This is a genomic window from Rhizobium sp. S96, from assembly GCF_030382195.1.
GTDB lineage: Bacteria > Pseudomonadota > Alphaproteobacteria > Rhizobiales > Rhizobiaceae > Rhizobium.
The window spans coordinates 341,223-454,290 of sequence record NZ_JAUDRY010000010.1; the positions used below are offsets into that span (position 1 = coordinate 341,223).

The 113,068-nt window shown below is 61.0% G+C and carries 110 protein-coding genes and 2 tRNA genes (2 of these 112 only partly in view); 61 read left to right on the top strand and 51 right to left on the bottom strand.

Going from position 1 to position 113,068, the window contains the following annotated elements; genetic code table 11:
- From QTL94_RS13850 to QTL94_RS13880, 7 genes are all read left to right on the top strand, one after another.
- Positions 1-2,958: the 3' portion of a 2-oxoglutarate dehydrogenase E1 component gene (locus tag QTL94_RS13850; RefSeq protein WP_113521577.1), read on the top strand. 27 nt of this gene lie to the left of the window's left edge; only the last 2,958 of its 2,985 coding nucleotides appear in the window; its start codon lies off the left edge, out of view; its stop codon occupies positions 2,956-2,958.
- A 115-nt stretch (positions 2,959-3,073) separates the two neighbouring features.
- Positions 3,074-4,318, top strand: a complete 1,245-nt coding sequence (odhB, locus tag QTL94_RS13855) for a 2-oxoglutarate dehydrogenase complex dihydrolipoyllysine-residue succinyltransferase (protein ID WP_065694467.1) — start codon at positions 3,074-3,076, stop codon at positions 4,316-4,318.
- 218 nt (positions 4,319-4,536) lie between these two features.
- Positions 4,537-4,980: a hypothetical protein gene (locus QTL94_RS13860; protein ID WP_289802351.1), complete on the top strand. Its 444-nt coding sequence runs from the start codon at positions 4,537-4,539 to the stop codon at positions 4,978-4,980.
- On the top strand, positions 4,977-5,729 hold the full coding sequence (locus tag QTL94_RS13865) for an SDR family oxidoreductase (protein ID WP_289802255.1): 753 nt from the start codon (positions 4,977-4,979) through the stop codon (positions 5,727-5,729). The genes QTL94_RS13860 and QTL94_RS13865 overlap by 4 nt, the downstream gene beginning before the upstream one ends.
- Positions 5,730-5,760: 31 nt before the next feature.
- Entirely contained in the window at positions 5,761-6,399 is a 639-nt protein-coding gene (locus tag QTL94_RS13870; RefSeq protein ID WP_047509208.1) for a LysE family translocator, read from the top strand.
- A 26-nt stretch (positions 6,400-6,425) separates the two neighbouring features.
- Positions 6,426-7,832: a dihydrolipoyl dehydrogenase gene (gene lpdA, locus QTL94_RS13875; protein WP_289802256.1), complete on the top strand. Its 1,407-nt coding sequence runs from the start codon at positions 6,426-6,428 to the stop codon at positions 7,830-7,832.
- Between the two features lie 93 nt (positions 7,833-7,925).
- Entirely contained in the window at positions 7,926-8,429 is a 504-nt protein-coding gene (locus QTL94_RS13880; protein ID WP_289802257.1) for a cytochrome b, read from the top strand.
- Here QTL94_RS13880 and QTL94_RS13885 read toward each other — a convergent pair.
- Together QTL94_RS13885 and QTL94_RS13890 are read right to left on the bottom strand one after the other, a co-directional pair.
- The gene (locus QTL94_RS13885; RefSeq protein WP_289802258.1) at positions 8,426-9,505 is read right to left on the bottom strand and encodes a TraB/GumN family protein; all 1,080 of its coding nucleotides are present in this window, start codon (positions 9,503-9,505) and stop codon (positions 8,426-8,428) included. The genes QTL94_RS13880 and QTL94_RS13885 overlap by 4 nt on opposite strands.
- An 85-nt stretch (positions 9,506-9,590) precedes the next feature.
- Complete coding sequence (locus QTL94_RS13890) at positions 9,591-10,526, bottom strand: tyrosine recombinase XerC (RefSeq protein WP_289802259.1); 936 nt, start codon at positions 10,524-10,526, stop codon at positions 9,591-9,593.
- Between the two features lie 145 nt (positions 10,527-10,671).
- On the opposite strand from QTL94_RS13890, the gene QTL94_RS13895 reads away from it, so the two are divergent.
- The 16 genes from QTL94_RS13895 (at position 10,672) to QTL94_RS13970 (ending at position 28,057) form a co-directional block, all read left to right on the top strand.
- Positions 10,672-11,616 (top strand): GNAT family N-acetyltransferase, encoded by a 945-nt coding sequence (locus QTL94_RS13895; RefSeq protein WP_289802260.1) that lies wholly within the window; start codon positions 10,672-10,674, stop codon positions 11,614-11,616.
- Positions 11,617-11,699: 83 nt separating this feature from the next.
- On the top strand, positions 11,700-13,916 hold the full coding sequence (locus tag QTL94_RS13900; protein ID WP_289802261.1) for a primosomal protein N': 2,217 nt from the start codon (positions 11,700-11,702) through the stop codon (positions 13,914-13,916).
- Between the two features lie 78 nt (positions 13,917-13,994).
- Complete coding sequence (locus QTL94_RS13905) at positions 13,995-14,384, top strand: AGROH133_08824 family phage infection protein (protein WP_289802262.1); 390 nt, start codon at positions 13,995-13,997, stop codon at positions 14,382-14,384.
- Between the two features lie 259 nt (positions 14,385-14,643).
- A complete protein-coding gene (locus tag QTL94_RS13910; protein WP_065694457.1) occupies positions 14,644-15,204 on the top strand; it encodes a F0F1 ATP synthase subunit delta in 561 nt (186 codons plus the stop codon).
- Positions 15,204-16,733, top strand: a complete 1,530-nt coding sequence (gene atpA, locus QTL94_RS13915; protein WP_065694456.1) for a F0F1 ATP synthase subunit alpha — start codon at positions 15,204-15,206, stop codon at positions 16,731-16,733. Before QTL94_RS13910 ends, atpA begins: the two co-directional genes overlap by 1 nt.
- A gap of 26 nt (positions 16,734-16,759) precedes the next feature.
- On the top strand, positions 16,760-17,644 hold the full coding sequence (locus QTL94_RS13920) for a F0F1 ATP synthase subunit gamma (protein ID WP_065694455.1): 885 nt from the start codon (positions 16,760-16,762) through the stop codon (positions 17,642-17,644).
- A gap of 23 nt (positions 17,645-17,667) precedes the next feature.
- A complete protein-coding gene (gene atpD, locus QTL94_RS13925) occupies positions 17,668-19,116 on the top strand; it encodes a F0F1 ATP synthase subunit beta (protein WP_065694454.1) in 1,449 nt (482 codons plus the stop codon).
- Between the two features lie 77 nt (positions 19,117-19,193).
- Positions 19,194-19,598, top strand: coding sequence for a F0F1 ATP synthase subunit epsilon (locus tag QTL94_RS13930; RefSeq protein WP_065694453.1), 405 nt, complete (start codon positions 19,194-19,196; stop codon positions 19,596-19,598).
- Positions 19,599-19,748: 150 nt separating this feature from the next.
- Positions 19,749-20,516, top strand: a complete 768-nt coding sequence (locus tag QTL94_RS13935) for an SDR family NAD(P)-dependent oxidoreductase (protein WP_289802263.1) — start codon at positions 19,749-19,751, stop codon at positions 20,514-20,516.
- A gap of 110 nt (positions 20,517-20,626) precedes the next feature.
- Positions 20,627-20,962 carry an ArsR/SmtB family transcription factor gene (locus QTL94_RS13940; RefSeq protein WP_065694451.1) on the top strand — a complete coding sequence of 112 codons (336 nt, stop codon included), beginning with the start codon at positions 20,627-20,629 and terminating at the stop codon, positions 20,960-20,962.
- A 75-nt stretch (positions 20,963-21,037) separates the two neighbouring features.
- Positions 21,038-21,931, top strand: a complete 894-nt coding sequence (locus tag QTL94_RS13945; protein ID WP_289802264.1) for a LysR family transcriptional regulator — start codon at positions 21,038-21,040, stop codon at positions 21,929-21,931.
- Positions 21,932-22,098: 167 nt separating this feature from the next.
- Positions 22,099-22,578 carry a formate dehydrogenase subunit gamma gene (locus QTL94_RS13950; RefSeq protein WP_289802265.1) on the top strand — a complete coding sequence of 160 codons (480 nt, stop codon included), beginning with the start codon at positions 22,099-22,101 and terminating at the stop codon, positions 22,576-22,578.
- Positions 22,575-24,131: a formate dehydrogenase beta subunit gene (locus QTL94_RS13955; RefSeq protein ID WP_289802266.1), complete on the top strand. Its 1,557-nt coding sequence runs from the start codon at positions 22,575-22,577 to the stop codon at positions 24,129-24,131. The genes QTL94_RS13950 and QTL94_RS13955 overlap by 4 nt, the downstream gene beginning before the upstream one ends.
- A 5-nt stretch (positions 24,132-24,136) precedes the next feature.
- Complete coding sequence (gene fdhF / locus QTL94_RS13960) at positions 24,137-27,016, top strand: formate dehydrogenase subunit alpha (protein ID WP_289802267.1); 2,880 nt, start codon at positions 24,137-24,139, stop codon at positions 27,014-27,016.
- Positions 27,016-27,843: a formate dehydrogenase accessory sulfurtransferase FdhD gene (gene fdhD, locus QTL94_RS13965; RefSeq protein WP_289802268.1), complete on the top strand. Its 828-nt coding sequence runs from the start codon at positions 27,016-27,018 to the stop codon at positions 27,841-27,843. Before fdhF ends, fdhD begins: the two co-directional genes overlap by 1 nt.
- A complete protein-coding gene (locus QTL94_RS13970; protein ID WP_289802269.1) occupies positions 27,833-28,057 on the top strand; it encodes a formate dehydrogenase subunit delta in 225 nt (74 codons plus the stop codon). Before fdhD ends, QTL94_RS13970 begins: the two co-directional genes overlap by 11 nt.
- A 59-nt stretch (positions 28,058-28,116) precedes the next feature.
- Here the strand turns inward: QTL94_RS13970 and QTL94_RS13975 are convergent, their stop codons facing one another.
- From QTL94_RS13975 to rocF, 5 genes are all read right to left on the bottom strand, one after another.
- The gene (locus QTL94_RS13975; RefSeq protein ID WP_289802270.1) at positions 28,117-28,749 is read right to left on the bottom strand and encodes a hypothetical protein; all 633 of its coding nucleotides are present in this window, start codon (positions 28,747-28,749) and stop codon (positions 28,117-28,119) included.
- Positions 28,750-29,235: 486 nt separating this feature from the next.
- Entirely contained in the window at positions 29,236-30,990 is a 1,755-nt protein-coding gene (locus QTL94_RS13980; protein WP_289802271.1) for a methyl-accepting chemotaxis protein, read from the bottom strand.
- 291 nt (positions 30,991-31,281) lie between these two features.
- The gene (locus tag QTL94_RS13985; RefSeq protein ID WP_289802272.1) at positions 31,282-31,758 is read right to left on the bottom strand and encodes a chemotaxis protein CheW; all 477 of its coding nucleotides are present in this window, start codon (positions 31,756-31,758) and stop codon (positions 31,282-31,284) included.
- A 243-nt stretch (positions 31,759-32,001) separates the two neighbouring features.
- A complete protein-coding gene (gene rocD / locus QTL94_RS13990) occupies positions 32,002-33,201 on the bottom strand; it encodes an ornithine--oxo-acid transaminase (protein WP_289802273.1) in 1,200 nt (399 codons plus the stop codon).
- A gap of 17 nt (positions 33,202-33,218) precedes the next feature.
- Positions 33,219-34,154: an arginase gene (gene rocF, locus QTL94_RS13995; RefSeq protein ID WP_289802274.1), complete on the bottom strand. Its 936-nt coding sequence runs from the start codon at positions 34,152-34,154 to the stop codon at positions 33,219-33,221.
- Positions 34,155-34,282: 128 nt separating this feature from the next.
- Here rocF and QTL94_RS14000 point away from each other — a divergent pair, with 128 nt between their 5' ends.
- Positions 34,283-34,711, top strand: coding sequence for an Lrp/AsnC family transcriptional regulator (locus tag QTL94_RS14000; protein WP_289802275.1), 429 nt, complete (start codon positions 34,283-34,285; stop codon positions 34,709-34,711).
- Between the two features lie 59 nt (positions 34,712-34,770).
- On the opposite strand, the gene QTL94_RS14005 is transcribed toward QTL94_RS14000, so the two are convergent.
- The 3 genes from QTL94_RS14005 to QTL94_RS14015 all read right to left on the bottom strand — a co-directional run bounded on the left by QTL94_RS14005 (position 34,771) and on the right by QTL94_RS14015 (position 43,302).
- The gene (locus QTL94_RS14005) at positions 34,771-40,875 is read right to left on the bottom strand and encodes a translocation/assembly module TamB domain-containing protein (protein WP_502944137.1); all 6,105 of its coding nucleotides are present in this window, start codon (positions 40,873-40,875) and stop codon (positions 34,771-34,773) included.
- 69 nt (positions 40,876-40,944) lie between these two features.
- A complete protein-coding gene (locus QTL94_RS14010) occupies positions 40,945-42,873 on the bottom strand; it encodes an autotransporter assembly complex protein TamA (RefSeq protein WP_289802277.1) in 1,929 nt (642 codons plus the stop codon).
- Between the two features lie 168 nt (positions 42,874-43,041).
- Positions 43,042-43,302: a YMGG-like glycine zipper-containing protein gene (locus QTL94_RS14015; protein ID WP_289802278.1), complete on the bottom strand. Its 261-nt coding sequence runs from the start codon at positions 43,300-43,302 to the stop codon at positions 43,042-43,044.
- 277 nt (positions 43,303-43,579) lie between these two features.
- Between QTL94_RS14015 and QTL94_RS14020 the strand changes: the two genes are divergently transcribed.
- The 4 genes from QTL94_RS14020 to hemA all read left to right on the top strand — a co-directional run bounded on the left by QTL94_RS14020 (position 43,580) and on the right by hemA (position 48,706).
- Positions 43,580-44,071, top strand: coding sequence for a (2Fe-2S)-binding protein (locus QTL94_RS14020; protein ID WP_289802279.1), 492 nt, complete (start codon positions 43,580-43,582; stop codon positions 44,069-44,071).
- 80 nt (positions 44,072-44,151) lie between these two features.
- Positions 44,152-46,497: a xanthine dehydrogenase family protein molybdopterin-binding subunit gene (locus QTL94_RS14025; RefSeq protein ID WP_289802280.1), complete on the top strand. Its 2,346-nt coding sequence runs from the start codon at positions 44,152-44,154 to the stop codon at positions 46,495-46,497.
- 12 nt (positions 46,498-46,509) lie between these two features.
- Complete coding sequence (locus QTL94_RS14030) at positions 46,510-47,307, top strand: FAD binding domain-containing protein (protein WP_289802281.1); 798 nt, start codon at positions 46,510-46,512, stop codon at positions 47,305-47,307.
- 184 nt (positions 47,308-47,491) lie between these two features.
- Positions 47,492-48,706, top strand: coding sequence for a 5-aminolevulinate synthase (hemA, locus tag QTL94_RS14035; RefSeq protein WP_113521314.1), 1,215 nt, complete (start codon positions 47,492-47,494; stop codon positions 48,704-48,706).
- Positions 48,707-48,739: 33 nt separating this feature from the next.
- Here the strand turns inward: hemA and dxr are convergent, their stop codons facing one another.
- Positions 48,740-49,933, bottom strand: coding sequence for a 1-deoxy-D-xylulose-5-phosphate reductoisomerase (dxr, locus tag QTL94_RS14040; protein ID WP_289802282.1), 1,194 nt, complete (start codon positions 49,931-49,933; stop codon positions 48,740-48,742).
- A gap of 332 nt (positions 49,934-50,265) precedes the next feature.
- On the opposite strand from dxr, the gene QTL94_RS14045 reads away from it, so the two are divergent.
- Positions 50,266-50,916, top strand: coding sequence for a hypothetical protein (locus tag QTL94_RS14045; protein WP_289802283.1), 651 nt, complete (start codon positions 50,266-50,268; stop codon positions 50,914-50,916).
- A 58-nt stretch (positions 50,917-50,974) separates the two neighbouring features.
- Complete coding sequence (locus QTL94_RS14050) at positions 50,975-51,241, top strand: BON domain-containing protein (protein ID WP_289802284.1); 267 nt, start codon at positions 50,975-50,977, stop codon at positions 51,239-51,241.
- A 56-nt stretch (positions 51,242-51,297) separates the two neighbouring features.
- Here the strand turns inward: QTL94_RS14050 and QTL94_RS14055 are convergent, their stop codons facing one another.
- The gene (locus tag QTL94_RS14055) at positions 51,298-51,450 is read right to left on the bottom strand and encodes a hypothetical protein (protein ID WP_289802285.1); all 153 of its coding nucleotides are present in this window, start codon (positions 51,448-51,450) and stop codon (positions 51,298-51,300) included.
- Between the two features lie 280 nt (positions 51,451-51,730).
- Between QTL94_RS14055 and QTL94_RS14060 the strand changes: the two genes are divergently transcribed.
- From QTL94_RS14060 to QTL94_RS14070, 3 genes are all read left to right on the top strand, one after another.
- Positions 51,731-52,753, top strand: coding sequence for a porin (locus tag QTL94_RS14060; RefSeq protein WP_289802286.1), 1,023 nt, complete (start codon positions 51,731-51,733; stop codon positions 52,751-52,753).
- A gap of 166 nt (positions 52,754-52,919) precedes the next feature.
- Positions 52,920-53,138, top strand: coding sequence for a DUF982 domain-containing protein (locus QTL94_RS14065; protein WP_289802287.1), 219 nt, complete (start codon positions 52,920-52,922; stop codon positions 53,136-53,138).
- Between the two features lie 142 nt (positions 53,139-53,280).
- Positions 53,281-54,330 carry an acyltransferase family protein gene (locus tag QTL94_RS14070; protein WP_289802288.1) on the top strand — a complete coding sequence of 350 codons (1,050 nt, stop codon included), beginning with the start codon at positions 53,281-53,283 and terminating at the stop codon, positions 54,328-54,330.
- Positions 54,331-54,746: 416 nt separating this feature from the next.
- Here the strand turns inward: QTL94_RS14070 and QTL94_RS14075 are convergent.
- Positions 54,747-54,823: transfer RNA gene (locus tag QTL94_RS14075), tRNA-Arg, on the bottom strand.
- 70 nt (positions 54,824-54,893) lie between these two features.
- Positions 54,894-56,057, bottom strand: a complete 1,164-nt coding sequence (locus QTL94_RS14080) for a M20 aminoacylase family protein (protein ID WP_289802289.1) — start codon at positions 56,055-56,057, stop codon at positions 54,894-54,896.
- 154 nt (positions 56,058-56,211) lie between these two features.
- Between QTL94_RS14080 and QTL94_RS14085 the strand changes: the two genes are divergently transcribed.
- Both QTL94_RS14085 and QTL94_RS14090 read left to right on the top strand, forming a co-directional pair.
- Positions 56,212-57,336 (top strand): D-alanyl-D-alanine carboxypeptidase family protein, encoded by a 1,125-nt coding sequence (locus QTL94_RS14085; RefSeq protein ID WP_289802290.1) that lies wholly within the window; start codon positions 56,212-56,214, stop codon positions 57,334-57,336.
- 12 nt (positions 57,337-57,348) lie between these two features.
- Positions 57,349-58,491: a CobW family GTP-binding protein gene (locus tag QTL94_RS14090; protein ID WP_289802291.1), complete on the top strand. Its 1,143-nt coding sequence runs from the start codon at positions 57,349-57,351 to the stop codon at positions 58,489-58,491.
- A 6-nt stretch (positions 58,492-58,497) separates the two neighbouring features.
- Here QTL94_RS14090 and QTL94_RS14095 read toward each other — a convergent pair whose 3' ends face one another.
- The 5 genes from QTL94_RS14095 to QTL94_RS14115 all read right to left on the bottom strand — a co-directional run bounded on the left by QTL94_RS14095 (position 58,498) and on the right by QTL94_RS14115 (position 62,328).
- A complete protein-coding gene (locus QTL94_RS14095; RefSeq protein ID WP_289802292.1) occupies positions 58,498-58,722 on the bottom strand; it encodes a sulfurtransferase TusA family protein in 225 nt (74 codons plus the stop codon).
- A 4-nt stretch (positions 58,723-58,726) separates the two neighbouring features.
- On the bottom strand, positions 58,727-59,980 hold the full coding sequence (locus tag QTL94_RS14100) for a L,D-transpeptidase family protein (protein WP_289802293.1): 1,254 nt from the start codon (positions 59,978-59,980) through the stop codon (positions 58,727-58,729).
- A 196-nt stretch (positions 59,981-60,176) separates the two neighbouring features.
- Entirely contained in the window at positions 60,177-61,130 is a 954-nt protein-coding gene (locus QTL94_RS14105; protein ID WP_289802294.1) for an acetyl-CoA carboxylase carboxyltransferase subunit alpha, read from the bottom strand.
- Positions 61,131-61,193: 63 nt separating this feature from the next.
- A complete protein-coding gene (xerD, locus tag QTL94_RS14110; protein WP_289802295.1) occupies positions 61,194-62,147 on the bottom strand; it encodes a site-specific tyrosine recombinase XerD in 954 nt (317 codons plus the stop codon).
- Between the two features lie 4 nt (positions 62,148-62,151).
- Positions 62,152-62,328, bottom strand: coding sequence for a hypothetical protein (locus QTL94_RS14115; RefSeq protein ID WP_289802296.1), 177 nt, complete (start codon positions 62,326-62,328; stop codon positions 62,152-62,154).
- A gap of 146 nt (positions 62,329-62,474) precedes the next feature.
- On the opposite strand from QTL94_RS14115, the gene QTL94_RS14120 reads away from it, so the two are divergent.
- The 4 genes from QTL94_RS14120 (at position 62,475) to QTL94_RS14135 (ending at position 66,101) form a co-directional block, all read left to right on the top strand.
- The gene (locus QTL94_RS14120) at positions 62,475-63,062 is read left to right on the top strand and encodes a shikimate kinase (protein ID WP_065694421.1); all 588 of its coding nucleotides are present in this window, start codon (positions 62,475-62,477) and stop codon (positions 63,060-63,062) included.
- On the top strand, positions 63,062-64,189 hold the full coding sequence (gene aroB, locus QTL94_RS14125; RefSeq protein ID WP_065694420.1) for a 3-dehydroquinate synthase: 1,128 nt from the start codon (positions 63,062-63,064) through the stop codon (positions 64,187-64,189). The genes QTL94_RS14120 and aroB overlap by 1 nt, the downstream gene beginning before the upstream one ends.
- Complete coding sequence (locus QTL94_RS14130; protein WP_289802297.1) at positions 64,186-65,496, top strand: HlyC/CorC family transporter; 1,311 nt, start codon at positions 64,186-64,188, stop codon at positions 65,494-65,496. The genes aroB and QTL94_RS14130 overlap by 4 nt, the downstream gene beginning before the upstream one ends.
- A gap of 125 nt (positions 65,497-65,621) precedes the next feature.
- Entirely contained in the window at positions 65,622-66,101 is a 480-nt protein-coding gene (locus QTL94_RS14135) for a DUF2938 domain-containing protein (protein WP_289802298.1), read from the top strand.
- Positions 66,102-66,160: 59 nt separating this feature from the next.
- On the opposite strand, the gene QTL94_RS14140 is transcribed toward QTL94_RS14135, so the two are convergent.
- Entirely contained in the window at positions 66,161-66,442 is a 282-nt protein-coding gene (locus QTL94_RS14140; protein WP_065694417.1) for a BolA family protein, read from the bottom strand.
- Positions 66,443-66,546: 104 nt separating this feature from the next.
- Between QTL94_RS14140 and QTL94_RS14145 the strand changes: the two genes are divergently transcribed.
- The 5 genes from QTL94_RS14145 (at position 66,547) to QTL94_RS14165 (ending at position 72,188) form a co-directional block, all read left to right on the top strand.
- Positions 66,547-67,161, top strand: a complete 615-nt coding sequence (locus QTL94_RS14145) for a J domain-containing protein (RefSeq protein ID WP_065694416.1) — start codon at positions 66,547-66,549, stop codon at positions 67,159-67,161.
- Between the two features lie 313 nt (positions 67,162-67,474).
- Positions 67,475-68,467 (top strand): cobaltochelatase subunit CobS, encoded by a 993-nt coding sequence (cobS, locus tag QTL94_RS14150; protein ID WP_065694415.1) that lies wholly within the window; start codon positions 67,475-67,477, stop codon positions 68,465-68,467.
- Positions 68,468-68,479: 12 nt separating this feature from the next.
- Entirely contained in the window at positions 68,480-70,381 is a 1,902-nt protein-coding gene (cobT, locus tag QTL94_RS14155) for a cobaltochelatase subunit CobT (RefSeq protein ID WP_065694414.1), read from the top strand.
- Between the two features lie 6 nt (positions 70,382-70,387).
- On the top strand, positions 70,388-71,380 hold the full coding sequence (locus tag QTL94_RS14160; protein ID WP_502944133.1) for an esterase-like activity of phytase family protein: 993 nt from the start codon (positions 70,388-70,390) through the stop codon (positions 71,378-71,380).
- 115 nt (positions 71,381-71,495) lie between these two features.
- Complete coding sequence (locus QTL94_RS14165; RefSeq protein WP_289802353.1) at positions 71,496-72,188, top strand: LssY C-terminal domain-containing protein; 693 nt, start codon at positions 71,496-71,498, stop codon at positions 72,186-72,188.
- 33 nt (positions 72,189-72,221) lie between these two features.
- On the opposite strand, the gene QTL94_RS14170 is transcribed toward QTL94_RS14165, so the two are convergent.
- Positions 72,222-73,112 (bottom strand): SDR family oxidoreductase, encoded by an 891-nt coding sequence (locus QTL94_RS14170; RefSeq protein WP_289802299.1) that lies wholly within the window; start codon positions 73,110-73,112, stop codon positions 72,222-72,224.
- A 128-nt stretch (positions 73,113-73,240) separates the two neighbouring features.
- Between QTL94_RS14170 and QTL94_RS14175 the strand changes: the two genes are divergently transcribed.
- A complete protein-coding gene (locus QTL94_RS14175) occupies positions 73,241-74,194 on the top strand; it encodes an AraC family transcriptional regulator (RefSeq protein WP_289802300.1) in 954 nt (317 codons plus the stop codon).
- A gap of 21 nt (positions 74,195-74,215) precedes the next feature.
- Here QTL94_RS14175 and QTL94_RS14180 read toward each other — a convergent pair whose 3' ends face one another.
- The 3 genes from QTL94_RS14180 to rpmB form a co-directional block, all read right to left on the bottom strand.
- A complete protein-coding gene (locus QTL94_RS14180) occupies positions 74,216-75,664 on the bottom strand; it encodes a metal-dependent hydrolase family protein (RefSeq protein WP_289802301.1) in 1,449 nt (482 codons plus the stop codon).
- Positions 75,665-75,817: 153 nt separating this feature from the next.
- Positions 75,818-76,453 (bottom strand): queuosine precursor transporter, encoded by a 636-nt coding sequence (locus QTL94_RS14185; protein ID WP_289802302.1) that lies wholly within the window; start codon positions 76,451-76,453, stop codon positions 75,818-75,820.
- A gap of 114 nt (positions 76,454-76,567) precedes the next feature.
- Positions 76,568-76,867 (bottom strand): 50S ribosomal protein L28, encoded by a 300-nt coding sequence (gene rpmB, locus QTL94_RS14190; protein WP_065694408.1) that lies wholly within the window; start codon positions 76,865-76,867, stop codon positions 76,568-76,570.
- A 239-nt stretch (positions 76,868-77,106) separates the two neighbouring features.
- Here rpmB and QTL94_RS14195 point away from each other — a divergent pair, with 239 nt between their 5' ends.
- Entirely contained in the window at positions 77,107-77,883 is a 777-nt protein-coding gene (locus tag QTL94_RS14195) for a DUF3108 domain-containing protein (protein WP_289802303.1), read from the top strand.
- A gap of 30 nt (positions 77,884-77,913) precedes the next feature.
- Positions 77,914-78,810, top strand: a complete 897-nt coding sequence (gene yddG, locus QTL94_RS14200; protein WP_289802304.1) for an aromatic amino acid exporter YddG — start codon at positions 77,914-77,916, stop codon at positions 78,808-78,810.
- A 3-nt stretch (positions 78,811-78,813) separates the two neighbouring features.
- Here yddG and QTL94_RS14205 read toward each other — a convergent pair whose 3' ends face one another.
- Positions 78,814-79,248 (bottom strand): cupin domain-containing protein, encoded by a 435-nt coding sequence (locus tag QTL94_RS14205; RefSeq protein WP_289802305.1) that lies wholly within the window; start codon positions 79,246-79,248, stop codon positions 78,814-78,816.
- The gene (gloB, locus tag QTL94_RS14210; protein WP_289802306.1) at positions 79,248-80,018 is read right to left on the bottom strand and encodes a hydroxyacylglutathione hydrolase; all 771 of its coding nucleotides are present in this window, start codon (positions 80,016-80,018) and stop codon (positions 79,248-79,250) included. The genes QTL94_RS14205 and gloB overlap by 1 nt, the downstream gene beginning before the upstream one ends.
- A gap of 53 nt (positions 80,019-80,071) precedes the next feature.
- Between gloB and QTL94_RS14215 the strand changes: the two genes are divergently transcribed.
- The 3 genes from QTL94_RS14215 (at position 80,072) to QTL94_RS14225 (ending at position 82,974) form a co-directional block, all read left to right on the top strand.
- Positions 80,072-80,848: a class I SAM-dependent methyltransferase gene (locus QTL94_RS14215; protein WP_065694403.1), complete on the top strand. Its 777-nt coding sequence runs from the start codon at positions 80,072-80,074 to the stop codon at positions 80,846-80,848.
- Between the two features lie 90 nt (positions 80,849-80,938).
- Complete coding sequence (gene hisC, locus QTL94_RS14220; RefSeq protein ID WP_289802307.1) at positions 80,939-82,048, top strand: histidinol-phosphate transaminase; 1,110 nt, start codon at positions 80,939-80,941, stop codon at positions 82,046-82,048.
- Positions 82,045-82,974, top strand: coding sequence for a prephenate/arogenate dehydrogenase family protein (locus QTL94_RS14225; protein WP_289802308.1), 930 nt, complete (start codon positions 82,045-82,047; stop codon positions 82,972-82,974). Before hisC ends, QTL94_RS14225 begins: the two co-directional genes overlap by 4 nt.
- A gap of 3 nt (positions 82,975-82,977) precedes the next feature.
- Here QTL94_RS14225 and QTL94_RS14230 read toward each other — a convergent pair whose 3' ends face one another.
- Complete coding sequence (locus QTL94_RS14230) at positions 82,978-83,979, bottom strand: DUF2125 domain-containing protein (protein WP_289802309.1); 1,002 nt, start codon at positions 83,977-83,979, stop codon at positions 82,978-82,980.
- A 51-nt stretch (positions 83,980-84,030) separates the two neighbouring features.
- Between QTL94_RS14230 and QTL94_RS14235 the strand changes: the two genes are divergently transcribed.
- Positions 84,031-84,561 carry a gamma-glutamylcyclotransferase gene (locus tag QTL94_RS14235; protein ID WP_289802310.1) on the top strand — a complete coding sequence of 177 codons (531 nt, stop codon included), beginning with the start codon at positions 84,031-84,033 and terminating at the stop codon, positions 84,559-84,561.
- A gap of 2 nt (positions 84,562-84,563) precedes the next feature.
- Here QTL94_RS14235 and QTL94_RS14240 read toward each other — a convergent pair whose 3' ends face one another.
- The 4 genes from QTL94_RS14240 to ftsE all read right to left on the bottom strand — a co-directional run bounded on the left by QTL94_RS14240 (position 84,564) and on the right by ftsE (position 87,889).
- The gene (locus QTL94_RS14240; protein WP_065694399.1) at positions 84,564-85,361 is read right to left on the bottom strand and encodes a lysophospholipid acyltransferase family protein; all 798 of its coding nucleotides are present in this window, start codon (positions 85,359-85,361) and stop codon (positions 84,564-84,566) included.
- Positions 85,362-85,440: 79 nt separating this feature from the next.
- Positions 85,441-86,142 (bottom strand): YdcF family protein, encoded by a 702-nt coding sequence (locus QTL94_RS14245; RefSeq protein ID WP_244499578.1) that lies wholly within the window; start codon positions 86,140-86,142, stop codon positions 85,441-85,443.
- An 84-nt stretch (positions 86,143-86,226) separates the two neighbouring features.
- The gene (locus tag QTL94_RS14250) at positions 86,227-87,237 is read right to left on the bottom strand and encodes a cell division protein FtsX (RefSeq protein ID WP_065694397.1); all 1,011 of its coding nucleotides are present in this window, start codon (positions 87,235-87,237) and stop codon (positions 86,227-86,229) included.
- Positions 87,230-87,889: a cell division ATP-binding protein FtsE gene (gene ftsE, locus QTL94_RS14255; protein ID WP_065694396.1), complete on the bottom strand. Its 660-nt coding sequence runs from the start codon at positions 87,887-87,889 to the stop codon at positions 87,230-87,232. The genes QTL94_RS14250 and ftsE overlap by 8 nt, the downstream gene beginning before the upstream one ends.
- Before the next feature lie 205 nt (positions 87,890-88,094).
- Between ftsE and QTL94_RS14260 the strand changes: the two genes are divergently transcribed.
- From QTL94_RS14260 to QTL94_RS14270, 3 genes are all read left to right on the top strand, one after another.
- On the top strand, positions 88,095-88,727 hold the full coding sequence (locus QTL94_RS14260; protein ID WP_289802311.1) for a hypothetical protein: 633 nt from the start codon (positions 88,095-88,097) through the stop codon (positions 88,725-88,727).
- Positions 88,728-88,789: 62 nt separating this feature from the next.
- Positions 88,790-89,332, top strand: coding sequence for a hypoxanthine phosphoribosyltransferase (hpt, locus tag QTL94_RS14265; RefSeq protein ID WP_289802312.1), 543 nt, complete (start codon positions 88,790-88,792; stop codon positions 89,330-89,332).
- Between the two features lie 118 nt (positions 89,333-89,450).
- Positions 89,451-89,810, top strand: coding sequence for a response regulator (locus tag QTL94_RS14270; protein ID WP_007789408.1), 360 nt, complete (start codon positions 89,451-89,453; stop codon positions 89,808-89,810).
- A gap of 35 nt (positions 89,811-89,845) precedes the next feature.
- Here the strand turns inward: QTL94_RS14270 and QTL94_RS14275 are convergent, their stop codons facing one another.
- The 6 genes from QTL94_RS14275 to argH form a co-directional block, all read right to left on the bottom strand.
- A complete protein-coding gene (locus tag QTL94_RS14275) occupies positions 89,846-90,298 on the bottom strand; it encodes a hypothetical protein (RefSeq protein WP_065694394.1) in 453 nt (150 codons plus the stop codon).
- Between the two features lie 177 nt (positions 90,299-90,475).
- Positions 90,476-90,784 (bottom strand): hypothetical protein, encoded by a 309-nt coding sequence (locus QTL94_RS14280; RefSeq protein WP_289802313.1) that lies wholly within the window; start codon positions 90,782-90,784, stop codon positions 90,476-90,478.
- A 125-nt stretch (positions 90,785-90,909) separates the two neighbouring features.
- On the bottom strand, positions 90,910-93,561 hold the full coding sequence (locus QTL94_RS14285) for a TIGR02302 family protein (protein ID WP_289802314.1): 2,652 nt from the start codon (positions 93,559-93,561) through the stop codon (positions 90,910-90,912).
- A gap of 163 nt (positions 93,562-93,724) precedes the next feature.
- A complete protein-coding gene (lysA, locus tag QTL94_RS14290; protein ID WP_289802315.1) occupies positions 93,725-94,993 on the bottom strand; it encodes a diaminopimelate decarboxylase in 1,269 nt (422 codons plus the stop codon).
- A gap of 12 nt (positions 94,994-95,005) precedes the next feature.
- On the bottom strand, positions 95,006-95,200 hold the full coding sequence (lptM, locus tag QTL94_RS14295) for an LPS translocon maturation chaperone LptM (protein ID WP_065694390.1): 195 nt from the start codon (positions 95,198-95,200) through the stop codon (positions 95,006-95,008).
- Positions 95,201-95,279: 79 nt separating this feature from the next.
- Positions 95,280-96,680, bottom strand: coding sequence for an argininosuccinate lyase (gene argH, locus QTL94_RS14300; protein WP_289802316.1), 1,401 nt, complete (start codon positions 96,678-96,680; stop codon positions 95,280-95,282).
- 41 nt (positions 96,681-96,721) lie between these two features.
- Here argH and tlpA point away from each other — a divergent pair, with 41 nt between their 5' ends.
- Positions 96,722-97,384, top strand: a complete 663-nt coding sequence (gene tlpA / locus QTL94_RS14305; protein ID WP_065694388.1) for a thiol:disulfide interchange protein TlpA — start codon at positions 96,722-96,724, stop codon at positions 97,382-97,384.
- Between the two features lie 10 nt (positions 97,385-97,394).
- On the opposite strand, the gene QTL94_RS14310 is transcribed toward tlpA, so the two are convergent.
- Positions 97,395-98,783 (bottom strand): tetratricopeptide repeat protein, encoded by a 1,389-nt coding sequence (locus QTL94_RS14310; protein WP_289802317.1) that lies wholly within the window; start codon positions 98,781-98,783, stop codon positions 97,395-97,397.
- A gap of 90 nt (positions 98,784-98,873) precedes the next feature.
- Between QTL94_RS14310 and QTL94_RS14315 the strand changes: the two genes are divergently transcribed.
- Positions 98,874-99,149, top strand: coding sequence for a DUF4242 domain-containing protein (locus QTL94_RS14315; RefSeq protein WP_065694591.1), 276 nt, complete (start codon positions 98,874-98,876; stop codon positions 99,147-99,149).
- 19 nt (positions 99,150-99,168) lie between these two features.
- On the opposite strand, the gene QTL94_RS14320 is transcribed toward QTL94_RS14315, so the two are convergent.
- The 7 genes from QTL94_RS14320 to QTL94_RS14350 form a co-directional block, all read right to left on the bottom strand.
- Positions 99,169-100,050 (bottom strand): 3-hydroxybutyryl-CoA dehydrogenase, encoded by an 882-nt coding sequence (locus QTL94_RS14320; protein WP_065694386.1) that lies wholly within the window; start codon positions 100,048-100,050, stop codon positions 99,169-99,171.
- A 147-nt stretch (positions 100,051-100,197) separates the two neighbouring features.
- Positions 100,198-101,127 (bottom strand): electron transfer flavoprotein subunit alpha/FixB family protein, encoded by a 930-nt coding sequence (locus QTL94_RS14325; RefSeq protein ID WP_289802318.1) that lies wholly within the window; start codon positions 101,125-101,127, stop codon positions 100,198-100,200.
- A 23-nt stretch (positions 101,128-101,150) separates the two neighbouring features.
- A complete protein-coding gene (locus tag QTL94_RS14330; RefSeq protein ID WP_289802319.1) occupies positions 101,151-101,900 on the bottom strand; it encodes an electron transfer flavoprotein subunit beta/FixA family protein in 750 nt (249 codons plus the stop codon).
- 160 nt (positions 101,901-102,060) lie between these two features.
- Positions 102,061-102,861 (bottom strand): rhomboid family intramembrane serine protease, encoded by an 801-nt coding sequence (locus tag QTL94_RS14335; RefSeq protein ID WP_289802320.1) that lies wholly within the window; start codon positions 102,859-102,861, stop codon positions 102,061-102,063.
- 33 nt (positions 102,862-102,894) lie between these two features.
- Positions 102,895-103,473: a cob(I)yrinic acid a,c-diamide adenosyltransferase gene (locus QTL94_RS14340; RefSeq protein WP_113521274.1), complete on the bottom strand. Its 579-nt coding sequence runs from the start codon at positions 103,471-103,473 to the stop codon at positions 102,895-102,897.
- A gap of 18 nt (positions 103,474-103,491) precedes the next feature.
- Positions 103,492-103,695 (bottom strand): twin transmembrane helix small protein, encoded by a 204-nt coding sequence (locus QTL94_RS14345; protein WP_065692366.1) that lies wholly within the window; start codon positions 103,693-103,695, stop codon positions 103,492-103,494.
- A gap of 17 nt (positions 103,696-103,712) precedes the next feature.
- Entirely contained in the window at positions 103,713-104,546 is an 834-nt protein-coding gene (locus tag QTL94_RS14350; RefSeq protein WP_289802321.1) for an SDR family oxidoreductase, read from the bottom strand.
- A 77-nt stretch (positions 104,547-104,623) separates the two neighbouring features.
- Between QTL94_RS14350 and QTL94_RS14355 the strand changes: the two genes are divergently transcribed.
- Positions 104,624-105,538, top strand: a complete 915-nt coding sequence (locus QTL94_RS14355; RefSeq protein ID WP_289802322.1) for a YihY/virulence factor BrkB family protein — start codon at positions 104,624-104,626, stop codon at positions 105,536-105,538.
- Here QTL94_RS14355 and gluQRS read toward each other — a convergent pair.
- Positions 105,503-106,384: a tRNA glutamyl-Q(34) synthetase GluQRS gene (gene gluQRS, locus QTL94_RS14360; RefSeq protein WP_289802323.1), complete on the bottom strand. Its 882-nt coding sequence runs from the start codon at positions 106,382-106,384 to the stop codon at positions 105,503-105,505. The genes QTL94_RS14355 and gluQRS overlap by 36 nt on opposite strands.
- Between gluQRS and QTL94_RS14365 the strand changes: the two genes are divergently transcribed.
- Positions 106,383-107,069 (top strand): DNA-3-methyladenine glycosylase family protein, encoded by a 687-nt coding sequence (locus QTL94_RS14365; protein WP_065692363.1) that lies wholly within the window; start codon positions 106,383-106,385, stop codon positions 107,067-107,069. The genes gluQRS and QTL94_RS14365 overlap by 2 nt on opposite strands.
- 111 nt (positions 107,070-107,180) lie before the next feature.
- Entirely contained in the window at positions 107,181-107,738 is a 558-nt protein-coding gene (locus QTL94_RS14370) for an HNH endonuclease (protein ID WP_065692362.1), read from the top strand.
- A gap of 23 nt (positions 107,739-107,761) precedes the next feature.
- Here the strand turns inward: QTL94_RS14370 and QTL94_RS14375 are convergent, their stop codons facing one another.
- The 3 genes from QTL94_RS14375 to QTL94_RS14385 all read right to left on the bottom strand — a co-directional run bounded on the left by QTL94_RS14375 (position 107,762) and on the right by QTL94_RS14385 (position 110,773).
- On the bottom strand, positions 107,762-108,274 hold the full coding sequence (locus QTL94_RS14375) for a disulfide bond formation protein B (RefSeq protein ID WP_113521270.1): 513 nt from the start codon (positions 108,272-108,274) through the stop codon (positions 107,762-107,764).
- A 24-nt stretch (positions 108,275-108,298) separates the two neighbouring features.
- Entirely contained in the window at positions 108,299-108,895 is a 597-nt protein-coding gene (locus QTL94_RS14380) for a YqaA family protein (RefSeq protein WP_065692360.1), read from the bottom strand.
- Between the two features lie 129 nt (positions 108,896-109,024).
- A complete protein-coding gene (locus QTL94_RS14385; RefSeq protein WP_289802324.1) occupies positions 109,025-110,773 on the bottom strand; it encodes a cation:proton antiporter domain-containing protein in 1,749 nt (582 codons plus the stop codon).
- A 222-nt stretch (positions 110,774-110,995) separates the two neighbouring features.
- On the opposite strand from QTL94_RS14385, the gene QTL94_RS14390 reads away from it, so the two are divergent.
- Both QTL94_RS14390 and QTL94_RS14395 read left to right on the top strand, forming a co-directional pair.
- Positions 110,996-112,090 (top strand): acyltransferase family protein, encoded by a 1,095-nt coding sequence (locus QTL94_RS14390; RefSeq protein WP_083199490.1) that lies wholly within the window; start codon positions 110,996-110,998, stop codon positions 112,088-112,090.
- 145 nt (positions 112,091-112,235) lie between these two features.
- Positions 112,236-112,463 carry a hypothetical protein gene (locus tag QTL94_RS14395; protein ID WP_289802325.1) on the top strand — a complete coding sequence of 76 codons (228 nt, stop codon included), beginning with the start codon at positions 112,236-112,238 and terminating at the stop codon, positions 112,461-112,463.
- 74 nt (positions 112,464-112,537) lie between these two features.
- Here the strand turns inward: QTL94_RS14395 and QTL94_RS14400 are convergent.
- Together QTL94_RS14400 and QTL94_RS14405 are read right to left on the bottom strand one after the other, a co-directional pair.
- Positions 112,538-112,622 (bottom strand) — tRNA-Leu (locus QTL94_RS14400).
- A 124-nt stretch (positions 112,623-112,746) separates the two neighbouring features.
- A protein-coding gene (locus tag QTL94_RS14405; RefSeq protein ID WP_289802326.1) for an MFS transporter crosses the window boundary here: on the bottom strand, positions 112,747-113,068 show its 3' end. The gene runs 977 nt beyond the window's last position; the window shows 322 of its 1,299 coding nt (coding positions 978-1,299); the start codon falls outside the window, past its right edge — the gene reads right to left on this strand; it ends in the stop codon at positions 112,747-112,749.

Sequence of the window (113,068 nt, forward strand, 5' to 3'; positions counted from 1 at the left end):
TTTCAGATCACCTCGTTCCTGGATGGCGCCAACGCTGCTTACATCGAGCAGCTCTATGCGCGCTATGAGGACGACCCGGCATCGGTCAACGAAGAATGGCGTGCCTTCTTCAAGGCGCTGGAAGACAATCCTGATGATGTGAAGCGGGCCGCCAAGGGCGCGTCCTGGCGCAAGAAGAACTGGCCGCTGCAGGCCAGCGGTGATCTCGTTTCGGCGCTCGATGGCGACTGGGGCGTGATCGAAAAGGTCGTCGAGACCAAGGTCAAGGCGAAGGCGGAAGCCGCCGGCAAGCCGACGGACGGTGCCGACATCCTGCAGGCGACCCGCGACAGCGTGCGCGCCATCATGATGATCCGTGCCTATCGCATGCGCGGCCACCTGCATGCCAAGCTCGATCCGCTCGGCATCGCTGCACCTGTTGAAGACTACAAGGAACTGTCGCCGGAAAACTACGGTTTCACCGCCGCTGACTACGACCGCAAGATCTTCATCGACAACGTGCTGGGTCTCGAATACGCGACCATCCCTGAGATGATCGAGATCCTCGAGCGCACCTACTGCTCGACGCTCGGCGTCGAGTTCATGCACATCTCGAACCCCGAGGAAAAGGCCTGGATCCAGGAACGGATCGAAGGTCCCGACAAGGGCGTGGCCTTCACCGTCGAGGGCAAGAAGGCAATCCTTGCCAAGATCATCGAAGCCGAGGGCTACGAGCAGTTCCTGGACGTCAAGTTCAAGGGCACGAAGCGTTTCGGCCTCGACGGTGGCGAGTCGCTGATCCCGGCACTTGAGCAGATCCTGAAGCGCGGCGGCAATCTCGGCCTCAAGGAAGCGGTTTTCGGTATGGCCCACCGCGGCCGCCTGAACGTGCTTTCCCAGGTCATGGGCAAGCCGCATCGCGCCATCTTCCACGAGTTCAAGGGCGGCTCCTACGCGCCTGACGAAGTCGAAGGTTCCGGTGACGTGAAGTACCATCTCGGCGCTTCCTCGGACCGCGAGTTCGACGGCAACAAGGTTCACGTGTCGCTGACGGCCAACCCGTCGCACCTTGAGATCGTTGACCCCGTCGTCATGGGCAAGGCGCGCGCCAAGCAGGACATGGGCGCCACCGTCTGGGACGGCGATACCATTCCGCTGTCGGAGCGCGCCAAGGTTCTGCCGCTCCTCATCCACGGCGACGCCGCTTTTGCCGGCCAAGGCGTGATTGCCGAAATTCTCGGTCTCTCCGGTCTGCGCGGTCACCGCGTTGCCGGCACGATGCACGTCATCATCAATAACCAGATCGGCTTCACCACGAACCCGGCCTTCTCGCGTTCGTCGCCCTATCCGTCCGACGTCGCCAAGATGATCGAAGCGCCGATCCTGCACGTCAACGGTGACGATCCGGAAGCTGTCGTCTACGGCGCCAAGATTGCCATGGAATTTCGCATGAAGTTCCACAAGCCTGTCGTCCTCGACATGTTCTGCTATCGCCGCTACGGCCACAACGAAGGCGACGAGCCGTCCTTCACGCAGCCGAAGATGTACAAGGTCATCCGTGCCCACAAGACTGTGCTGCAGCTCTACGCGGAACGCCTCGTTGGCGAAGGCGTGCTGAGCGAAGGCGAAGTCGAAAAGATGAAGGCCGACTGGCGTGCGCATCTCGAGCAGGAGTTCGAGGCCGGCCAGAGCTACAAGCCGAACAAGGCCGACTGGCTCGACGGCGAATGGGCTGGTCTGCGCACGGCCGACAATGCCGACGAGCAGCGTCGCGGCAAGACCGCCGTGCCGATGAAGCAACTGAAGGAAATCGGCCGCAAGCTGTCTGAGATCCCTGAAGGTTTCCATGCGCACCGCACGATCCAGCGCTTCATGGAAAATCGCGCCAACATGATCTCGACCGGCGAGGGCATCGACTGGGCAACGGCGGAAGCGCTGGCGTTCGGCGGGCTCGTCGTCGAAGGCCACAAGATCCGCCTCTCCGGCCAGGATTGCGAACGCGGCACCTTCTCGCAGCGTCACTCGGTTCTCTACGATCAGGAGACGGAAGAGCGCTATATCCCGCTTGCCAACCTGTCTCCGAGCCAGGCCCGCTACGAAGTCATCAACTCGATGCTTTCGGAAGAAGCTGTTCTCGGCTTCGAGTACGGTTATTCGCTGGCCCGTCCGAACGCGTTGACGCTCTGGGAAGCCCAGTTCGGCGACTTCGCCAACGGTGCGCAGGTCGTGTTCGACCAGTTCATCTCGTCGGGCGAACGCAAGTGGCTGCGCATGTCCGGTCTCGTCTGCTTGCTGCCGCATGGTTATGAAGGCCAGGGTCCGGAACACTCTTCCGCCCGCCTCGAGCGCTTCCTGCAGCTTTGTGCTGAAGACAACATGCAGGTCGCCAACGTCACGACGCCGGCGAACTACTTCCACATCCTGCGCCGCCAGGTGAAGCGCGACTTCCGCAAGCCGCTGATCCTGATGACGCCGAAGTCGCTGTTGCGCCACAAGCGCGCGGTATCGGGTCTGGCCGAAATGGCCGGCGAGTCCTCCTTCCATCGCCTCTTGTGGGACGATGCGGAGGTCATCAAGGACGGCCCAATCAAGCTGCAGAAGGACAACAAGATCCGTCGCGTCGTTATGTGCACCGGCAAGGTCTATTACGACCTTCTGGAAGAGCGCGAAAAGCGCGGCATCGACGACGTCTATCTGCTGCGTGTCGAACAGCTCTATCCGTTCCCGGCCAAGGCGCTTATCAACGAGCTCTCCCGCTTCCGCAACGCGGAAATGGTCTGGTGCCAGGAAGAGCCGAAAAACATGGGTGCGTGGTCGTTCATCGACCCGTATCTGGAATGGGTGCTTGCCCATATCGATGCGAAGTACCAGCGCGTTCGCTACACCGGACGTCCGGCCGCGGCATCGCCCGCAACCGGCCTGATGTCCAAGCATCTGGCACAGCTCGCCGCGTTCCTCGAGGACGCGCTCGGCGGCTAACGAGAATGAGATCGGGGAGGGAGCGCGCCGCGTTTCCTCTCCGCATAATTCATATCGGCCGTCTGCGCCGCGACGCCGTCCCATATCACAAAGATCAAAATTCAGGATTTGAACAATGGCCACAGAAATCCGCGTTCCAACTCTCGGTGAATCCGTCAGCGAGGCAACCGTCGGCACCTGGTTCAAGAAGGTCGGCGATGTCATCAAGGCCGACGAGCCGCTGGTGGAGCTTGAAACCGACAAGGTGACCATCGAAGTTCCGGCACCGGCTGCCGGCGTACTCTCCGAAATCGTCGCACAGGCCGGCGAAACCGTCGGTCTCGACGCGCTGCTCGGCCAGATCGCCGCTTCCGCAGGTGCAGCCGCCGCCGCTCCGGCCGCAGCGCCCGCCAAGGCTGCCGAGCCGGCTCCTGCCGCTGCTGCTCCGGTTGCTGCCGCTGCTTCGGCTTCCGCTACCGCTTCCTCGATGCCGCCGGCGCCGGCTGCTTCGAAGATGCTCGCTGAAAACAACCTCTCGGCCGATCAGGTCGATGGCTCCGGCAAGCGTGGCCAGGTTCTGAAGGGCGACGTGATCGCTGCCGTCGCCAAGGGCATCGCCGCTCCGGCAGCCCCTGCCGCTGCTCCGGTTGCCGCACGCGGCCCGTCGACGGTCGAGGATGCCGGTCGCGAAGAGCGCGTGAAGATGACGCGCCTGCGCCAGACGATCGCCAAGCGCCTCAAGGACGCCCAGAACACCGCCGCGATGCTCACCACCTACAACGAGGTGGACATGAGCGCCGTGATGGCGCTGCGCGCCAAGTACAAGGACGTGTTTGAAAAGAAGCACGGCGTGAAGCTCGGCTTCATGGGCTTCTTCACCAAGGCCGTCACCCACGCGCTGAAGGAACTGCCCGCCGTCAACGCCGAAATCGACGGCACCGACATCATCTACAAGAACTACTGCCACGTCGGCATGGCCGTCGGCACCGACAAGGGCCTCGTCGTTCCGATCATCCGCGATGCAGACCAGATGTCGATCGCCGAAATCGAAAAGGACCTCGGCCGTCTCGCCAAGGCTGCTCGTGACGGTTCGCTCTCGATGGCCGACATGCAGGGCGGCACCTTCACCATCACCAATGGCGGCGTCTACGGTTCGCTGATGTCCTCGCCGATCCTGAACGCGCCGCAGTCGGGCATTCTCGGCATGCACAAGATCCAGGATCGTCCCGTCGTCGTTGGGGGCCAGATCGTCATCCGCCCGATGATGTATCTCGCGCTCTCCTACGACCACCGTATTGTTGACGGCAAGGAAGCGGTTACCTTCCTCGTGCGCGTCAAGGAAAGCCTGGAAGATCCGGAACGCCTCGTTCTCGATCTCTAAGAGACCGACAGGGCCGCGCGAGCGGCCCTTTTCGCCTCAGCACCGGAACACCTGATGTCGCTGGAACCCGTCTACCCCTTCTGGAACACGATGTCCGCTCTCGCCCGTTCGATGGCGAAGGCGCCGATGTTCGGCATGCAGGTGAGGGCGTGATGATGCGCAAGCTCCGGGTTACGCTTTCGGCGACAATACTCGCCTTGCTTTGCTGCCAGCCGCTGATGGCGGCGGAGTGCAAGCAGGGTAGCGCAGTCTATACCGATCGCGATGGTGCGTACGAGTTGCGGTTCATGCCGCTCAATTCCAAAGCGGCGGCGGCGAGCAACCAGTTCAAGATCAAGGTGCTGAAGACATCGATGGTGCTCGACGGCTATGTCATGCCGTCGGAAGACCCGGATCGCTCAATCGGCATGGTGATGTTCAATTGCCCTGGTGGTGACGTGACTGGCGACGATCTCAATGCCTGCACGATCTGGCAGGGCATGGTCTATGGCATCGATGCCAAGGGCGAGATGAACAATCTGCAGCCGGAAGCGGGGCAGGCAGCCGACAAGATCGTGCTGCCCGGTATCGGTCCGGCTATCCGCGCCTCCTCGATCTGGGGCGAGGGCAAGGCATCGGTCGCGCCCTGGGATGTGCTCGACTTCAAGGAATGTGCGTCATGAGTGACCAACCCGTTCTTCTCGTGACCGGCGGCAGCCGTGGCATCGGGGCTGCGATCAGCCTGTTGGCGGCCGCCAAGGGCTGGCGCGTCGCGGTGAACTATGCCGCCAACAAGGCTGCGGCCGATGAGGTCGTGGCGAAGATCAAGGCCGGCGGCGGTGATGCCATCGCGATCAAGGGCGATGTCGGCGAGGCCTCCGATATCACGCAGATGTTCGAAGCCATCGACCGCCACTTCGGCCGGCTGGACGGACTTACCAACAATGCCGGCATCGTCGATGCGCCCTCTCGTATCGACGAGATGTCGGTCGCGCGTATCGAGCGGATGATGCGGATCAACATCACTGGCTCCATTCTCTGCGCGGCCGAGGCCGTGCGCCGCATGTCGACCAAACATGGCGGCAAGGGCGGGGCGATCGTCAATATCTCGTCGATGGCGGCGATCATCGGCTCGCCCTCGCAATATGTCGACTACGCCGCCTCCAAGGCCGCGATCGACACCTTCACCATCGGCCTTGCCCGCGAAGTGGCGACCGAGGGCGTGCGCGTCAACGCCGTGCGGCCAGGCGTCATCGACACCGAAATCCACGCTTCCGGCGGCCTGCCGGATCGGGCGCGCGACATGGCGCCGAGCATTCCGATGCAGCGCGCCGGAACGGCGGAAGAGATCGCCGACGCGGTGCTTTATCTGCTATCCCAGGACGCATCCTACGTCACCGGCGCGATCCTCAATGTAAGCGGCGGCCGATGATCGGGTTCATCATTTCAAGGGCGGTATGAGCATGCAGTATGTTCTCGAATTTCTCGGCCTGATGGCCGTCTTCTCGATCTTCATCGTCGTGCCGGGCGCCGATTTCGCGGTGATCCTGCGTCAGAGCATCGTGCACGGCCGCCGCGCCGCGATCATGACCGGCATCGGCATGGGCTTCTCGCTGCTCTTCCACATCAGCTACACGATTCTCGGCCTCGGGCTGATCGTGTCGCAGTCGCTGATGCTGTTTGCGATGATCAAGTGGGCGGGTGTCGCCTACCTCGTCTATCTCGGCATCAAGTCGTTCCGCGCGCCGGGCTTCAATGTGGCCGAGATCAAGGTCAGCGAAGAGGATCGCAAGCCGATCTCGGCGCTGCGCTGCCTCGGCATGGGCTTCATCACCAATGCGCTGAATCCGAAGCCGGTGTTGTTCTTCCTGTCGCTGTTTTCGACGCTCGTTCATCACGACACGCCCGGCCTGATCCAGTTCAGCTACGGCATCGGCATGGCGACCGCGCTGGTCGCCTGGTTTGCCGCCGTCTCCACCTTCTTCACCGTCAAGGCCGTGCGCGATCGCTTCATCGCCAGCGGCAAATGGTTCAACCGCATTACCGGCGCCGCTCTGGTCGGCTTCGGCTTCCGTCTCGCGCTCGCCCGCGCGGCGGATTAAGCAAATAACGAAAAGGAAAAGCAACAATGTCCTATGATGTGATCGTTATCGGAACCGGCCCCGGCGGCTATGTCGCTGCCATCAAGGCGGCCCAGCTCGGCCTCAAGGTCGCCGTCGTCGAAAAGCGCGCCACCTTTGGCGGCACCTGCCTCAACGTCGGCTGCATTCCCTCCAAGGCGCTGCTGCATGCGTCGGAAATGTTCCATCAGGCCGGCCACGGCATGGACGCGCTCGGCATCGAGGTCGCGGCGCCTAAGCTGAACCTCGACAAGATGATGGCCCACAAGGACGCCACCGTGAAGTCGAACGTCGATGGCGTCGCCTTCCTGTTCAAGAAGAACAAGATCGACAGCTTCATCGGCACCGGCAAGATCGTCTCTTCAGGTAAGGTCTCGGTTACGGCTGAGGACGGCAAGGTCCAGGAAATCGAAGGCAAGAACATCGTCATCGCCACCGGCTCCGACGTTGGCGGCATCCCCGGTGTAAAGGTCGACATCGACGAGAAGGTGATCGTTTCCTCCACCGGCGCGATCGCGCTCGACAAGGTGCCTGAGACGATGATCGTCGTCGGCGGCGGTGTCATCGGCCTCGAGCTCGGCTCGGTCTGGTCGCGCCTCGGCGCCAAGGTCACCGTCATCGAATATCTCGACAAGATCCTCGGCGCGATGGATGGCGACGTTTCCAAGCAGTTCCAGCGCATGCTCGCCAAGCAGGGCGTCGACATCAACCTGAGCTCCAAGGTGACGGGCGTTGAAAAGGGTGGCAAGGGCGCGAAGGTGACCTTCGAGCCGGTCGCCGGCGGCGCCGCTGTCACCGTCGAAGCCGATGTGGTGCTGATCTCCACCGGCCGCATTCCCTACACGGCTGGCCTCGGTCTCGAGGAAGCGGGCGTTGCGCTCGACAATCGCGGCCGCGTCGAGATCGACGGTCACTTCCGCACCAACGTTGCCGGCATCTATGCGATCGGCGACGTGGTGAAGGGCCCGATGCTGGCGCACAAGGCTGAAGACGAAGGCGTAGCACTCGCCGAGATCCTCGCCGGCCAGCACGGCCATGTGAACTACGACGTCATCCCGAGCGTCGTCTACACGCAGCCCGAAGTCGCCTCTGTCGGCAAGACCGAGGAAGAGCTGAAGGCTGCTGGCGTCGCCTACAAGGTCGGCAAGTTCCCGTTCACGGCAAACGGCCGCGCGCGCGCGATGCTGGCAACGGATGGCTTCGTGAAGATCCTCTCGGACAAGACCACCGACCGCGTCCTCGGCGGCCACATCGTCGGCTTCGGCGCCGGCGAAATGATCCACGAGATCGCCGTCCTGATGGAATTCGGCGGCTCCGCCGAAGACCTCGGCCGCACCTGCCACGCCCACCCGACCATGTCGGAAGCGGTGAAGGAAGCCGCGCTGGCTGCATTCTTCAAGCCGATCCATATGTAGGATTAAATTTTAGCAATGCATGAATGGCCGCTTGTCTCAGGGCAGGCGGCCGTTTTACTTTCGAATGATTCTAATATCCTTCGAGGGACGCCCATGCCATCCGCACCGATCGATGCATACAGCCTGCCACAGCGGGCTCTTCACTGGCTCATGGCCGTGCTGATCTTCTACAATCTGCTGTTCACCGATGGCATGAATGAATGGCACCATATTGTTCGACGCGGCGAGACCCCGACCGCTGACCAGATTTCGTCAGCGAACGTACATGCGTATATTGGCATTGCCATCCTGCTGCTCGCCATTGTCCGCATCTGTCTCCGGCTCGTCCAGGGCGCTCCGTCTGAAACCACCGAGGAGCCCGCGGTCTTTCGCCTTGCAGCCAAGCTCGTTCATTTCGGCTTGTATGCCTTCATCTTCGCGATGCCGGTGACCGGGATTGCCGCTTACTACCTCGGAATTGATTCCGCGGGCTCGCTGCACGCCGATGTGCTGAAGGTCGTCCTGTGGATCCTGATTGTGGCGCACGTGGCCGGCGCGCTCGTTCATCAGTTCTACTGGAAGAGCAACGTCCTTCGCCGAATGACGGTCGGACGCTAGTTGACTGCCGTTACGGTGAAGCCCTGCTTGCGCAGGAGTTCGATGACGCCGCCTTCGCCGGGCAGATGCAGGGCGCCAACGGCCATGAACACGTTGCCGTTGGCAAGGATGGGTGCCGCGCGTTCCGCCATGATCTTGTTGCGATCAATGATAATGCGCTGTTCGAATGCGGCGTAGTCGCTGTCCTCATCGGCGCCATCAGGCGAAACGGTTTTCAGCATCGGGATCGTCATACCGATATCGCCACTGAGATAGAGGTCGGTCATGGTTTCCACGACATCGTTCATCTTGGAGCCGAGCGCCAGGGTTTCGATCAACGACTTCATGTGGAACTCAGTCGGCAACTCGGCCATCGCCTGCAGTTGTTCGGCGAGTGTCTCGAGGCCCTTGACCTGCTTGCCTGAAGCAACGGCATCGGTGGCGATCTTCTGGTCAAGGAACTGCACGCCTTTTGCCTTGCGGGCCATTTCGCAACCCGGCAGGGCGACGACGCTGGAAATCATCCACGGGCGCATGCGTGAGACCGCTGCGAGCGGGATGCCGCGTTGCTTCAGGCCTTCCTCGAGGCGTGCGTAGTCGTCGGGAGACAGGAGTTTCTCGATGGTCGTTCCATCGGTAAACATCGTCAGCTCCGGCTTCATCAGCAGGGCGGTAGCCGCCTTCTTTTCGTCAAGGATCTCGTCGGACTCGATGACGATCGTGTCGGCCGCATCATGTGCTGCCTGGGTGCGGGGCGGAAGGTCCAGTACTCGCGGATCCGTGACATGCATGCTGCCGAGCAGCCATGAAGGCTTGATGCCCGCTTTCTCGATCTTCCAGAAGATACCCTTGCCGTTCGGAACCGCCCCGCCTTCCTTGACGACCGCGGCGTAGCGGGCGGGGTCGTTCTCCTTGAGATCGGTCAGGATGTTGCGGCCGGTGCAGCTGGCGTCGTCTGCGGCGGCTGCCGGCGAGACCGAAAAGAGTACGGCCAGCAACATGGCAGCGAGAAGCATGTGAAAAGCAGCAACCAGCCAGAGCATGACATTGCCGGGAGAGGTGATGCGCAGGCTGCGGTGGCCGATGGAGATCGTCATGATGGTGTTCCGGTCACGGTAAATGGAGCTCAAGCTTTACGCATAGCGTGCGCATATTCCTTTAAGGGAAGGCGTTAACAAAAGATTACGCCCGTGGATGGGCACGATCGTAAACTTCAAGCAAACGTGAGGAATCCACACCCGTGTAGACCTGCGTCGTCGACAGGCTGGCATGGCCGAGAAGTTCCTGGATGGTTCTGAGGTCGCCGCCACCGGCCAGAAGATGGGTCGCGAAGGAATGGCGGAGCGCATGCGGTGTCGCGGTCTCCGGCAGGCCGAAGGCGCTGCGCATCTTCTGCATCGTGCGCTGGATAATGGCCGCCTGCAGCTTTCCGCCGCGGGCACCGCGAAACAGCGGCTCACCGATCTCCAGATGATAGGGGCACAGCGCGCGGTACTTCTCCACCGCATCGGACACCACGGAGAGCAACGGCACCAGGCGCGTCTTGTTGCCTTTGCCGGTGATGCGCAGCGTGGTCGAGCCGCGGTCGAGCGCATCCGGCGTGAGGTCGAGTGCCTCAGAGATACGCAAGCCACAGCCATAGAGGAGGGCGAAAACCGCGGCGTCGCGGGCGGCGATCCAGGGTTCCTCGTGAAGCTGCGCCTCGTCGCTGACGACGGTGATCGCCTGCTTGTCGGAAAGCGGTTTCGGCAATGACTTCGGTTGTTTGGGCGAACGCACTGCACCCGCGCCGGCGGCGTTGATCAGCCCCTTCTTTTCGAGGTAGCGAAGCATCGAGCGCAGGCCCGCAAGATTGCGGCCAAGCGAGCGGGCGCCGGAGCCTTCCTTGCGTCGTGCTGCGAGAAAGGCGCGGAAGTCCGCCGGCCGCAGCGCATGGATGTCCTTGAGCGTCGTCGGACCTGCGAGATGGCCGGTGAGAAAGGTCAGAAACTGGCGGGTATCGCGCTCGTACGCGTCCAGTGTGTTCTGCGAAAGCCGCCGCTCGTTGGCGAGGTTCTTAAGCCAGGCGGCGCGTTCCGTCATCAGGCGCTGGTCGGCAATGATCAGGAGTTCGTTCACGTCTCTGGCCCTCTTGAATTTGCCGGTGCGGCTTCCAATTCTGGACGAGGGACAGTTATGGAATTGCTAATATCGGCCAAGTGCTTGTCATGCTTCCATCATACCATTGACGACAACTGGTTTCCCAATGAGGCAGGATTTTTGCATGGCACGGCGCCAATCCCTGACGGCTTTAGGACAACTCGCGGAAGCGGTCGCACTCGTCTCCCACGGCAAACCGGGCCACATCGTCGACACGCTGATCGCGGAGCGCGGCCAACGCATCGTGCGTCATCCGCTCTGGCCGGCGATGCGTCCGTTCCTCTACACGCTGCTGCGCTACAACAAGGCCATCAAGTTCGCCAACGACATCGCGAACATGCCGGGTTTCCAGTGCTTCGAATATATGAGCGACCTGCTGGAGCTTGAGATCAATGTCCGTAACGACGAACGCATCCCCAAGAGCGGCGGCTTCATTCTTGTCAGCAATCATCCAACCGGCATCGCCGATGGTGTGGCGATTTTCGATCTCCTGAAAAGCCGACGCCCTGATATGATGCTTTTCGCTAACCGTGACGCGGTGCGCGTCAATCCACGCTTTGCCGAGGTGATTATTCCGGTCGAATGGCGAGAGGAATACAAAAGCAAGCTGAAGACCCGCGAAACGCTGCTGCTGACCAATCATGCCGTCAAGGAAGGCAAGGCGACGATCCTTTTCCCTTCCGGCCGTATTGCTTACTGGGCAAACGGCCAGTTGAACGAGCGTCCTTGGAAGACCTCGGCCGTGGGGCTGGCGCGCAAGTACAACCTGCCGATCCTGCCGGTGCATGTGACGGCGCGCAATTCGGGCCTGTTCTACTGGTTCGCCAAATGGTCGACGGAACTCCGCGACATGACCGTGTTTCACGAACTCTTGAACAAGCGCGGCGATCGCTTCGATTTCGCGGTCGGCAATCTGATCCCGGTGGAGCATCTGGACGGAGACATCAACGATGTGACGAAGGCGCTTGAGCAGCACACGGTGCATGATCTGAAAACCGATGCCGGTACCCGCTTTCTGCCGCTCGTTCAGCTGCCTCTTCGGGAAACGGTTGCCGCCCATTCTTTTTGAGCACGCCTAAGCCCGAGTGATTGGCGAGGGAAGACGGAGACGCAGGTTTTCTTTTTGGATCATTGCGGGCATGGTCTCGCCCGATGAGTACAGATTCGTCCGATCTCTTTGGAGCCTTGTTTCAGACACCGCCGGCAAACCGCACGGTTGCGGTACTCGTGCCCATGCCTGCCCCAAAGCCGTATTCCTATTCGGTTCCCGATGGGATGGTGGTCGAGCCGGGCTCGGTCGTACAGGTGCCGTTGGGGCCCAGGCAGGTCATCGGTGTCGTCTGGGACGGTGGTGACGAGGGTGTCGACCCGAAGAAACTTAGGCCGATCAGTCATGTGTTCGATTGCCCGCCGCTGACCAAGGAAATGCGCGACTTCATCGACTGGGTAGCGAGCTATACGCTCTCGCCGCCTGGTCTCGTGGCGCGCATGGCCTTGCGCGCGCCGAACGCATTCGAGCCGGAGCCGATGGTCGAGGGCTTGCGTTTCGTCGGCGGCGCACCGGAGCGGATGACGCCGGCGCGCGCCCGGGTGCTCGAGACTGGTAGCGATGGGCTATCGTGGACGCGAAGCGGTCTTGCTCATGCCGCGGGCGTGTCGACAAGTGTCGTCGACGGGCTGGTGACGCAGGGGATTTTCGAGACGGTGTTCCTGCCACCGCCGCCGGTGGTGGCAAAACCCGATCCTGATTTCATCACGTCCCGGCTGGAGGGACCGCAGAAGGATGCAGCCGAGGAAATCCTTGCCGAAGTTCACAAAGGCGAGTTCGCGGTCTCGCTGATCGATGGCGTTACCGGGTCTGGGAAGACAGAGGTCTATTTCGAGGCGATTGCGGAAACGCTGAGGCGCGGCAAACAGGTGCTTATCCTGCTGCCGGAAATTGCGTTGACGGCGAGCTTTCTTGAGCGCTTCCAGGATCGTTTCGGTGCCAAGCCCGCGGAGTGGCATTCCGATCTTTCCCCGCGAATGCGCGAGAAGGTCTGGCGGCAGGCCGTGACGGGTGAAGTGCGGGTTGTCGCCGGCGCACGGTCGGCCCTTTTCCTGCCGTTCGAAGATCTCGGACTTATCATCGTCGACGAAGAACATGATCCCGCCTACAAGCAGGAGGATCGCGTCTTTTATAATGCCCGCGACATGGCAGTCGTGCGGGCTCGCATCGGCGACTTCCCGGTGGTGCTGGTCTCCGCCACGCCATCGGTCGAAAGTCAGGTCAACGGGCATAGCGGACGCTACACCACCATTCACCTACCGACACGCTTCGGCGATGCGGCGCTGCCCGATCTGCACCTGATCGACATGCGACGGCATGCGCCGGAACGCGGCGGTTACCTATCGCCCGTCCTCGTGCGCGCGATCGGCAAGACGGTCGAGAAAAAGCAGCAGGCGCTGCTGTTCCTGAACCGCCGCGGCTACGCGCCACTGACCCTTTGCCGGGTGTGTGGCCATCGCTTCCAGTGCCCGCAATGCTCCAGCTGGCTTGTCGAGCACCGGTTCAAGCGGCAGCTCCAGTGTCACCAGTGCGGCTATAGCCAGCACACGCCCGAGGCCTGCCCGGAATGCGGAACCCTCGACCATCTCGTCGCCTGCGGGCCGGGTGTTGAGCGGATCGCCGAGGAAGTCGAACGCCATTTCCCCGAGGCCCGGACGATTGTGCTCTCGTCGGACATCATGGGTGGGGTCAAGCGCCTGCGCCTCGAACTCGATGCCATCGCCAAGGGGGAGGCCGATATCGTTATCGGCACGCAGCTCGTCGCCAAGGGCCACAATTTCCCGCTGATGACGCTGGTCGGCATCGTTGACGCCGATCTCGGGCTGGCCAATGGCGATCCGCGCGCAGCCGAGCGCACATTCCAGCTCCTGTCACAGGTCACGGGTCGGGCCGGGCGTACCGGTCTGAAGAGCCACGGTCTGTTGCAGACCTACCAGCCGCAGCATCCGGTGATGCAGGCGATCGTTTCGGGTGACGCCGGCGCTTTCTATGAGCGCGAGATCGCCGAGCGTGAGCGTGCGATCCTGCCGCCGTTTGGCCGTCTTGCCTCGATCATCGTTTCCGCCGAAACGCGCCATGATGCCGAGAACCATGCGCGCGGCATGCGCAACGCGGCGCCGCACGTTTCAGGCATCTCGGTGCTGGGGCCGGCCGAGGCGCCGCTGGCGCTGGTGCGCGGTCGCCATCGCTTCCGCCTGCTCGTACACGGCCGGCGAAACTCAGACATGCAGGGCTTTCTGCGCGCTTTGCTCGCCCACTCTCCGAAGGAACGGGGCTCAGTTCATGTGCAGCTCGATATCGATCCGCAAAGCTTCTTGTAAATCGCGGCGCGTCGGGCTTTTGCTGGCTCGCGCAATCGTGGCATAAGGGCAGCGAAGCAGGGTATTCGGGGTCGATTCATGGATTTCTATTTTCCGACGGAGCTGGGCGAGCAGCTTGCATTTGGTGCCGCAGCGTTCACGTCGCTGGCCGGGCTTATCATCATGTTCGCTCCGGGCTACGCCATGCGCCTGTTCGGACTGCAGCCACGCGAGGGGCGACGCGACGGATATGCGGAGCAACGGTCGGTCGGCGGCTTCTATCTGGGCTTCGGTCTCTCCGCGATCATGCTGGCTCAGGATTGGACCTACATGGCCCTGGGCGCGGCGTTTGCGATGTCGGCGTTTGCCCGCATCATTTCCCTCCTTTCGGATAAGGGGGGTACGGTTCTCAACTATTTACTTCTGGTTGTGCAAGTCGTCCTCGCGGCGCTGCCGCTGGCGTATGTTTTGGGTTTCTTTTCCGCCTGAGTTGAACGGATATCCACCACGCTGAGGTCTTTCCTCAACGGCATTCCGCATTTTTGCGTCAGAAATCGATGCGAAAGCCGGATTAGGGCGTTACGCGTGTTGCGAGTCCGCAGATCCTATGTTAGACGGACCCCGAATTTCGGAAGAAGCAAGAGGCTTCTCTTGCGATTTCTGGGGGAAATCAAAACGAATTCAAGAATTTAGATCAGGCGCCCGCCGGAAGCCGGATTCTTGGGTTGAAATCAGGGAAATTTGTGCCGTGGCAGACACGTCCCAGCTTACATCTGGTGTTGCAGAACGATATGCCTCGTCGCTGTTCGAACTGGCGCTCGAGGAAAAGGCAGTCGATACCGTGACCGCCGATCTCGATCGTTTTCAGGCGATGCTCGATGAGAGCGAAGATCTGAAGCGCTTCGTCTCCAGCCCGGTCTTTTCGGCCGAGGATCAGTTGAAGGCGATCGTTGCGATCAGCGAAAAGGCTGGCATCAGTGGCTTCTTCGCAAACTTCCTGAAGGTCGTGGCGCGTAATCGCCGCCTTTTTGCTCTCCCGGGCATGATCAAGGCCTTCCGGATCATCGCTGCAAACCAGCGTGGCGAAATTACCGCCGAGGTAACCTCGGCCCATGCGCTCTCCGCAGCGCAGGAAACTGAATTGAAGGCGGCGCTCAAGGGCGTCACCGGCAAAGACGTGGCGCTCGCCGTCACGGTTGATCCGTCAATTCTTGGTGGTCTGATCGTGAAGGTCGGGTCCCGTCAGATTGATACGTCTCTTCGTACCAAACTCTCTACCCTTAAGCTTGCATTGAAAGAGGTTGGCTGATGGATATCCGCGCCGCGGAAATTTCCGCAATTCTCAAAGATCAGATTAAAAATTTCGGCAAAGAGGCAGAAGTCTCGGAAGTCGGTCAGGTGCTCTCCGTCGGTGACGGTATCGCTCGCGTTTACGGTCTGGACAACGTCCAGGCAGGCGAGATGGTCGAGTTCCCGGGCGGCATCCGCGGCATGGCGCTGAACCTTGAGTCCGATAACGTCGGTGTCGTTATTTTCGGCTCCGACCGCGACATCAAGGAAGGCGACACCGTTAAGCGGACCGGCGCCATCGTTGACGTTCCGGTTGGTCCGGAACTGCTCGGCCGCGTTGTCGACGCTCTCGGCAACCCGATCGACGGCAAGGGCCCGATCAACGCGACCCGCCGTGCGCGCGTCGACGTCAAGGCTCCTGGCATCATTCCGCGCAAGTCGGTTCATGAGCCGATGTCGACCGGCCTCAAGGCCATCGACGCGCTCATCCCGGTTGGTCGTGGCCAGCGCGAGCTCGTCATCGGCGACCGCCAGACCGGCAAGACCGCCATCATTCTCGACACGATCCTGAACCAGAAGCCGATCCACGACAACGGCCCGGACGGCGACAAGCTGTTCTGCGTCTACGTCGCTATCGGCCAGAAGCGTTCGACCGTTGCCCAGTTCGTCAAGGTTCTCGAAGAGCGCGGCGCACTGAAGTACTCGATCGTTGTTGCTGCTACGGCTTCCGATCCGGCTCCGATGCAGTACCTGGCACCGTTCGCCGGTTGCGCCATGGGCGAATACTTCCGCGACAACGGCCAGCATGCTCTCATCGGTTACGACGACCTTTCGAAGCAGGCTGTCGCCTATCGTCAGATGTCGCTCCTGCTGCGCCGTCCGCCGGGCCGCGAAGCTTATCCGGGCGACGTTTTCTACCTTCACTCCCGTCTCCTCGAGCGCGCTGCTAAGCTCTCCGACGAGAAGGGCGCTGGCTCTCTGACGGCTCTGCCTGTCATCGAAACCCAGGGTAACGACGTTTCGGCGTTCATTCCGACCAACGTGATCTCGATCACCGACGGCCAGATCTTCCTTGAAACCGACCTGTTCTACCAGGGCATTCGTCCGGCCGTTAACGTCGGTCTGTCGGTTTCGCGCGTTGGTTCTGCCGCTCAGATCAAGGCCATGAAGCAGGTTGCCGGCTCGATCAAGGGCGAACTCGCCCAGTATCGCGAAATGGCCGCCTTCGCTCAGTTCGGCTCTGACCTCGATGCCTCGACGCAGCGCCTGCTTAACCGCGGTGCGCGCCTGACCGAACTCCTGAAGCAGCCGCAGTTCTCGCCGCTGAAGACGGAAGAGCAGGTCGCGGTGATCTTCGCCGGCGTCAACGGCTACCTCGACAAGATCCCGGTCAACCAGGTCGGCAAGTTCGAGCAGGGCCTGCTGTCGTACCTCCGCTCCGAAGGTGCGTCGATCCTCGACACGATCCGTAACGACAAGGCCATCAGCGACGATACGAAGGGCAAGCTCACTGCTGCCATCGACAGCTTCGCGAAGTCTTTCTCGTAATCGGACCCAGTTAGGACGGATCACGGATGCCTTCACTTAAGGATCTGAAAAACCGGATCGCCTCCGTCAAGGCGACGCAGAAGATCACCAAGGCGATGAAAATGGTCGCCGCGGCGAAGCTTCGGCGTGCGCAGGAGGCGGCCGAGGCCGCTCGGCCCTATTCGCAGCGGATGAGTGCGGTTTTGGCGAACATCGCCAAGGCCGTCACCGAAGCGGATGGTGCGCCGACGCTCATGACCGGTACAGGCAAGGATCAGGTTCACCTGCTCGTCGTCTGCACCGCCGAGCGCGGCCTCTGCGGCGGTTTCAACTCGCAGATTTCTCGTTTTGCCCGTGATCATGCCCGCAAGCTGATCGCTGAAGGCAAGACGGTGAAGATCTTCACGGTCGGCAAGAAGGGCTACGACAGCCTGCGCCGCGAATTCCTCTCGCTCATCGTCGAGCGCAAGGAACTGCGCGACGTCAAGCGTGTCGCCTTCGAAAACGCCGACAGCATTGGCAAGCGCATCATCGAGATGTACGAAGCCGGTGAGTTCGACGTCTGCACGTTGTTCTACTCGGAATTCAAGTCGGTGATCTCGCAGGTTCCGACGGCACAGCAGCTCATCCCGGCTTCGGCTGGTGACGTTGTCGCCGAAGATGCCGCGCATGCGGGTGCGGTCTACGAATACGAGCCGGATCCAGCATCGATCCTGAGCGATCTGATCCCACGCAACATCTCTGTCCAGATCTTCCGCGCGCTCCTTGAGAACGTCGCCGGCGAAATGGGCGCAAAGATGAGCGCGATGGACAATGCGACGCGTAACGCTGGTGAGATGATCAACAAGCTGACGCTGAACTACAACCGTCAGCGTCAGGCTCAGATCACCAAGGAACTCATTGAAATCATTTCGGGCGCGGAAGCGCTCTGAGGTTAGGGAAAGAGGGTAAGAAGATGGCTAAGGCAGCTACCCCCAAGAAGGCCGCGGCAGGCTCCGCCGGCAAGGTCACGCAGGTTATCGGCGCCGTCGTAGACGTTGCCTTCGAAGGCGAACTGCCGGCGATCCTGAACGCGCTCGAAACCACGAACGGCGGCAACCGCCTCGTGCTCGAAGTCGCTCAGCACCTGGGTGAAAACGAAGTTCGTACGATCGCCATGGACTCGACCGAAGGTCTGGTTCGCGGTCAGGCCGTTTCGGATACCGGTGGCCCGATCACGGTTCCGGTCGGTCCGGAAACGCTCGGCCGTATCATGAACGTCATCGGCGAGCCGGTTGACGAAGCTGGCCCGCTGGTCACTTCGGGCAAGCGCGCTATCCACCAGGACGCTCCTGCCTACGTCGACCAGTCGACCGAAGCACAGATCCTCGTCACCGGCATCAAGGTCGTCGACCTGCTCGCGCCTTACGCAAAGGGCGGCAAGATCGGCCTGTTCGGCGGCGCTGGCGTCGGCAAGACCGTTCTCATCATGGAACTGATCAACAACGTCGCCAAGGCGCACGGTGGTTACTCGGTATTCGCTGGCGTGGGTGAACGTACCCGCGAAGGCAACGACCTTTACCACGAAATGATCGAATCGGGCGTCAACAAGCATGGCGGCGGCGAAGGCTCCAAGGCTGCGCTGGTTTACGGCCAGATGAACGAACCGCCGGGCGCCCGCGCACGCGTCGCTCTGACGGGTCTCACCATCGCTGAAGACTTCCGCGACAAGGGCCAGGACGTTCTGTTCTTCGTCGACAACATCTTCCGCTTCACGCAGGCTGGCTCGGAAGTGTCGGCTCTGCTCGGCCGTATTCCTTCGGCCGTTGGTTATCAGCCGACGCTCGCCACCGACATGGGCCAGATGCAGGAACGCATCACGACCACGACGACGGGCTCGATTACCTCGGTTCAGGCCATTTACGTCCCCGCCGACGACTTGACCGACCCGGCTCCGGCAACCTCGTTCGCCCACCTGGACGCAACGACCGTTCTGTCGCGCTCGATCGCTGAAAAGGGTATCTACCCGGCCGTTGACCCGCTCGACTCGACCTCGCGCATGCTCGACCCGATGGTCGTCGGCGAAGAGCACTACGAAGTCGCCCGTAAGGTCCAGACGACGCTTCAGCGCTACAAGTCGCTGCAGGACATCATCGCCATCCTCGGCATGGACGAACTGTCCGAAGAGGACAAGATGACGGTTACCCGCGCCCGCAAGATCGAGCGCTTCCTGTCGCAGCCGTTCTTCGTCGCCGAAGTCTTCACCGGTTCGCCGGGCAAGCTGGTTGCTCTCGAAGACACGATCAAGGGCTTCAAGGGCCTCGTGAACGGCGATTACGACCACCTGCCGGAAGCAGCCTTTTACATGGTCGGCTCGATGGAAGAAGCCATCGAAAAGGCCAAGAAGCTCTCCGCAGCTGCTTGATGCATTCCCTTACGGCGCGCTGGGATTGCCCAAGCGCGCCGTCTCTCGTTTCAAAGACAATCAAGAAGTGAAACGTCATGGCTGACAATTTCAATTTTGAACTCGTATCTCCGGAGCGCCTGCTCCTGTCGGAGATGGTGACCGAAGTTGTCATTCCGGCAACCGAGGGCGAGATGACCGTCATGGCGAACCACGCCCCGACGATGACCACCATCAAGCCGGGTATCGTCAGCGTTCGCTCCGCAAGCGGCGCAAAGCAGGACTACGTCGTATTCGGCGGTTTTGCTGACATCCTGCCGACCGGTTGCACGCTGCTCGCCGAATCGGCGGTTGCGAAGGAAGACCTGACCAAGGATGAACTGACCCGCCGCATCGACAGTGCGAAGCGCGAGTTGCTGGATGCACACCATCACGAGCACAAGTCGGCGCTGGAGCACTTCATCATGGAAATGACGCACCTCAGCGGCGTCATCGAAGACTGATCTGCTTCTAGCAGCATGATTAAAAGCGGCCTATCGGGCCGCTTTTTTGTTTTCGGCGTCTCTGTACGAAGTCTCCGCACGGCTGGTGTGTTCTTGTCTCTCCGGCTAAATTCATGGATGCTAAGGCCGAAGTGTTATTGGGGGTAGCATATGTTTCATCCGCGGCTGTTCGAAAACAAGAACGTTGTCGTCACCGGAGCCGGCCGGGGGATTGGCCTAGAGGTTGCGCGACAGTTCCTGGATTGCGGGGCCAAGGTGCTCGTCCATACCGGGCGTTCCGCCGATCGATCGCTTCCGGATTTCCTGTTGACCGCGGAGGAAGATCGGCGGGCGTTTCTAATCCCCGCGGACTTTTCATCGACCTCGGGCACCGAGACATTCGGGAACGCCGTGCTCGGCGCCTTCGATCGGATCGACGTGCTCGTGAACAATGCGGGCACCATGGTCGGCCGGTTTCCCGCCGATAGTTTGACGGATGAGCAGTACGCCTCGATCGTGCAGTTGAACCAGACCTCGGTTGTCGAGCTCACGCGGTTGCTGCTGCCGGCGCTCCGCGCAGCACGTGGCGCCATCGTCAACACCGTCTCCATCTCGGCGATAACAGGCGGAAGTCCCGGTTCGGCGATCTATTCGGCCTCCAAGGCGTTTGTCTCCACTTACTCAAAGGCCCTTGCCAGGGAGCTCGCACCCGATGGGGTCCGGGTCAATTGCGTGTCGCCCGGGACGATCGAGACGGACTTCCACCAGCGCTATTCCTCGGCCGAAAAGCTGGAATCGACGCGCAAGACCATCCCACTGCAGCGTTTGGGCACGCCGGAAGACTGCGCACCAGCCTATCTGTTTCTCTCGGCGCCCTCTCTCTCGGGCTACATCACAGGCCAGGTCATCGAGATCAACGGTGGTCAGCTGATCTGCTGATCGCTCTGCGACTTTTTTTGGCATTTTAGAAGATCCAAAGTATCGCTCTACCCGTATATGTTAGTATGTCTATTCAGACATTCTATTTATGCAATTAGAGATAGATAAATATGCACTTGCCTACACCCAGAGAGGGCACTAGCAGCCACGAGCTGCAAAAGTTCTCGACGCGCGCACGCGAGGCAAGCGACCTGCTCAAGGCGCTGGCGCATCACACTCGGATCCTGATCCTTTGCATCATTGCCGACGAGGAAAAGACCGTCGGCCAAATCGAGGACATCCTGGGCATTCAGCAGGCGATGGTTTCGCAGCAATTGGCGCGCCTGCGGCTGGAGGGTCTGGTCACGACGCGGCGGGATGGACGCCTTGTCTATTATCGCGTTGGAACACCCAGCACGATCACGTTCCTGAACTCGCTCTTCAGCATGGTCCCCGCTACGGAGTAGGCTTGATCTCGGGGCTTGCGTATCGCAGACAGCGACGCGAAAATAACGCGTGCCGTAGTTCGGCGCGGAGGCTGAATGATCGACAAGCTGGAATTCTTCATCGCGCTCGCCAATGAGAAGCATTTCGGCCGCGCCGCCGAAGAGTGCGGCGTCTCGCAGCCCAGCCTTTCCGCCGCCATCCGCCAGCTTGAAGATCAGCTTGGCGTCGTTCTGGTCCAGCGCGGATCCCGCTTTCAAGGGTTGACGCCCGAAGGCCAGCGGGTGCTCGAATGGGCACGTCGCATTGTCAGCGATGCCCGGACGATGCGAGAGGAAATGCGCGCGGCGCGCAAGGGGCTCTCCGGCCATATCAAGATCGCGGTCATCCCTACCGCACTGGCCATGCTGCCGCGCATCACCATGCCGTTTCAGGAGCGCCACCCCGATGTGACGTTTTCGATCGTCTCCCGCAACTCCCTGCAGGTGCTGAGCATGTTGGAGAATCTGGAGATCGATGCCGGCATCACCTATCTCGAGAACGAGCCGCTCGGCCGCGTTACCAGCGTGCCGCTCTACGAGGAGCGCTACAATCTCATCACCGCCGCAGGCAGTCCCCTGTCCGATCGCGAGAGTGTGACCTGGAAGGAGCTCGGCGATATCAGGCTTTGCCTATTGACGGCGGACATGCAGAACCGCCGGATCATCAATCAGCTTCTCGCCGAGGCGGGTGCCACGGCGCATCCGACGCTCGAATCGAATTCGATGATCGTCCTCTTCTCACACGTCAGGACCGGCCGCTGGGCGAGCATCATGCCCCGCAACGTCGCAAAATCCTTTGGCTTTCCTGCCGAGATCAGGATGATACCGATCGTCGAGCCGCAAGCGCATCATGTGGTCGGTCTCGTGGCCACGCATCGCGAACCCTTCACGCCGCTGGTCTCCGCGCTGCTGCATGAAGCGCGCATCCTCGCCGAAACACCGGAACTTTGATAGGTTTTTCCTATCATTTGACGGAACAGCCTTATTGATCGCTTCGCCGTTGCCTGAGAAAGTTCTATAATGAACTGACTTAGCGGTTTCGTCGGCCACAGGTTTCGGTAGAGAGCCCGCCCGCCCAAGCTGCTTCGCATAGCGTGCAGGCCGTGGGAGGGCTGCTGATGAACATTCATGTCGCCAAGAGCGATATCGCCGAGCGCACACGCTCCATCATCGACCATCTGAAATCTCTCGAAGGCCCGCTGCTGCCGGTCCTCCACGAGATTCAGGACGAGTTCGGGTATGTCCCGCGAGAAGCGCTGCCGGTCATTGCCGAAGAGCTCAACCTGTCGCGAGCCGAAGTGCATGGCGTCGTTACGTTTTATCATGACTATCGCGATCATCCCGCTGGACGGCATGTTTTGAAGCTCTGTCGGGCCGAGGCCTGCCAATCGATGGGTGGCGATCAGCTGGCCGAACGCGTCAAATCCATGCTCGGTATCGACTGGCACGGCACCACGCCAGATGGCGCGATTACGCTCGAACCTGTCTTCTGTCTTGGGCTCTGTTCGTGCTCGCCGTCCGCGATGATGGACGGCGAGGTTCATGGCCGGGTGGATGTCGCCGATATCGAAGAGATGATCGAGGAGGCACGTCGATGACCGTCAGGATCTATGTCCCGCGGGATGCGGCAGCGCTGGCGCTCGGCGCGGATAAGGTGGCGGATGCGGTGGCGCGGGAGATCGCAGATCGCGGCCTCGACGCCAAGATCGTGCGCAACGGTTCGCGTGGCATGCACTGGCTGGAGCCGCTGGTTGAAGTTGAAGTTGCTGGCAAACGGATCGGCTATGGCCCGGTAAAGGCCCGCGACGTCGCGGCTCTCTTTGACGCGGGGCTGATATCGGGTGGGGATCACCGGCTCTGTCTCGGGGAGGTCGAAGAACTGCCGTTCCTGAAGCGGCAGACGCGGCTCACCTTCGCGCGTTGCGGCGTGATCGATCCGCTATCGCTGGATGACTACGAGGCTCATGGTGGTCTTGCCGGTTTGCGCCGCGCAGCCTCCATGCAAGCCGCCGATATCGTCAAGGAAGTCACCGACTCCGGCCTGCGCGGCCGCGGTGGTGCCGGCTTTCCCACCGGGATCAAGTGGAAGACCGTGCTCGATGCACAGGGTGCGCGCAAGTACATCGTCTGCAACGCCGACGAGGGCGACAGCGGCACTTTCGCCGACCGAATGATCATGGAGGGCGATCCCTTCGTCTTGATCGAGGGGATGGCGATCGCGGGTCTTGCTACGGGAGCGACCAAGGGTTTCGTCTATACGCGTTCGGAATACCCGCACGCGATCGCGGCGATGACCCGGGCAATCGACATCGCCCGCAGTGCCGGCATTCTCGGCACCTCCGTGCTCGGCTCGGGTAAGGCCTTTGATATGGAGGTCCGCACCGGTGCCGGCGCCTATGTCTGCGGCGAGGAAACGGCGCTGCTGAACAGCCTCGAAGGCAAACGCGGTATTGTCCGCGCCAAGCCGCCATTGCCGGCGCACAAAGGCCTGTTCGACTGTCCGACCGTCATCAACAATGTGATCTCGCTGGCATCGGTCCCTGTCATCATGGAGAAGGGGGCGGCTTACTATCGCGATTTCGGTATGGGTCGCTCGCGCGGCACGATCCCGCTACAGATCGCCGGAAACGTGAAGCATGCCGGCCTGTTCGAGACGGCGTTCGGGCTCTCGCTCGGAGAAATCATCGACGACATCGGCGGCGGCACGGCGTCCGGCCGTCCTGTCAAGGCTGTGCAGGTCGGCGGGCCGTTGGGCGCCTATTTCCCACGGGCCCTGTTCGATACGCCGTTCGACTATGAAGCCTTTGCGGCCAAGGACGGGCTGATCGGCCATGCCGGCATCGTCGTCTTCGACGATCGTGCCGACATGCTGAAGCAGGCGCGTTTCGCCATGGAGTTCTGTGCCGTCGAAAGCTGCGGCAAGTGCACGCCCTGCCGCATCGGCTCGACGCGTGGGGTGGAAACGGCCGACAAGATTGCGAAGGGCATTGAGCCAGAGAAGAACCGGGCGCTCCTTGCCGATCTCTGCAACACGATGAAGTTCGGTTCGCTTTGCGCGCTCGGCGGTTTCACGCCCTATCCTGTTATGAGCGCCATGACGCACTTCCCCGAAGATTTCGTCCCCACATCTCTTATTGAAGCGGCGGAGTAAGACCTATGCCTCTCGTCCACGAAACCGATTACGGCACGCCGGCCTCCTCCTCCGAAACCATGGTGACGCTCACCATCGACGGCAACCAGGTGACGGTGCCCGAAGGCACCTCGATCATGCGCGCATCGATGGATGCCGGCATCGAGATCCCCAAGCTCTGCGCCACTGACATGATCGACGCATTCGGCTCCTGCCGGCTCTGTCTTGTCGAGATCCAGGGGCGGGCCGGCCTTCCGGCATCGTGCACCACACCGGTCGCGGCAGGGATGGTTGTCTCGACGCAGACTAGCCGGCTGAAGGATATCCGCAAGGGCGTGATGGAGCTCTACATCTCCGACCATCCGCTCGACTGTCTCACCTGTGCCGCCAATGGCGATTGCGAGTTGCAGGACATGGCAGGCGCCGTCGGTCTACGCGATGTGCGCTACGGCTATGACGGCGACAACCACGTCAAGGCGCGAGACAATGGCGGGCTCAATGCCAAATGGGCGCCGAAGGACGAGAGCAATCCTTACTTCACGTTCGATCCCGCGAAGTGCATCGTCTGTTCGCGCTGCGTGCGGGCCTGCGAGGAAGTGCAGGGCACGTTTGCGCTGACCATCGAGGGGCGCGGCTTTGACTCGCGCGTTTCGGCCGGCATGCACGAGGATTTCGTCTCGTCGGAATGCGTCTCCTGCGGCGCCTGCGTGCAGGCCTGCCCGACGGCGACGCTGACCGAGAAGGCCGTGATCGAGATCGGCCAACCGGAGCATTCAGTGGTGACCACCTGCGCCTATTGCGGCGTTGGCTGCTCCTTCAAGGCGGAGATGCGCGGCGAGGAACTGGTGCGCATGGTGCCCTGGAAGGACGGACAGGCGAACCGTGGGCATTCCTGCGTCAAGGGCCGCTTTGCCTACGGCTATTCCAGCCACAAGGACCGCATACTGAACCCGATGGTGCGTGAGAAGATCACGGACCCGTGGCGCGAAGTGACCTGGGACGAGGCTTTTGCACATGTCGCCTCGGAATTCCGCCGCATCCAGTATCAGTATGGTCGGGATTCTGTCGGGGGCATTACCTCTTCGCGCTGCACCAACGAGGAAACTTATCTGGTGCAGAAGCTCGTGCGTGCCGGTTTCGGCAACAACAATGTCGACACCTGCGCCCGCGTCTGCCATTCGCCCACTGGCTACGGCCTTGGCCAGGCCTTCGGCACCTCGGCGGGTACGCAGAACTTCGACAGCGTCGAGAAGAGCGATGTCGTCGTGATTATCGGCGCCAATCCGACGGATGGACATCCGGTGTTCGGGTCTCGCCTCAAGAAGCGGCTTCGGCAGGGTGCCAAGCTGATCGTCATCGATCCGCGCCGGACCGATATTGTGCGCTCGCCGCATGTCGAGGCGTCGTATCACTTACCGCTGAAGCCAGGCACGAACGTCGCCGTCATGACCTCGCTGGCGCATGTGATCGTCACCGAGGGTCTGTTCGACGAGCGTTTCATCCGCGAGCGCTGCGACTGGTCCGAATTCGAGGATTGGGCGGCCTTCGTCGCCGAGCCGCAGCACAGCCCGGAAGCGACGGAAGCGCTGACCGGTGTACCGTGTGATCTGCTGCGGGGAGCTGCCCGTCTTTATGCCACCGGTGGTAACGGCGCGATCTATTACGGCCTCGGCGTGACCGAGCACAGCCAGGGCTCAACGACAGTCATGGCAATCGCCAACCTAGCGATGGTGACCGGCAATATCGGCCGTCCCGGCGTGGGCGTTAACCCGCTGCGCGGCCAGAACAACGTGCAGGGCTCCTGCGACATGGGCTCCTTCCCGCACGAACTGCCGGGCTATCGCCACGTCTCCGACGATCCGACCCGCGATATCTTCGAGAAGCTCTGGGGCGTGAAGATCAGCGACGAGCCGGGCTTGCGCATCCCCAACATGCTCGATGCCGCCGTCGATGGTTCCTTCAAGGGACTCTATGTCCAGGGCGAGGATATCCTGCAGTCCGATCCCGATACCAAGCATGTGGCGGCAGGCCTGGCGGCGATGGAGTGCGTGGTCGTCCACGACCTCTTCCTGAACGAGACCGCGAACTATGCGCATGTCTTCCTGCCCGGCTCGAGCTTCCTCGAGAAGGACGGCACCTTTACCAATGCCGAGCGCCGCATCAACCGCGTGCGTAAGGTGATGAGCCCGAAGAACGGCTATGCCGACTGGGAAGTAACGCAGAAGCTCGCCCAAGCGATGGGCCTTGCCTGGAGTTACCAGCACCCGTCCGAGATCATGGATGAGATTGCGGCGACGACGCCGAGCTTCGCCATGGTGTCCTACGACTATCTGGAAAAGATGGGCTCCGTGCAGTGGCCTTGCAACGAAGCGCATCCCGAGGGATCGCCGATCATGCATGTCGACAGATTCGTGCGCGGGAAGGGCAAGTTCATCCGCACCGAATATGTCGCTACCGACGAGCGCACGGGACCGCGCTTCCCGCTGCTGCTCACAACCGGCCGTATCCTCAGCCAGTACAATGTCGGTGCGCAGACGCGGCGCACGGAGAATGTCGTCTGGCATTCCGAAGACCGGCTGGAGATCCATCCTCATGATGCCGAACAGCGCGGTATTCGCGATGGCGACTGGGTGAAGCTGATGAGCCGATCCGGGGATACGACGCTGAGGGCGCTGATCACCGATCGCGTTTCACCTGGCGTGGTTTACACCACCTTCCACCATCCCGACACGCAGGCCAATGTCATCACCACTGACTTCTCGGACTGGGCGACGAACTGCCCCGAGTACAAGGTAACGGCGGTGCAGGTCTCGCCTTCCAACGGTCCATCCGATTGGCAGGTCGAGTATGACGAGCAGGCTCGGCAGAGCCGGCGGATATCGGGCAAGCTGGAGGCCGCAGAGTAATGACCGAGCGGCCAAGCCGGATTGCTGTCAGACGCACGGCCCGTAGCGGCGGTGTGATGGTAGCCGGCGAGCGCATCGTGCCGGAGGAGGTTCCCATAGCCTTCTCCTATGGCGGTTCGACGCATGCGGTCATGATGGGAACACCTGCTGACCTCGAGGATTTCGCCATCGGCTTCAGCCTCACGGAAGGGATCATCGCGCGGCGCGACGAGATCTCGGCGATCGAGGTGGTCGAGAGCGAGCAGGGCATCGACGTGCAGGTTTCGCTGGTCGATGAGGCTGCCCTCGCTTTAACGGCGCGCCGCCGGAGCATGGCAGGCCCGGTCGGTTGTGGTCTCTGTGGCATCGAATCCATCGAGCAGGCGGTTCGCAGCGTGCCCGATGTGTCCGCGGCAGGCATGACGATCAGCCATGAGCAGATCGTGGAAGCGATTTCGCTCTTGAATGGAGCGCAGCCCCTGCACCGGGAGACGCGAGCGGTCCATGGAGCGGGCTTCTATGTTCCCGGCCAGGGTCTCGTCGCCGTGCGCGAGGATGTCGGGCGGCACAATGCGCTGGACAAGCTTTGCGGTGCGGTTGTTCGCCTGGGTCTTTCAGGCGCGGGGGGCGTCGTTGCCGTCACCAGCCGTTTGTCTGTCGAGATGGTGCAGAAGGCCGCCATTCTCGGCAGCCCTGTGCTGATCGCCATCTCCGCGCCGACGGCGCTTGCGATCCGCACCGCCGAGCAGGCGGGGATGACCCTGATCGCCCTCGTTCGCGGCGAGGATTTCGAGATTTTCACCCATTCGCACCGCATCCAGCCGGGACATATTTCCGATGTCGCATGATACCCAGACCAAACTCGTCTACATGGCAAACCAGATCGCGACGTTCTTCAAGACGCAGCCCGAGGATGAAGCGGTGCCGGGGGTGGCTTCCCACATCAATAAATTCTGGGAGCCGCGCATGCGGCGCCAGCTTTTCGAGATGCTGGAGCGTGACGACAACGGACTGAATCCGCTGGTGGTGCAGGCTGCAACGCTGATCCGTCGCCCGGAATAGCCAATCCCAAGCGCAAGACAGAAATCGGAGAAGCGCCTGCAAGCCGGCGCTTTCCTGCATCAACGCATGGCGATGACCATCTTGCAGAGCTTTACCAGGCTTGAATCGAACCCACCTGAACGCACGACGTCCTTGCAGCGGACCTTGATCTTTGCCTGCTCGGCGGATGACATGTCGTCATAGGCGAGCAACGGGTTCTTCGGATTGCCGGTCGTTCCCGGGCCTGTTGTACCTGGCCCCGATGTGCCGGGTCCCGTCGGGTTGCTTACCGATGGCACACCAAGGTCAACGTCCACGATCGTATTTCCACCCAAACCAACGGTGGCTTTTGCGGTGGCGAGGCTACTGCCACCGACGTTCGCGCCAACATCGGCGTTGATGCCCCTGGAGCCGCCGACACTTGCGGTCGTGCTCACCCCGAGCCCGCGGCTGCTGCCGCCGACCGAGGTATTGCTGTTGACGCCGCTGGCGCCGCCGACGGAGGCGTTGACGCCAAGCCCGCCCGACGAACTGCTGCCGACGTTGGCGTTCACGCCGCTGGCACCGCCCACCGAGACGCTCAAGCCACCACTGCTGCTGTTGACGCTGACACCGTTCTTGCCGCCGATATCAAGCGCGTTCGCCGGAATGGGAGCCACCAGCCCCGCGCTGCCAAGAAGAAGGATGGCTATGGTCGTTGTCTTGTAACTCATACTAACCTCCAAACGATCTCTCACCGGAACCCGATGTTCCGGCTTGGGGAAAAAGAATGGAAGCGCGCTTTCATCTTGCGATCGACAGCAACCGAGGGTGGCTATCTGCCTTTCATCATAAGAGAAAGATAATATGCGCAAGGCCTAAGATTTCAATATTTCCTCACGCATAGGTAATTTAGGATTCTCGGTACGACTAATCGATCGTGAACGCAAAGGCTAAGAATGTCACCGGCCACGAGGGAAGCTGAGCTGTTTCGGCGCCTGATGAAGTTCATAAGATATTGAAAATACAATATCTTTGTGGTCGTTCAATGCTTGATCATGTGTGCCCGGCGACCAGCCAGGTTTTCCCGTTTTCATATTCCGCTAATGCAATGTGTGGTCGAGTCGATTCTCTTCACCGAGGGATCTGCGAAGCTCGCCAGAATTGCAGAAGCCGGCACCGCGCTTGGCGATGCCGGCTGCTCACACGATGTCAGCTGTTCAGAACTCTTGCCAGCTATCGGCCACAGGCGCTGCCGCACCGTGGGCTTTTGCCACGCGAGCGACCAGATGGAGCGCCGGGGAGGGGGCTGGCCTCGGTGCGTTTCGAGATGAGTAGGTTTCGGCAAGGCGGAACTGGGCAATCAAGCCCCGAAGCGCTTCCGCTTCGGCGGCGAGCTTGTGGCTTGCCGCGGTGCTCTCCTCGACCATCGCCGCGTTCTGCTGGGTGGCCTGATCCATGGAGTTGACGGCGTGGTTGATCTCCTTGAGGCCAGTCGCCTGCTCCTTGGATGCCTCGACGATGGCGACGACGTTGGTGTTGATGTCGCCGACCTGGGTCACGATTGTTTCCAGCGCCTTGCCGGTCTGGCCAACCAGATCGACGCCGTTGCGGACAAGTTCGCTCGATTTGGTGATCAGCGATTTGATCTCCTTCGCCGCGCTGGCGGAGCGTTGGGCGAGTTCGCGCACTTCCTGCGCCACGACTGCAAAGCCTTTGCCTGCCTCGCCAGCGCGGGCCGCCTCTACGCCGGCATTGAGCGCGAGCAGGTTCGTCTGGAAGGCGATATCGTCGATGACGCCGATGATGTTGGTGATCTCTCGTGAGGATTGCTCGATCTGGTCCATGGCCGAGACCGCATTGCGGACGACGAGCCCGGATTGTTCGGCGCCGTGCTTGGTCTTGGCGACCAGTTTACCGGCTTCGTCGGCACGATGGCTGGAGTCGTTGACCGTTGTAGTGATCTGTTCGAGCGCGGCCGCGGTCTCTTCGACCGACGCGGCTTGCTGCTCGGTTCGCTTGGAGAAGGAATCCGCTGAAGAGCCGATTTCCCGGGATCCGGCGGCGATCGCGCGCGCATTTTCGCCGACGGTATTGAGCGTTTCGGAGAGCTTGGTGACGGTCGCGTTGAAATCGTGCCGCAGCTGTTCCATCGACGGTACGAAAGCTGCATCCACGGTCTTGGTGAGATCGCCTTCCGACAGTCCGCGAAGCGCTTCAGCAAGCTGGGTGATTGCGCTCATTCGCTGGGTAACGTCAGTCGCGAACTTGACGACCTTGTAGACTTTGCCGTTGGCGTCACTAATCGGGTTATAGGCCGCCTGGATCCAGATCTCCTTGCCACCCTTGCCGTATCGAACGAATTCATTGGCGATGAACTCGCCTTGCGCGAGCCGGCGCCAGAAATTGGCGTATTCCTCCGTTCGCGTGTAGGCGGGTTCGCAGAACATGTTGTGGTGCTTGCCAGCAATCTCCAAGAGGGAGTACCCGAGCGCGCCGCAGAAGTTCTCGTTTGCCGTCAGGATCTCGCCGGTGGGGGTAAACTCGATAACGGCCTGCGAGCGGGAGATCGCGTCGAGCTTGCCGGCGTCCTCGACCGCTTTCTTCTTCACATCGGTGATGTCGGCGGCAAACTTTATGACCTTGTAGGGTTTGCCGTTCCTGAACACAGGATTGTAGGTGGCCTGGATCCAGATTTCCCGACCGCCCTTTGCGAGACGCTTGTAGGCGCCGGAGTCGTGTTCGCCTCTGCCGAGCCGAGCCCAGAAGTCGCGGTATTCCGATGTCGCGGTATAGGTCGGCTCACAGAACATGCTGTGATGCTTGCCGGCGATTTCCGAGAGGCTATATCCAAGCGCATTGCAAAAATTCTCGTTTGCCTTCATGACGTTGCCCTTGAGGTCAAACTCGATGATTGCCTGCGACTTCGAAATCGCGTCGAGGATATTCTTCGAATCAGATGACAGACCGAACATTTTCATCCCCTCTGTGCACGGGCGCCAACGCCCCGCGCGGTTCCATTAACCTGACGACTGCTCGTCGTTCCAAGGCCGTTCGTCGGCATGGTGCCCATCTCGACGCGAGAAATTCCTAGTCGCCACAACCAATGATCGGACCATGAGGGTTAATGTTTAGTGTAAAAGAAATATCTAATTTAATATGAGTTCTATGGTAGAAGTTGTGATGAATTTCTTATAATGAGTGTATTCGTCTACAAAAAAAGCCGCTCGATTTGAGCGGCTTTTGCTTGGCATTGAAGCTATTCGCTATGCGGCGAGTTCGTCTGTTTCGTTTTCCTTGAACATCTTGGCGAGGTTCAGGAAGCAGATCATGCCATTCTCGGAGGCGATGATGCCCTCGCAGAAGGCGCGGTCGAACGATGCGGTCACTTCCGGTACCGGCTGCACCTGGCCAGACGAGATCGTCAGGATGTCAGACACGCGGTCGACCAGCATGCCGATGACCATGTTGTGAACCTCAGCGACGACGATGGCGCTGCGCTCATTGGCAACGGTGCTCTTCATTCCGAGCTTGAAAGCAAGGTCGATGATCGGGATGACGGAGCCGCGCAGGTTCATGACGCCGATGACGTCGGCTGGCGAATGCGGGATGGGTGTGGACGGTGCCCAACCGCGAATTTCGCGGATTGTCGTCGTCTTCACGCAGAATTCCTGATCGTGCAGTCTGAAGGCAATGATCTCAAGCGTATCGCCGCTGAAGCTCGTGGAATTGATGGTAGCCATTAGAATTGTCCCAACTGTCGAAAGCCAGGGCAGAAGCAACCGCGCCACCATTGGCGCGGATGGACTTTGCCTTCAAACCGCCGGAACTCTTCGACCGAGAAAGTACCGATACGGTTACTCCGGACATTAGGTGAAGAGTGTTTCTCAATTCTAAATTGGGACAGATGATTTTTAGTCCGGCTCAGCGTTTGCTCGAGGTGAACTCGCGATGTCGCGAGTTCACCTTGGGCGAAGGCCGAGCGACTAAGCGATCGTCTTTTCGATCTGCGCCACCGCCCACTCAACCTGATCCTTGGTGATCACCAGCGGCGGTGCGAGGCGGATCGTGTTCTCATGCGTATCCTTGGCAAGCAGGCCGCGTTCCTTGAGGGAATAGCAGTACTGGCGGGCGCCGCCAGCCTCCGGGACCAGTTCGACAGCCATCATCAGGCCCCGACCGCGCACATCCTTGACGATGTTGGAACGGATCGAGCGCAGGCCCTCGAGGAAGTAGTCGCCCATCTTGGCGGCGTTCTCGATCATGCCTTCCTCAGTCAGCACCTTCAGCGCCGCGCGCGCCACGGCGCAGGCGAGAGGATTGCCGCCAAAGGTCGAGCCATGCTGGCCGGGCTTGAGGACGCCAAGCACTTCGGAATTGGAAAGAACGGCAGAGACCGGATAGAAACCACCTGACAATGCCTTGCCGATCAGGGTCACGTCGGCTTCGATGCCTTCGTGTTCCTCTGCCAGCAGCTTGCCGGTGCGGCCAAGCCCGGTCTGGATTTCGTCGAGGATGAGCGTGACCTGGTGCTCCGTGCAGAGCTCACGCACGCGCTTGAAATAGCCGGCCTGTGGGATGATAACGCCAGCCTCGCCCTGGATCGGCTCGATCAGCGCGGCGACGGTGTTCTCGTTGATGGCAGCGGCAAAGGCATCGGCATCGCCGAAAGGAACGGTACGGAAGCCCGGCGTGTAGGGGCCGAAGCCGGTGCGCGCATCCGGATCGGTCGAGAAGCTGATGATGCTGAGTGTCCGGCCGTGAAAATTATCCGAGCAGACGATGATCTCCGCTTTGCCTTCCGGCACGCCCTTGACCTCGTAGCCCCACTTGCGCACGGCCTTGATGGCAGTCTCGACCGCCTCGGCGCCTGAGTTCATCGGCAGGATCTTGTGCGAGCCGGTCAGCGCTGCGAGCTCTTCGTAGAGGTGCGCGAGTTGGTCGTTGCGGAAGGCGCGCGAAGTCAGCGTCAGCTTGCCTGCCTGCTCGACCATCGCGGCCAAGATCTTCGGATGGCAGTGGCCCTGATTGACCGCCGAATAGGCCGAGAGGCAGTCAAGGTAGCGGTTTCCGTCCGTGTCCCAGACATAAACGCCCTCGCCACGCGTCAGGACGACGTCGAGCGGCTTGTAGTTATGAGCGCCGAGGCGCTGCTCGGTATCGATCAAGTTGGCGGCCGTTTTCATTATTTGTCCCTCTATTATTATGCTGCGCGTGTCGGGCGGTCGAATATGCGGCGGCCAAAGAGGCTTGCCGTGAGCTCCACGAGAATGCGGGCGCTCTTGCCCCGATCATCGAGAAAGGGGTTGAGCTCGACAAGGTCGAGCGAAGAGACGAGGCCGCTGTCGCACAGCATCTCCATGATGAGGTGAGCCTCGCGGAAGGTGGCACCGCCAGGGACAGTCGTGCCGACGCCGGGGGCGATTTCGGGATCGAGGAAGTCGACGTCGAGGCTGACATGCAGAAGGCCGTTGGCGGCGCTGACAGTGCCAAGGATGTCGCGCATGATCGCTGCAACGCCCTGCTCGTCAATCGATCGCATGTCGAAGACGTTGACGCCGTGTTCCTTGATCAGTTCACGCTCCGGCGCGTCGACCGAACGAATACCTACCTGGAAGACGTTACGCGGATCCACCAGGGGCCGGTCCTTCGGCAGGACCTCGGCGATCTCGGCCTGGCCACAGAAAAAGGCAACCGGCATGCCATGAATGTTGCCGGACGGCGAGGTTGCCGGGGTGTTGAAATCGGAGTGTGCATCCAGCCAAAGCACGAAGAGCGGTCGGCCCTGCTGTGCTGCGTGGCGGGCCATGCCGGAGACACTGCCCATCGACAGGCTGTGGTCGCCGCCGAGGATGATCGGGAAGCGACCGGCTGCAGCGATCTCGTAGACGCCGGCTTCCAGCGCACGAGCAAATGCCCCGACGGTCCGTAGATTGTGTGCCTTCGGGAGGTTCGGCAGGTCGCGCGCGGGCACGACCTGTACGTCGCCGGCATCGGCGACATCATAGCCGAGATCGACCAGTGTCCGGTCGACGCCAGCAATGCGCAGTGCGGCGGGACCCATGGCAGCGCCCCTGCGACCCGATCCCTCTTCCAGGGGGGCGCCGATAAGTGTGACCGGTCTGGCTTGCGTCTGCATATGTCTTTTCCCTCATGCTGTTTCGGATGAATAGTGGAGCATCGACGCGACGACAAAAAGATGAAAAAATGTTCGGAATGAAAGCCGATTTAGCAGTTTGCTAAGTCACATATGGCAAAGTGGAAACCATGGACGATCTTGATCAGGAACTTCTCAGCGCCCTCCGGCACAACGCGCGTACTCCCGTGTCGTCGCTGGCGGCTTTGACGGGTGCGTCGCGAGCCACCGTTTCCGCCCGGATCGATCGCCTCGTCGCCAATGGAACGATTGCGGCCTTCACCATCCGCACCGGCCACGAAACCCGCGCGGCAGGCGTTCGAGCGATCGTCATGATCGAGGTTCTCGGCAAGCTTGCCGACAAGGTTGCCGATCAGCTTCGCGGCTTGCCGCAGGTTCGCGCCGTGCATAGTACCAACGGAAGATGGGACTTCATCGCGGAGTTGGAAGACCGCGATCTCGTTTCTTTTGACGAGACATTGCGGCGCATTCGACTGGTGGATGGAATCAACACCACCGAGACCAACATCCTGCTGAAGACGCGAAAGACGAGCTTCTAAGCGCCCGCGTAGCCTGGCGGTTTGCTGGACGCAGACTGCCGCGAGAGGACGTCTATCGCCTAGTATTCATGCTCGTAGACGATGCCTGCCTCGCCGGCACCATCGCCGCCAGCTGCGCCGCGCAACTTCACTCCGCGTCCGACGTCGAGGTTGATGATGGCCTTGGCTCCCGATTTGCCACTGCTCTGCTGCAGCTCGAAATAGGTGCGTTCGTTCAGGTAGCGGCCGACGCTGACGCTGGTCTGGCCGTTGGCATCCGTGCTGATGTCTAGATCATCGACGCCCAGCTGGTTGCGTAGCCCTTGAAACAGCGAACCCGAGCGGCCGCCGGCAAGCTGGCTCACCGCGTCCGCCAGTTGGGCGATCTGAAGTGGAGAGAGGCGCGACATGGACTGGCCAAAGATCAGCTGCGCCAAGACCTCATCCTGCGGCAGCGCGGGCGAGGAGGAGAAGGTGATGGACGGGTCGGTCGCGAGGCCCGCTACGTCGACGGTGAGCGTCGTCGAGCCGGATGTCGAGTTCGCTTCCATCTGCAGTGCCGGAGTCAGATCCCCGGCAAAGGTGATGCGGCTCTTGTCGGAAAAATCGAGGCGGCGGTTGAGGATCGTCAAGCGGCCACGGCGCATGGTGAAGCCACCGGAAACGAGGGGGGCCGAGGCTGTCCCCTTGATTGTCACGCTTCCTCCAAGCTCGGCATCGATCCCGCGCCCGCGGACGAAGATCTGCGAGGGCGCATCCAGTCGGATATCGAGGTTCATGGTCGCCGATTTTTCGCGCGGCCCCTGAGGCCCGGCGGCGGCAAGTTGTGCGAGAACCGCCTTCGGCGCGTTGACGTGCTTGATGTCGATTTCCCGCAGCGAGGTCGGCAATCTCTCTGGAACCGTGATCGAGGCCCGTTCGACGTGCAGCTTTCCGCTGAGCGTCGGACCGGCAAGCAGCGGGCCGCGCAATCCGATCATCCCATCGACCGTCGCGACGACCAGGGTGCCGTCGACGTAGACGGCCTTGTCGAGCTTCACATCGATGTTGGCCGGAAAGTTCGCTGCAGGCTGGATCCCGACGTTGCCGGTGACGGAGATGCTTCCGCCGCTGGCGATCTGGCCGGTGAGCCGCGAGATGACCGCTTGCTGCCCGTTGAAACGGATGTCCGCAGTCAGGCTGTTGAGCGCGAGATTACGCCGCACGTCAACGATCCTGGCGCCAGCGGTCGTCACTGTTCCATTGACCAGCGGGGCTGCCGCCGTGCCGCCGATCTGCAGATTGAAGTTGGCTGTTCCCTCTGCCGTCAGCCCCTGGGCGGCGAGCTGCGTGCCGAGGACCGCAAAGGGCAGATTGCCCGAGAAGCGCAAGTCAAGCGCACGGTTGCCAGAAACGGCAACACTTCCTCCACCCTTCAGCGACAGGCCGCCACCGCCCCCGACTGTCGTGTCGAACTTCAGTGTCGGGCCGGACAGCTTTCCGCTCGTCGCGATGCTGAGCGGTTGGAGGCCGGCGCTTCTGGTTTGGCTGGTCGCAGCGTTGCGCCAATCCAGTTTGAATTCGGCGGCGGGAAGCGGCAGCTTGCCGGATGCGGTTACCGTGCCCGAGATATTGCCTTCGGCCGCGAGCCCCGGAACGAAGGCGTTGGCCAGTCCGGCCGGCAGGTTGGCCACGTCGGCATTGACGGAAAGCGACTGTGCGTTTGGTCCGGCGATGACGAAGTTGCCGCCGGCTTTCAGCGACACGCCGCTGCCAGCCAGGTTTGCCTTGAAGTCGAGCTTGTTATCGGCCAGTCGGCCGCTGGCATCGGCAGACAAGGGACCAATACCGGAGGCTCTGGTCTGCGTTGTCGCTGCGTTGGTCCAGCCGAGCTTGAAATCGATGATCGGATTGGTTGGGGTTCCCGAGGTCTTTGCCGTTCCGGAAATGACGCCCTCGGCTCCCAAGCTCGGGACAAAGCCATTGGCAAGGCTCGCCGGGAGATTTGTGATGTCGGCATCGACGGACAGGCCGCCGACCGTTCCGCCCTGCAGGGCAGCGCTTCCCTTGGCTTTCAGCAGGTCGCCGCTCTTGCCGGAGAGGTTTGCATCGAAATCGATCTTGTTATCGGCGAACCTGCCGGTTGCGTTCAGGCTCAGCGCGGAAAGACCGGCGCTTTTCGTCTGGCGCGTTCCGGCATTTGCCCAATCCAGCTTGAAATCGACGGCCGGCAGCGGGAGATCTCCCGACACGACGGCCGATCCGGAGATCGTGCCCTCGGCGCCCAGATCTGGAACGAAACTATTGACCAGAGCGGCGGGAAGGGCATTGAGGCTTGCGTCTGCCTTCAGGTTCCGGACAGCGGTACCCTCGAGTGCCGCTGTACCCGATGCCTTCAGCTGGGCGGCGCCTTCTCCATCAAGGTTCGCCTGGAAGGTCAGGGTGTTGTTGGCGAGAGTGCCGTTGGCGTTGAGGGCGAAAGGAGAAAGGTGGGCCGCCTTGGTCTGGCTGGTGGCCAGATCCTTCCATGCGAGGTCGAAGCGTCCCTCCGGCTGTTTCAGAGTGCCTGTTACCGAAGCCGTGCCGGAAACGATGCCACTTGCACCAAGGTTCGGCACGAAGGCGTTGGCGAGGCTTGCGGGCAATTCGGCGATTGTGGCGTCGATCGCGAGGTCGTGGAGCTCCTTGCCGCTGAGGTGCAGCTTCCCATTGGCGGCGAACGACATGCCGCCGTTTGCGGTGGCGTTCGTGTCGAAGTCGAGAGTGCCGTCGGCAAATTTGCCATTGGTTACAAGCTTGAGGCCGGTGAGGCCTGCTGTCTTCGTCTGCGCGGTTGCTGCGTTCTTCCAATCCAGGTGCAGATTGGCGGTCGGTGTCGGCAGCTTGCCTGAGGCGTTGAACGTCCCCGAGATCAGGCCTTCGGCCGCAAGGTTCGGCACGAAGGCGTTGCCAAGCGCAGCCGGGATATTCGCGAGCTCGCCGTCGAGCGTCAGCGTCTGCCCGTTGTCACCCGAAACCACGAAACTACCGTCGGCCTTCAGAGACAATGCGCCGCTGCCGCTGGCATTGGCATTGAAATGGAGGATGTTATTTTCGAGTTTGCCGCTGGCGGAAACGCCGAGCGAAGAGAGTTTCGCAATCTTCGTCTGGCTGGTTGCGGCATTCTTCCAGTTGAGCTTGAAGTCGAGTTCCGGTGCCGGCAGCTTGCCGGAGGCACTGACTTTGCCGGTGATGGATCCTTCGGCATCGAGGCCGGGCACCAGCGCATTTGCCAGGGCGGCAGGGATGTTGACGATGTCAGCATTGGCGCTCAGCGACTGGGCGTTCGGTCCTGCCGTCGCGAAGTTTCCCTGTGCCTTCAACGAAACGCCGCCGCTTCCAGTCGCAGCTGCCTGGAAGCCAAGCGTATTGTCGGCAAAAGTGCCGTTCGCACCGATCGCAAGGGGTGAAAGGCCGGCGCCCCGGGTATGGCTGGTTGCCGCATTCTTCCAGTCTAGCTTGAAGTTCGCGCTTGGCGCGGCTGGCGTGCCCGTGACTGTAACCTTGCCGGATATCGTGCCCTCTGCCTGAAGGTTGGGCACAAAGCTATTCGCCAGACTTGCCGGCAGTTCCTTGATATCGGCATCAATGTCCAGCGTCTCGCCGATCGTGCCTCTGGCGCTGATTGCGCCAGCGCCGGCAGTGAGCTCGATTCCGTTGAGGGTGACGGTCCCGTTGCTGAAGCTCAGATCCGACGGCGACGTAAGCTCGACGGGAATGTCATGCGGTCTCGCCGAAAAGCGGTTCAGCTGCAGAAGGGTGGTTCCGTCCTTAGCCTCCACTCCGCCCCTGACAACGAGCGGGCTGCTGTCATAGATCGCGTCGAGATCGAAGTTCGTGCGGTTCTGCAGCTGCGTAAAGGTCAGCCCCAGCGTCTCGACCTTGTTCGTGCCGGACACGATCTCCTCGGCCTTGATGCTTCCCGTTGCCGCGAATGCTTTGAGATCGCTGACCGTAACGTTGATGTCCGGTTTGACAACCGAGAAGGTGCCGCGCTTCAGCCCGCTGCCTGCCGCTGCCACCTTGAGTGCGATCGTCCCGCTTTCGTTGGCGATGTCGACGGAGCCCTTCAGGTCGCCTTCCGCGACCTGCCCGCCGAGAGCGGCCAGAAGGCCGACATCCGGAAAATCGAAGGTGAGGGACCCGGTCGGCTGGAAGCCCCCGGAAAGTTCGACGTGACCCGTCAGTCGATTCTTGCCGACATTGGCGGCAATCGACGGCAAGATCACCCTGCCATCCACCGACTGCATATCGGTGCTGATGTTGATCGCTTGGCCGTCGATGCTGCCCTTGGCGGTCAGCTCGGCCTTGGGAGCCTTTGGATCCGCAGTGCCGGAAAGAATGACGTCAAGATCGGCCAGTTTTCGTCCGGCGACATCAAGCTGAGGTGCCTTGACGTTTGCCGAGACGGCGAGTGCTGCAAGGTTGCCCTTTGCGCTCAGCGAATAGCTTGCTTCGCCCGCGGCTGTTTCCAGAAACTTCGCGACCTCCGGGATCCGGCCCGAAAGGGTGGCGTCGAGCATATCACCGTCGAGTGCGACGTTGCCGTTCGCTTCCAGGGCGCTGGACTTGATGGTAAGGTTCGACAAGGTGATCTTCGACGGGATCGTTCCGCCAACAACCGTCTCAACCACTATCGGGGCATCGAAACGGGCTGCCACCGCCGGGGGCAATGCCGGGGGTTCGATTGTCAGCTTGGCGTTGCCGGTGAGCGCACTGGCACTGAGCTTGTAGGACCCGTTCAGGCTGGCGTTGGCAGACGCGCTTTCGATCGTCGTGCCGTTGAAGCCGAGGGCATCCGGTGAAATTTGCAGGGGGACGGCAATCGTCACCGGTCCTTGGATCGCCCGGTTGATGTCAGGGTTGGCGAATGTCATGTCGCCCGCGACCAATCGCAGCTGGACACCGCCGGAGCGGCCGGAGAGATTGAAGTTGTCGCTCTTTGCCGTCAGCTTGACGTTGTTGATCGTTGCCTGCGGCAGGACCGCGGAATCGATCGATGCGCTGGCGTTGAGGCGCGAGGCTTTCGCGTCCCCCGTCAAGGCGAGGTTGACGCCTGATATCATGAAGCGCGCGTCGCCATCGGCCAGCGGCCAACGGAAATCGACGGGTCCTGATGTTCCGAGAAGGTTGGCGTTCAGGCTGTTCTTGCCCTTGGGGTCCAGAGTGCCTGAGGTTGCGATAACGACCGCACCGGTCGCGATGTTGCCGGTTTGAATATCGATCTTGCCCTTGTTGTCGAACGTGGCGGCGACATCGATATTGGTCTGCCCTGAAAACAGTGGGCGGAAGGCTGCGGGAAGCAGGGAGCTGAGATCGCCGCCGCCCTTGAGGTCTATGTGATGCAGGCCATCCGGGGTCTGGGCATGGTGGGCTTCGATTGCCGCACGCTGTTGTCCGTCGAGCGACGCCTGCAGCTTGCCTTTCCAGTTGGAAATCGGGCCGTCGCCCGCGAGGCTGACCTCAAGGGCAGGATTGCCGGGGAGCGCCAGCACGCCCGCAAGCAGGCCACCCTTCGGTTCACTCAGCTTAGCCTGTAGTCGCAGCTGGTCTCCATCAGGAAGAAAGGCGACATCCGCCGTCAGCTTCGCATCGGGAACATCATGCCTGTTCAGCGTCAGCGAGGCATTGCCGCCCTCGTTGTCGGCACGCATGCTGCCATTGGCTGCGAGCGAGAAGGCGCGGCCGATCAGTGGCTGCTCCAGCCGAATGGCCGGTAGGGAGATGTTGTCGATATCGAGCTTGAGCGGAAGGGAAAAGCCGCCGCTGTCTTCGGCAGCAGGGCGGGATGGCAGCGTTCGCACAGGGCTGCGCAGAACGTGGATATCGGCGGCCTCCACGCGTGTAGCGTGGAACCGTCCTGTCAGCAGCGCCAGCGGATTCCAGTTGATCGCGATGCCATCGATTTCCGCGAATACGCCACGCGTATCGGAAAGCACGATCTGGCTTGCCCGCAGGCCTCCGGTCAAAAGCCCCTGCGGATCCTGAACACGGATGGTCATATCCCGGTTGGAGATGATCGACGCTACCTTGTCGACGACGATCCGCGCGCCAAAGGATGTGAAGCCGAAAACGCCGATTGCCACTGCAGCAAGGATCAGCACGACGCCCACGGAATAGCCGAGCAGGCGGATGATCCAGGTCACGATTTTAGTCAACGTCTGCATGAACTCGGACATGCCCCTGTTTGTCTAAAGCAGTTTACAGCGGCCAAGCCGCTGCGCACTCATGTCTTGTCAGAATGACTGACCGATCCCGGCATAGATGCCGTAGCTGGTTCCGCCTTCGTACTTGTTGAGCGGTACGGCGAAATCAAGTCGCAATGGGCCAAACGGTGTCGCGTAGCGAACGCCGATACCCGCGCCTGCCCGGATGTCGGAAAAGTCCGGCGCAAGGTCGGCTGAGACCGTACCGACATCGATGAACGGAACGATGCCGATCGTATCGGTGATCTTCACGCGCGTCTCGAACGATGCCGTGACGTAGGATGCGCCGCCGGTGGGATCGTTGGCAGCATTGTAAGGTGAAATCTCCTGGTAGCCGTAGCCGCGAACAGAACCGCCGCCGCCGGCAAAGAAACGCCGGGTAGCGGGAATGTTTTCCAGATTGTCGGCGCCAAAAAGGAAGCCCGTGGAAAGCTTGCCGGCGAGAACGATGCGATCCTCGGCACCCAGTCCCTGATAGCCGGAGATGGAGCCCTCCAAACTGGAAAAGAAGGTTCCGTTGTAAGATTCGTAGCTTGGCGTTGCCTTCAGGGTGGCGCGATAGCCTTCGGTCGGGTCAAGCTTGTTGTCGCGCGTGTCGCGATCGTATTGGAACGGCAGCGCAAAGGTCAGGTAGGTATTGGTGCCGAAGGCATCGTCGTCCTTTTCCCAGCTGACCTCACCGGCGCCGCTGATCGTGTCGATGTCGCTGAGTTCATAGGCAAGACCGAGCGATGCCGTCACCAGCTTGGCGCTGTAGGCATCCGGATTTTCGGTCTTGGCAAGAATGCTTGCCGTCAGGGTCGCGGACGGGAAAAATGCGCCCGGCTTAGTGAAGGTGACGCCCGCCGAATAATCGAGATCGCCGATGTTCGATGCGTCACCCAGTCGCCCGACCGACCCCTCGATGCGCAACGATTCCGCGGCGCCGAACAGGTTGCGGTGACCCCAGTAGCCATTCACGCCAAAGCCATCGGTCGTGGAATATTGGGCTCCCAGGCCAAGATAACGCTGTTTGCCTTCCGCGACCTCGATTGTCATCGGAAACGTCCCATCGGGGTCCAACGCGTCGGCTTCGTGGATGGTGACACTGGAAAAGACGCCGAGCGCGCGCAGCCTGTCTCCCGCCTTCTTCACGGCTTCGGGCGAATAACGGTCACCCTTGTTCAGCCTCGAGTAGCGTTCGATGAACTCCGAACGTACGCTTTTTTCGCCCGTTACGCCGACGTTTCCGATTGGAGCGACCGGGCCGCTCTCGGCGGCAATCAGGATGTTGACCGTGTCTGTCTTGTGATCGGCGATGACTTTGCGATCCGTCAGTTTCGCCAGCGGGTGACCATTGCTCTTCAGTTGCTCGACGATCTTGTCACCTGCCTTGATGATGACCAGCGAACCGGCCTGTTCGCCGGGGGCGAGATCGTAATCGGCCGGATTCTGGCCAGCGGCATCGCCTCCGAACTGGACCTCGTGCACCTTGAAGACCGGCCCGGCCGCAACGCTCACATGGACCGGCACCGGACGAGAGCGGTTGAAGGTCGGGTTGGGCGGCAGTGCGTTGATATTCCTGCCGTCGATGGTGATCGTCACGACACCGCCGTAGCGTGCCTTTTCGTAGAGTGTGGCGATCAGGCGCTCGATGTCGTCGCGCGCCTTGACCACGACACCGAGATCGCCGGAGACCGGCTTGTCCTTGTCGCCGACGAGGCGGGAACTGTTTTCCAGCGCTTCCTTGAGATCGGGATCGACTGCATCAGTCGTCAGCGTCACGTCGTAGCGAACGGGATCAGGAACCTGATCGCTCGTTTCCTCGTCCTTGCCGAAAAAGTTCATGCCGAAAAGCTTGAAGGCGAAAGCGTCGGCCACGAGAGCAGGTGAGAGCGCAGCCGCTGCCGCGACCACCATCACGATGCCCATACGCCGATACGCAATACCTGTTTTCGGTGCCGTCCCTCTGATCTGCATCCGCTGCTTTTTGGTTACATTGGAATCTAGCTTCGCGTCCCCTAGCCGGCGGCAACCTTAGCGGCAAAATTCCTTTTGGTGTATCGTTTTAAATCGCCTAATTGCTGAATTAGTGGAAAAAGATCAAAAAATCCCGGGCAGAACCCGGGATTTTAAGGCTGTCCCGGGTTATCGACGCGGGCAGTCGTCTATGTACCGGCGTCCGTATTGGTCGCGGTAATAGCACTGGCCGGGCTGCTCGGCGACGGCACCGATGAGCGCGCCGGACACGCCGCCAATCGCCGCGCCAACGGCTGCGCCGCGCACGTTGCCGGTGACGGCACCGCCCACGATGGCGCCCGACGCGGCGCCGATCCCCGCACCGCGTTCGGTTGGAGTGCAGCTGGCGATCGACAAACCGACCAAGACGAATGCAATAATCTTTTTCATCAATTACTCCTGATTAGCGCCCCAGCGGGCGATGGCCGTCCCTGATTCTTCTTTTCTGACAGGCTAGCTTGCAAACTGTGGCGCAAAAAGGAGCTTTTCGTTTCTTTGTGCCGGGGTTGCAATTTCTGGTGGCTTGAAAAGTGTGTGGAGAAAGCCGGGCCGAGGCGTCCGCTCGGTACCGGCGAATTGAACATGCCTCCCTAAAGTAGTGGTTGATCCCAAAGCAAAAACGTCAAATGATACCGCCCGTGCCTGGAGGAGGCACGAGGAGGAAATCATGGCGAAAGTGACACTGACGGTGAACGGCCGGACGGTGAGCGGCGACTGTGAAGAGCGCACGCTTCTTGTCCATTTCATTCGCGAAAAGCTGGGCCTGACGGGAACGCATGTCGGCTGCGATACGAGCCAATGCGGTACCTGCGTCGTCCATATGGACGGTCGGTCGGTCAAGAGCTGCACAATCCTTGCCGTCCAGGCGTCAGGCTCTGCCGTGACGACCATCGAAGGTCTTGCAACCGATGGCGAACTTCATCCGGTGCAGGCCGCGTTCAAGGAGCATCATGGCCTGCAATGCGGCTTCTGCACGCCCGGCATGGTCATGACCGCTGTCGACATGATCGGCCGCCATGGCGGCAAGCTCGATGAACAGACCGTGCGCCACGAGCTCGAAGGCAACATCTGTCGGTGCACCGGCTATCACAACATCGTCAAGGCTGTGCTGTCCGCCAACGAGCAGATGCATGGCACCGCCAGACAGGCGGCTGAATAGCGCTCAGGAATTGTCTGGCTGCCGCCGACACGACTGTCTTTGGCGGAATGCCAGGCCCGAAACCCCATTGGGAGGACATCATGGGTGTTGAAGGAATTGGTGCACGCGTCACGCGCAAGGAAGACAAGCGGTTCCTGACCGGCAAGGGCCGTTATACCGACGACATGGTCGTGCCGGGCATGAAGTTCGCGTTTTTTATCCGTAGTCCGCATGCCCATGCAAAGATCCGCAGCATCGATGCGGCTTCGGCCAAGGCGATGCCGGGCGTCATCGGCGTGCTGGACGGCAAGCAGCTGCTCGCCGATGGAATCGGCAACCTGATCTGCGGCTGGATGATCCATTCAAAAGACGGGTCACCGATGAAGATGGGCGCGTGGCGTCCGCTGGCGGTCGACGTGGTGCGTTATGTTGGTGATGCGGTGGCCGTCGTTGTCGCCGATAGCCTCGCCGAGGCACGCGATGCGGCCGAAGCCGTGGTGGTCGACTACGAAGAACTGCCTGTCGTGGTGGAAGCGGTCGATGCGCTGAAATCCGGCGCTCCGCAGATCCATACGGAAGCCGCCGGCAACCTGATCTTCGACTGGCAGTTGGGCGATCCCGCCGCCACCGACAAGGCGATCGCTGACGCGGCGCATGTGACGGAGATCGAACTCCACAACAACCGGCTCTCGCCCAACCCGATGGAGCCGCGTGCTGCTCTCGGGATCTACGATTCCGCCGAGGATCACTACACCTGCTACACGACGAGCCAGAATCCGCATGTCGCTCGACTGGTGATGAGCGCCTTCTACAACGTCGCACCCGAAAACAAGCTGCGTGTGATTGCGCCTGATGTCGGCGGTGGATTCGGTTCGAAGATCTACATCTACCCGGAAGAGATCGTCTGTCTCTGGGCGTCCAAGAAGACCGGCGTTCCTGTCAAATGGAACTCCGATCGTACCGAGGCTTTCCTGACCGATGCGCATGGTCGCGATCATGTGTCCAAGGTGAAGATGGCTTTCGACAAGGACCACCGCATCATCGGCTTGAAGGTGGATACGATCGCCAATCTCGGCGCCTACATGTCGCTCTTCTCGTCGGCCGTGCCGACCTATCTCTATGCGACCTTGCTCTCCGGCCAGTATGATATCCCGGCGATCCACGCCAATGTCCGTACGGTCTACACCAACACCGCGCCTGTCGATGCCTATCGTGGCGCCGGTCGTCCGGAAGCGACCTATCTTCTGGAGCGCACGATGGAGACGGCCGCGCGCGAACTCGGCATCTCGCCGGCCGAGCTACGGCGAAAGAACTTCATCCGTTCCTTCCCGCATCAGACGCCTGTGATCATGAACTATGATGCCGGCGATTACGAAGCATCGCTGAATGCGGCCATGCAGGCTTCCGACTGGAACGGGTTTGCGTCGCGCAAGGCAGATGCTGCAAGTCGTGGCAAGAAACGTGGCATCGGTATGAGCTGCTACATCGAGGCATGCGGCATCGCGCCGTCGCAGGCGGTGGGCTCGCTTGGGGCGGGTGTCGGACTATGGGAATCGGCCGAGGTTCGCGTCAACGCCGTCGGCACGATCGAGGTGCTCACCGGGTCCCACAGCCACGGCCAAGGGCACGAGACGACCTTCGCGCAACTTGTAGCCGACAGGCTCGGCGTGCCGATCGACAGCGTTTCGATCGTCCACGGTGACACCGACAAGGTGCAGATGGGCATGGGCACCTACGGCTCGCGCTCCGGTGCGGTCGGCATGTCGGCCATCGTCAAGGCGCTCGACAAGGTCGAGGCCAAGGCCAAGAAGATTGCCGCACACCTGATGGAGGCCGATGAAAGCGATATCGTTATCGAGAACGGCGAAGTGAAGGTGGCCGGCACCGACAAGATGTTGCCCTGGTTCCAGGTGGCACTGGCGGCCTATACGGCGCACAATCTACCGGGCGGAATGGAGCCGGGACTGAAGGAAACGGCCTTCTATGATCCGTCCAACTTCACCTTCCCGGCCGGTTGCTACATCTGCGAAGTGGAAGTCGACCCGGAAACCGGCAAGACCGACATCATCCAGTTCGTGGCGGCCGACGATTTCGGCAATATCATCAACCCGATGATCGTCGAAGGTCAGGTGCATGGCGGCATCGCCCAGGGGATCGGCCAGGCGCTGCTCGAAGGCGTGCACTATGATGAAAACGGCCAGCTCCTGACTGCAAGCTTCATGGACTACGCCATGCCGCGCGCCGATGACCTGCCGTCCTTCCAGGTGTCGCACCAGGTCACGCCGTCACCGAGCAACCCGCTGGGCATCAAGGGCTGCGGTGAAGCCGGTGCCATCGGCTCGCCACCGGCGCTGATCAACGCCATCACGGATGCCATCGGCAACAACATGCTGACCATGCCGGCCACGCCGCAGAAGGTGTGGATGGCAGCGCGCGCGGTTCATTGAAGGGGAACGACGATGTATCAAACCAACTATCACCGCGCTTCCTCCGTCGATGAAGCCGTCAAGATGATCTCAGGCAAGTCGGAGGGCAAATATGTCTCAGGCGGAATGACGCTCATCGCCACCATGAAGCAGCGGCTTGCCGCACCCAGCGACCTCGTCGACGTCCGGCGGGTCACTGCGATGACGGGAATCAAGATCGACGGGCGCAAGGTGACGATCGGTGCGGCAACGCCGCATGCCGACGTCGCCGCTTCCTCGTCGCTGAGGGCGGTCTGTCCCGCGATTTGCAATCTCGCGGGCATGATCGGCGATCCGCATGTGCGCCACATGGGGACGATCGGCGGTTCGGTCGCCAACAACGATCCGGCTGCCGATTATCCATCCGCGATGCTGGCGCTCGACGCGCGGATCATCACGAACAAGCGGGAAATCGGGGCCGAGGACTTCTTTACCGGTCTGTTCGAAACCGCTCTCGAAGAGGGTGAGCTGATCACGGCGATCAGTTTCGACGCGCCGGAGAAGGTGGGCTATGCCAAGTTTCCGAACCCGGCTTCGCGCTACGCAATGACCGGTGTCTTCGTGGCGAAAGCGGGCAGCGGTGTTCGGGTGGCCGTTACCGGTGCAGGTTCGAACGGCGTGTTCCGCGAGCGCGGTATCGAGGTGGCGTTGGGGGGCAACTGGGCACCCTCGGCGATTGCTGCGGTCAATGTCGATGCCTCGGGGCTGATGTCCGATCTGCACGCCAGTGCGGAATATCGGGCGAATCTCGTCAAGGTGATGGCGAAGCGCGCCGTTGCCGACGCCGGCTGACGAAAGCTTGATCGCGAGGCTCACCAGTCTCGCGATCACCATCCACTTGGCACGGCGGTCATTTTCTAATTAAAATAATTCAAGACTATGGGCCATTTGCCGCAGTTGATGCTAAAGCAGCGACGAAGGGTTGACGTGTGCGCGTCGGTTCGCAAAAAACGCTCGCACGATACTGGAGCATATGATGGATTTCGAAGCATTCTTCAAAAACGAGCTGGATGGCCTGCATGCGGAAGGCCGCTATCGCGTTTTTGCCGATCTTGAGCGTCACCGGGGCAGCTTTCCACGCGCGACCCGCCATACGGCCGATGGCCCCAAGGATGTGACCGTCTGGTGTTCCAACGACTATCTCGGCATGGGCCAGAACCCCAAGGTGATCGAGGCGATGAAGAACGCCATCGATCACTGTGGCGCGGGTGCGGGAGGCACCCGGAATATTTCTGGTACCACCCACTACCACGTGCTGCTCGAGCGCGAACTTGCCGATCTGCATGGCAAGGAATCGGCGCTGATCTTCACCTCCGGTTATGTCTCCAACTGGGCGGCTCTGGGTACGCTCGGGTCCAAGATCCCCGGCCTCGTGATTTTCTCCGACGCGCTGAACCATGCGTCGATGATCGAGGGCATTCGCTACGCCAAGTGCGACAAGGTCATCTGGAAACACAATGACCTGCAGGATCTGGAAGCCAAGCTCGCTGCGGCCGATCCGAAGGCGCCGAAGCTGATTGCGTTCGAATCGGTCTACTCGATGGATGGCGATATCGCCCCTATCAAGGAAATCTGTGATCTCGCCGACAAGTACGGCGCGATGACCTATCTCGACGAAGTCCATGCCGTTGGCATGTACGGTCCGCGCGGTGGCGGCATCGCCGAGCGCGAAGGCCTGATGGATCGGTTGACCGTTATCGAAGGCACGCTCGGCAAGGCTTTCGGCGTGATGGGCGGCTATATCGCCGCGTCGACGGCCCTCTGTGATTTCATCCGCTCGTTTGCCTCGGGCTTCATCTTTACGACAGCGTTGCCGCCGGCCTTGGCTGCTGGCGCCGTCGCCTCGATCCAGCACCTGAAGGTGAGCCAGTTCGAACGCGCCCGTCATCAGGAACGTGTGCGGACGCTGCGCGCACTGCTCGACAAGCGTGGCATCCCGCATATGCCGAACCCGAGCCATATCGTGCCCGTGATGGTCGGCGATGCTGCGAAGTGCAAGTGGATCTCCGACCTGCTGCTCGACAATTGCGGTGTTTACGTACAGCCGATCAATTATCCGACGGTGCCGAAGAAGACCGAGCGTCTGCGCATCACGCCGACGCCGCTGCATAGCGATGCCGATATCGAGCATCTGGTCGAGGCATTGCATTCGCTGTGGTCGCGCTGTGCGCTGGCCCGGCATGTGGCCTGAGGCGCATCGTGCAGATCAGACCAAAGGCCGCCGTCAGGCGGCCTTTTCGTTGATGGCTACTACTTCGGCTGCAAGGCGGCGGGCTTCCGCGTCGGCCGCGAAGACGTCGTCCATGCTGCGCGCGCCGCCGGTTCCTACCATGCGATCCATGACGGCTTCGGCGATATCGGCCATCTGAAGGAAGCCGATGCGCTCGTCGACGAAGGCGTGGAAGGCCACTTCCTCGGCTGCATTCATGATTGCGCCCTGCAGGCCACCGCGCTCCAGCGCCGTCCGCGCCAGACGAAGCGCCGGGAAACGCTCTTCATCGGGCGCCTCGAAATCCAACCGGGACAGCTTGGCAAAGTCGAGCCGTTCGACGTTGAGCTGCGGCCGGCGCGGGTAATCCAGTGCGTAGCCGATTGCCGTGCGCATGTCGGGGCTGCCGAGCTGGGCGATGACGGATCCATCCGTATAGCCGACCATGGAATGGATGATCGACTGCGGATGAACGATAACCTCGATCTGGTCGGGGCGAACATCGAACAGGTGCTTCGCCTCGATCATCTCCAGCGCCTTGTTGAACATGGAGGCACTGCCAATCGAGATCTTCAGGCCCATCGACCAGTTCGGATGAGCGCGCGCGGTCGCTACGGTCACATTCGCCATCTCGGCGCGGGACCACGTGCGAAACGGACCGCCGGAGGCTGTTAGGATGATCCGCTCGACTGCATGCCTCTGAGCTTCGTCAAGCGACTGGAAAATGGCGCTGTGCTCGCTGTCTACGGGAATGAGCTGTCCGCCACCCGCCTTTACGGCATCGACGAACAGATCGCCGGCGGACACGAGGCATTCCTTGTTGGCAAGTGCGATCGTTGCGCCTCTTCGCGCCGCGGCAAGCGTCGGCGCAAGTCCGGCCGTGCCGACGATTGCCGCCATCACCCAGTCGGCTTCCATATCGGCGGCTTCGCCGAGCCCGGAGACGCCCGCCGCGACGGCAATGCCGCTGCCGGAAAGCTCGGCCTTGAGCGCTTCGTATTTGCCATCGTTGGCGGTAACAGCGAGCCGGGCTCCTGACGCTTTTGCCTGCTGCGCGAGAAGTTCGACATTTTCATTGCCGGTCACGACGGAAATATCGAAGCTGTCGCGTCCGCCCAGCTGCTGCACGACATCAAGCGTGTTCTGCCCTATCGAGCCCGTCGAACCGAAGATGCTGAGGCGCCGTGGCGTGTCTTTACCGATCATCATGCGCTTTTTTGCCAGATTATTGCTATTTTGCTTCGGCTCTACAGGGCTTTGAAAGGGGCGGCAAGTGTGCGCTGCAGCAGATTTTTAGCTGCAAGGGGTTTACACGGCTGTCAGCACATGTGAATCTTCTAATATTCTTTGGAATGAGAGTCGCCGCAGCCTGATGGTTGCAAACCGTGGCACTCGCCGCGCGCTTCTGGCGCACGGAAAGCGACATCGCGGCCAAGGCCGGATGTTATTCACACAACGAACGCGGCCCTCGCGAGCAACGATACGCCATCAAGGTGTCACCATGCCCGGTCCGTTCCCTTGTCGGAAGGAAGTCACGAACCATGAGAACGAAACGCAGCTTGTTGTTGCTGTCTGTTGCCTTTGCACTGCCCGCTCTGCCGACGCGTGCTGAAAACCTGCTGATCTGGACGCCGGTGAAGCTCTCGGACAATTCCTACAAGGCGACCATGGGATTTCGGCTGCCGGCGGAATGGGAGACCAGCGCCGGCGCGGATATTGCCCTGGCTTCGACGAACGGCGGTGAATTGATGCAGAATTCCGAGCAAGCGGCTCTTTGGGGCAGTCTCAGCAAGGTCAGTGTCACGCCCGCATCCCGGGTCGAGCAGACCAGCAGCGTCAGGGTCGACACATTGCGGGGAGATGCGTCCCTCACGCTAAGTCGCGCCAGAAGCTGGATCGTGACGGATTGGCTGGACGCGCAGTCGACGCGCTCCGTCATGGTGCGCTACGACACGATCGACTCGAGACAGGCATCGATGGACGCGTCGCAATCGCTGAAGCTCACCCATCCCTGGACCGGGACCTCACTCCTGGCGGAGGCTTCTTTCGACAAGGCCAGCGGCAGCCTCTCCAACTCGGTTGCCATGAACCAGGTCATCCTTCCCGATCTCAGCCTCAACGCAACGATCAATGATCCAGCTTCATCGAAGCGAACGGGCAGTGTGCGGGTGAACTATCAGGTTCGATGGTGAAATGAACGAAGGCCCGTGACGTGCGTTTTCCACGAGTGAGGAAAACGGAGCAGGTGTCATGATATTCAAGCAAGGGACATTCTTCGGGGAGATCCCCGAGATCGAAGTGGAATTCGTCAATCATGCCGCACTGGAGGAAGCGGTTGCCAATGCTCTCGCGGTCGCCGGCGGCCTCGACGCCGCTGACGTCAATGTCGTCGCCAAGGGCAGCATTGTCACACTTGACGGTGCCGTTGCGACGCAGGCCGAGATCGAGCGCGCGACGGCGGTCGCCGCCAACGTGGCGGGTGTGACAGCTGTCCGAAATCACATCAGTCTGGGTTGATAAACCGTCGGCATCGATCAGGATGCGATGCCGACGCTACCATCATCAAGACGCCATCATCCAGCAAAACGCTCGATCAGAAACGTCGATCCTGCGATGCGGTCAGTCTTTGGCGTCGTGATAGGCCCTGCCGAGTGGTAGGACATCGACAAGAGAAGTCCGCTGACAATGAGATAAGCCAGGGCTAGGAACGTTAACTTCGTACGCATGACAAGCGCTCCTCTTTTCGCTTTAACGTACGAGTGGCAGAGCGGTTCCGCAGGCGTGCGATAGAGGTGCCACTCTTCCGCAAGCGATTCATGGCCAAGACAAAGCGCCGCGAAGAAGGACAGCTCCATCGACCACGTCAGAAGTATACGCCGAAACGCGTTGCGCTTCTACAACAGCCGGCGATGACGTCCGCCCAGAATGCGGTTGCCATGATTTTGTCATCTGACTGTTAGGATGGCTTCATAGGTCGGGCCCTATCAACAGCAGATAGGACCCCCTATGAATATCCGAGCCATCATCCTCAGCTCCGTTGCCGCGATCACGGTAACCTCCGGTGCGCGCGCGGCCGATGCTATCGTCGCCGCCGAGCCGGAGCCCGTCGAATACGTCCGCGTTTGCGACGCCTACGGCACCGGCTATTTCTACATTCCAGGAACCGAGACCTGTCTTTCGATTGGCGGTTACATCCGCACCGAAGAACGGTTTGGTCCGAACCGCTCGGGAACCTCCGACTGGTCGTCGTGGACCCGCGGGCAGACAACGCTGAAATCGAAAAGCGAGACCGAGTTCGGTACCCTGACGGGCGTGATCACCTTGCGCGTGAACGCCGAGAACGCAACAAACCAGACGGCCCTTCTGCAGGAAGGCTACATCGACATCGCTGGTCTGCGTGCCGGTATGCAATACAGCTGGTGGGACAACGACAACAGCTTTGCACCGGGCGAAACAGATATCATCTCGAGCAACTCGACCATCCACAACGCCATCCGCTATCTGTACGAAACACCGGACTTCAGTGCCGGTGTCATGGTCGATGAGCTTGAAGAGGCCTACAAGACAAAGCCCGGCGAGGGGCCGAACAATATCGGCATCGAAGCTTACCTGTCCGGCAAGGTCGGTGCCGTCAGTGGCAACCTGCTCGTAGGTTACGACACCGACACCGAGGAAGCTGCCATCCGCGGCATCCTCTTTGCCGACATCGGACCCGGTCAACTTGGTCTTTATGGTATTTGGGCGAGCGGCGCGAATTACTATTACGAGAGATCGGAATGGACGGTTGGCGGCCAGTACGTGGCGAAAATCACCGATAAGCTGTCCGTTACGCCCGGCTACCAGTATCTCAGCAAGATTGCTCTCGATACGGATGGAGAATTCACCGGCGGCAACGAATGGCGGGCGGGAGTGACGGTCGACTACAAGATCGCCACGAACCTCACCACCAAAGTGAGTGTCCAGTACGACGACCCCGACGGCGCCGACGATTTCGTGGAAGGCTTCGTGCGCCTTCAGCGCAATTTCTAGCAACAGCCAGCAATATCCGGCTTCGCGAAGCAGCCGGATATTGCCTCACGCGTCCCCTTTCGGACCGCGAGATTTATTCCCTGCGCCACCTCCATTACACTGAAAGAGGTGCTGTGGAGTTGCCACGTGTCGGCTATACTGTCTTCCAGGGTAAGGGAGAGCTGCCATGTTGGTTCACAGATGGAAGAAGCCCCTCGTTGTCTCGGACAACCGGATCCGCATCACCGTCGGCTCTCCGGAAGAGGCGATGAACTGGCTAACACACGAGCCCAATCACAACAGCGATAAATGGCAGGGCGCATGGAGTGCCTGCCTTGCCGCCGTCGAAGGCCGCATGCCTGCGGACGAGGCACGATCGGCCGTCCAGCGGGTTACGGGACGTTAGGGGATTTCCCGCGTTCTGTGGAATTCGATGGTGATCCCGACGCGATTCGAACGGCAGTGTTTCTGCACGGCTGAGCGGGAAAGCTTGCGTGTGTTGCACCAGCGTCATTTACGCTGGTCATGTTTCACGCTATGCGCGGGAGATGCTGAAGAAAGTTGATGATTTCCAGAAAACATCGGCCTCGACTGTCGATCGGCTACACGGCCTCGATCTCGTGCGCGGGCTCTGCGCTATCACGGTGATGTTGTATCACTATTTTCACGTCACCAAAGTCGGAACGTTCTATTCCGCTGGCCTGTACGGCGTTTACATGTTCTTCGTGTTGTCCGGATTTTCGCTGTACTACGTCTACGGAAACCACGAAATCACGGAGCGCGGGCTCAGGAACTTCTTTGTTGCGCGGTTCTTCAGGATAGCGCCGCTTTATGTGGCGGTAGCGACCGTGAAGTTCGTTCAAATGGGCGCCAGCCCGGAGAATGCCTATCGATACCTCATGAACATCAGCCTTCTGTTCGGGCTTGGAAATGCAGGGGCAACATCAACAGTCGGCGGCGGCTGGAGCATCGGCATAGAGGTGGCCTTCTACCTCTTATTCCCCTTCCTTCTGTTGTTCAGAAGCCGAGGCGCGCTGGCAGCGTTGTTTGTGGTCACATTGATTATGAACCATGCGCTCGCCGATCTGACCTTTGATCTATCTCCCGATCCTAACAAGCATTGGAGCTTCTACACCCAGCCTCTCACATTCCTATGCTATTTTGTAGGGGGGATGCTGCTTGCCGAGATTGGCGTCCCAAAGATCGGCGGGAGTCAATTGATCGCAGCGCTCGCGACCGTGGCCGCGATGGTCTTTATGTTCACACTCCCACACCTGTTTGGAGTTTCTCGTGAGGACATTTTGGTGTCATGGGAAGCCAAGCTTATGATCGCCGGGTCGCTCTTCGTGGTCGCTGCAGGGGCTTCTCTGCACCTAGCTGGGGTTGCGGAGAAAATAGCGACGTTTTTGGGCGACATTAGCTACTCGCTCTATTTGATCCATCTTCTCGTTCTGGCGGAGGTGAGCAAATTCCTACCGGGCATCGCAGCAATCCCCAAGATAGCGATTTCCGCGGGAATTTCTATTGTCGCAGCCAAAATCATCCATAAGTACTTCGAAATGAAAATGCGTGACCTGCAGTGGCGGTATCGGACCTAGCCTACGGGCGACTCTAAATCTTTCAGTTCTTGGTTAAGCAACTGCTGGGAGTTCGGTAAGCAACTCTTCGATGGTGTGTTGCTTACGAAGTTCGCCTGGACCTGCCGAGCTTGAAATAACAGGCGCGACGTGCCGACGCGGAAAACCCGGCGGTATCGTCGATCGCGGTCAGCGCTGGCGCGGCGGTTCGGTTAGATGACCAGATCGGCGCCGCCATGCGAACCAGAAAAACGCGGCAACGATCCAGCGGTACAATCGCAAGACGCTCGAAATACACCAGAGACTGCGAAGCGAAGCTTCGTGTTGCTCGCCGGTCCGAGCGAGCGGCTCAGGAACAAACGTCGGGAACGCGTTGGAACGTCGAGGAACGCCGATCAGCAGATTGATAGGCTACAGATTGAAAATATTGAGGGTTTTGGTGATCCCGACGCGATTCGAACGCGTGACCCCCAGATTAGGAATCTGGTGCTCTATCCTGCTGAGCTACGGGACCACTTGAGCGTCATGCATACAAAAGGCTCGGCAAGAAGCCAAGCCTTTTTGCAGCCTGAACAAAAGGATCGTCAGGAGCCGAGGCGCTGTTCGGCCAGGCGCACCCAGTACGAAATGCCGTGGCTGATGGCTTCATCGTTGAAGTCGTAGGTGGGGTTGTGCAGGCCTGCCGTATCGCCGTTGCCGATGAAGATGAAGGCGCCGGGGCGGGCGTTGAGCATGTAGGAGAAATCCTCACCGCCCATCATCGGATCGATATCCGCGTTGACGTTGGTCGCGCCGGCGATGTCGCTGGCGATCTGGATCGCATGGCCGGTTTCCGTCGCGTGGTTGAAGGTGACCGGGTAATTGCGGTTGAAGACGATATCGACTTCGGCGCCATGGGCGGCTGCCAGACCGTTGACGATCTGCTTCAACTTGGTTTCCGCGAGCGTACGAACCTCGTCGTCGAGCGTGCGCACCGTGCCGGCGATCATCGCGTCGTTCGGGATGACGTTGTGGGCGAAGCCCGCGATGAACTTAGTGACGGAGACGACGACCGAGCGCAGCGGATCCACGTTGCGCGAGGCGATCATTTGCAGGTTACCCACCATCTGGGAGCCGATCGTGATCGGGTCGATCGTGCGGTGCGGCTGGGCCGCATGGCCGCCACGACCCTTGATGGTGATGGTGAATTCGTCTGTCGCCGCCATGATCGGGCCTTTGCGGATGGCAAACTGGCCGATCGGCAGGCCGGGCATGTTGTGCATGCCATAGACCTCTTCGATGCCGAAGCGCTCCATCATGCCGTCCTTGACCATCAGGTTGCCGCCGCCCCCGCCTTCCTCGGCGGGCTGGAAGATAACCGCGACGCTGCCGTTGAAATTGCGTGTTTCGGCGAGGTATTTTGCAGCCCCGAGCAGCATGGCCGTGTGGCCGTCATGGCCGCAGGCGTGCATCTTGCCCGCCGTCTTGGAAGCGTAGGGCTTGCCGGTGATTTCCGTGAGCGGCAGGGCGTCCATATCGGCGCGTAAGCCGATTGCCCGCGTGCCCGGTCCCTTGCCCTTGATGATGCCGACGACGCCGGTGCGGCCGATGCCGGTCGCGATTTCATCGACACCGAATTCCTTGAGCTTTTCCGCCACGAAAGCTGCCGTGTTCTCCACCGCAAAGAGGAGTTCCGGCCGCTCGTGGATATGCCGGCGCCATCCTGTGACTTCGTCCTGAAGCTCGGCGGCTCTGTTCAAAATCGGCATGCTTGCTTTCCTTGATGAAATCGAAGACGGCGGCATCGGCCACAGGGACACGATGCCGCGGAAATAAGTTAGACAATGACCTTTGCCATGTCATGGCCATATACGTTAAATAGGGGAAACTTTCGAGACTTCCTGACATCTTTGAGGACGAACCGTGTCGACGCGCCAGAATCGCTTGTTTGCCGCCTTGCGGCCGATTTCAATAGCAGCTTCCGCAGCCGCCATTGCTTTTTCCGCCGCCTCCCAGGCCTATGCCAATCCGCATATCCTGGTTGATGTTCAGAGCGGCCGCGTCCTTGAGCACGAAGAAGCGTTTCGCAAGTGGTATCCGGCCTCGCTGACCAAGCTGATGACGGTCTACACCGTATTCGCGGCTGTTCGCTCGGGCCAGATCAGCCTCGATACGCCTATCGTGATGAGCAAGCGGGCCGCGGCCCAGCCGCCGGCAAAGATGTATTTCAAGCCGGGCCAGAAGCTGACCCTGGACAGCGCGCTGAAGATTCTCATGGTCAAATCGGCCAACGACATCGCCGTTGCCGTTGCGGAAGCCGTTGGCGGCACGCAGGAAGCTTTCGTCCTGAGGATGAACGCCGAGGCCGCAAAGCTCGGCATGACGGATTCGCATTTCGTCAATCCGAACGGCCTGCCCGGCAAGGGCCAGTACACGACGGCGCGCGACCTCGCGATCCTGTCGGTCGCGCTGCGCCGTGATTTCCCGCAATATGCCGGCTACTTCTCGCTGGAAGGAATCACGACCGGGACCAAGAACGTCCCGAGCATCAATCTGCTGATCGGTCGTTTCGCGGGTGCCGACGGCATGAAGACGGGCTTCATCTGCGCTTCCGGTTTCAACCAGATCGGCTCGGCGACGCGCGACGGCCGTACGCTGGTGTCGGTCGTTCTCGGTACCGACAGTCTGGCAGCGCGCGCCGATGCCTCGGCCGATCTGCTGCAGAAGGGCTTCACCTCGCAGTTTCCAGGAACCGACACGCTCGGTTCGCTGAAGCCCTATGGAGAGGGCCAGGATCAGGTTGCCGACATCACCGCCGAGATCTGCAGCGCCAAGGGCGCGAAGGTCCGCAGCGAAACCCGCGACGAGGTTGGTCGCATGAAGATCCATTCGCCCTATATCCAGGAAATGAACCACGAGCCGAACTTCGTCTATGCCGGCCTGATCCCCGGGCAGAACGAGCCCGAGCCGGACAAGCTGGCAACGGCCGACACAGCCGGCACGATCGCTAAGGTGCCTGTGCCGCTGCCGCGTCCGGCATCGTTCTAAGGTTATAGACAGATGAGCGTGCCCCAAGGCCGGATCCCGGTCACCATCCTCACCGGCTTCCTCGGTGCCGGCAAATCGACGTTGCTCAACCGGATCCTGAAGGATCCGGCGATGAAGGACGCTGCCGTCATCATCAACGAGTTCGGCGATGTCGGCATCGACCATCTGCTGGTCGAGAGTTCCGGGGATGCCATTATCGAGCTTTCCGACGGCTGCCTGTGCTGCACGGTGCGTGGCGAGCTTGTCGATACGCTTGCCAATCTGATGGATGCCATCCAGACCGGTCGCGTGAAGCCGGTCAAGTGCGTCGTGATCGAGACCACGGGTCTTGCCGATCCGGCGCCGGTGATGCAGGCGATCATGGGCAACCCCATCATTGCGACGAATTTCGAGCTGGACGGGGTCGTTACCGTCGTCGATGCGGTCAATGGCGCACAGACGCTCGACAATCATGAAGAGGCGGTGAAGCAGGTTGCCGTTGCAGACCGGTTGATCCTTTCGAAGAAGTCGCTTGCCTCGGCTGATGTAGTCTCCGGCCTGGAGGCGCGGCTGCGTGCTCTCAATCCACGCGCCCTGCTGATGGATGCCGACGATACCGAAAGCGGGACGGCGGCGACACTGGTGAATGGCCTCTACGACGTCACGACGAAGAGCGCCGACGTCGGCCGGTGGTTGCGCGACGAAGACGAACATGATGCCCACCATCATGACCACAGCCACGCCCATCACCATCACCATGGCCACGATCACCAGGACCCCCATGACGTGAACCGTCACGATGCGGCGATCCGGTCATTCTCGATCGTGGAAGAGAAGCCGATCGATCCGATGGCGCTCGACATGTTTGTCGACCTGCTGCGCTCGGCGCATGGCGAAAAGCTGCTCCGGATGAAGGCCATCGTCTCCATGTCGGACCGGCCCGACCGTCCGCTTGTGCTGCATGGCGTGCAAAGCATCTTCCACCCGCCGACAAGGCTGCCGGCGTGGCCGGATCCACAGGACAGGCGCACGCGCATGGTGCTGATCACCAAGGATCTGCCTGAGGCGTTCGTCAAGGATCTGTTCGACGCGTTTCTGGGCAAGCCGCGGATCGATACGCCGGATCGTGCAGCGCTCGCGGACAACCCGCTCGCCGTACCCGGGATGCGGTTCTGAGAAAAACTACCGCTTGCGGATCAGGAAGCGGTGACCGCCCTCGGTCTTTTCGATCTCGACAAGGTCGTGACCGTCTTCGTTGCAGAGATGCGGGATGTCGATCCCTGCCAGGGGATCGGTTGTCTCGACGCGGATCAGCGCGCCGCTTTCCAGCGACTGCAGCTTACGGCGCGTCTTGAGCACGGGTAGGGGGCATTTCAGCCCGCGCAGATCGTAGGAGATGGCTTTCAAGCCATCAGTCCTTGGCCCAGAACTTCCAGAAGGGCTTCTTCGACGCGACTTCGATCGATTCCGGCTGCTCGACCGGAGCAAAGGCCGTCGCCATCGCGCTCTGCGGTGCCAGCGGGCTTGGAGTCGGCACCGGTACGGTCGCCGGATCGACAATCGCGACTTCCGCCGTCTTTGCAGGGATGGCTGCCGTTGCCGGCGTGGAGCCCGGAGCCGCGTTGGCGGCAATGGTCGTTGCCGTCTTGCTGGCCATCATGTCTTCGAGGTCGGCGACCTTTACCATGCGGCCGGCTTCGAGCGACGTGCCCGTCGGCGCATAGGCAATGTCATGTCCCTTGCGCTGCTTGGCCACGACGGCCTTGCGCTCGGCTTCGCTCGGATCGTACCAAGCCATGCCGTCGAATTGCTTCATGGCCTTGGCGTAGGCCATGTCATACGTCTTGCCGTAGGATGCCAGTGCTGCCGTCAGTGCCGGCGGCGTCGACATTTCCGGGCATTTTCCGGCCGGATTGAAGTCGCCATTGGCCGACTGCTGATTGAAGACGTATTTCTTCTCGCAGACATTGACCTCAGGCGGACGCTTGGTCACTTCGAAATTGTCGTAGCCGACCTTCAGCATGTTCCAGAACTCGATGTTCGGGCTCATGCGGTGCTTCACCATGTTCTCCGCCGTCATGCGGAAGGGGAAGGCTTGAAGCTGTACTGTGGACTGACCGCCCTTGAAGGCGTCGCGGGCAAAGGCGTAGATCTGCAGCACCTGCTCGTCCGTCATGGAATAGCAGCCGGAAGACGAGCATGCACCGTGGATCATCAGGTCCGTGCCGCTGCGGCCGTTGACGGCGTCGTACTTGTTCGGGAAGCCCGTATTGATCGCCAGATAGTATTTTGAATTCGGATTGAGGTTGGCTCGCGTCAGGTTGTAGAAACCTTCCGGAGCCTGCCGGTCGCCCTGCTTCACCTTGGGACCGAGACGGCCCGACCAAGCGCAGATCTTGTAATCGGCGATCTTGTCGAAGCGGTTATCGGTCTTGGCCTTCCAGATCTCGAGCGCGCCCTCTTCCTTGAAGATGCGGATCATGATTGGCGAGTTGCGGTCCATGCCCTTGGCCGCGATCTCGGACAGAATGCGCGGCGGCAGCGGCTCTTCGACCTTGTTCTTCACCTTCGACAGGTCGACCTGCGTGGTCGATTCCAACGCGTCATTGCAGCCGGCCAGGACCAGCGCCATCAGGGAAACATAGGCAAAATGACGAATGCGCATTCAAACTAGCCCAATAACGAGATGCGACCCAATTCGCTTTGCAAACCGGGGACGAAGCGAATCATTGGCCCATTATGGTTGAGAAAACCTTACCAGCCTAATGCCGCGCGCCTGCGTCCCCCGCAAGTCAGAAAGTTATTGATAACATTATTGTGGCCAAGGTTTGGCCCCAATCACCCCGTTCCCGCAACCTGCGTTAGAGATTGCGGCCCATGTTGAGGAATTTCTGGCGCCGATCGTTGCGAAGCTGATCGCCCGAGCGGCTGGAAAGCTCGCCAAGCGCGTTGGCGATCACGTCGCCGGTCGCCGCAATCACGCTGTCCGGATCACGATGCGCGCCGCCGAGCGGTTCGGTGATGATGCCATCGATGATGCCGAGCGACTTCAGATCGTCCGAGGTGATCTTCATGTTGGTCGCGGCTTCCTTGGCGCGCGCGGAATCGCGCCACAGGATCGAAGCCGCGCCTTCCGGCGAGATCACGCTGTAGATCGCATGCTCGAGCATGTAGACGCGGTTGCCGGTCGCGATCGCAATCGCGCCGCCGGAGCCGCCTTCGCCGATGACAACGGAGATGATCGGAACCTTGACGCCCAGGCACATTTCCGTGGAGCGGGCGATCGCTTCCGCCTGACCGCGCTCTTCGGCACCGACGCCGGGATAAGCGCCTGCCGTATCGACCAGCGTGATCAATGGCAGGCCGAAACGGTCTGCCATTTCAAGAACGCGGATCGCCTTGCGATAGCCTTCCGGACGGGCGCTGCCAAAGTTGTGCTTCAGGCGGCTCTTGGTGTCGTTGCCCTTTTCCTGACCCAGCACGGCAACCGGCTGACCACGGAAACGGGCAAGACCTGCCTGGATCGCGGCGTCTTCGGAAAACTTCCGATCGCCGGCGAGCGGCGTGAATTCCTGGAACAGCGTCTTGGCATAATCGACGAAGTGCGGCCGCTGCGGATGACGCGCGACCTGGGTCTTCTGCCAGGCGTTGAGTTTCGAATAGATGTCGACCATCGCTTCGCGAACGCGAACTTCGAGCCGTCCGATTTCATCGGACGTGTCGATGCTCTCGTCTTCCGTCGCGAGCTTCTTCAGTTCGATGATCTTGCCTTCGAGGTCGGAGATCGGCTTTTCGAAGTCGAGATAGTTGTGCATGAGGTGCGTTTCCGTTCCTTGTGCCCAGGGCAATTTTCGTAGGCATGCCCTTTGTCGCCGGTCCTATTCCTGCTTTTTCGCCTGTTTGGCAAGAGGGTGATGCGTTTGGACCAGTTGCTGGAGCCTTTCTTCCAGCACATGCGTGTATATTTGTGTGGTGGAAATGTCCGAATGGCCGAGCAGTTCCTGGACGACGCGAAGGTCCGCGCCGTTGGCGAGTAGATGGCTTGCAAAAGCGTGCCGCATCACATGCGGCGATATCATAGATGGTGTCAGGCCGGTCCTGATTGCAAGATTCTTCAGATCGCGTGCAAAGACCTGTCGCGGAAGATAGCCCTCTTTCGAGGCTGCGGGAAAGAGCCAGGGGCTCTCTTGCGGGGGCTTAGCGGCTGCCTGTTCGGCAGCCAGCATGCGACCATAGAGCTTCAATGCGGCAATAGCCGACTGCGACAGCGGCACCAGGCGCTCCTTGTTGCCCTTGCCGCGGATCATCAGGAAGCGTCCATCCTGGTCGAGGACGCGGGCGGGAAGCGACACGAGCTCGCTGACGCGCATTCCGGTGGCATAGAGAAGTTCGAGGAGCGCCAGCATGCGAAGCCGCTGCAGTTGCCCGGGCGCGGGGTCCTGCGCTTCCGTCTCGGCCTGCTCGAGCAGCCTGCCCACCTCGTCGACGCCCATGGTCTTCGGCAGCGCACGGCCTTTCTTCGGCGCGTCGAGAATACCCGTCGGATCGTCGGTGCGTTGGCCTTCGACGTAAAGGAACTTGTAGAATTGCCTCATGGCGGCCAGGCGCCGCGCCTGGGAGGAGGCCTTGAAACCCTGCGCTGCAAGCGAGGAGAGGTAGGCCGCAAGGTCAGGAGACGAGGCTTCCGTCAAGCGGATGCCCCTGCCATTCAGGAAGGAGTGGAGGTCGTCGAGATCGTGTTCATAGGAGGAAAGCGTATTGGCCGCCGCTCCGCGTTCGGCGCTCATCATCTCCAGAAAAGACTCGACGTGAACGCGGCTGAGGTCTTTCATCGCATCACTTCTTGGCCGGGTTGATCGCGCCCGTGGCCGGAGGGTTGATCCGCTCCGACGGAATACGGATCGTCACGTCTCGCTCCTGCGGCTCGACGAAAGTAACAAGTGCCCACATCGTTCCGTATATCGCTCCGGCGATGACCGCCAATACGGCCAGAAAACGGAACAGGCTCGGCATTCAACAACTCCATGGCTTTGCTTCTTTATGAAGAAGCGTGTTTGCAAGTGCAAGAAGGAGCTTTTGAACCATGATTCCCTTGCCCGCGACTTGACGCTACACCTGCATTTGTCGATACCGTTCGCAAACAAAGTGTGAATGGACCAATGAGCGACCCAGTTCTGACCGTTGCCGATAGCCTGAAAGACAGAGCTCGCGCTGCGCTCGGTTCACGCAATCTGATCCTTGTGGGATTGATGGGCGCCGGCAAGTCCTCGGTCGGACGGATCGTTGCCAGCCAACTTGGTATCCCCTTCATCGACAGTGATGCGGAAATCGAACGTGTTTCGCGCATGTCGATCAGCGAGCTCTTTGCTGCCTACGGGGAAGAAGAGTTTCGCGCCCTGGAGACCCGGGTGATGAAGCGGCTGCTCAAGGGTGGCCCTCGCGTGGTTTCCACCGGCGGGGGCGCCTTCATCAACGACCGTACCCGCAGGCATATCAAGAAGGGCGGCGTTTCGGTGTGGCTGAAGGCCGAGCTCGACGTCTTGTGGGAGCGCGTCAACAAGCGCGACACGCGGCCTTTACTAAAGACGGAAAACCCGAAGACGACGCTCGAAAACCTGATGAATGCCCGCTATCCGATTTACGCGCTCGCGGACCTCACGGTCATGTCGCGCGATGTCCGCAAGGAACTCATGGCCGACGAAGTGCTCAAGGCCGTGGTCGACTCTCAAACTGAAAGTGCAGCCTGATGAATGCCGTTGCCGCCGCCGAACGCAAAGTCCATGTGCCGCTCGGTGAGCGCGCCTACGACATCCTGATTGGCCCTGGTCTTATCGCGCGGGCGGGCATCGAAATCGCCTCGCGGGTGAAGGGGCGCAAGGCTGCCATCATAACCGACGAGCATGTGGCGCCGATCTACCTCGAAGCGCTGGTGCAGAGCCTTGATGCATCGGGGATCGCGTCGGCGACATTGGTGCTTCCGGCTGGCGAGAAGACAAAGAGCTTCGAGCATCTGATGACCGTTTGCGACAAGGTTCTTGAGGCGCGCATCGAGCGCAACGACTATGTGATCGCGCTTGGCGGCGGCGTCATTGGCGATCTGTCGGGCTTTGCCGCGGGCATCGTGCGCCGTGGCGTGCGCTTCGTCCAGATTCCGACTTCGCTGCTGTCGCAGGTGGATTCCTCGGTCGGGGGCAAGACCGGCATCAACAGCCGCCATGGCAAGAACCTGATCGGCGTATTCCATCAGCCCGATCTGGTGCTCGCCGATACGGATGTCCTCAACACGCTCAGCGAACGCGAATTCCGTGCCGGCTACGCCGAAGTGGCGAAATACGGCCTGATCGACAAGCCCGACTTCTTCGCCTGGCTGGAAGCCAACTGGCAGGCAGTGTTCGCAGGCGGATCCGCACGCATCGAGGCGATTGCGACGAGCTGCCAGGCAAAGGCAGATGTCGTCGTTGCCGACGAGCGCGAGACCGGTCAGCGGGCGCTGCTCAATCTGGGCCACACCTTCGGCCATGCGCTGGAAGCCGCGACCGCCTATGACAGTGCGCGTCTCGTCCACGGCGAAGGTGTTTCGATCGGGATGGTGCTGGCGCATGAATTCTCGGCCCGCATGAACCTGGCAAGCCCCGACGATGCGCGCCGCGTCGAACGCCATCTGAAAGAGGTCGGCCTGCCGACGCGGATGTCCGAGATCCCCGGTGCGCTGCCTCCCGCGGAGGTGCTGATGGATGCGATCGCGCAGGACAAGAAGGTCAAGGGCGGCCAGCTCACCTTTATCCTGACGCGTGGCATCGGTCAGTCCTTCGTCGCAAATGACGTTCCCGCCTCCGAAGTGTTGAGCTTTCTGAAGGAAAAACATCCACAATGACCGTCGAAGGCACGCTGGCATTTCTTTCCGCATATTGGCCGGAAATCCTTTCCATCGTGGCCCTCGTTCTCATGTCGGCGTTCTTTTCCGGTTCGGAGACAGCCCTGACGGCTGTGTCGCGCAGTCGCATCCACACGCTTGAAGCCAACGGTGAGGAGCGTGCGGGCATCGTTCGCGAGCTGATCGAGCGGCGTGACCGGCTGATCGGTGCTCTGCTGATCGGCAACAATCTTGCCAACATCCTGTCGTCCTCGATTGCAACAAGTCTGTTTCTCGGGCTCTTCGGCAGCTCCGGCGTAGCGCTCGCCACTCTGGCGATGACGGTCATTCTCGTGATCTTTGCCGAGGTGCTGCCAAAAAGCTGGGCAATCTCGATACCCGAGCGGTTTGCGCTCGCGGTGGCATTTGCCGTCAAGGTATTCGTTGCCGTCGTCGGACCGCTGTCGTCCTTCGTGAATCTCATCGTACGCTGGATCCTCTCGCTCTTCGGCATCAACCTGTCGAGCGAGACTTCGATGCTTTCGGCCCACGAAGAGCTGCGGGGGGCCGTCGACCTGCTGCATCGCGAGGGGTCGGTAGTCAAGGCCGACCGAGACCGGCTGGGCGGCGTGCTGGACCTTGGCGAACTGGAACTTTCCGACATCATGGTTCACCGCACATCCATGCGCGGGATCAATGCGGACGATCCACCTGAAGTGGTGGTGCGGACGATCCTGGAAAGCCCGTTCACCCGCATGCCGTTGTGGCGAGGCTCGACCGACAACATTATCGGTGTCGTCCACTCCAAGGATCTGCTGCGTGCGCTCGCCGAGCGCGACGCCGAGCCGGAGCACCTAGACATCATCAAGATCGCCCAGAAGCCCTGGTTCGTGCCCGACAGCACCAACCTCGAAGCGCAGTTGAACGCTTTCTTGCGCCGCAAGCAGCATTTCGCGGTGGTCGTTGACGAGTACGGCGAAGTGCAGGGTATCGTCACGCTCGAGGATATCCTGGAAGAGATTGTCGGCGACATTTCCGACGAGCATGACATCGAGATGCAGGGCGTGCGGCAGGAGGCCGACGGCTCGATCGTCGTCGACGGCAATGTCCCGATCCGCGACCTGAACCGCGCTCTCGACTGGAACCTGCCGGATGAAGAGGCGACCACGATTGCCGGGCTGGTCATCCATGAGTCGATGACGATCCCCGAGGAGCGGCAGGCCTTCACCTTCTATGGCAAGCGCTTTATCGTCATGAAGCGGGACAAGAATCGTATCACCAAGCTGCGTATCCGGCCGGCCGAGGAGAACGAGGCCAATCCGGCGTGAAGCAATTCCAGGAAAAGTGCGTGGCGGTTTTCCGTCCGGAATTGCGCAAGACAGAGAATTGACCACCATCATTGCGCGCTGCGGGGAGGAGTTCTCAAGGCGGGCAGCATCATTATGGATTTGATATGTTTGATATTTTCTGGCGCTCTGTCGTCATCGGCATCGGCGCGACTGTTCTCATGGACATCTGGGCAGTCATCCTCGGCAAGCTGATGGGGGACGGCCTGCCTAACTGGGGGCCGCCCGGTCGCTGGGTCTGGCATCTCGCCAAGGGTAAGGTCTTTCACGACGACATCGGCAAGGCCGAGCCTTATAAGCACGAAGTCGCGCTCGGCTGGGTCTTTCATTACGTCGTCGGCATTCTCTACGGCATCATCCTGGTGATCCTGACCGGCCCCGGCTGGCTGGACGCGCCGACGTTCCTGCCTGCCTGGATCTGGGGCATCGTGACGATCGCCGCCGGCTGGTTCCTGCTGCAGCCCGGCCTTGGCATCGGCTGGGCGGCATCCAAGACGCCGAACCCCACCAAGGCTCGTTTCCTCGGTCTCGTCGCCCACACGGTCTTCGGTTTCGGCCTCTATGCGACGGCGCTGATCATCCGCTAAGTCGATGGGCAGCGGCCTTGGGAAAAGGCGGCTGCATCCCCATATAGCGTTCTGTCCGCCTACCAGCGCACCGGCTCGCCGGGCGCTGCCGGCTCCACGGCCAACGCATGCAATCCGGCATCCAGCTCCGGCTTCAACAATTCCGTAATGGCGCGGTGACGCGCCAGCCGTGTCATGCCGGCGAATCGGGCGGATACGATGCGTACGCGCATGTGGGTCTCGCCGGTTCCCGTGATGTCGGGCTGGTGACCGGCGTGCAGATGACTTTCGTTGATGACGCTCAGGCGTTCGGGCGCGAAAGCCGCCACCAGCTTTTCTTCGATGGAGGATTGCAGGGTCATGGTCCGATCTTGCCGCTTGCGAAAAAGGTTCCCACCAAGCCAGCAACATTCCCGTTTGTCAATTCTTGTCGTCCACTCTTCTGGGCCCCATAATTAGCGCCGTCATGAGACTCGATTCCAAATACTTCGACCGCATCCGCACCCGCCGCAAACGCGAGCAGGAACCCGAACAGGCTCCCCCATCCTGTCAGTGGGACGGCTGTGACAAGAAGGGCGTGCATCGCGCGCCCGTCGGGCGCAATGCCGAGGGACAGTTCTTTCTCTTCTGCTTCGAGCACGTCAAAGAGTACAACAAGGGCTACAACTACTTCTCCGGCCTGTCGGACGGCGAGATCGCGCGTTACCAGAAAGAAGCCATCACCGGGCATCGTCCGACCTGGACGGTTGGGGTCAACAAGTCGGCCAAAGACAGCCCGATCCAGTCTGAGGTCCGTTCCGGTGCCTACACCCGCGTTCGTGATCCCTTCGGCTTCGTCAAGGATGCGAAAAGCAGCGGTCCGCGCTTTCCCGAACAGCGCAAGCTGAAAAGCCTGGAAGCCAAGGCCTTCGACACGATGAACTTGGCTGCCAATGCCACATCGTCGGAGATCAAGAGCCGCTACAAGGAACTGGTGAAGAAGCATCACCCGGACGCCAATGGTGGTGACCGCGGTTCCGAAGAGCGCTTCCGCGCCGTCATCCAGGCCTATCAATTATTGAAGCAGAACGGTTTTTGTTAATTCCCGTCCTTGCTCTTGGTCTTCAATCAGGTATGGTCCAGATCGGCTGAGGCCGCAGGCAACCGCGGCATGTGTTTCTGCGTTTGTCCCACAGGCGCCTCGGTCACTTCCGGACGCGGCGTTTCTTGTCCGGGACTATGTTCAAGAATGCTCGCTAGCGATCGACGTGTTCGCCCCCGAGGTTTCGTTTCAGTCCCGGAGAAGCATCGCCGACGTTCCGACATGAGCGGGCGCGGAGTTTCTCTGCGGCGTCATGGTTGCGAAATGGGCTAGACAATTTGGTCGGGTGTCGGTCACCCGCCTTGGAGACATGATGAGCAAGATTGACCTTGATATTTCGGAGCTTCCGGACACCACCGTTTCGGTCAGGGAGGTCTTCGGCATCGATTCCGACATCCGCGTTCCGGCCTACAGCCAGGGCAGCGCCTATGTTCCGGATCTTGATCCCGATTATCTCTTCGACCGCGAAACCACGCTCGCCATTATTGCCGGTTTTGCTCATAACCGACGCGTGATGATCTCCGGCTACCACGGCACCGGCAAGTCCTCGCACATCGAACAGGTCGCAGCGCGCCTCAACTGGCCGTGCGTGCGTATCAACCTCGACAGCCATGTCAGCCGTATCGATCTCGTCGGCAAGGATGCCATCGTCGTCAAGGATGGCCTGCAGGTTACCGAATTCAAGGACGGCATTCTGCCCTGGGCCTACCAGCACAATGTCGCGCTCGTCTTCGACGAATACGACGCCGGCCGCCCTGACGTCATGTTTGTCATCCAGCGCGTGCTGGAATCGTCCGGTCGCCTGACGCTGCTCGACCAGAGCCGCGTCATCCGTCCTCACCCGGCGTTCCGCCTGTTTGCGACGGCAAACACGATCGGTCTCGGCGACACCACCGGCCTCTATCACGGCACGCAGCAGATCAACCAGGCGCAGATGGACCGTTGGTCGATCGTCTCGACGCTGAACTACCTGCCGCACGACCACGAAGTGAACATCGTTGCCGCCAAGGTGAAGAGCTTCGGCAAGGACAAGAATGGTCGCGATACCGTCTCCAAGATGGTGCGCGTCGCCGATCTGACCCGCGCTTCGTTCATGAACGGCGATCTCTCGACCGTCATGAGCCCGCGTACGGTCATCACCTGGGCCGAGAACGCCGAGATCTTCGGTGATATCGCCTTTGCCTTCCGAGTCACCTTCCTCAACAAGTGCGACGAGCTGGAGCGCCCCTTGGTTGCCGAACACTATCAGCGCGCCTTTGGCGTCGAGCTGAAGGAAAGCGCTGCCAATATCGTTCTGGAGGCCTAAGGCCGATCGATCATGGCAGCTCGTGGTGACAATTCGAAAGCAAAGCCCGGTGCGCCCGTCGACGTGGAGCCGTTGCGCCGGGCGATAACCGGCAGCGTGCGCGCAATTGCCGGCGACGGCGAGGTCGAGGTGACCTTCGCCAACGAACGCCCCGGAATGACGGCGGAGCGCATTCGCCTGCCCGAGCTTTCCAAGCGCCCGACGATGCACGAGCTGGCGGTGACCCGCGGGCTCGGCGATTCGATGGCGTTGCGGCTTGCCTGCCATGACGAGAAGGTGCACGCGACGATGGCGCCGCAGGGCTCCGACGCCCGCGCCATCTTCGACGCCGTCGAGCAGGCTCGCGTGGAATCGATCGGCGCCCTGCGCATGGAAGGCGTGGCCGCCAACCTGCGCTCCATGACCGAAGAGAAATATGCCAAGGCGAATTTTTCCGGCATCGAGCGGCAGGAAGATGCTCCCGTCGGCGAAGCTGTCGCCATGATGGTTCGCGAGAAACTGACCGGCCAGAAGCCGCCGGCATCGGCGGGCAAGGTATTGGATCTCTGGCGACCCTTCATCGAGGAGAAGGCCGGGACTGAACTCGACAATCTTGCTGAGGTGATCACCGACCAGCAGGCCTTTTCGAAGGTCATCCGCAACATGCTTTCCGCCATGGAAATGGCGGAGGAGTATGGCGACGATGACAGCGATCCTGATTCCGACGACCAGCAGGACGAGGAAGACAAGCCCGGCGGCGACGAGCAGGAGCAGGACGAAGTCGACGACGACGCCGGTTCGGATGCCGCGCCCGTCGAAGACAGCGAAGTTGCCGACGAGCAGATGGAGGACGGCGAGACCGAAGGCGCCGAGATCTCCGACGACGACATGATGGAAGAAGGCGACGACGATTCGGAAACGCCGGGCGAAACCCGCCGTCCGAACACGCCGTTCGACGACTTCAACGAGAAGGTCGACTATCACGTCTTCACCGAGGAGTTCGACGAGACGATCACCGCTGAAGAGCTGTGCGACGCCGCCGAACTGGAGCGCCTGCGGGCTTTCCTCGACAAGCAGCTTGCGCACCTTCAAGGTGCTGTCGGACGCTTGGCCAACCGCCTGCAGCGCCGCCTGATGGCGCAGCAGAACCGCTCCTGGGACTTCGATCTCGAGGAAGGCTATCTCGATCCGGCACGCCTCACGCGCATGATCATCGATCCGATGCAGGCCCTGTCCTTCAAGATGGAGCGAGACACGCAGTTCCGCGATACTGTCGTGACCCTGCTGATCGACAACTCCGGCTCGATGCGGGGTCGTCCGATCACGGTTGCCGCCACTTGCGCCGATATCCTGGCCCGTACGCTTGAGCGTTGCGGCGTCAAGGTCGAGATCCTGGGCTTTACCACCAAGGCCTGGAAGGGCGGGCAGGCGCGCGAACAATGGCTCGCCAACGGCAAGCCGCAGACCCCGGGCCGCCTCAACGATCTGCGCCACATCATCTACAAGTCGGCGGATTCTCCGTGGCGTCGCGCCCGCAGCAATCTCGGCCTGATGATGCGCGAGGGGCTGCTCAAGGAAAACATCGACGGCGAGGCGCTGATCTGGGCGCACAATCGCCTTCTTGCCCGGCGCGAGCAGCGCAAGATCCTGATGATGATTTCGGACGGTGCGCCGGTCGACGATTCGACGCTGTCGGTCAATCCAGGCAACTATCTGGAACGGCACCTGCGGGCCGTGATCGATCGCATCGAGACCCGCTCTCCGGTGGAGCTGCTGGCCATCGGCATCGGCCACGACGTGACGCGCTACTATCGCCGCGCCGTCACGATCGTCGATGCGGACGAACTGGCCGGCGCCATGACCGAGCAGCTTGCCTCGCTCTTCGAGGACAAGACTGCGCAGCCACGCGGCGGGCGTGCCCGTCGCGCCGGCTGATCGCGGATGGGCGCTACCTTCGCCCGAGCGGCGGTGATCGTTCTCGGCCTGACGGCCGGGATGTCGTCGGCTTTGGCCGACGAGGCGGTGGTCAAGAGTTCGGTCATTTCCGCTTTCAAGATAGGCTCGAACGAGACACGGTTCGGGCCTTTCGAGTTCCTGGGTGGCTTGGAGATGGTTTCTTCCAACCACCTGTTCGGCTCCCTGTCATCGATCCGCTTTGAGAGTGACCAGACTCATTTCGTCGGCGTTCTGGACACCGGCCAGTGGATGACGGGCCGCATCGAGCGCGATGCGAAGGGAGGTCTTTCCGGTCTGGCGGACGTGGAAATTACGCCGATGAAGAACCGGGCCGCGCAGAGCTTCGAAGGCAAGGGTCATATGGACGCGGAGGGACTGGCGCTGCATGGCGATCGAGTGCTGGTCTCCTTCGAGCAGGACCACCGGGTCGATGTCTACCCAAACCCAGGCTTCGAAACATCCCGCGCCATCGACACGATCCCCATTCCGTTCCAGAGACGCTCCTTGCGCTCCAATCGCGGCTTTGAAACGGTGGCCGTGGCGCCGCAGGAGAGCCCGCTCAAAGGCGGAACGCTGATCGTTGCCGAGCGCAGCCTGGATGCCGATGGCAATGCCTATGCGGCCATTCTTGACGGTCCGCTCAAGGGGCGCCTGGCGCTTGCTCACTACGGCGACTATGACGCCACGGACGGTGTCTTTCTGCCGAGCGGCGACCTGCTGTTGCTGGAGCGTCGCTTCAACATGGCCGAGGGCATCGGCATGCGCATCCGTCGCATAAAGTCGACCGATATCAAGCCTGATGCCGTCATGGACGGTGAGGTTCTGATGCAGGCTGACTTCGGCTATCAGATCGACAACATGGAAGGTATCGACGCCTTCACCGCCGCCGACGGCACCACGCACGTCGTCATCGTCTCCGACGACAATCATTCGATCCTTCAGCGCAACCTGATGCTTGAGTTCCGTCTGGTGGAGTAGCCGGAGGCGGTTCCTCCACCAAATTTCGGTGTTCGATCGGACAACCGGAATGATGTATGGTGCTCCAGGGTCGAGTGGGGCGCAGACGGGGATGCGACAGCGAACAAAAACGCGAATGGCGATGAGCGGCTTGCTGGTTCTGCTGGCAGCCTATCTGATGCTTGCCTATTTCGTGGTTCCGGAGATCTGGATCTTCCGTGATGCCGGCCGGGTCGCCGATTTCGGCCCCATGGTCACGCGCACCGAACAGGACATTCCTGGCGATCCGATCAACGTCGGGCTTGTCGGCTCCAAGGAGCAGATCCTCCGGGCATTCACCGCCGCCGGATGGGACCCCGCCGACAAGGTGACGCTGCGCACCTCAGCCGAAATCGGCCTGAGTGTCGTGCTTGATCGGCCCGACCTCGATGCTCCGGTCAGCCCGCTGCTTTTCGAGGGCCGCAAGCAGGATCTGGCATTTGAAAAGGCCGTTGGGAAGAGTGCCGACGAGCGCAACCATGTGCGCTTCTGGCAGACCAAGGAGATCGGTGACGACGGTCGCCCGATCTGGTTGGGCTCGGCGAGCTTCGATCGCGGCGTCGGCTTCAGTCACGACACCGGCCAGATCACCCACCACATCGGTGCCGATGTCGATGCCGAGCGAAACCTGTTGATCGGCGATCTTCTCAAGGCAGGACAGTTGGCCTCGACCTACGAGATTGCGGGTGTCGGGGCAACGAAGACGGGCCGCAACGGCGGCGGCGATCCCTACTTCACCGATGGCAAGGCGCTGATTGGGGTTTTGGCCGTCAAGGACAACACGCCGTAGCGGCAGCGGGCGCGCTGCCGCTACGGCGACAGGCTAGGCGCTGAAATAGGCCGGCCGGTCGAGATCGGCAATCAGCCCGGGATGCGTCGGCTGCCAGCCCAGGAGTTCGCGTGTCCGCTGGCTTGTCGCAGGATTTCCCATCCCTGCGAAATGCGTGAACCAGCCGAAGTGGTCGGCCGCTTCCTCAGCGGATTTGGCGACGACCGGAACGCCCAGTCGACGGCCAATGACGGCGGCGATATCGCGGAACGGTATGCCTTCCTCGGCAACGCCGTGATAGCGGGCGCTTCCCGAACCGTGCTCGAGGACCAGCCTGTAGAGCTGAGCCGCGTCCAGCCTGTGGACGGCCGGCCAGACATTCAGTCCTTCACCGATATAGGCGGCAACACCCTTTTCGCGGGCGATGCCGATCAGAAGCGGGACAAATCCGTGATCGCCATCGCCGTGGACGGATGGTGGCAGGCGGACCACCGATACCGGTACGCCTCGGGCGGCCACTAATGCGGCGGCCTCCTCGGAAGCAACGCGCGGGATCGACTTTGACGCTGGCATATCATCTTCGGTCGTCAGCCGCCCGTGCGGGAGAAGCCCTGTTCCTGAGGTGATGACCAGCGGTCGATTGCTGCCGGCAAGCGCGTCGCCGAGCGCTTCGATGGCGCGCCGATCGATCTCGCAGTTCTCCTTGAATTTGGAGAAGTCGTGAATGAAGCCGGTGTGGATGACGCCGTCGGCGACTGCGGCACCGCTACGCAGGCTTTCCAGATCCTCCAGGTGGCCGCGGTGGACGCCGGCGCCAGCGGCCGCAAGAGACGCGGCAGCCGCGTCCGAGCGGGCAAGCCCGACCACCTGGTCGCCCGCCCGAATGAGTTCCTGGACGACTGCAGAGCCGACGAAACCGGTGGCGCCGGTGACGAAAACGCGCATGATAATCTCTCCTTGGTTGCTGTCCGGCGACCGCTGGCGGCGCCGTGTTGACCCAAGGCTAGGCGACTGAGGAAATACGGTCTATGCTGTATTGTCCGTATTATCTTCGCAATCGTCCGGGATGGCTGATGGATCCGCTCTCAAATGTGCTGTCGCTGCTCAAGCCTCGCAATCATCTTTCGGCCGGTTTCGAGGCTGGCGGAGCTTGGGCAATACAGTTTCCTGACCAGCGAGGAGGCATCAAGTGCGGTGCCGTCGTCTCTGGCGAATGCTGGCTTTCGGTCGAGGGAAGCGCGGAGCCTGTTCGCCTTCCGGCTGGAGACTGCTTTCTTTTGCCGAGCGGGCGGCCCTTTCGTCTCGCGACGGATCTCGGCCTGATGCCGGTTGCCGCAAGCACGATCTTCTCGCCGCTGCGCAAAGGCGGTATCGCCACGCTGAATGGCGGTGGGGATTTTTCTCTGGTCAGCAGCCGCTTCGGCCTTTCGGGCAATCACGCCGACATCCTGCTGCGGATGCTGCCGCCGATCGTTCTTCTTCGGGACGAGGCGAGCCAGGCGGCGCTGCGCTGGTCTGTCGAACGCATGATGCAGGAACTGCGCGAGCAGCAGCCGGGCGGCTACCTCGTTGTGCAGCATCTTGCCCACATGATCCTTGTACAGGCGCTGCGCCTGCATCTGGCCGAGCAATCGGGAAACGGTGTCGGCTGGCTCTTTGCGCTCGCCGACAGGCAGATGAGCGTGGCGATGAATGCGATGCATGACGATCCGGCGCGGCGCTGGACGCTGCAGACACTGGCCGCCCGTGCCGGCATGTCGCGGTCGACCTTCGCACAGAAATTCAAGGAGACCGTCGGCACTTCGCCGATGGAATATCTGGCGCATTGGCGCATGCTGCTCGCGAGCGACAGGCTCGAAAACTCGAGAGACCCGATCTCCGTTATCGCACCAGCCCTCGGCTACGAGTCCGAAGCGGCCTTCAGCACCGCTTTCAAACGGGTGATGGGCTGCTCGCCACGGCAATACAGCCGCGGCCAGCACGCCGTCTCGGCTCTGGACGAGGAGACGCTGTTCGCGACCGACTGACGGCGAACCCTGGTTGCTGGGCTAGGCTGCCAACGTGTTCTTGAAGACCTTGCCGTCCTTGATGATGACAGACAGGCTCTTTTCGGGCTGGTTCAGAAGATTGATGTCCTCGAGGGGATTGCCATCCACGACGAGCATGTCTGCGAAGGCGCCGGCCTCCAGCACGCCGAGCTTGCCCGGGTACGGGTTGCGCGGGCCGCTGAGCGCCAGCAGTTCTGCATTCGTCGACGTGGCCATCTGCAGGATCTCGGCGTTGGAATACCAGCGGCTGAGATGTGTCAGCATCTTTCCCTGCCGTGCCGTCATGTCAGGCGAAAACAGCATGTCGGAGCCCCATGCTGTCTTGATCTTGTATTTGCGGGCGAATTCGTAGGCGGTGAGGGTGCCGGCAAATACCTGTTGCAGACGTTCTGCTGAAGGGCCGGTTAGCGGCACGGCGTCTTCCGCGCTGAGGAAAGGCTGGATGCTGAGCCAGATTCCCTTATCCGCCATCAGCTTTGCCGTGTCCTCGTCCATCAGGTGGGCGTGCTCGATACAGGCTGCGCCGGCCGCAATGGCGCGCTGTACGGTCTTTGGCGCATAGGCATGGACGGTGACATAGGTATTCCAATCCTGCGCCACTGCAATGCCAGCCCGGAGATCGCTTTCGCTGAATGTCGTCATGTCGAGTGGGCTGCGAGGGGATGAAACGCCACCGCCGCCGACCATCTTGATCTGAGATGCTCCCTGCATGAACTGCTCACGAACGCGAAGCTGCACCTCGGCCGCGCTGTCGGCGATCACGGCGCCGCCCGACGTTTCGACGATGCTGAGTTGGGCGGGGGTGCGCGGTATGTCCGTCAGCATCCGGAGGTCGCCGTGACCGCCCGAAGTCGTGATCATGGCGCCCGAGGGATAGATCCGCGGACCGGGTATCACGCCCGTGTCGATTGCCTGCTTGAAGGAAAAGACCGGGCCGCCGACATCGCGAACCGTCGTAAACCCGCGCAGCAGCGTGCGCTGTGCTTCCGCCGTTGACGCGGTAAAGATCACGCCGGGATCGCCTGTTACGGCCGTTGCGACTGGGACGGCGGCAAAAAGGCTGTGCCAGTGTGCATCGATCAGCCCCGGCATCAGGAAGCGTCCACCGCAGTCAATGACGGTGGCATCCGCTGGCGGCGCGCTGTTGGTGGTGTCTATGGCGGTGATCCGGCTGCCCTCGATCAGGACCTGCACACCGGACTGCGCCGTGGAAGACTTTCCGTCGAAGACCTTTGCCTGTTTCAGGAGAATCTTGGAGGGTGAGGCCGGAGCCTGTGCAAAGGCGATTGGTGGTGCCGCGGCGGCAAAGAAGGCTGCGCCTAGTCCGGCGAGAACACCTCGCCGACTGAGATCTTCGAGCCTGCGCGAGGCATGCTGGACCTCAGGTGAAAGGCAACCACAGCCGAAGCCATGAACGAGATGCTGGTATTTCCCACCCAAACGGATCATTGCGTACTCTCCTCCTCAACTCGGCGGCCGATGGCGATAAGTCTATGCAACTATAGGGGGATAGCATGATCAAATAGCCGGACGTTGTCCAGCGAGGCGGCATCAAGAATGGGTGTAAGCTGTCTGTGATGGCGCCACAAGGGGCGCCATCGATCAGTTGGCGCGTACGGCCTGGTTCGGTCGCAACACGCTCATCAGGGCGCCGTAGGGCAGCAGCATCACCAATCCCACGATCAGCTTCACGGAGAAATCGCCGATTGCCCAGGAGATCCAGCGAGGTGCTTGCGCCGCAAAGACGCCGAGGACTGGAGCCGATTCCAGCGCGAATGGATCGTTCGGCCCAAAGAAGACGAAGAAGGCCGCGAACGCGAATGAGAAGAAGATCAGCGTATCCAGCATCGAGCCGATGAGCGAGCCGACCAGGGGTGCGCGCCACCAGGCCTGCCGGCGCAGGCGGTTGAACACAGCGATATCGAGCAGTTGGCCGGCAAGATAGGCCGAGCCGGAGGCGATCGCGATGCGTGGAACGGAGGTGAAGAAGGACAGTGCCACACCGACCACGAAGCCCGCAAATACCACCTTGCGTGCGGCCTGCGGGCCGAACTGGCGGTTCGTGAGGTCGGTGATCAGGAAGGCGACCGGATAGGTGAAGGCACCCCAGGTCAGAAGGTCCGCCAGATTGATGCCGGCGAATTCCGCGTTCAAGGGAAACTGGACGAGGAAGTTCGAGGCGACGACGACGAGAGTCATCAGGGCGACGTAGATAAGGGTATAGCGTGTCTTCAGCATTTTTTTATCCTGGGGTATGCCACCAGTTGGAGTGATCGGCAGGCAAGCAAAAGGCTTGTCCGGAGGTCATCCGTGCAAGCCTTTTAAGCCTTATAACAGAAGATCAGTCGTTGCTTAGGCAGCAACGGCAGCTTCAGCAGCCTTCTTGACGATCTGGCGGCGCAGCAGACGAGCGCGCATCGACAGTTCGTTTTCGCTTGCCTTGATGAGGAAAGCATCGAGGCCGCCACGATGCTCAACGGAACGAAGAGCAGCAGCCGAAACGCGAAGACGGTAACGCTGGCCGAGGGCGTCGGAGATCAGCGTAACCTGGCACAGGTTCGGGAGGAACCGGCGCTTGGTCTTGTTGTTGGCATGGCTGACATTGTTGCCAACGAGGACTGCCTTGCCGGTCAATTCGCACATGCGGGACATGGAACACCTATTCTTGTTTTTCTCGGCCATCAATTGCGTACCCGCGCAAAACCGGGCTTGCAATCCAACAGGCCATGATTGGAAAGTTGCGGTTCTATAGTCAGACAGGCCGCGCGCGTCAAGCCAAACCTTGGCGTTTCCCGCAATTCTGTCAAAAAGCTCGTGTTTGCTTCGGACTGCGACAAGCGTATAGACCGTGATTTGCGGCCTGACCAGCTCGCTGGAACAAGGTTTATTTCATGCTTCACTTGCGCAGACGCATTCTCATCTCCGCCATCGCCGCGCTTGCCGCCGTCCCGGCCAGCGCGGGTGAGATCGTGCATCGCACGGAATACAAGGTTTCTCTTGGCATCCTGACGATCGCGCGCGCTGCCTTCCTGACGAAGATCGAGGATGACAAGAGCTACAGGGTCTCCGGCGACATCAGCTCTGCCGGACTTGCGGATCTTGTGACGGATATTTCCGCCAAGACCAGCGTCGATGGCACATTGAGTGGTGATCGCCTGCAGGCCTCCCGCTATTACCTCTATTACAAGAGCGGCAAGCGGGCGCGAACCTACGAGGTGCACTACAGCAACGGCAATATCACCTCGACCACGGTCAAGCCGCCGCGGCGGCAGCCCAAGAACTGGATCAACGTTTCGCCCAGCGACATGCACTCGGTGCTCGACCCGATTTCAGGGCTGATCTTCCCCGGAGACACGAATGTCTGCGCGCAGAAGCTGCCGATCTATGACGGCGAGATGCGGATGGACCTCGTGCTCTCGCCCAAGGGATCGGAAGATTTCTCCACCGACGGCTTCAATGGCAAGGCGACCGTCTGCAACGTCCGCTTCGTGCCGAGATCGGGTTACAAGAAGGGCCGTACCGACATCGAGTATCTGCGCAAGAGCAACCGCATGGAAATCTGGTTTGCCAAGGCTGATGCCGCGAATGTATATGCTCCAGTCTACGTCCGCATTCCCACGCAATACGGACCGGTTACAATCACGGCAGTGAAATACGGCGCAAGCTGACGGAGCAACGATCTCCGTAGAGGGGGACGAGTGAAGCTTCGGGCTACGTTGATCGGGTTCACGGCGATTATCATGTGGGCGTTCCTGGCGCTGTTTACGGCTGCCTCAGGTAAGATGCCGCCATTTCAGCTCTCCGCCATCTGCTTTGCCATCGGCAGCATTCCCGGTATTGTCGTGCTGATCGCCAACCCATCGCGCCTTGCTCTCCTCAAGCAGCCGGCCAAAGTCTGGATTGTCGGCATTGCCGGATTGTTCGGATATCACTTCCTCTATTTCACGGCGCTTCGCAACGCGCCGGCCGTGGAGGCAGGGTTGATCGCCTATCTGTGGCCGCTGCTGATCGTCGTCGGCTCGGCGCTGCTACCGGGCGAGCGGCTGCGCTGGTATCACATCGTCGGCGCACTTGCTGGGCTGAGCGGCACGTTCCTGATCGTCGGGCGAAATGGCATCAATTTTGATGGCGCCTATGCCGTCGGGTATGGGGCGGCGTTTCTGTGCGCCTTTACGTGGTCGGGATATTCGCTGCTGACGCGGCGGTTCGATGCCGTATCGACGGATGTCGTTACCGGTTTCTGCCTAGCCACATCCGTGTTGTCGCTGCTTTGCCACCTCGGCCTTGAAACGACGGTATGGCCCGCGACGACGTTTGAATGGATTGCCGTCATCGGTCTCGGCCTGTTTCCTGTCGGTGCCGCCTTCTACGCCTGGGACCATGGCGTCAAGAACGGCGATATCCAGATCCTGGGCGCGGCAAGCTATGCCGCGCCGCTGCTGTCGACGTTGATCCTGACCATCTTCGGCTTCGCGGAGCCCAGCTGGCGGATTGCGCTCGCCTGCCTGCTCGTCACCGGCGGTGCCGTGCTTGCCGCCCAGGAGATGTTTCGGCGAAAAGCCGCGGCTACTGAGCAGCCGGCAGCCGCCGAATAGGCCTCAGGCAGGCTCCCAATCCGCTGGGGCCATTTCGAAGCTTGTGAATTCGAAACCGGGCGATACCGTGCATCCGACAAGGGTGTAATCGCCCAGCGTTTCCGCGGATTGCCACCAGTTGGCCGGGATGATCGCCTGCGGGCGCTCGCCGTTCAGGATATCGGTTCCGAGCTTCAGTGTTTCGCGCGTGCTGCCGTCGGCGGCACGGTGCAAGGCAAGCGGCGCGCCGGCATAGTAGTGCCACACCTCGACTGCGTCATGGACCCGGTGCCAGTGCGAGCGCTGCCCGGCTTTGAGCAGGTAGTAAATCGCCGTCGAGTGCCCGCGCGCGCCACCGTCGGTGTCGCGAAACGTCTGCACATACCAGCCGCCTTCCGGGTGCGGCTGCATGGAAAGCTCGCGGATAATATCGTCAGCGGAAACCAAGGCTGACGACATCAGAAGTTGTCCTTGCGCTTGCGGATTTCGGCAAAGACCTCTTCGTTCGTCCGGCTCTCCATCAGCAGGTTGCGGCGGATGGCGGGGTCGGCGGCGCGCAGGAAGGGGTTGGTTTCCTTTTCCAGCGCAAGTGTTGTCGGGATGGTGAACTTGCCATCGGCGCGCAAGGCCTCGATCTCCGCGGCGCGGCTTTTCAGGCGCTCATTGTCGGGATCGATCGTCAGCGCGAAGCGGGCGTTGGAGAGCGTGTATTCGTGGCCGAAATAGATCGCGGTCTCATCGGGCAGAACGGCGAGTTTCTGCAGCGAATGCCACATGTCGGCGGCGGGGCGCTCGAACAGGCGGCCGCAGCCCAGCGCAAACAGCGTATCGGCGGCAAAGAGGATCTTGTCGTCGACGAAGTGGTAACAGATGTGACCCGCCGTGTGGCCGGGTGTTTCGATCACGTCGATCGTATGGTCGCCGAAGAGGAATGTGTCGCCATCAGCCATGGTCTTGTCGAGGCCTGGGATCGCCACCGCTTCATTGATCGGGCCGACGATCTCGCAATTATACCGCTCCTTCAGCGCCAGGTTGCCCTCGACGTGATCGGTATGATGATGGGTGGTGAAAATATGGCTCACCGTCCAGCCTCGGCGATCGGCGGCGGCGATCACTGCGTTGGCGTCCGGCGCGTCGATAGAGGCGGTCAATCCGGTTTCAGGATCATGCACAAGCACGCCGAAATTATCCGAACGGCAGAGAAAAACGTATAATTCCAAAGGTTTCATAGTCTCAAATACCTCTTTATCGCGGACATACCCGGAATGTAGAGGGTCCGCCCTTGAAGTCCAACCGCCCACTGATAACATTTGTTGCGATGCACGCCGATATTGTTGACCTACGCCAGTTCTATCATTCCGACCTCGGCCGTATTGCCGAGCAGTCGATTGCCATGGCCTTGTCCTCGCTATGGGTGCGGCTGCCGCAGGAACGCCTGGTCGGGCTCGGCTATGCCGTGCCGTTCCTCGATCGGTTTCGGGCGGATACCGAGCGCACCTTTGCTTTCATGCCGGCCGGGCAGGGAGCGGTGAACTGGCCGATGGGATCGCTGTCGTCCACGGCGCTGATCTTCGACGAAGAACTGCCTTTGCCAGACTCCTCGATCGATCGCGTGCTGATGGTCCATTCGCTGGAATTCGCCGAAAGCCCGCGTGAGACATTGAAGGAACTCTGGCGCGTGCTGGCGCCGGGCGGGCGACTTGTCATCGTCGTGCCAAACCGCCGCGGTGTCTGGGCACGGATGGAATATACGCCGTTCGGCTCGGGGCGCCCCTATTCGCGCGGCCAGCTGACGCATCTCCTGCGCGAGACGAATTTCACGCCGGGTGCCACCGCCGAAGCGCTTCTCTTTCCCCCATCCAAGCTGCGGACAATGATGCGATTGCGCAGCGGTTTCGAGCGGATCGGGCGAACGCTGTGGCCGGCTTTTTCGGGGGTCATCATCGTTGAGGCCCAAAAGAGGCTCTATCAGGGGCTGCCGGTTGCTGCGCGCGCTTCGAGGCGTGTCTTTGTGCCGGTTCTTGCGCCTCACGGCGTTCCGACCACCCGCAGCAGATAGGCCCGCGGCACTCGACAAGCTCGAGTTTCCGTTCTATTGCCTCTGGGCAATTTTCAGCCGGAATTCCCGGCCTTTTCCAAGGTTGAACCCATGAGCGTAGAGATGAGCAAGCCTGTTCCGCGTCCCGGTATTCTTGATATCGCAGCCTACGTGCCGGGCAAGGAACATGCGCCGGGCGTCGCCCGCGTCTATAAGCTCTCCTCCAACGAAACGCCGCTCGGCGCCAGCCCGAAGGCGATCGAGGCGTTCCGTGCCGCTGCCGACAGCCTCGAGCGCTATCCTGATGGTCAGGCGATTGAACTGCGTGAGGCGATCGCCAGCGTTCATGGTCTTAACCCGGCTAACATCATGTGCGGCAACGGCTCGGACGAGTTGCTCGGCCTGCTCTGCCACGTCTATCTGGGCGTCGGCGACGAGGCGATCATTACCGAGCACGGCTTTCTCGTCTACAAGATCCAGATCATGGGCGCGGGCGCGACGCCGGTTACTGTCAAGGAAAAGGACGCGACAGTCGATGTCGATGGGATCCTGGCTGCCGTGACGCCGAAGACCAAGATGGTGTTCATCGCCAATCCAGGCAATCCGACGGGGACCTACGTGCCGGTCAGCGAGATCCGTCGCCTGCAGGCCGAGCTGCCGAAGAGCGTCGTGCTGGTTCTGGACGCGGCCTATGCCGAGTATGTTCGCCGCAACGATTACGAAGCCGGCATCGGGATCGTCTCATCCAACCCCAACGTCGTGATGACGCGCACCTTCTCGAAGGCCTACGGACTTGCTGCGCTGCGTGTCGGCTGGATGTATGCGCCCGCCGAGATCATCGATGCGCTCAACCGCGTGCGCGGACCATTCAACATGAACTCGGCCGCGATTTCCGCAGGGGCCGCCGCTATCCGCGACCAGGCCTTCGTGCAGGAAGCCGTCGTGTTCAACCAGATGTGGATCGAGAAGCTGACGGGGGCGTTCGAGGCAATCGGCCTCAAGGTCACGCCATCGGTCACCAATTTCGTGCTCATCCATTTCCCGGACGTCGACGGCAAGCGCGCTGCGGAGGCCGATGAATTCCTCACGAGCCGCGGCTATATCCTGCGCGCCGTCAGGGGCTACGGCTTTGCCAATTCACTGCGCATGAGCGTCGGCCCGGAAGAGGCGAACCGTGGGGTCATCGAGGCGCTCGGCGAGTTTATGGGACGCAAGGCATGACTGCTCAGTTTGATCGCATTGCGCTGATCGGGATCGGTCTGATCGGTTCGTCGCTTGCTCACGACATCAAGCGGCTCGACCTCGCAAAGGAAGTGGTCATTGCCACGCGGAGCGCGGATACGCTGAAGCGGGCGGAAGAGCTGCAGCTCGGCGATCGCTATACGACGTCGTCTGCCGAGGCAGTCAAGGACGCGGATCTGATCATCGTGTCGGTGCCCGTTGGGGCGTCCGAAAGCGTTGCCAAGGAAATCGCCGGCAGCCTGAAGCCGGGCGCAATCGTGACCGATGTCGGTTCGACGAAGGCCTCTGTCATTGCGCAGATGGCGCCGCATATGCCCGAGACTGTCCATTTCATTCCCGGCCATCCGCTGGCCGGGACGGAAAAGTCGGGACCGGACGCTGGCTTTCCTGGATTGTTCGAAGGTCGCTGGTGCATCTTCACGCCGCTTGCCGGAACCGACGAAACGGCCCTGAAGACGCTGCGCCATTTCTGGGAGACGCTCGGTTCCAAGGTGGACGAGATGGACCCGGAGCACCATGACAAGGTGCTGGCGATCGTTTCTCACCTGCCGCATCTCATCGCCTATAACATCGTCGGCACGGCGGACGATCTGGAGACGGTGACGGAATCGGAAGTGATCAAGTATTCCGCTTCGGGCTTTCGCGACTTCACGCGTCTTGCGGCATCGGATCCGACCATGTGGCGCGACGTCTGCCTGCACAACAAGGATGCAATCCTCGAGATGCTGGCGCGGTTTTCCGAGGATCTGGCCTACCTGCAGCGTGCGATCCGCTGGGGCGAGGGCGACAAGATCTTCGATCTCTTTACCCGCACCCGTGCCGTACGTCGTTCGATTATCCAGGCTGGCCAGGACGTCGATGCGCCGGACTTCGGACGTCCGCATCCGCTCGACAAGAAGCCCTGATCCTCAGATCGGCGGGATCGCACCGAGCGGGATGAAGCCACTCACGGTGGCGTTGCCACGCGCGACGACGAGATCGACGGAAACCTTGTCGCCGCCGCCTGCCAAGGCCTTCAGCAGCTTGGCTGCGGTATCGACGGTCTTGGCAATGTCCGGGAAGGTCTTCTTGACGCTGTCGCGCCAGGGGCCAAGACGCTCGATCTCCAGCTTGAACTTGCCCGAGAGATAGCCGTTCTCGTCGAAGGAAAACGGTCCGCTCAGCGTCATGACCTTGCCGTCGCCGATGTCGGCCACGGCCTTGCGCAATTCGCCGCTTGCGCCGCGAAGGCCCTGCCGGTCGCTGCCGTCGATCATGCCCGCCTTGTCAACCAACGTAACGTCGGCGCTCGCCGAGAGCTGGGGGAAGACCTGCGGCCAGTCCTTGATTTCGGTCTTGGAATCCGTGACCGAAATGGCGGCGTCGAGATCGGCGCCGTTTTGGCGGAGATGAATTTCCGTGTGCGCGGCGTTGAAGTTGATCGTCTGGCCGGTTTCGGAGGAGACGGCCGTTGCCTTCAGGCCCTCGATGACGGTGGAGGAGCGGTCAATGCCCTTGAACTTCGTGACAAGGCTCGACTGCAGGCTTTCCCATTGCGCGTTGACGGACAGGCCATGGGTGTTGCGGATCTCTGCCGGCGAATCGAGCTCCCAGACGATATGGCCAGGCGCATAGACCTGGGCTGCCGAGCGGAGCGCGCCGAAGCTTGCCGAAACGCCGTTGACGTTGTCGTCAACATCGACCTTCGAGCAGAACATGCCGATACGGAAGGGGAAGCCTCGGAAATCGATGTCCGCGCATTCGCCGGTCACGCCGGCGGCATCGCGGGGCGCGATCGCTTTCAGGACGGTGTTCTTGAGCTCCGAGGCAGCGTAGAACCAGCCACCTGCGTAGATGGCGATCACCAGGACGATGCCACCACCCAGCAACCAGAATTTCCTGCCGCTGCGGGTTGGGCTTGACGCTGACATGATGTTCTCCAATGGTGAATCGCGAATGGGAATCTCGGTCTGGCGTGCGATATGGACGAATTTTGGGTGTTTGGCTACGGATCGCTCATGTGGAATCCGGGCTTCGAGTTTGTTGAGCGGTCTCAAGCGCTTGTTTACGGCTACCGCCGCTCGCTTTGCGTCCGCTCCTGGGTGCATCGGGGAACACAGCAAAATCCCGGCCTCGTACTGGGGCTCGACCGCGGCGGCTCGTGCCGCGGCATGGCGTTCCGCATCGGCGCCGATCAGTGGAACGACGTCATCGAATATCTGCGCGCGCGCGAACTCGTGACCAACGTTTATCTCGAACGCAGCGTAACGCTGCAGCTCGAGGGCGGGCGAAACGTCAAGGCCGTCGCCTACATCGTCGATCGCAATCACGTGCAGTATGGCGGTGCGCTTGATGCGCATGCCGCTGCGAGGATCGTTCACGAGGCTCAGGGCCAGTCAGGTCCAAACGACGCCTATGTGTTCAACACACTGGCGCATCTGAAGGAGATGGGCATTCGAGACCACTGGCTGGAGCAGGTGGTCGGCGAAGTCGAGCGGTTGCGGGCGGCCTGATCTCAGGCCGTTGCGGCGCTGGCCTTGCGTAGTTCCGCCAGCCGCTCTACGGCTGTGGGCGGCAACGGCAGCTCGGGATTGCGCTCGGCCGCATCGATCAGCAGTTCGTCGCTTGCCCGCTCCGTCACATCGATCAGATGAGCGAAGAATTCGTCAGGATCCATGCCCGGATGGATCGGCGGCAATATCCTGACCTTGAAGTGGCCGGGATAGCGCATGGTGCTCCGGCGCGGCCAGAACAGGCCAGGCTGCATGGCAACAGGCACGACCGGCAGCTGGAGGTCGCGATACATGCGGGCGATGCCGTATTTGTAGACCGGTTCGGCGCCCGGCGGGCGGCGCGTGCCTTCAGGATAGATGATCAGCTGGCGACCGGTCGCGAGCTCTTCCTTCGTCCGCTTCATGGCCTCGACCATCACCTTGCCGCGCGCGCCGCGGTTGATCGGGATCATGCGCTGCTTCTTCGCGTACCAGCCGAACAGCGGGATCCACATCAGCTCGCGCTTGAGGATATAGACCGGGTCCTTCAGCCAGGGCAGCAGCGCGTAGGTGTCCCAGAAGGACTGATGCTTCGGGGCGAGGATGTAGCCGCCTTCGGGCAGGTTCTCCATGCCCTCGATCTCGAAGGTGGTCCCGACGATCTTTTCCATCAGCCAGTGGTTCGATAGCGCCCAGTTCTTGGGGATCTGATAGGCAGCCTTGCGGGGTGCCAGGAAATAATAGGGCGATAGCACGATCATCCGGATGATGAGATTGGCGTAGAAGATCGTGTTGAAGAGAACGGAACGCAGGGCGATCATGAAATTTCCCGAGGCCAGTGTCCGCACGGATGGCGGTTGCGCCCTCCTACACGAATTTGGCCGTCATAAAAAGCGGTGATCAGCTTTGTCCGGCAGGAGTGGCCGAGCGCAGGCCCGGATGGCGGCCGAGGCCGGTCAGATTTCGTGCGCCCGCCAGAAGCACCTTGCCGTATTCCGCGAGCATCACCCGCATGGCATTGGGGTCGGTGAACCAGTTGCTGGTCTTCAGGTCGGTGTTGACGACCGGGTAGGGGATGAACTGCGTCTCGGGATCGACATAGGCAAGTTCGGCCAAGCTACGCGGCATGTGGTAGTTGTTGGTGACGACGAGAACGCTCTTGTAGCCTTTCGCGTGGATCCAGTTCGATGCTTCCTCGGCATTGCCGATGGTGTCGAGTGCGTCATAGCCAATGTCAACGCAGCAGGAGAAAAGCTCCGGCGTCGCCTGGGTCATCTTGCGGATCTGCGCGCTCGTCGTCGTGGGATGAACACCTGAGATGAGAAGGCGCTTTCCGGCGCCTTTCTGAAGCAGTTCCACGGCCTGGTCGATGCGCTGGTAGCCGCCCGTCAGAACGACGATTGCATCGGCACGCGGTTCCACAGGCGGTTTCAAGGTCGTGACCGAGTCGGCGAAGCGCAGGAATCCGCCGAAAATGATGGCGGCAATGATGACGACCGCGAAGCCGCCCCAGCGCAATGTCCGGCGCACTGGACCGCGGCGCGCAGGTTCGCTGCCGAAGCGATTAAGCTCCGTTTTGGGGCGAATCATATTGCGCGACATGCGGATCATGCTCATGAATCAAAAAATATACCCAGATTGAGGCAGCGAACAGACGCTTTCATGGCAAAATGAGCATCGGAAGTTTCAATTGGTCAGCCCGTCGGCGCGCGTCGGATCGGAGCGCAACGTGTCGATTTCGTAGATCGTCTGCATGACGGTCAGCCGGGCGGTGACGGTGGTGAGAAGGGCGATAACGATCATCGTGGCGAATATGCCGGCATAGCCCAGTGCGCCGACCGAGAAGGTGCCGAAGAGAGCTGTCGCCTGATCCGTCTGCGGTGTCGCAAGCGTCCGGCTCTGCAGGAACCCGGCGCTGAGGAAGAACAGTGCAGCAAGCGCACTGCCGACGGCCGATCCCTTGAGGCTGATCTTGAGAAAATGCTTCTGGAATTCGGTGGCTACGAACGAGCTTTCGGCGCCGACGAAATGCAGGACCTCGACGATATGCCGATTGCCCGACAGCGCCCCGCGCGTGGCGAAAACGACCGTCAGGACCATGGCGGAGAAGACGAGCAAGAGGATGCCGGTGCCGATCAATACAGTCGTGTGAGCCATCGAAACGAGGCGATCGACCCAGGTGCGGTGGTCGTCGAGAGACGATTGCGGGATGCTTTCCTTTAGCAGCGAGCGCATCGCCTCGAAATCCGGCGGATTGCTTTCGTCGATGGTGACGATGACGAGGCGGGGAACCGGAAGTTCCTTGATATCAAGGCCGGCGCCGAGCCATGGCTCGAGCAGGCGCGCCGTCGCGGCTTCATCGACGATCTGGCCATCCTTGGTGCCGACGAAGGTGAGCGCGATCTCGCGCGCCTGGGCCAGCGCCTTGTCCATATCCAGCCCGTCATCCGGCTTGATCTGTATGGTGATCTCACGAGAGATCTGGCTTTCCCAGCTGGCAGCGGTCGAGCGCACCATGCTGACGCCGCCAAGGGTCAGGCAGGCCAGGAAGGCCATGATGGCGATTACCACCATCAGCGCATTGCCCTGGATGTTGGCCGACGGAAGAATTGCCGCCGTCGGGCGCACCTTCAGCTCGGGCCGTTTCCGGTCTTGTCCTGCAGCCTGTGCGGATGGGCGGGGTGTGGGCTCAGTCATGGATATCGAGATGCCCTTCCGACAGGATCATTCGGCGGGCTTCCACTTGGTCCATCAACGTCAGATCGTGGGTGGCGATCACGACGGCGGTACCGAGGCGGTTCAATTCGAGGAAAAGATTGAGCAGGCGGCGTGCCATCGGCGGATCGACGTTGGCGGTGGGCTCGTCCGCGAGCAGGATCTCCGGGCGGTCGATCAGTGCGCGGGCGATGGCGGCGCGTTGTTTTTCACCGCCCGACAGGACGGGCGGCAGCACGTTGATCCGTTCGCCAAGGCCGACCCATTTCAACAGTTCGAGCACATCCGTCTTGTAGGAGCTCTCATCCTTGCCGCGCACCCGCAACGGCAGGGCCACGTTCTCATAGGTGGTCAGGTGGTCCAGGAGACGGAACTCCTGGAAGATGATGCCGACGCGGCGGCGCAGCAGTGGTAATTCCGGCCGCGGGATATCCGAAATGTCACGTCCGAACATGCGGATCAGGCCACGTGTCGGTTGCAGCGACAGAAATAGAAGCCGGAGCAACGTCGTCTTGCCGGCGCCGGAGGGGCCGGTCAGGAACTGGAAGGATTTCTTCGGGATGTCGAAGGTCAGATCCCGGAGAATTTCCGGTCCCATTCCATAGCGCAAACCGACGTTCTCGAAGTGGATCAACGGGCAGCTCAGTCTTTTGTTGTGTCACCTCAGGACTTGTTAACCAACTCCGTTAACAAGCGGTAAATTTCGCTGAAAAGGCGCCGCTTTGATGGCGATCTTTGCGAAGCATTAACCAATAAAATTTACGACTGAGCAGGATTCGTTTCAATGCCGGATTTCCCGTCCGGCCCGAAACCATGTGGACACCGGAAAGGCCGTCATCATGACATCCTCGTCGTTCAAACGCCAGCCATCGAGCCGGATCTACGATTTCCTGCCGCCGGAGCCAACGAAACGCGAAGTGCGTCAAAGTCATTCCGTCGATGTCGCCGATGCCGAATTCGTGGTGATTGGAGCAGGTCGGCCGCAGGAATCTCGCACCCGCGGAACCAATGACAACCGGCAACGCAGCACACCCCGCCTCGGTCTCGGGTCGTCGATCTTGCGCGTCGGCGAGTCCTGGTTGCAGCAGGCATCCGCAAAGAGCTTTGCAGGGCTTGTACTTGCACTGTCGGTTCTTGCCTTCAGCCTTTCAGGAGGGTTCTCCAGCCTCTCCCAGCCGGATGTCGCGATTGCCGGGACGCCGCTGCATTTCACGCACGTCACTGCCACTCAGCGCGATGCCAACGGGATGCGCGTGCTTCTGATCAACGGCATCATCGACAATGCGAGCGGTACCACCCAAATCGTGCGGCCGATCCGCGCCGACCTCGTCTCGGACGATCAGTTGACCGCGAGTGTCATCATCAACCCGCCGATTGATGTCATCTACGGAGGGCAGAGCCGCGGTTTTTCCACGAGAGTGCAGTATGCCGGTGGAAAAATGCCGGAAGTCCGCCTCTCCTTCATGCCGTAAGGGGTGTTTCGCCGCGCTGTTTGTGGTAACGGCTTGTGCTTGTTTTCATGGAGCAAGCGTCAATGCCCGTCGTGCGCGGAAAGAACATCGAACCCCTCTTCACTGCCGAGCAGATTGCCGAGCGCAATCACGCGATTGCAAAGCAGATCGCGCAGGGACCCACCAAGGATCTCCTGGTCATCGCGGTTCTCAAGGGCTCCTTCATTTTCGCGGCAGATCTGATCCGTGCCTTGCACGACAGCGGTCTGGCGCCTGAAGTCGAGTTCATCACCCTTTCCAGCTATGGCACAGGCACGGTTTCCCAAGGCGTGCGGATCGTCAAGGACATCGACAGCGATGTGAAGGACCGCGACGTTCTCTTGATCGACGACATTCTCGAATCCGGCCGTACGCTGCTGTTTGCCAAGGAACTGCTGTATGAGCGTGGCGCCCGCAACGTCACGATCGCCGTCCTGCTCGACAAGAGCGTGAAGCGCAAGGAAAAGCTGGAGGCCGACTATGTCGGTTTCGAGTGCCCGGACTATTTCGTGGTCGGCTACGGCATGGACGTCGCCTACGCGTTCCGCGAGCTTCCCTTTGTCGGCGTCGTCACCGGCGACACCTGAATGTGCCGGAACAAGACGGGTTGTTAACCATCCCGTCCATCGCTTGCCGCCGTTTACCGATCGCAAAGGAAAGTCGTGTGATTTCCGTTGCAGGGCATGAAACGGAGCAGTGCACACCATGGCAAAAATTCTGATTACGGAAGACGAGGATTCCCTGCGTTCTTTCGTAGCCCGCGCTTTGCGTCTTGACGGTCATGAGACCGAAGAAGCCGCTGACGGTGCGGAGGGACTGGAAAAGCTGAGAGACGGCGTCTACGACCTTCTGCTTTCCGACATCCGGATGCCCGTCATGGACGGCATTGAGCTTGCACACCAGGCCAAGTCGGCTTTCCCAGCCCTGAAGATCCTGCTGATGACCGGCTATGCCGAACAGCGCGAGCGGGCGGATGATCTTGCTGAAAAGATCGTTGATGTCGTGTCGAAGCCTTTTGCCTTGCCGGATATCCGCAAGGCCGTGGCGCGCGCCTTGGCCGCCTGACCACCGAAAACTGACAGAATTTGCCCCGCCGGCCCTCAGGGCTGGTCGGGGATGAACTTTCCTTCGTAGCGCACCCGGAAATTCCTGCGCTGGAAGTCCTGCTGAAAGCAGACGAAGATCAGTTCGATGTCCGAGGCGCTATCATGCTTGGATAGCAAGCTGAGCGTCACGACAACCACGCTGGTATAGCCTCGCGTCAGTTTGAACGCCGCATTGCGGATCTCGTTCGCGGTGGCATCCTGCCGGTCATCCCGCCGCTCATAGATGATCCAGAAGCGGCTGATGTCCCATGTCGCGCGGAGAATTTCTGTGATCTCTGCCTGGAACTGTTCAGGATGCGCGCCCGGTGCCCAGGTCAGCGTCTGCTCTCCCTCGTCGGCCACAACGTTCATATAGCCGTCGTAGTCGTTGCCGTGGCCCGCAAGGGCATTTCCGATCAATTCGAATGCCGCGTTTTCACCGATTGTCGTCTTGAAGAGAATTGGCATCGAGTCGCTATCACTAGTCGCTTGTTTCGGAAACCTTACGAAGCGGGGGGGGGTGGAGGCAGAATGTCTCTCAATCGATCCTTGGCGCTATATGCGCTTGCGCGCTTTGTCAATGCGGCGCACCTGCGCGCCACCGCCTTCCGGGAAGAAAGCGGTGGCGAGCGATTTATGCTACAGTCACTGGTAGTCCGGGCAGGCCATGTTCTGGCTGGCGCCGCTGTTGCCACCCTGCGTGCGCAGGGAGCCCGGTCTTGGTGGTGGAGGGCAATCAGCAGGGCGTCTCATTCCGCCGCCGGAGATACTTCCCGTCGTCAGGTAGTCGGGCGCGGCCGCTTGGGGTCGGCTCGATGAGTAGTTTTCAGCGGCGATATTTCTGCCGCCGCTATGAGTTGTTCCAAATCCGGTGATGTCCATTGCACCCGCTGTGCTTAAGGCGATGCCAAGGCCGAGAGCGGCGGTTGCGATCAGCTTCCATTCCGTCTTCATGGGAATACCCTCTACGCTTGTCGAGCGGCGCGTTTCTTCGCGCCGTAGCAGAGATAGGTACCACGCGGCCTTCGGTTGTGGATTTTCACGCGGTTGTGATGGCGCGGCAGGCCGAAACTGAGATGCTACTGAATATCGAGCAGGCGCTCGAGATAGCGGCGTTCCATCTCCTGCGGCGGATTGTTGCCGAGCTTTTCGCGGATTGCATCCAGGATCTCGCGAGCGCGTTGGACATCGATCTCGTCCGGCACCTTGACCTGGTCGCCGAAATCAGGACCGTCGGCCCTGCGCGGCCGTCCGAGCGGATCGCGACCGTTCTGGTCTCCCCGACCAACCTGACCCTGCGGCCCCTGACCCTGATTCTGGCCCTGCTGTGCCTGCATCATCTGGCTCATCATGTCGCGTGCGCCTTGACGGAGGGCTTCAAGAGCGCGTCCCTGCCACTGGATGGCAGGTTCGCCGTGGCCCTGGCCAAGCTCGCGTCCAGCGCCTTCCATTTCGCGCTGCGCCTGCCCAAAGCCGGAGCCGGGCTTCATGCCCATGTCGCCAAGGCCCTTTTGCAGTTCGCCGAGCTGCTTGCCGAGTTGATCCTGACGTGACTGCAGCTGCTTGAGCGCGTCGCGCAACTGCTCCTCCGTCATCTGATCGGAAGGGGATTGGCCTTTTTGGTTCTGCCGGCCCTGCTGCTGCTGGTCCTCCGGCAGGCCGTCATTATCCATCGGCATGTCGTTGAGGAGCGGATCGTTCATGCCCATATCCGGATCGCCGCGCTGCATGCGATCCTTCAATTGCTGGTCCAGCTTGAAGGTTTCTTCCATCAGCTTCTGCTGGTCGCGCAGGATCTGGCCGAGCTTGTCCATCTGCTGGCGCATCTCGCTGTTGTCGCGCCCTTGCTGTTGTCCTTGCTGCGGTCTGCCGGCCTGGAGGTTGTTCATCATCCGCTGCAGCTCCGACAGCATCTGCTGTGCTGCGTCGCGGTTGCCGGAACGCGCCAGATTCTCGATCTGGTCCATCATCCGTTCGAGGTCCTGCTGGCGAAGAATGTTCTGGGCGCTCTGGTTGGGCTGCGTCGGCGCATTCTGCATGCGCTGGGCGAGCTCCTTCATGTAGTCCTGCATCGCCTTGCGTAGCTCGTCCATGAGCTTCTTGATCTCGGCGTCCGGCGCATTGCGCTGCAGTGCATCGGCCAAATTCTGCTGGGCGTTGCGCAGGTTGCGTTCTGCCTGGGAGAGGTCTCCATCTTCCATGCCGATGGCGATGTCCCAGAGGTAGTCGGCGGTGTCCTTCAGCGCTTCCTCGCCCTTTGCCAGCTTCATGCGCGTCAGCGCGGATTGCAGCAGCAGGTAATTGGTCAGCTTCGGAATGGTTTCTTCAGGACGGATCGTCAGCGCCTCGTTGAGCGCGATCGCCTCCGGCATCTTGCGGGTATCGAGGGCAAACACCTGGCGCTCTTCGGCGACGGCTGCCGCAAGCGGTTCGTTGAAGGGACGCATCGGCAGCGTCATTTCGTATGGCGGGCTGCGTCCTGTCTGCCCGGCGGCATCCTTGGCAATCAAAGTAATGCTGACCCGCTTGCCGGCGAGGGGGTGCTCGGTCAGGTTCTTGCTGGTCACGCCTTTGGCGTCGCGCGAATTGCGCCGCGGAACGTCGAGGCGATAGTCCGGAAGCGGGTACAGAAGGGTTGCCGCCGGGTCGGATTCAACCGGCAGGATCTGGGCATGGGCTTCCTGAACGCCGTAGTCATCCTTGACGGTAAAGCCGATTTCCAGCGCGCCGTTGACGGTCTGCTTCGGCATTCCGTTGAACGCGATCTCGGGTGCCTTGTCGGGGATGACGTCGAAGGTCCAGCTGCGGCCATTGACGAGCAGCGATCCGTTTTCCTCGATCTTCATCAGGTGCGTGCTGGCAAAGGTCGGCGCCGGCGCACCCTCGGGCTTTGCCTCATTCGGCGTCGGTTGCGGCTTGGCGTCGTCTTGGGCAGCAATCTCCATCGTCCGCCCGTCTTCCCGCTGGAAGACGACCTTCTCGTCGGCCTTGCCGCCGCTGATGCGGACCGTGAGATTCGAGAGTTGCGGGATGCTGATCGGAGGTTGTTCGGTGCCTGTGGTGGTCAGGTAGATCGGTGCGCGACCGGTATAGGCCGGTGGCGTGATCCAGGCGTCGATACGCACGGCAGGATCGGTCGCCGGCGCCTCGGGGCGCGGCAGAAATGCATCCGCGATCGATCCACCGCTGCTGGAGAGCGAGTAGGCGAACGCAACGGACAAGAGAAGAACCGGCACGGCGCGCAACGCCCAGCGGTCATGGGCAGCAATGTCTGGCTGCGGAAAACCGGCGTCGAGCGTGGCAATCTTTTCCGCCATGCGCGTCTGGTGCTCACGCCACAGAGCGCGCGCGAAGGGGGTGTCGAAGGCAGGCTCATCTTCCTGGACGGTGACCGGTTGGTGGTGCAAGCCATTCCGCTCTTCGAGCAGACGGTCGGCACTTGCCGCGGTCGGCCAATGCAGCTTGCGCAACGGGAAGAGTGCGACGAGGCATGCAAGGGCGAAAATACCGAGAAGCGTCAGCCGCGCCCAATCGGGCGTCAGGCGGAAAATGCCGAACCACGATGCTGCGAGATATAGCGCGACGACCGACAAGAGCGGCAGAACGGCAGGCAGGATCTGTTCCAAGAGCAGGACAAGACGCGCCAGAAAGCGCTTTGCGGCAACCAGCCGCGCCAACGACGGCCTTAGGGCAAATGCACCAGTCTTGTCCCTGCTGGAGCTCTTCTTCAATCCGGTCTCCGCGATCTGGCGTTTACGGGGCAGAGGGCGCTTCCGGCGATTGCGGGGCAATTCGCTCTCGGGAAAAGGATAGCATTCTTTGTGGCGAAGACGAGGGCGCGCCGCCTGTTATGGCTGTTTTTCACGCCGCATTCGCCAAAAAGTGATGATCGTCTTAGTCGAGCCAGGCGGGCACGGAATCGAGAGCGATGAGTTCCTCGTAGGTCCTGCGCGGACGAATCACGTGGAATTCGCTGCCCCTGACCAGCACTTCCGGCACCAGCAAACGGCTGTTGTAAGTGCCGGCCTGCACCGCGCCATAGGCACCGGCGGAGCTTACGGCGAAGAGATCGCCCGACTTCGGCATCGCCATTTCGCGGTCGAGCGCCAGGTAATCGCCGGTCTCGCAGACGGGGCCGACGACATCGGCCTTGATGCGCGGCGCATTGGCGGCGGAGATCACGACGGGGCGGATCTCGTGATAAGCCTCGTAAAGCGTCGGGCGGATGAGGTCGTTCATGGCGCCGTCGACGATGACGAAGGTCTTTTCTCCGCCGTCCTTCACGTAAAGCACTTCGGTCACCAGGATACCGGCATTGCCGACGATCAGGCGGCCGGGCTCCATGACGATCTTGCAGTTCAGCTCGCGCAGCTGGTTCTTGACGATCGCTGCATAGGCGTCGGGCAGCGGCGGCGGGTTGTTGTCGTCCTTGTAGGGAATGCCGAGACCGCCGCCGATATCGACATGGTGGATGTCGTGGCCGTCGGCGCGCAGCGTGCTGACGAGCTCACGCAGCAGCTTGAAGGCGTCGTCGAAGGGTTGCAGCTCGGTGATCTGGCTGCCGATATGCATGTCGATGCCGGTGGCTTCGATGCCATCAAGGCTGGCGGCGCGGGCGTAGACGGCGCGGGCGCGCTCCCAGGAGATGCCGAACTTGTTTTCCTTCTTGCCGGTCGAGATCTTGGCGTGCGTTCGGGCGTCGACATCGGGATTGATGCGGAAGGAGACGGGTGCCTTCTTGCCTGCCTTGATGGCGCGCTGATTGAGGATCTCGAGCTCCGGCTCGGATTCGACGTTGAAGCAGTAGATGCCGGCTTCGAGTGCATAGTCCATCTCATGCGGGGTCTTGCCGACGCCGGAGAACATGATGCGGTTGGCCGGAATGCCGGCGGCCAGCGCGCGACGAAGCTCACCTTCGGAGACGACATCGATGCCTGCGCCGAGATTGCCCAGCGTCTTCAGCACAGCCTGGTTCGAATTCGCCTTCATGGCATAGCAAACCATGGAGTCGACATCGCTGAAGGCTTGCGAGAAGACCTTGTAGTGACGCTCCAGCGTTGCCGTGGAATAGACGTAGAACGGCGTGCCGACAGCCTTGGCGATCTCGGGAACGGGAACGTTCTCGGCGTAGAGGATGCCGTCGCGATACTCGAAATGGTTCACTGGAGTAGCCTGTTACAGAAGCGGATCGAGGATGAAGGGCCGGTCTACGGTGCCTGGCTGTTTCGTCGGTTTCGACGAATCGCCACCCTTCGTTGCCTGTGCGCTTGGCGGATCGAGATCGCCCTTGCGGCCGCATCCGGCAACGGCAAGGCCGATCACGGCGAAAACAACCGTCAGGCGGATGAACTGCGGCAAGCTGGTCTGCATGGAATTCCTCTTGGGAAGCGGCACGGGTGGACACCTTCATAGCGAAGTTTATCCACCTTGTGCACCCTGATTGTTGAGGTCAGTTGCGAGCGCGCCAGTAGGCGATCTGCTTGCGCACTTCCGAGGGCGCGGTACCGCCGAAGCTCTTGCGGCTGGCAACCGATGCCTCGACCGTCAGAACGTCGTAGACCTTGTCGGTGATCGCAGCGTTGATAGCCTGCAGATCGGCCAGCGGCAGCTCGGCAAGATCGCAACCCTTGCTCTCGGCAAGCGCCACGGCGCGACCCGTCACGTGGTGGGCGTCCCGGAACGGCAGGCCTGCTTCACGCACCAGCCAGTCGGCAAGGTCGGTGGCCGTCGAATAGCCTGAACCGGCCGCGGCCTTCATGCGGGCAGTATTGATCGTCAGGTCGCGAACCATGCCGGTCATGGCGGCGATCGCCAGTTCCAGGCTTTCTGCGGCGTCGAAGACCTGTTCCTTGTCTTCCTGCATGTCCTTGGAGTAGGCGAGCGGCAAGCCCTTCATGATGGTCAAGAGCGCAATCAGCGAGCCGTTGATGCGGCCGGTCTTGGCGCGCACCAGCTCGGCAGCATCCGGGTTCTTCTTCTGCGGCATGATCGAGGAGCCGGTCGAGAAGGCATCCGAGAGACGCACGAAGCCGAACTGCGGCGTCGACCAGATAACGATCTCTTCGGCCAAACGCGACAGGTGCATGCTGCAGATGGCGGCCAGCGCCAGGAATTCGATGGCGAAATCGCGGTCGGAGACGGTGTCGATCGAGTTGCGGGTCGGCTCGCGGAAGCCGAGCGCCTTGGCGGTCATGTGACGGTCGATCGGATAGCCGGTGCCCGCAAGGGCGGCCGAGCCAATCGGGCTCTCGTCCAGATGCTCGATGGCGTGGCGGACGCGAGAGCGGTCGCGGCCGAACATCTCGACATACGCCATGCAGTGATGACCGAAGGTGACGGGCTGCGCAGTCTGAAGGTGGGTGAAGCCCGGCATGACGGTCTCGGCATGCTCTTCGGCGCGGTCCAGGAACGCGGCGATCAGATCCGTCAGCATCCGCTCCGTCTTCTGCAGCTCTTCCTTGACCCAGAGGCGGAAATCGAGCGCCACCTGGTCGTTGCGCGAGCGGGCAGTATGGAGACGGCCGGCAGCCGGGCCGATCAGCGTTGCGAGACGGGCTTCGACATTCATGTGAATGTCTTCCAGCTTGCGCGAGAATTCGAAATTGCCGCTCTCGATTTCTGACAGGATCGTGTTTAGCCCTCGAACGATCTTGTCTTTATCCTCGGCCGAAATGATGCCCTGGTGGGCAAGCATGGTGGCATGGGCGATCGAGCCGCGGATGTCCTGGGCAAACAGCTTCTTGTCGAAACCGATCGAGGCATTTATCTCCTCCATGATCGCATCGGGACCGGAAGCGAAACGACCGCCCCACATCTGGTTGGAGGATTTGGTGTCCGTGCTGTCCGCCATGAAGATGCCTGCCTTGAAGAACGCGTGTCTCGGAGAATGAAATGACGACAAGAACGCCCCTGCGCCTGCCATCCCTGAAGCTGATCGGGATCGCGGCCGTCGCAGGCATTATTGCCGGTGCGGCAGCGGTTTACATCAGGGAAGCCGGGTCTGGCAATGGCGGGACGCAAACAGCGTCGGGCGAATGCGCTGCGACGAAGGAAATCGCAACCCGGATTGCGCCGTTGCTCAAGGGGCAGGTGGCCGCCATGGTCGCTCCCGACCAGCACAGGAAGCTTACGACAATTGCGTTCAAGGGCGCCGACGGCAAGCCGATGACGCTCGACAACTTCGCCGGCAAGACTGTGCTCTTCAATCTCTGGGCGACATGGTGCGTGCCGTGCCGCGAGGAGATGCCGGCGCTGAATGCACTCGAGAAGGAGTTGGGCAGCGACAAATTCCAGGTTGTGCCTGTCAACATCGACACCGGAGACGACGAGAAGCCGAAGGGCTTCCTCAGCGAAATCGGCGTCGACGCGCTGCAGCTCTATCGCGACAACACGATCGAAGTCTTCAACAGCCTGAAAAAGGAAGGGTTGGCGTTTGGCCTTCCCGTGACGCTGTTGATCGACGGCAAGGGGTGCCTGATCTCCGCGATGAATGGGCCTGCGGCCTGGGACAGCGAGGATGCGAAGGCTCTGATCAAGGGCGCTGTCGGGATATAGAGCGTAGGCTTCACCCGGCGGCGGTCAATTCCCTGGCTCGACGAAAATACTGCTCTGCAGAGTGATCGTCACCTCGCGCTTGCGCCAGCAGAGCCAGATTGTAGTTCGTCTCCGGGTCAGACGGTCGTAGCCGAAGGGCGGTCAGGTAGTGTTCTTCGGCGGTTGCCAGCTCGCCGCTCTCATGCAGAAGTACCGCTAGGTTGTTATGGGCTTCGGCGTATCCGGGCTGGGCTCTGATCGCGGCCCGATAGTGCTCCTCGGCTCTCGGCCGATCAAGGCGCTCGAGCAGCATGGCGTAGTTGTAGTGGGCTTCCGCATAGTCTGGACGCTGCTGCAGTGCCTGAGAGTAGTGAGACTCGGCGGTGGTGAGATCTCCGCGCTTTTCCAGAAAGATCGCATAATTGTTGTGGGCTTCGGCGAAGCCGGGCCGTAGTCGTAGCGCTTCCTGATAGTGGTGCTTCGCCTCAGCCCAGTCTCCCCTCGTATCGAGGAAGCCTGCATATCTCAGGCGTGCATCCACATTGTCCGGGCGCAGTCGGATGGCTTCGCTGTAGTGAGCCGCCGCGCCCGACTTGTCCTCCAGCCGTTCAAGAAGAATGGCGTAGTTGTAGTGGGCCTCCGGATATTGCGGCCACAGGCGAAGTGCCTCCTGGTAATGCTGGGCTGCGGCTGCCGTATCGCCGGCAGCTTTGAAGAGGATTCCCAGATTGTTGTGCGCTTCAGGGTAATTGGAGCGTAGCCGGATTGCGTGCTGGTAGCATTCCAGTTCCTCGTTGAATTTGATGCATTGCCCGCCCTCAAGGCCCACGCCTCTGAGAAACCAGTCCTCAGCGGTCATTTTCTCCTCTGGCCTCGCCGCAAGTGCCGCCCGGTCGACCGAGGATAGGCGGTAGAGCGGCCGCCGCGGCAGAAAGTCGCCTTTCAGTTCGTGGTCTCCGGCATCGCTGAAGTCGTAGATCGGTAGGTCGATCAGTTCGAGAATCGTTTGCGTCACGAACAGCGTGTCAGGGTCGGCTGTGGATTCCACACGCTTGGCAATATTGATCGCCCGGCCGATCCAGGCGTCTTCGTCTGCCATGCGCGAACACTCGCCGAAATGACAACCCACCCTGATGGGCAGATCCTGTCCAATTTTCTCTCCCACAAGCGACCGGCGGCGTTGTTTCCAATAGGCAATCAGCTTCAGCGCAAAATGCACGGCAGCATCGGCGGACTCGAACAGGTAAAGGTGCCCGTCGCCTGTAAAATTCTCGTGCCGTCGCCCGTATTGGCTGGCCAGAGACTGCGAGAGATAACGATGTTCGGCCATGATGTTTGCAACGGTGTCTCGCGACACCCTGTTCCAAACCACGGACTGCCGAACCAAATCGGTGAATATGGCAGCGAAATAGATATTCATTCCGTTTACCACCGGAGAACGCTATCTTGTGACGGGCCTGTCTGGGTCGATCAGAACTGCTGAATTCGCTGGATGCAAGAGGAAGTCATCATGCCACAGTATATGGTTGAAAGACACTTGCCGGGAATTACCCCTGAACAACTTGCCGCGGCCGCGGGTCGCGCAAAAACCGTCACGACCGAGATGACACAACAAGGCAAGCCTGTGCGCTATCTGCGCTCCACGTTCGTGCCGTCGGAAGACAAGTCCTTCTGTCTTTTCGATGCGCCGTCGGCGGAGCGCGTGAAGGAGGCCAACGAGCTGGCGCAGCTTCCGTTGCTGCGCATCACCGAAGTCCAGCATATCGCCGCAGACGATCTGGGCTGAGAGAGCGGGAGAACGCGCCTCAGCGCGTCGGTACCGGCACTTCGCCGCGATAGTCGTAGAAGCCGCGACCGGACTTGCGGCCGAGCCAGCCGGCTTCGACATATTTCACCAGAAGCGGGCAGGGGCGGTATTTGGAATCGGCCAGGCCGTCATGCAGCACCTGCATGATCGACAAGCAGGTGTCGAGGCCGATGAAGTCTGCAAGCTGGAGCGGGCCCATCGGGTGGTTGGCGCCGAGTTTCATGGCGGTGTCGATCGCATCGACGGTGCCGACGCCTTCATAGAGCGTGTAGATCGCCTCGTTGATCATCGGCAGCAGGATGCGGTTGACGATGAAGGCAGGGAAGTCTTCGGCGACGGTTACCGTCTTTTCGAGCGAAGCGACGAATGCCTTGGCGCTGCTGAAGGTGCCTTCCTCGGTGGCGATGCCGCGCACGAGTTCGACGAGCTTCATCACCGGCACGGGATTCATGAAGTGAATGCCCATGAACCGCTCGGGGCGATCGGTGGCCGATGCCAGGCGGGTGATTGAGAGCGACGACGTATTGGTCGCGAGGATGGCTTCCGGCTTCAGGATCGGGCAGACCTGCGCATAGATCTTGCGCTTGACGCTCTCGTCTTCCGTCGCCGCTTCAATGACCAGATCGGAGGCAGCGAGATCGTTGATGTCGGATGAGCCGGAAATCAGCGCGAGTGTAGCCGAGCGCTCTTCGTCGGTCATCTTGCCGCTGGTGACGTGGCGTGCGAGATTGCCGTTGATCGTGGCAAGGCCGTGCTCGATGCGTTCCTGGGAGAGGTCGTAGATGTGGACCTTGTAGCCTGCGTCCGCCGAAACTTGTGCGATGCCGCAACCCATCTGGCCTGCGCCGATAATACCGATCGTTTTCAACACCGAACTCATCTCCAAACCCCCGATCGGCGGTCGCCCCCGCGCTGCCGCATTATTCTAACAAAACTGCCGGGCAAAACATCGCCCGGCAGCAGTAGTAGACCCTAAAAGGATAATTTTCCAGTCATTCGCAAGTGCGAAAAACAAGGTTCGTCGCGATCACAGCGCCTTCTGCAATTCCGGCAGGACGTCAAAGAGATCGGCCACCAGTCCGTAGTCGGCAACCTGGAAGATCGGTGCCTCCTCGTCCTTGTTGATGGCGACGATGACCTTCGAATCCTTCATGCCGGCGAGGTGCTGGATCGCACCCGAGATGCCGCAGGCGATGTAGAGATCGGGGGCAACCACCTTGCCGGTCTGGCCGACCTGCCAGTCGTTCGGGGCATAGCCGGCATCGACGGCCGCGCGGCTGGCGCCAACGGCGGCACCGAGCTTGTCGGCGACAGGCAGGATGACTTCCTGGAATTTCTCGGCAGAACCGAGCGCACGGCCACCAGAGATGATGATCTTGGCAGAGGTCAGTTCCGGACGGTCGGAGGCCGACAGTGCATCCTTGACGAAGGTCGAGAGACCCGGATCGGAAACGGCCGGGATCGCCTCGACGGAACCGGAACCGCCTTCGGCGGCGGCTGCGAACGAAGCGGTACGCACGGTGATGACCTTCTTGGCATCGGTCGACTGCACCGTCTGGATCGCGTTGCCGGCATAGATCGGACGCTTGAAGGTGTCAGCGGAGACCACCTCGATGATCTCCGAGATCTGGGCGACATCGAGCAGAGCTGCCACGCGTGGCAGTACGTTCTTGCCGGTCGAGGTGGCGGCGGCGATGATCGTGTCATAGCTGGCGGCCAGCGAAACGATCAGGTCGGCCAGCGGCTCGGCCAGATTGTTGGCAAGCTCGTCGCTTTCGGCAAGCAGCACCTTGGAGACACCGGAGAGTTTGGCAGCCGCATCGGCGGCGGGTTTCGCACCCTTGCCGGCGACGAGAACGGTGACATCGCCGCCGATCCTGGAAGCGGCCGTCAGTGCCTTGGCGGTCTGGTCGGAAAGGCTGGCATTGTCGTGGTCAGCCAGGAGAAGAATGGCCATAGTGATGTTTCCTTTCTCGAACCTTAGAGGACGCCGGCTTCGGACTTGAGCTTCTCGACGAGCTCGGCAACCGACTTGACCTTGACGCCTGCCTTACGGCCGGACGGCTCCTCGGTCTTCAGCACCTTCAGGCGCGGGGCGGTGGAGACGCCGAAGTCAGCCGGGCTCTTCTTGTCGAGCGGCTTCTTCTTCGCCTTCATGATGTTCGGCAGCGAGGCATAGCGCGGCTCGTTGAGACGCAGGTCGGTGGTGACGACGGCAGGAAGCTTGATCTCGATCGTCTGCAAGCCGCCATCGACTTCGCGGGTCACCTGAGCCTTGCCGTCCCCGATCTCGATCTTCGAGGCGAAGGTGGCCTGGGCGGAGCCAAGCAGGGCTGCCAGCATCTGGCCGGTCTGGTTCGAGTCGTCATCGATCGCCTGCTTGCCGACGATGATCAGGCCCGGCTGTTCGGCATCGGCGACACCCTTGAGGATCTTGGCAACCGCCAGCGGTTCGACGGCATCGTCGGTCTCGACCAGAATGGCACGGTCGGCACCCATGGCAAGCGCGGTGCGCAGCGTCTCTTCGGCCTTCGCAGGACCGATCGATACGACCACCACTTCCTCGGCCTTGCCGGCTTCCTTCAGCCGCAGCGCCTCTTCCACAGAGATCTCGTCGAAGGGGTTCATCGACATCTTGACGTTCGCGAGCTCAACGCCTGTGCCATCGGCCTTCACGCGGATCTTCACGTTGTAATCAACCACCCGCTTCACGGGGACGAGGATTTTCATGGGGGTCCTTCCTTCAACTCTTTCGCCAAGAAAATGCGCGCTTCGGCGCCGCTCCGATTGTCGAATGGCGACATGGATACGCGTTTTTCCTCCAAACACAACGCTTCCATGACGCAGACAGGCAGATTGCATCCGTAAATATATTACGTTTACGTACGCGTCAATTAAGCGGTTGTCCCTTGTCCCATGGCAGCCGCGGCCGAGGCGGCTGGCCGGCTACGGCGACCATGATGGGATTGCCTGTCGGCCGGTCCCTGACTGCCCGTGGCGTCACCACCTCGCGGTCGAACAGCGGGACGCCACGACGGCGCATGACAAGGACAAGAACGCCGCCGGCCAGGATGCCGCCGACATGCGCACCCCAGGACACGCCGCCATCGGGTTCGAGCACGAGCATGGTGAACTGCTGGCCGACCCACAGCAGCAGCGGCACGAAAGCCGGCAGCGGCAAGGGGATGCGCATGAAAACAAGCACCCAGACCCTTACTCTCGGATGCAGCACCAGATAGGCCGTCACCACGCCTGAAATGGCGCCAGAGGCGCCGATCAACGGCGCTTGTGAGCTTGTGCCTGCAAGCCCGTGGCACAAGGCACCGGCAACCGCGCATAGGAGATAGAAGATGAGGAAACGAACATGGCCCATCGCATCCTCGATATTGTCGCCGAAGACCCAGAGGAACAGCATGTTCGAGGCGAGATGCCAGAAGCCGGCATGAAAGAAGGCATAGGTGATGTAGGTCAGCGGTTCCGGGACCAGCTCCAGCTGCGGCGGCAGGACAGCATGGTCAAAGGCGACGGCGGGGATGTAGCCGAGGCCGAGGAAGGTCGCCTGCGACACCTGTTCGCTGGCGATGACCCCGGTGAATAGCCAGGCTGCGACATTGACGGCGATCAGTCCCAGGGTCACCCACTGAAGCTTGATGTGCTTCAGCGTATTGGCATCATGCAGCGGTATGAACATGCAGACGGGTTCCCTTTGGTCCGGACGCCGAGCCTATCTGTTTTTTCCTGGCACCCAAAGCACATCCGCAAGGCCGCGGTCATTGGCGTGGCGGGCGGCGACGAACAGGAAATCCGACAGCCGGTTGACGTATTTCAGCGCCGCCTCGCTGACGATCTCGCCCTTGGTGCGACCCAGCGTCACCATCAGCCGTTCCGCCCGGCGCGTAATCGTGCGGGCGAGATGGAGATGAGCGGCAGCCGAATGGCCGCCGGGCAGCACGAAGGACTTCAGTGGCTGCAGATCGGCATTCAACTGGTCGATATCGGCTTCGATGCGTGCCACCTGCGTTTCGACGATGCGGAGCGGTTCGTATTCGGGTTTCTCGCCGGTGTCGGGGGTCGCGAGATCGGCGCCGAGATCGAACAGGTCGTTCTGGATCGACATCAGCATCGTGTCGAGGATGGGCATCCCCTGCATGTGAAGCCTCGCGACGCCGATGGCGGAGTTCGCTTCGTCGATCGTTCCATAGGCTTCGACGCGCAGGTCATCCTTCTGGCGGCGCGGGCCTGAAACGAGGGCAGTCGTGCCGTCGTCGCCTGTTTTGGTGTAGATCTTGTTGAGCTTGACCATACTTCCCCCTTCTCTGTCTCAGGTCGGGCGGCCGCCGCCTGTCAGCCACAGCGTCAGCATGATGAGAATAACCGCGATTGCCTGCAACAGTACGCGAAGCTGCATCAGCTTGTTCGACGTATTCGCGTCGCCACCTTTCATCATGTTGAAAAGACCACGGACCAGCACGATGGCGACAAGGCCCATGACGATGATCGCGAGAACGTAGGTGACGGTAGACATGTCGTTGGCTTTCCTGATCAGTCCACCCAGCGCATCAGGCGGTAGAAGAGATCGGCAGGCAGCAGCCTCTTCAGTACCAGGCCTTGCTTTGCCGGCGTGGTTACGGGGTAATGTGGTTTCGGATTGTGTGAGTTCAATGCGTGCTTGAGGACCGCATAGACGGCCTCGGGGCCGAGCTTGTGGCGATTCGGACCGGCCGATCCGTCCAGGCGTGCAAGCTGCCGGCGATAGTCCGAGGCATGCACGGAATTTCTGACATCGATATTCTCGTTGATCTTGGCCAGCGCGTTGGCCGTGAAACGCGAGGTAATCGGACCAGGCTCGATCAGGCTGACATGGATGCCGCTGCCCTGGAGTTCCATCCGCAGCGTGACGCTCAGGCCCTCGAGGGCAAACTTCGATGCCGTGTAGGCGCCGCGATATCGATAGGGCACGACGCCGAGGATGGACGAGCACTGGACAATGCGACCCAGCCCGCGCTTGCGCATCAAGGGAATGATCTGGCGGGTCAATTCGTGCCAGCCGAAGACGTTTGTTTCGAACTGGGCACGCAGGACGTCGGTCCTCAGATCCTCGACCGCGCCGGGTTGACCGTAGGCGCCGTTGTTGAAGAGCGCGTCGATACGGCCGCCGCTTGCCGCCGTTACATCCCGCACGAAGTCCGAGATCGAATCGGTGTTACTGTAGTCCATCCGGAAGGCCTCGATGCCGTCGGCTTCAAGAGGCGCCAGATCGTCGAACTTGCGCACCGTCGCGAAGACGCGCCAGCCATCTGCCTTCAATGCACGCACGCAATAGGCACCGATCCCGGAAGAGCATCCGGTAACGATGATAGTGCGCTGATCCGCCATCGAATGATTCCTGTACAAACTGGGACTCGTTTCCCATATTCGCACGGGCGACACAATGAGGAATGCCTGGAGTGGGAATGCCGAAAATATTTCGCATCTTCTATGATGTAGCCTACGATGCGATCTGCCACTTCATCGAGGATGACGGGTTCGCCATGGCAAGCCATGTCGCCCTATCAAGCTTGCTTGCCGTCTTTCCTTTTCTCATCTTCGGCACCGCCCTTGCGAGCTTCCTCGGCGCCGATCAATTCTCCTCCACCGCGATCCATCTCGTGTTCGATACATGGCCCGAAGCGATCGCCAAGCCACTGGCCGATCAGGTGCTGCAGGTCTTGACGATCCCACGCGGCGGACTGCTGACGGTTTCTGTTCTGGCGGCGGCTTACTTCGCATCAAACGGCGTGGAAGCGCTTAGGATATCGCTCAATCGCGCCTATCGCGTGCAGGAGACGCGGCCATGGTACTTCACCCGCTTGGCCAGCCTCGGCTACGTGCTCATTGCAGTGATCATTTTTGCGGCCATCAGTATCCTGCTTGTCGCCGTGCCGCTGGCGCTCGACTATGCCCGCCGGTTGTTCCCGGTTTTTGCTGAAACGCTGGATACGCTGTTCAACTGGCGAATCTACACGACCCTAATCGTGTTGACGGTCGGTCTCTTCGTTGCCCATCTTTGGCTGCCGGCCGGCCGGCGGCGGGTTTTCGATGTCGTGCCCGGTGTGCTGCTGACGCTGGTCCTCTGGTTCCTCGGCGCATTGATCTTCGCCTATTATCTGGCGACCTTTGCGAACTACACGGCGACCTATGCGGGCTTGGCGTCGGTGATGATCGTGCTGATCTTTCTCTACATGGTCGGTGTCATCTTCATCATCGGCGCCGAGACGAATGCCGCGCTGATGAAGTTTCGCGTGCGGGCGATCTTCTCCCACAATTTCCTCAGCGGTAACGGTCAGAAGGCATCAAAGCCCGATGAGGTGGCGGATATCCGCCACTGACAGACCTCTTTTGCGCAGTTCGGCAAGGCCGGTGTCTCCGTCGCTCTTCGAGAGCTTGCGGCCTGCGCTGTCGGCCACCAGCCGATGGTGGTGGTAGACGGGTGCTGGCAGGTGCATGAGGGTTTGCAGCAGGCGGTGCACGGCCGTCGCATGGAACAGGTCGAGCCCGCGCACCACATGCGTCACGTCCTGCAGTGCATCGTCGATCACCACAGAGAGGTGATAGCTCGACGGAGCGTCCGATCGCGACAGCACGACATCACCCCATGCCGACGGTTCCGCAACGATCTCGCCGCGGTCGCCATCGCCTGTTTCCGTCCAGGAGAGCGGGGTGTCGACCTGAGAAAGGGCTTTTGCCATATCCAGGCGCCAGGCATGCTTGATGCCGGAGGCAATCATCTCTCGGCGCTCGCCTTCGGAACGATCGCGGTCATCGACAGGGTAGAGCGGAGACCCGTCCGGATCGCGCGGCCAGGGTCCGCTTTCCCTCTCGAAGGCGGCGACACGGGCCTTGACCTCGCCGCGCGTCAGAAAGGACGGGTAGGCAAGTCCCCGATCGATCAATTTTGAAAGAGCAGCCTGATACTCCGCGAAATGCTCCGACTGCCGTCGCGGCGGTTTTTCCCAATCGATACCGAGCCATTCGAGATCGGTGTAGATGCCCGCTTCGAATTCGGGTGTGCAGCGCGCCAGATCTATGTCTTCGATGCGTAACAGGAAGCGCCCCCCGGAGGCGTCGGCCATGTCGCGATTGAGAAAGGCGGAGAGGGCATGGCCAAGATGCAGCGGGCCGTTGGGGCTCGGCGCGAAACGAAACACGGGTTTTTGACGGGGAATCGCGATCATGCTTTCTTCTGCCACGGATTCGGAACGATCGCGAGGAAACGTGCAGATCATTCGCAATGAGGAAGATGTGCGTGCCGGGCTCGAGGAACTCCTTCGGCTTGACCCGCGTCTTGTGCCGATCGCTGCCGAAGCCGGTCCGCTTCCGCTGCGGTTGCGTGAGCCGGGGTTCGAGGGGCTCGCGCATATCATCGTCTCGCAAATGGTGTCGCGCGCCAGCGCCGAGGCGATCTGGCGGCGTATGCGGCCTAGCACCGAGATCTTGACCGCGGAGAGCTACGTTGCGCTTCACCCGGAGGCATGGCGGGAGTTTGGCCTGTCGCGGGCGAAGGCCGAAACATTGTCGCGGATTGCGGCGGCGGCTGCATCAGGCTCCCTCGACCTGCCTGCTTTGTCTGGGATGCCGCCCAGCCAGGCGCTTTCGGAATTGACTGCGCTGAAGGGTGTCGGCCCCTGGACCGCAGAGGTCTATCTGATGTTCTGCGGGGGACACGCCGACGTTTTCCCATCGGGCGATGTCGCTCTGCAGAACGCGGTTGCTGCGGCATTCGGTCTCGCCGAACGGCCGACGGCCAGAGCACTTGCGGAATTGGCGGAGACCTGGACGCCTTGGCGCTCGGTCGCGGCCCGGCTTTTCTGGGCTTATTATGCCGTAAAACTCGGCCGTGGTCTGCTGCCGGTCGCCTGATCGGCAACAGTTTCCGGCTGAGCGCCGGGGGGCGAATTTATTAGACTTCACAATGCCGTCACAAGCGGCCTAATATAAGGGGGCAGATGCCGAATCGATCAGGAGAGTCCCTTGACGATTGCAGTCTCCCCCCAGGCCCTGCCAGCACTCGTTCTGAATGCTGACTATAGGCCGCTGAGTTATTATCCCTTGTCGCTCTGGTCCTGGCAGGACGCGATCAAGGCGGTTTTTCTTGACCGTGTAAACATCATCGCAGAGTACGAACATTCGGTCTCGTCGCCGAGCTTTTCGATGCGCCTTCCAAGCGTCGTATGCCTGAAAACCTATGTTCAGCCTTCGCGCAATCCTGCGTTCACGCGTTTCAACGTGTTCCTGCGGGACAGGTTCGAGTGTCAGTATTGCGGTGAGCATAACGACCTCACCTTCGACCACGTCATCCCGCGCGCTCATGGCGGCGAGACGACCTGGGAGAATGTCGTGGCGGCCTGTTCGCCCTGCAATCTCAGGAAGGGCAGCAAGCTACCGAAGCAGGCAGGCATGTTCCCACACCAGAAGCCGTATCAGCCGACCGTGCAGGACCTGCATAACAATGGCAGGCTCTTCCCGCCCAACTATCTGCACGATAGCTGGCTCGACTATCTCTACTGGGATAGCGAACTGCAGCCCTGATCAATCCCCGATGCTCGTGGTGATCAAGCCGACTTGCGGACGCCGATAAAGGCGAATGCCGCAAGCACGATGCTTGCGATCACGTTCCAACCGGCAAAGGACAGGCCGAGAACGCGCAGCGCCGCGTCCGTGCAGGACGGGCCCTTGATGCTGTTGAGTTCGCCCAGCAGATCGCCCGCGTTCTGGGTCATGCTGCCTGCCGTCGTCGAGCACGTTGCCGGCCCGGCCCAGAATTGCCACTCCACGCCCGCGTGATAGACGCCCATGCCAGCGCCGACGACCATCAGAATCCCGGCTGCGAGTAGGAACGCACGCGCGATCCAGTTCGGCAGGCCGACTGCGGAGGCTACGGCGCCGAGGAGGGCGACTGGGATCCCGTAATAGTAGGGCTGGCGCTGCAGCAGGCAGAGCGCGCAGGGAATGTAGCCGCCGATGTACTGGAAGCCGAGTGCCGTGCCGACGACCACCGCCATGGCAAGCGCCATCAGGAGCGAATAGACGAAGGCCGGGCGACCGAGGGAGAAGGAAGCAGTCATGGGGAGGCTCCGCGCGCGAATGGCTCAGTGGGCAAGGAATTTGTAGGCAATGCCGAGCGCGATCGCGACGGCGGCGACAACGCCGGCAACCTGGCCGAGGCGTTTTTCGATGAAATGGCGGATCGGTTCGCCATAACGACGCAGCAGCCATGCCAGGAAGAGGAAGCGGGCGCCACGGGCGACGATTGCCGAGATGACGAAGAAACCGAGATTCATGTGAATGACGCCGGCAAGGATCGTCACGACCTTGATCGGCGGCAGATGCGCCAGCCCCGAGGTCACCAACAGCAGCAGCAGGATTTCCCACTCGTCGTGGATATACATGCGCAATTGCTCGAAGGCATCGAGCTTGCCGTAGAATTCGAGAACCGGTCGGGCAATGGCGTCATAGGCGTAGTAGCCGAGCGCCCAGCCGGCGATACCGCCGAGAACGGAGGCGACGGTGGCCACAAGCGCGTAGCGATAGGCGCGCTCCGGTTTTGCAAGTGCCATCGGCAGGAAAAGAACGTCGGCCGGAACCAGAAAGATGGAACTTTCGACGAAGGCGATAACGGCGAGCCAGACTTCGGCCGATTTACGGGCGGCGAGCGACATGGTCCAGTCGTACAGTCTGCGAAGCATTCCGATCCTTTCCGATTGATGCATGAGCTTTATGGGGCGCGCATCCGCCTGTAAATGCTTGCTGTGTCGTTCATGCGGCGGGTCAGCGAAAAATTCTTCGTGATCAGGTGGCGATCCGGCAGCGGCGCGTCACGACGCGATGCCGGATGGCTGGCTGTGTCTTTGGCGCATGACGTTCATCTCGGTTCGCTCGCGGGCCATTTCGCTGACCGCCTGGCGCAGGATCGGATGCTTTGCCGTGAACATGTTGAAGTCGCGGCGTTCCAGAACGAAAAACTGGCAGAAGTCGACGGCAACCACGTCCGCCGTGCGACGCCCGCCGGTCAGCAATGCCATTTCCCCGAAGAAGGCGCCCGGCTCCAGCCTGATCGGCTCTCCTGCGACTTGCACTTCCACGGCGCCCGAAGACAGGAAGTACATCCCGTCGCCGCGGTCGCCCTTGCGCATCACGCGCTCGCCCGGCAGGGCCGATTTCGGCCGGAAGAGCAGCAGCAATTCTTCCTGCGAATTCTCGTCCACCATGGCAAACAGCGGGAAGGTCTCGGTCAGTTCCTGAATTTCCAATTGATGCTGGCGTTCGCGCGCCTCGGTTATTGCGCGAATCTTGTCGAGCTCGCGATTGAGAACTTCGAGACGGCGATGACCGTAGCGAGCGTAGAAACCCGCCCAGCGGTGATGGATATAGTCATGCAGCGCTTCGGCGACGGTGCACACGAGCGGATTGAGCGTGATCGAAATGATCGCCGCGGCCAGAATGACGTCCTGGCCGTCGTGCGGCAGCAGACCGAGGGAGACGCCGAGGCCAGCGAGGATGAAAGAGAACTCGCCAATCTGCGCAAGGCCGCCTGCGACGGTCAGGCCCATGCCGATGGGATATCGAAGCAGTGCCACCACGACGAACGAGATGATGGCCTTGCCAAAAATGATCAGCAGAAGGGCTGCCAAGACCGCCATCGGCTGGCGCACCAGAATCGATGGATCGAACAGCATGCCGACCGAGACGAAGAACAACACCGAGAAGGCATTCTGCAGCGGCAGGGAATCAGCTGCAGCCCTGTGGCTCAGATTGGATTCGCTCATCACGACGCCGGCAAAAAAGGCGCCGAGTGCGAAGGAGACGCCGAAGATCTGTGCGGAGCCGAAGGCGATGCCGAGCGCAATCGCCAGGACGGTCAAGGTGAAGAGCTCGCGTGATCCTGTTCTTGCGACCGACGTCAGCAGCCAGGGGACAACCTTCGGTCCCAGGAAGATCGCCATGACGGCGAATGCGCCGACCTTGAGCAAGGTCAGCGCGACCGTCAGCGCCAGCGGCATGCCGGTGCCGTGCGCGGCGCCTTCGGCCGCGTGACCGCCAAGGACTTCCGCAAGTGCCGGCAAGAGCACCAGGGCAAGCACCATCACCAGGTCCTCGACAATCAGCCAGCCGACGGCGACGCGGCCGCTTGCCGAGTCCAGCAGGTTGTGTTCCTCGAGTGCCTTGAGCAGCACGACGGTGCTCGCAACCGAAAGGCAGAGGCCGAAAACGATGCCAGCGCCCAGGCTCCAGCCCCACAATTCCGCGAGACCGATGCCGAAGATCGTCGCAACAACAATCTGAGCGATCGCTCCAGGAACGGCAACGCCGCGGACCGCAAGCAAATCGGCGGTCGAAAAATGCAGCCCGACGCCAAACATCAGCAGGATGACGCCCATCTCCGCCAACTGGCTGGCCAGGCCCGCATCCGCGACAAAGCCGGGAGTCATTGGTCCCATGGCGATGCCAGCTATGAGATAGCCCACCAGTGGCGGCAGCCTCACCCGATCCGCGATGTAGCCGAACACTGCCGCGCAGACAAAGCTGACGGCCACGGTGGCGATAAGCGTAACTTCCTGATGCACGTCCGCCCTTTCCCTCTTGGCGGTTTCACTTTGACCGAAGCGAGAGCGAAATTGAACCGCTGATTTTGCAATCAGCAGACGTTTAGATGTGTCAATTAAGTACACCTAATAGAGGGGTTGAGAATATAGATCCCTTGAGGCTCAATTCATGAGGCTCACTCACGATCTGCAAAGGTCGCGTGCGGACCGGGGATGCAAGATGGGCTTCTTCCGGAGAACACGATGCCAGACACTCTGAACGAGACAGTCGTACAGCCGAAAGGCAATTTTCTGCCTGCATTGTGGTCCAGCTTGTGGTCCAAGGGCAATCCGGGGGAATCGGGGGAACACAGGATCGCCATTCTCGACGGCTGGAGGGCGCTCAGCATCCTGCTTGTGCTTGCCGGTCATTTGCTCCCCTTGGGACCGAAGTCCTGGAACGGCAACGCGTCGGCCGCTTCCGCCGGCATGGTTCTATTTTTCACACTTTCGGGTTTTCTTATCACGAGGTTCTTGCTGGCGCGGGCGGATGTGCCCGACTTCCTGCTCAGGCGCACATTCCGCATCCTGCCCCTGGCGTGGCTTACGATCACGGTGCTGACGCTGGTCGGTGGGGCGGATCTGACGACTTTCCTCGCCAACTTTCTGTTTGTTGCCAATCTTCCACCCCAGCATCTGCTGGACGGCGGCGGGCACTTGTGGAGCCTCTGCGTCGAGATGCAGTTCTACGTGGCGGTCGCTTTACTTGTCGCCTTGCTTGGCCGGCGCGGGCTCTATCTGCTGCCGTTGGTATGCCTGGCTGTGACGACGCTGCGCGTTTTGACGGGTACGCATCTTGATATCGTGACATGGTTCAGAGTTGACGAAATTCTGGCGGGCGCAACGCTTGCGCTTGCCTACCCCCGGCTGAGCGAGATGAGTTGGCCGAGGAGACTGCCCAGCGTAACGCCAATCATCCTGCTGGCGCTGCTTTTTGCGTCGTCCCATCCAGCAATGGGGGCGCTGAATTATTTCAGGCCCTATGTCTCTGCCGCAGTTGTTGGCACATCCTTCTTCGCGTTTCCGACATGCATGTACCATCTCTTTACGTCACGGGCGGCGGTCTACGTGGCACAGACTTCCTATGCCGTCTACGTGATTCATGGGGTCCTGGGTTCGACATGGCTTGGCACCGGCGACACGCTGGTGCGCTATCTAAAGCGTCCACTATTGATTCTGATCACCTTCCTTGCCGCTCACATCTCCACATTCTATTTCGAGCATCCGATGATCGACTTCGGGAAGAGAATCGGTCGGAGGAGACTGGAGCGGCGGCAAGCACGGCTGGTTGCGCAATAGGCCCAGCCAGCGGCCGCGCGGCGACATGTCTTAGTTAATAGCGACGCTCCGCCATAGGGCGTATGGTCGCTTCATCGGTCGGCATTCAGTGGCGATGACCGCTTGGGAGTTGCGTGCTTCTGCCTTAGAGAGCGGAGCGGTGACCATGACCAGAATATCTCACCATATTTTCTTTAGAGACGACGTCCACGTCGTGTTCGAGGCGCTTTCGGAATGGTGTTCCCTACACAAGAAGGCGCCGAACAGCCTCGAAGGCTGCCAGGCAGCCTCGACGCTCTTTGATCTCTTCCAGGATGGCTACGGGACAAAGGATGCCCTTCTGGCCGCAATGGAGCGCATCCGCGCTTCGGCAAAGCCGAACATGTCTCAATAGAGCGAGACGAGACCACCTCTGTTCGCAGGCAGCAATGTTCTTATCAGCCGGTGATATCAAGCGTCGGAGGTGGGTGGTGCCCCATGCCGGAGTCGAACCAGCACTTCTTTCGAAACTCGATTTTGAGTCGAGCGCGTCTACCAATTCCGCCAATGGGGCAACGGATACCGACGAGGCGGGTGTCTAGCATGCGTTCGCCCGGGCACGCAAGACCACGGGCGACGTTATCGGGCTGATTTAACGGGGGCTTCCGGCCGAAAGAATGCGGCCGGAAGAGTGCCGTTCAGCGGGCCGCGGCTGGTGCCGTTGTCGCCAGGCCCGGTTTCTTCAGCGTTATCGCCAGGATCGAAGCCAGCAGGCAGAATGCGCCGGCGATGAAGAAGGCAGGCAGGTAGCTCTGCAATTCCGTGCGCGACAGGCCGGCACCATAGGCGGCGGTGGCCGCACCCAGCTGATGGCCGGTGAAGATCCAGCCAAAGACGATGCCCGCGCGTTCGCGTCCGAAGCGGTCGGCAGCGATCTTGACGGTGGGCGGCACGGTCGCAATCCAGTCCAGCCCATAGAAGACCGCGAAGATAGACAGGCCATAGAAGCTGAAGTCGCTG

Bases quoted from the DNA above. Each gene is read 5' to 3' on its own strand.
- odhB (WP_065694467.1), top strand. From the start codon at position 3,074: ATGGCCACAGAAATCCGCGTTCCAACTCTCGGTGAATCCGTCAGCGAG.
- QTL94_RS13860 (WP_289802351.1), top strand. From the start codon at position 4,537: ATGGCGGCGGAGTGCAAGCAGGGTAGCGCAGTCTATACCGATCGCGAT.
- QTL94_RS13865 (WP_289802255.1), top strand. From the start codon at position 4,977: ATGAGTGACCAACCCGTTCTTCTCGTGACCGGCGGCAGCCGTGGCATC.
- QTL94_RS13870 (WP_047509208.1), top strand. From the start codon at position 5,761: ATGCAGTATGTTCTCGAATTTCTCGGCCTGATGGCCGTCTTCTCGATC.
- lpdA (WP_289802256.1), top strand. From the start codon at position 6,426: ATGTCCTATGATGTGATCGTTATCGGAACCGGCCCCGGCGGCTATGTC.
- QTL94_RS13880 (WP_289802257.1), top strand. From the start codon at position 7,926: ATGCCATCCGCACCGATCGATGCATACAGCCTGCCACAGCGGGCTCTT.
- QTL94_RS13885 (WP_289802258.1), bottom strand. From the start codon at position 9,505: ATGACGATCTCCATCGGCCACCGCAGCCTGCGCATCACCTCTCCCGGC.
- QTL94_RS13895 (WP_289802260.1), top strand. From the start codon at position 10,672: ATGGCACGGCGCCAATCCCTGACGGCTTTAGGACAACTCGCGGAAGCG.
- QTL94_RS13900 (WP_289802261.1), top strand. From the start codon at position 11,700: ATGAGTACAGATTCGTCCGATCTCTTTGGAGCCTTGTTTCAGACACCG.
- QTL94_RS13905 (WP_289802262.1), top strand. From the start codon at position 13,995: ATGGATTTCTATTTTCCGACGGAGCTGGGCGAGCAGCTTGCATTTGGT.
- atpA (WP_065694456.1), top strand. From the start codon at position 15,204: ATGGATATCCGCGCCGCGGAAATTTCCGCAATTCTCAAAGATCAGATT.
- QTL94_RS13920 (WP_065694455.1), top strand. From the start codon at position 16,760: ATGCCTTCACTTAAGGATCTGAAAAACCGGATCGCCTCCGTCAAGGCG.
- atpD (WP_065694454.1), top strand. From the start codon at position 17,668: ATGGCTAAGGCAGCTACCCCCAAGAAGGCCGCGGCAGGCTCCGCCGGC.
- QTL94_RS13930 (WP_065694453.1), top strand. From the start codon at position 19,194: ATGGCTGACAATTTCAATTTTGAACTCGTATCTCCGGAGCGCCTGCTC.
- QTL94_RS13935 (WP_289802263.1), top strand. From the start codon at position 19,749: ATGTTTCATCCGCGGCTGTTCGAAAACAAGAACGTTGTCGTCACCGGA.
- QTL94_RS13940 (WP_065694451.1), top strand. From the start codon at position 20,627: ATGCACTTGCCTACACCCAGAGAGGGCACTAGCAGCCACGAGCTGCAA.
- QTL94_RS13945 (WP_289802264.1), top strand. From the start codon at position 21,038: ATGATCGACAAGCTGGAATTCTTCATCGCGCTCGCCAATGAGAAGCAT.
- QTL94_RS13950 (WP_289802265.1), top strand. From the start codon at position 22,099: ATGAACATTCATGTCGCCAAGAGCGATATCGCCGAGCGCACACGCTCC.
- QTL94_RS13955 (WP_289802266.1), top strand. From the start codon at position 22,575: ATGACCGTCAGGATCTATGTCCCGCGGGATGCGGCAGCGCTGGCGCTC.
- fdhF (WP_289802267.1), top strand. From the start codon at position 24,137: ATGCCTCTCGTCCACGAAACCGATTACGGCACGCCGGCCTCCTCCTCC.
- fdhD (WP_289802268.1), top strand. From the start codon at position 27,016: ATGACCGAGCGGCCAAGCCGGATTGCTGTCAGACGCACGGCCCGTAGC.
- QTL94_RS13970 (WP_289802269.1), top strand. From the start codon at position 27,833: ATGTCGCATGATACCCAGACCAAACTCGTCTACATGGCAAACCAGATC.
- QTL94_RS13975 (WP_289802270.1), bottom strand. From the start codon at position 28,749: ATGAGTTACAAGACAACGACCATAGCCATCCTTCTTCTTGGCAGCGCG.
- QTL94_RS13980 (WP_289802271.1), bottom strand. From the start codon at position 30,990: ATGTTCGGTCTGTCATCTGATTCGAAGAATATCCTCGACGCGATTTCG.
- QTL94_RS13985 (WP_289802272.1), bottom strand. From the start codon at position 31,758: ATGGCTACCATCAATTCCACGAGCTTCAGCGGCGATACGCTTGAGATC.
- rocD (WP_289802273.1), bottom strand. From the start codon at position 33,201: ATGAAAACGGCCGCCAACTTGATCGATACCGAGCAGCGCCTCGGCGCT.
- rocF (WP_289802274.1), bottom strand. From the start codon at position 34,154: ATGCAGACGCAAGCCAGACCGGTCACACTTATCGGCGCCCCCCTGGAA.
- QTL94_RS14000 (WP_289802275.1), top strand. From the start codon at position 34,283: ATGGACGATCTTGATCAGGAACTTCTCAGCGCCCTCCGGCACAACGCG.
- QTL94_RS14005 (WP_502944137.1), bottom strand. From the start codon at position 40,875: ATGCAGACGTTGACTAAAATCGTGACCTGGATCATCCGCCTGCTCGGC.
- QTL94_RS14010 (WP_289802277.1), bottom strand. From the start codon at position 42,873: ATGCAGATCAGAGGGACGGCACCGAAAACAGGTATTGCGTATCGGCGT.
- QTL94_RS14015 (WP_289802278.1), bottom strand. From the start codon at position 43,302: ATGAAAAAGATTATTGCATTCGTCTTGGTCGGTTTGTCGATCGCCAGC.
- QTL94_RS14020 (WP_289802279.1), top strand. From the start codon at position 43,580: ATGGCGAAAGTGACACTGACGGTGAACGGCCGGACGGTGAGCGGCGAC.
- QTL94_RS14025 (WP_289802280.1), top strand. From the start codon at position 44,152: ATGGGTGTTGAAGGAATTGGTGCACGCGTCACGCGCAAGGAAGACAAG.
- QTL94_RS14030 (WP_289802281.1), top strand. From the start codon at position 46,510: ATGTATCAAACCAACTATCACCGCGCTTCCTCCGTCGATGAAGCCGTC.
- hemA (WP_113521314.1), top strand. From the start codon at position 47,492: ATGGATTTCGAAGCATTCTTCAAAAACGAGCTGGATGGCCTGCATGCG.
- dxr (WP_289802282.1), bottom strand. From the start codon at position 49,933: ATGATGATCGGTAAAGACACGCCACGGCGCCTCAGCATCTTCGGTTCG.
- QTL94_RS14045 (WP_289802283.1), top strand. From the start codon at position 50,266: ATGAGAACGAAACGCAGCTTGTTGTTGCTGTCTGTTGCCTTTGCACTG.
- QTL94_RS14050 (WP_289802284.1), top strand. From the start codon at position 50,975: ATGATATTCAAGCAAGGGACATTCTTCGGGGAGATCCCCGAGATCGAA.
- QTL94_RS14055 (WP_289802285.1), bottom strand. From the start codon at position 51,450: ATGCGTACGAAGTTAACGTTCCTAGCCCTGGCTTATCTCATTGTCAGC.
- QTL94_RS14060 (WP_289802286.1), top strand. From the start codon at position 51,731: ATGAATATCCGAGCCATCATCCTCAGCTCCGTTGCCGCGATCACGGTA.
- QTL94_RS14065 (WP_289802287.1), top strand. From the start codon at position 52,920: ATGTTGGTTCACAGATGGAAGAAGCCCCTCGTTGTCTCGGACAACCGG.
- QTL94_RS14070 (WP_289802288.1), top strand. From the start codon at position 53,281: ATGCTGAAGAAAGTTGATGATTTCCAGAAAACATCGGCCTCGACTGTC.
- QTL94_RS14080 (WP_289802289.1), bottom strand. From the start codon at position 56,057: ATGCCGATTTTGAACAGAGCCGCCGAGCTTCAGGACGAAGTCACAGGA.
- QTL94_RS14090 (WP_289802291.1), top strand. From the start codon at position 57,349: ATGAGCGTGCCCCAAGGCCGGATCCCGGTCACCATCCTCACCGGCTTC.
- QTL94_RS14100 (WP_289802293.1), bottom strand. From the start codon at position 59,980: ATGCGCATTCGTCATTTTGCCTATGTTTCCCTGATGGCGCTGGTCCTG.
- QTL94_RS14105 (WP_289802294.1), bottom strand. From the start codon at position 61,130: ATGCACAACTATCTCGACTTCGAAAAGCCGATCTCCGACCTCGAAGGC.
- xerD (WP_289802295.1), bottom strand. From the start codon at position 62,147: ATGAAAGACCTCAGCCGCGTTCACGTCGAGTCTTTTCTGGAGATGATG.
- QTL94_RS14115 (WP_289802296.1), bottom strand. From the start codon at position 62,328: ATGCCGAGCCTGTTCCGTTTTCTGGCCGTATTGGCGGTCATCGCCGGA.
- QTL94_RS14120 (WP_065694421.1), top strand. From the start codon at position 62,475: ATGAGCGACCCAGTTCTGACCGTTGCCGATAGCCTGAAAGACAGAGCT.
- aroB (WP_065694420.1), top strand. From the start codon at position 63,062: ATGAATGCCGTTGCCGCCGCCGAACGCAAAGTCCATGTGCCGCTCGGT.
- QTL94_RS14130 (WP_289802297.1), top strand. From the start codon at position 64,186: ATGACCGTCGAAGGCACGCTGGCATTTCTTTCCGCATATTGGCCGGAA.
- QTL94_RS14135 (WP_289802298.1), top strand. From the start codon at position 65,622: ATGTTTGATATTTTCTGGCGCTCTGTCGTCATCGGCATCGGCGCGACT.
- QTL94_RS14140 (WP_065694417.1), bottom strand. From the start codon at position 66,442: ATGACCCTGCAATCCTCCATCGAAGAAAAGCTGGTGGCGGCTTTCGCG.
- QTL94_RS14145 (WP_065694416.1), top strand. From the start codon at position 66,547: ATGAGACTCGATTCCAAATACTTCGACCGCATCCGCACCCGCCGCAAA.
- cobS (WP_065694415.1), top strand. From the start codon at position 67,475: ATGAGCAAGATTGACCTTGATATTTCGGAGCTTCCGGACACCACCGTT.
- cobT (WP_065694414.1), top strand. From the start codon at position 68,480: ATGGCAGCTCGTGGTGACAATTCGAAAGCAAAGCCCGGTGCGCCCGTC.
- QTL94_RS14160 (WP_502944133.1), top strand. From the start codon at position 70,388: ATGGGCGCTACCTTCGCCCGAGCGGCGGTGATCGTTCTCGGCCTGACG.
- QTL94_RS14165 (WP_289802353.1), top strand. From the start codon at position 71,496: ATGGCGATGAGCGGCTTGCTGGTTCTGCTGGCAGCCTATCTGATGCTT.
- QTL94_RS14170 (WP_289802299.1), bottom strand. From the start codon at position 73,112: ATGCGCGTTTTCGTCACCGGCGCCACCGGTTTCGTCGGCTCTGCAGTC.
- QTL94_RS14175 (WP_289802300.1), top strand. From the start codon at position 73,241: ATGGATCCGCTCTCAAATGTGCTGTCGCTGCTCAAGCCTCGCAATCAT.
- QTL94_RS14180 (WP_289802301.1), bottom strand. From the start codon at position 75,664: ATGATCCGTTTGGGTGGGAAATACCAGCATCTCGTTCATGGCTTCGGC.
- QTL94_RS14185 (WP_289802302.1), bottom strand. From the start codon at position 76,453: ATGCTGAAGACACGCTATACCCTTATCTACGTCGCCCTGATGACTCTC.
- rpmB (WP_065694408.1), bottom strand. From the start codon at position 76,867: ATGTCCCGCATGTGCGAATTGACCGGCAAGGCAGTCCTCGTTGGCAAC.
- QTL94_RS14195 (WP_289802303.1), top strand. From the start codon at position 77,107: ATGCTTCACTTGCGCAGACGCATTCTCATCTCCGCCATCGCCGCGCTT.
- QTL94_RS14205 (WP_289802305.1), bottom strand. From the start codon at position 79,248: ATGTCGTCAGCCTTGGTTTCCGCTGACGATATTATCCGCGAGCTTTCC.
- gloB (WP_289802306.1), bottom strand. From the start codon at position 80,018: ATGAAACCTTTGGAATTATACGTTTTTCTCTGCCGTTCGGATAATTTC.
- hisC (WP_289802307.1), top strand. From the start codon at position 80,939: ATGAGCGTAGAGATGAGCAAGCCTGTTCCGCGTCCCGGTATTCTTGAT.
- QTL94_RS14225 (WP_289802308.1), top strand. From the start codon at position 82,045: ATGACTGCTCAGTTTGATCGCATTGCGCTGATCGGGATCGGTCTGATC.
- QTL94_RS14230 (WP_289802309.1), bottom strand. From the start codon at position 83,979: ATGTCAGCGTCAAGCCCAACCCGCAGCGGCAGGAAATTCTGGTTGCTG.
- QTL94_RS14235 (WP_289802310.1), top strand. From the start codon at position 84,031: ATGGACGAATTTTGGGTGTTTGGCTACGGATCGCTCATGTGGAATCCG.
- QTL94_RS14240 (WP_065694399.1), bottom strand. From the start codon at position 85,361: ATGATCGCCCTGCGTTCCGTTCTCTTCAACACGATCTTCTACGCCAAT.
- QTL94_RS14245 (WP_244499578.1), bottom strand. From the start codon at position 86,142: ATGTCGCGCAATATGATTCGCCCCAAAACGGAGCTTAATCGCTTCGGC.
- QTL94_RS14250 (WP_065694397.1), bottom strand. From the start codon at position 87,237: ATGACTGAGCCCACACCCCGCCCATCCGCACAGGCTGCAGGACAAGAC.
- QTL94_RS14260 (WP_289802311.1), top strand. From the start codon at position 88,095: ATGACATCCTCGTCGTTCAAACGCCAGCCATCGAGCCGGATCTACGAT.
- hpt (WP_289802312.1), top strand. From the start codon at position 88,790: ATGCCCGTCGTGCGCGGAAAGAACATCGAACCCCTCTTCACTGCCGAG.
- QTL94_RS14270 (WP_007789408.1), top strand. From the start codon at position 89,451: ATGGCAAAAATTCTGATTACGGAAGACGAGGATTCCCTGCGTTCTTTC.
- QTL94_RS14275 (WP_065694394.1), bottom strand. From the start codon at position 90,298: ATGCCAATTCTCTTCAAGACGACAATCGGTGAAAACGCGGCATTCGAA.
- QTL94_RS14280 (WP_289802313.1), bottom strand. From the start codon at position 90,784: ATGAAGACGGAATGGAAGCTGATCGCAACCGCCGCTCTCGGCCTTGGC.
- lptM (WP_065694390.1), bottom strand. From the start codon at position 95,200: ATGCAGACCAGCTTGCCGCAGTTCATCCGCCTGACGGTTGTTTTCGCC.
- argH (WP_289802316.1), bottom strand. From the start codon at position 96,680: ATGGCGGACAGCACGGACACCAAATCCTCCAACCAGATGTGGGGCGGT.
- tlpA (WP_065694388.1), top strand. From the start codon at position 96,722: ATGACGACAAGAACGCCCCTGCGCCTGCCATCCCTGAAGCTGATCGGG.
- QTL94_RS14310 (WP_289802317.1), bottom strand. From the start codon at position 98,783: ATGAATATCTATTTCGCTGCCATATTCACCGATTTGGTTCGGCAGTCC.
- QTL94_RS14315 (WP_065694591.1), top strand. From the start codon at position 98,874: ATGCCACAGTATATGGTTGAAAGACACTTGCCGGGAATTACCCCTGAA.
- QTL94_RS14320 (WP_065694386.1), bottom strand. From the start codon at position 100,050: ATGAGTTCGGTGTTGAAAACGATCGGTATTATCGGCGCAGGCCAGATG.
- QTL94_RS14325 (WP_289802318.1), bottom strand. From the start codon at position 101,127: ATGGCCATTCTTCTCCTGGCTGACCACGACAATGCCAGCCTTTCCGAC.
- QTL94_RS14330 (WP_289802319.1), bottom strand. From the start codon at position 101,900: ATGAAAATCCTCGTCCCCGTGAAGCGGGTGGTTGATTACAACGTGAAG.
- QTL94_RS14335 (WP_289802320.1), bottom strand. From the start codon at position 102,861: ATGTTCATACCGCTGCATGATGCCAATACGCTGAAGCACATCAAGCTT.
- QTL94_RS14340 (WP_113521274.1), bottom strand. From the start codon at position 103,473: ATGGTCAAGCTCAACAAGATCTACACCAAAACAGGCGACGACGGCACG.
- QTL94_RS14345 (WP_065692366.1), bottom strand. From the start codon at position 103,695: ATGTCTACCGTCACCTACGTTCTCGCGATCATCGTCATGGGCCTTGTC.
- QTL94_RS14350 (WP_289802321.1), bottom strand. From the start codon at position 104,546: ATGGCGGATCAGCGCACTATCATCGTTACCGGATGCTCTTCCGGGATC.
- QTL94_RS14355 (WP_289802322.1), top strand. From the start codon at position 104,624: ATGCCGAAAATATTTCGCATCTTCTATGATGTAGCCTACGATGCGATC.
- QTL94_RS14365 (WP_065692363.1), top strand. From the start codon at position 106,383: ATGCTTTCTTCTGCCACGGATTCGGAACGATCGCGAGGAAACGTGCAG.
- gluQRS (WP_289802323.1), bottom strand. From the start codon at position 106,384: ATGATCGCGATTCCCCGTCAAAAACCCGTGTTTCGTTTCGCGCCGAGC.
- QTL94_RS14375 (WP_113521270.1), bottom strand. From the start codon at position 108,274: ATGACTGCTTCCTTCTCCCTCGGTCGCCCGGCCTTCGTCTATTCGCTC.
- QTL94_RS14380 (WP_065692360.1), bottom strand. From the start codon at position 108,895: ATGCTTCGCAGACTGTACGACTGGACCATGTCGCTCGCCGCCCGTAAA.
- QTL94_RS14390 (WP_083199490.1), top strand. From the start codon at position 110,996: ATGCCAGACACTCTGAACGAGACAGTCGTACAGCCGAAAGGCAATTTT.
- QTL94_RS14395 (WP_289802325.1), top strand. From the start codon at position 112,236: ATGACCAGAATATCTCACCATATTTTCTTTAGAGACGACGTCCACGTC.